Annotated in this window: 111 protein-coding genes and 2 pseudogenes (2 of these 113 running past the window's edge); 62 read left to right on the top strand and 51 right to left on the bottom strand. The window is 69.5% G+C overall.

Features of this window, described 5'->3' with window-relative positions; genetic code table 11:
- A protein-coding gene (locus ACIBJB_RS27320) for an LPXTG cell wall anchor domain-containing protein (RefSeq protein ID WP_266568632.1) crosses the window boundary here: on the bottom strand, positions 1–152 show its 5' portion. The gene continues 130 nt to the left of window position 1, outside the view; 152 of the gene's 282 nt are visible here — the first part of the coding sequence; the start codon lies at positions 150–152; its stop codon lies off the left edge, out of view.
- Positions 153–282: 130 nt separating this feature from the next.
- Here ACIBJB_RS27320 and ACIBJB_RS27315 point away from each other — a divergent pair, with 130 nt between their 5' ends.
- The 5 genes from ACIBJB_RS27315 (at position 283) to ACIBJB_RS27295 (ending at position 8,120) form a co-directional block, all read left to right on the top strand.
- Complete coding sequence (locus tag ACIBJB_RS27315; protein ID WP_398933995.1) at positions 283–627, top strand: hypothetical protein; 345 nt, start codon at positions 283–285, stop codon at positions 625–627.
- A gap of 206 nt (positions 628–833) precedes the next feature.
- Entirely contained in the window at positions 834–2,099 is a 1,266-nt protein-coding gene (locus ACIBJB_RS27310; protein WP_398933993.1) for an Ig-like domain-containing protein, read from the top strand.
- Between the two features lie 200 nt (positions 2,100–2,299).
- Positions 2,300–3,748, top strand: a complete 1,449-nt coding sequence (locus ACIBJB_RS27305; protein ID WP_398933991.1) for an ABC transporter permease — start codon at positions 2,300–2,302, stop codon at positions 3,746–3,748.
- A gap of 170 nt (positions 3,749–3,918) precedes the next feature.
- Complete coding sequence (locus ACIBJB_RS27300) at positions 3,919–4,602, top strand: ABC transporter ATP-binding protein (RefSeq protein ID WP_398933989.1); 684 nt, start codon at positions 3,919–3,921, stop codon at positions 4,600–4,602.
- 200 nt (positions 4,603–4,802) lie between these two features.
- On the top strand, positions 4,803–8,120 hold the full coding sequence (locus ACIBJB_RS27295; protein WP_398934044.1) for a S8 family peptidase: 3,318 nt from the start codon (positions 4,803–4,805) through the stop codon (positions 8,118–8,120).
- Positions 8,121–8,185: 65 nt separating this feature from the next.
- Here ACIBJB_RS27295 and sigJ read toward each other — a convergent pair whose 3' ends face one another.
- Entirely contained in the window at positions 8,186–9,091 is a 906-nt protein-coding gene (sigJ, locus tag ACIBJB_RS27290; RefSeq protein ID WP_398933987.1) for an RNA polymerase sigma factor SigJ, read from the bottom strand.
- A 111-nt stretch (positions 9,092–9,202) separates the two neighbouring features.
- Here sigJ and ACIBJB_RS27285 point away from each other — a divergent pair, with 111 nt between their 5' ends.
- From ACIBJB_RS27285 to ACIBJB_RS27275, 3 genes are all read left to right on the top strand, one after another.
- A complete protein-coding gene (locus tag ACIBJB_RS27285) occupies positions 9,203–9,682 on the top strand; it encodes a nuclear transport factor 2 family protein (RefSeq protein ID WP_398933985.1) in 480 nt (159 codons plus the stop codon).
- Positions 9,679–10,221 carry a YceI family protein gene (locus ACIBJB_RS27280; protein WP_398933983.1) on the top strand — a complete coding sequence of 181 codons (543 nt, stop codon included), beginning with the start codon at positions 9,679–9,681 and terminating at the stop codon, positions 10,219–10,221. Before ACIBJB_RS27285 ends, ACIBJB_RS27280 begins: the two co-directional genes overlap by 4 nt.
- A 64-nt stretch (positions 10,222–10,285) precedes the next feature.
- Entirely contained in the window at positions 10,286–11,056 is a 771-nt protein-coding gene (locus ACIBJB_RS27275; protein ID WP_398933980.1) for a group II truncated hemoglobin, read from the top strand.
- A 7-nt stretch (positions 11,057–11,063) separates the two neighbouring features.
- Here ACIBJB_RS27275 and ACIBJB_RS27270 read toward each other — a convergent pair whose 3' ends face one another.
- On the bottom strand, positions 11,064–11,966 hold the full coding sequence (locus ACIBJB_RS27270) for a helix-turn-helix transcriptional regulator (RefSeq protein WP_398933978.1): 903 nt from the start codon (positions 11,964–11,966) through the stop codon (positions 11,064–11,066).
- A gap of 183 nt (positions 11,967–12,149) precedes the next feature.
- Here ACIBJB_RS27270 and ACIBJB_RS27265 point away from each other — a divergent pair, with 183 nt between their 5' ends.
- Positions 12,150–13,190: an NAD(P)-dependent alcohol dehydrogenase gene (locus tag ACIBJB_RS27265; RefSeq protein ID WP_398933976.1), complete on the top strand. Its 1,041-nt coding sequence runs from the start codon at positions 12,150–12,152 to the stop codon at positions 13,188–13,190.
- A 248-nt stretch (positions 13,191–13,438) separates the two neighbouring features.
- On the opposite strand, the gene ACIBJB_RS27260 is transcribed toward ACIBJB_RS27265, so the two are convergent.
- Genes ACIBJB_RS27260 through ACIBJB_RS27250 form a run of 3 tightly spaced genes read right to left on the bottom strand, consistent with a single transcriptional unit; the run spans position 13,439 to position 16,654 of the window.
- On the bottom strand, positions 13,439–14,566 hold the full coding sequence (locus tag ACIBJB_RS27260; RefSeq protein ID WP_398933974.1) for a FecCD family ABC transporter permease: 1,128 nt from the start codon (positions 14,564–14,566) through the stop codon (positions 13,439–13,441).
- A gap of 44 nt (positions 14,567–14,610) precedes the next feature.
- Positions 14,611–15,597 carry a FecCD family ABC transporter permease gene (locus ACIBJB_RS27255; protein WP_398933972.1) on the bottom strand — a complete coding sequence of 329 codons (987 nt, stop codon included), beginning with the start codon at positions 15,595–15,597 and terminating at the stop codon, positions 14,611–14,613.
- A 4-nt stretch (positions 15,598–15,601) separates the two neighbouring features.
- On the bottom strand, positions 15,602–16,654 hold the full coding sequence (locus ACIBJB_RS27250; RefSeq protein WP_398933970.1) for an ABC transporter substrate-binding protein: 1,053 nt from the start codon (positions 16,652–16,654) through the stop codon (positions 15,602–15,604).
- A 102-nt stretch (positions 16,655–16,756) separates the two neighbouring features.
- Here ACIBJB_RS27250 and ACIBJB_RS27245 point away from each other — a divergent pair, with 102 nt between their 5' ends.
- Positions 16,757–17,140, top strand: a complete 384-nt coding sequence (locus ACIBJB_RS27245) for a VOC family protein (protein WP_398933968.1) — start codon at positions 16,757–16,759, stop codon at positions 17,138–17,140.
- 138 nt (positions 17,141–17,278) lie between these two features.
- Here the strand turns inward: ACIBJB_RS27245 and ACIBJB_RS27240 are convergent.
- Positions 17,279–17,380: pseudogene (locus ACIBJB_RS27240) on the bottom strand (SRPBCC domain-containing protein); the annotation flags it as partial.
- A 178-nt stretch (positions 17,381–17,558) separates the two neighbouring features.
- Entirely contained in the window at positions 17,559–18,479 is a 921-nt protein-coding gene (locus tag ACIBJB_RS27235; protein ID WP_398934042.1) for a DUF5829 family protein, read from the bottom strand.
- Between the two features lie 339 nt (positions 18,480–18,818).
- On the opposite strand from ACIBJB_RS27235, the gene msrA (ACIBJB_RS27230) reads away from it, so the two are divergent.
- Positions 18,819–19,331 (top strand): peptide-methionine (S)-S-oxide reductase MsrA, encoded by a 513-nt coding sequence (msrA, locus tag ACIBJB_RS27230; RefSeq protein WP_057607654.1) that lies wholly within the window; start codon positions 18,819–18,821, stop codon positions 19,329–19,331.
- Positions 19,332–19,374: 43 nt separating this feature from the next.
- On the opposite strand, the gene ACIBJB_RS27225 is transcribed toward msrA (ACIBJB_RS27230), so the two are convergent.
- From ACIBJB_RS27225 to ACIBJB_RS27210, 4 genes are all read right to left on the bottom strand, one after another.
- A complete protein-coding gene (locus tag ACIBJB_RS27225; RefSeq protein ID WP_398933966.1) occupies positions 19,375–20,379 on the bottom strand; it encodes a MerR family transcriptional regulator in 1,005 nt (334 codons plus the stop codon).
- Positions 20,380–20,382: 3 nt separating this feature from the next.
- On the bottom strand, positions 20,383–21,048 hold the full coding sequence (locus ACIBJB_RS27220) for a HEAT repeat domain-containing protein (protein ID WP_398934040.1): 666 nt from the start codon (positions 21,046–21,048) through the stop codon (positions 20,383–20,385).
- Between the two features lie 77 nt (positions 21,049–21,125).
- Positions 21,126–21,719, bottom strand: a complete 594-nt coding sequence (locus tag ACIBJB_RS27215) for a hypothetical protein (RefSeq protein WP_398933964.1) — start codon at positions 21,717–21,719, stop codon at positions 21,126–21,128.
- A gap of 30 nt (positions 21,720–21,749) precedes the next feature.
- Entirely contained in the window at positions 21,750–22,496 is a 747-nt protein-coding gene (locus ACIBJB_RS27210; RefSeq protein WP_398933962.1) for an SDR family oxidoreductase, read from the bottom strand.
- 107 nt (positions 22,497–22,603) lie between these two features.
- Between ACIBJB_RS27210 and ACIBJB_RS27205 the strand changes: the two genes are divergently transcribed.
- Entirely contained in the window at positions 22,604–23,440 is an 837-nt protein-coding gene (locus tag ACIBJB_RS27205) for a helix-turn-helix transcriptional regulator (protein WP_398933960.1), read from the top strand.
- 195 nt (positions 23,441–23,635) lie between these two features.
- Here the strand turns inward: ACIBJB_RS27205 and ACIBJB_RS27200 are convergent, their stop codons facing one another.
- The 3 genes from ACIBJB_RS27200 to ACIBJB_RS27190 all read right to left on the bottom strand — a co-directional run bounded on the left by ACIBJB_RS27200 (position 23,636) and on the right by ACIBJB_RS27190 (position 25,197).
- Positions 23,636–23,956, bottom strand: coding sequence for a hypothetical protein (locus tag ACIBJB_RS27200; RefSeq protein WP_398933958.1), 321 nt, complete (start codon positions 23,954–23,956; stop codon positions 23,636–23,638).
- Between the two features lie 21 nt (positions 23,957–23,977).
- Entirely contained in the window at positions 23,978–24,208 is a 231-nt protein-coding gene (locus tag ACIBJB_RS27195; RefSeq protein ID WP_398933956.1) for a hypothetical protein, read from the bottom strand.
- A 395-nt stretch (positions 24,209–24,603) separates the two neighbouring features.
- Entirely contained in the window at positions 24,604–25,197 is a 594-nt protein-coding gene (locus tag ACIBJB_RS27190; RefSeq protein WP_398933954.1) for a DUF4291 domain-containing protein, read from the bottom strand.
- Positions 25,198–25,353: 156 nt separating this feature from the next.
- Here ACIBJB_RS27190 and ACIBJB_RS27185 point away from each other — a divergent pair, with 156 nt between their 5' ends.
- Positions 25,354–26,043 (top strand): hypothetical protein, encoded by a 690-nt coding sequence (locus ACIBJB_RS27185; protein ID WP_398933952.1) that lies wholly within the window; start codon positions 25,354–25,356, stop codon positions 26,041–26,043.
- Between the two features lie 164 nt (positions 26,044–26,207).
- On the opposite strand, the gene ACIBJB_RS27180 is transcribed toward ACIBJB_RS27185, so the two are convergent.
- The 5 genes and pseudogenes from ACIBJB_RS27180 to ACIBJB_RS27160 form a co-directional block, all read right to left on the bottom strand.
- Positions 26,208–26,426 (bottom strand): hypothetical protein, encoded by a 219-nt coding sequence (locus ACIBJB_RS27180; RefSeq protein WP_398933950.1) that lies wholly within the window; start codon positions 26,424–26,426, stop codon positions 26,208–26,210.
- A gap of 190 nt (positions 26,427–26,616) precedes the next feature.
- Positions 26,617–26,727 (bottom strand): annotated as a pseudogene (locus ACIBJB_RS27175) (peptide-methionine (S)-S-oxide reductase); the annotation flags it as partial.
- A gap of 21 nt (positions 26,728–26,748) precedes the next feature.
- On the bottom strand, positions 26,749–27,954 hold the full coding sequence (locus tag ACIBJB_RS27170) for a Shedu anti-phage system protein SduA domain-containing protein (protein WP_398933948.1): 1,206 nt from the start codon (positions 27,952–27,954) through the stop codon (positions 26,749–26,751).
- Between the two features lie 158 nt (positions 27,955–28,112).
- On the bottom strand, positions 28,113–28,784 hold the full coding sequence (gene msrA, locus ACIBJB_RS27165) for a peptide-methionine (S)-S-oxide reductase MsrA (protein ID WP_398933946.1): 672 nt from the start codon (positions 28,782–28,784) through the stop codon (positions 28,113–28,115).
- A 163-nt stretch (positions 28,785–28,947) separates the two neighbouring features.
- Positions 28,948–30,066, bottom strand: a complete 1,119-nt coding sequence (locus tag ACIBJB_RS27160; protein WP_398933944.1) for a hypothetical protein — start codon at positions 30,064–30,066, stop codon at positions 28,948–28,950.
- A 194-nt stretch (positions 30,067–30,260) separates the two neighbouring features.
- Between ACIBJB_RS27160 and ACIBJB_RS27155 the strand changes: the two genes are divergently transcribed.
- Positions 30,261–31,418 (top strand): cystathionine gamma-synthase, encoded by a 1,158-nt coding sequence (locus ACIBJB_RS27155; RefSeq protein WP_398933942.1) that lies wholly within the window; start codon positions 30,261–30,263, stop codon positions 31,416–31,418.
- Positions 31,419–31,430: 12 nt separating this feature from the next.
- On the opposite strand, the gene ACIBJB_RS27150 is transcribed toward ACIBJB_RS27155, so the two are convergent.
- The 3 genes from ACIBJB_RS27150 to ACIBJB_RS27140 all read right to left on the bottom strand — a co-directional run bounded on the left by ACIBJB_RS27150 (position 31,431) and on the right by ACIBJB_RS27140 (position 32,886).
- Positions 31,431–31,679 (bottom strand): hypothetical protein, encoded by a 249-nt coding sequence (locus ACIBJB_RS27150; RefSeq protein ID WP_266560218.1) that lies wholly within the window; start codon positions 31,677–31,679, stop codon positions 31,431–31,433.
- A gap of 61 nt (positions 31,680–31,740) precedes the next feature.
- Complete coding sequence (locus tag ACIBJB_RS27145; protein ID WP_398934038.1) at positions 31,741–32,244, bottom strand: sigma factor-like helix-turn-helix DNA-binding protein; 504 nt, start codon at positions 32,242–32,244, stop codon at positions 31,741–31,743.
- 138 nt (positions 32,245–32,382) lie between these two features.
- Positions 32,383–32,886 carry a MarR family winged helix-turn-helix transcriptional regulator gene (locus ACIBJB_RS27140; protein ID WP_398934036.1) on the bottom strand — a complete coding sequence of 168 codons (504 nt, stop codon included), beginning with the start codon at positions 32,884–32,886 and terminating at the stop codon, positions 32,383–32,385.
- Positions 32,887–33,047: 161 nt separating this feature from the next.
- Between ACIBJB_RS27140 and ilvA the strand changes: the two genes are divergently transcribed.
- From ilvA to ACIBJB_RS27125, 3 genes are all read left to right on the top strand, one after another.
- Complete coding sequence (gene ilvA / locus ACIBJB_RS27135) at positions 33,048–34,277, top strand: threonine ammonia-lyase (protein ID WP_398933939.1); 1,230 nt, start codon at positions 33,048–33,050, stop codon at positions 34,275–34,277.
- 184 nt (positions 34,278–34,461) lie between these two features.
- A complete protein-coding gene (locus ACIBJB_RS27130; RefSeq protein ID WP_398933937.1) occupies positions 34,462–35,442 on the top strand; it encodes an ATP-binding cassette domain-containing protein in 981 nt (326 codons plus the stop codon).
- On the top strand, positions 35,439–36,284 hold the full coding sequence (locus ACIBJB_RS27125; RefSeq protein ID WP_398933935.1) for an ABC transporter permease: 846 nt from the start codon (positions 35,439–35,441) through the stop codon (positions 36,282–36,284). The genes ACIBJB_RS27130 and ACIBJB_RS27125 overlap by 4 nt, the downstream gene beginning before the upstream one ends.
- A gap of 60 nt (positions 36,285–36,344) precedes the next feature.
- Here ACIBJB_RS27125 and greA read toward each other — a convergent pair whose 3' ends face one another.
- Together greA and ACIBJB_RS27115 are read right to left on the bottom strand one after the other, a co-directional pair.
- Complete coding sequence (gene greA, locus ACIBJB_RS27120) at positions 36,345–36,845, bottom strand: transcription elongation factor GreA (protein ID WP_057607641.1); 501 nt, start codon at positions 36,843–36,845, stop codon at positions 36,345–36,347.
- Positions 36,846–37,013: 168 nt separating this feature from the next.
- Entirely contained in the window at positions 37,014–37,412 is a 399-nt protein-coding gene (locus tag ACIBJB_RS27115; RefSeq protein ID WP_398933932.1) for a DUF4307 domain-containing protein, read from the bottom strand.
- A gap of 136 nt (positions 37,413–37,548) precedes the next feature.
- Here ACIBJB_RS27115 and mca point away from each other — a divergent pair, with 136 nt between their 5' ends.
- The gene (mca, locus tag ACIBJB_RS27110) at positions 37,549–38,409 is read left to right on the top strand and encodes a mycothiol conjugate amidase Mca (protein ID WP_398934034.1); all 861 of its coding nucleotides are present in this window, start codon (positions 37,549–37,551) and stop codon (positions 38,407–38,409) included.
- Positions 38,402–38,662, top strand: a complete 261-nt coding sequence (locus ACIBJB_RS27105; RefSeq protein WP_398933930.1) for a hypothetical protein — start codon at positions 38,402–38,404, stop codon at positions 38,660–38,662. The genes mca and ACIBJB_RS27105 overlap by 8 nt, the downstream gene beginning before the upstream one ends.
- 159 nt (positions 38,663–38,821) lie before the next feature.
- Here the strand turns inward: ACIBJB_RS27105 and ACIBJB_RS27100 are convergent, their stop codons facing one another.
- A complete protein-coding gene (locus ACIBJB_RS27100; RefSeq protein WP_398933928.1) occupies positions 38,822–42,025 on the bottom strand; it encodes a tetratricopeptide repeat protein in 3,204 nt (1,067 codons plus the stop codon).
- 150 nt (positions 42,026–42,175) lie between these two features.
- Here ACIBJB_RS27100 and ACIBJB_RS27095 point away from each other — a divergent pair, with 150 nt between their 5' ends.
- The gene (locus tag ACIBJB_RS27095; protein ID WP_398933926.1) at positions 42,176–44,206 is read left to right on the top strand and encodes a thioredoxin domain-containing protein; all 2,031 of its coding nucleotides are present in this window, start codon (positions 42,176–42,178) and stop codon (positions 44,204–44,206) included.
- Here the strand turns inward: ACIBJB_RS27095 and ACIBJB_RS27090 are convergent.
- The 4 genes from ACIBJB_RS27090 to ACIBJB_RS27075 all read right to left on the bottom strand — a co-directional run bounded on the left by ACIBJB_RS27090 (position 44,163) and on the right by ACIBJB_RS27075 (position 47,954).
- Entirely contained in the window at positions 44,163–44,921 is a 759-nt protein-coding gene (locus ACIBJB_RS27090; RefSeq protein ID WP_398933923.1) for a Mut7-C RNAse domain-containing protein, read from the bottom strand. The two genes, ACIBJB_RS27095 and ACIBJB_RS27090, sit on opposite strands and share 44 nt — an antisense overlap.
- Positions 44,922–44,954: 33 nt before the next feature.
- Positions 44,955–45,596 carry a TetR/AcrR family transcriptional regulator gene (locus tag ACIBJB_RS27085; protein WP_398933921.1) on the bottom strand — a complete coding sequence of 214 codons (642 nt, stop codon included), beginning with the start codon at positions 45,594–45,596 and terminating at the stop codon, positions 44,955–44,957.
- On the bottom strand, positions 45,593–47,137 hold the full coding sequence (locus tag ACIBJB_RS27080; protein WP_398933919.1) for an MFS transporter: 1,545 nt from the start codon (positions 47,135–47,137) through the stop codon (positions 45,593–45,595). Before ACIBJB_RS27080 ends, ACIBJB_RS27085 begins: the two co-directional genes overlap by 4 nt.
- Positions 47,138–47,240: 103 nt before the next feature.
- On the bottom strand, positions 47,241–47,954 hold the full coding sequence (locus ACIBJB_RS27075; RefSeq protein ID WP_398933917.1) for a hemolysin III family protein: 714 nt from the start codon (positions 47,952–47,954) through the stop codon (positions 47,241–47,243).
- A gap of 338 nt (positions 47,955–48,292) precedes the next feature.
- Between ACIBJB_RS27075 and ACIBJB_RS27070 the strand changes: the two genes are divergently transcribed.
- The gene (locus tag ACIBJB_RS27070) at positions 48,293–50,116 is read left to right on the top strand and encodes a phosphoenolpyruvate carboxykinase (GTP) (RefSeq protein WP_398933915.1); all 1,824 of its coding nucleotides are present in this window, start codon (positions 48,293–48,295) and stop codon (positions 50,114–50,116) included.
- Positions 50,117–50,288: 172 nt separating this feature from the next.
- Here ACIBJB_RS27070 and ACIBJB_RS27065 read toward each other — a convergent pair whose 3' ends face one another.
- The 6 genes from ACIBJB_RS27065 to ACIBJB_RS27040 all read right to left on the bottom strand — a co-directional run bounded on the left by ACIBJB_RS27065 (position 50,289) and on the right by ACIBJB_RS27040 (position 56,628).
- The gene (locus tag ACIBJB_RS27065; RefSeq protein ID WP_398933913.1) at positions 50,289–50,900 is read right to left on the bottom strand and encodes a hypothetical protein; all 612 of its coding nucleotides are present in this window, start codon (positions 50,898–50,900) and stop codon (positions 50,289–50,291) included.
- Entirely contained in the window at positions 50,887–52,443 is a 1,557-nt protein-coding gene (locus ACIBJB_RS27060; RefSeq protein WP_398933911.1) for a substrate-binding domain-containing protein, read from the bottom strand. Before ACIBJB_RS27060 ends, ACIBJB_RS27065 begins: the two co-directional genes overlap by 14 nt.
- Positions 52,440–53,603, bottom strand: coding sequence for a toxic anion resistance protein (locus ACIBJB_RS27055; protein ID WP_398934032.1), 1,164 nt, complete (start codon positions 53,601–53,603; stop codon positions 52,440–52,442). Before ACIBJB_RS27055 ends, ACIBJB_RS27060 begins: the two co-directional genes overlap by 4 nt.
- 24 nt (positions 53,604–53,627) lie before the next feature.
- Positions 53,628–54,692, bottom strand: a complete 1,065-nt coding sequence (locus ACIBJB_RS27050) for a hypothetical protein (RefSeq protein ID WP_398933909.1) — start codon at positions 54,690–54,692, stop codon at positions 53,628–53,630.
- A gap of 255 nt (positions 54,693–54,947) precedes the next feature.
- Positions 54,948–55,367 carry a hypothetical protein gene (locus tag ACIBJB_RS27045; RefSeq protein ID WP_398933907.1) on the bottom strand — a complete coding sequence of 140 codons (420 nt, stop codon included), beginning with the start codon at positions 55,365–55,367 and terminating at the stop codon, positions 54,948–54,950.
- A 49-nt stretch (positions 55,368–55,416) separates the two neighbouring features.
- Positions 55,417–56,628, bottom strand: a complete 1,212-nt coding sequence (locus ACIBJB_RS27040; RefSeq protein WP_398933905.1) for a pyridoxal phosphate-dependent aminotransferase — start codon at positions 56,626–56,628, stop codon at positions 55,417–55,419.
- A 126-nt stretch (positions 56,629–56,754) separates the two neighbouring features.
- Between ACIBJB_RS27040 and ACIBJB_RS27035 the strand changes: the two genes are divergently transcribed.
- Both ACIBJB_RS27035 and ACIBJB_RS27030 read left to right on the top strand, forming a co-directional pair.
- A complete protein-coding gene (locus tag ACIBJB_RS27035; RefSeq protein WP_398933903.1) occupies positions 56,755–57,426 on the top strand; it encodes a hypothetical protein in 672 nt (223 codons plus the stop codon).
- A gap of 135 nt (positions 57,427–57,561) precedes the next feature.
- Positions 57,562–58,494, top strand: coding sequence for a serine protease (locus ACIBJB_RS27030; RefSeq protein WP_398933901.1), 933 nt, complete (start codon positions 57,562–57,564; stop codon positions 58,492–58,494).
- Here the strand turns inward: ACIBJB_RS27030 and ACIBJB_RS27025 are convergent.
- Both ACIBJB_RS27025 and ACIBJB_RS27020 read right to left on the bottom strand, forming a co-directional pair.
- On the bottom strand, positions 58,484–60,124 hold the full coding sequence (locus ACIBJB_RS27025) for an amidohydrolase family protein (RefSeq protein ID WP_398933899.1): 1,641 nt from the start codon (positions 60,122–60,124) through the stop codon (positions 58,484–58,486). The two genes, ACIBJB_RS27030 and ACIBJB_RS27025, sit on opposite strands and share 11 nt — an antisense overlap.
- An 80-nt stretch (positions 60,125–60,204) precedes the next feature.
- Positions 60,205–61,467, bottom strand: coding sequence for an amino acid deaminase (locus tag ACIBJB_RS27020; RefSeq protein WP_398933897.1), 1,263 nt, complete (start codon positions 61,465–61,467; stop codon positions 60,205–60,207).
- Positions 61,468–61,580: 113 nt separating this feature from the next.
- Here ACIBJB_RS27020 and ACIBJB_RS27015 point away from each other — a divergent pair, with 113 nt between their 5' ends.
- The 5 genes from ACIBJB_RS27015 (at position 61,581) to ACIBJB_RS26995 (ending at position 66,292) form a co-directional block, all read left to right on the top strand.
- Positions 61,581–62,933, top strand: coding sequence for a PfkB family carbohydrate kinase (locus tag ACIBJB_RS27015; protein ID WP_398933895.1), 1,353 nt, complete (start codon positions 61,581–61,583; stop codon positions 62,931–62,933).
- A complete protein-coding gene (locus tag ACIBJB_RS27010; protein WP_057609937.1) occupies positions 62,930–63,700 on the top strand; it encodes an IclR family transcriptional regulator in 771 nt (256 codons plus the stop codon). Before ACIBJB_RS27015 ends, ACIBJB_RS27010 begins: the two co-directional genes overlap by 4 nt.
- Complete coding sequence (locus ACIBJB_RS27005) at positions 63,697–64,107, top strand: RidA family protein (RefSeq protein WP_398933893.1); 411 nt, start codon at positions 63,697–63,699, stop codon at positions 64,105–64,107. The genes ACIBJB_RS27010 and ACIBJB_RS27005 overlap by 4 nt, the downstream gene beginning before the upstream one ends.
- Before the next feature lie 116 nt (positions 64,108–64,223).
- On the top strand, positions 64,224–65,696 hold the full coding sequence (locus ACIBJB_RS27000) for a GntP family permease (protein ID WP_398933891.1): 1,473 nt from the start codon (positions 64,224–64,226) through the stop codon (positions 65,694–65,696).
- An 83-nt stretch (positions 65,697–65,779) separates the two neighbouring features.
- The gene (locus ACIBJB_RS26995) at positions 65,780–66,292 is read left to right on the top strand and encodes a hypothetical protein (RefSeq protein ID WP_398933889.1); all 513 of its coding nucleotides are present in this window, start codon (positions 65,780–65,782) and stop codon (positions 66,290–66,292) included.
- 56 nt (positions 66,293–66,348) lie between these two features.
- Here the strand turns inward: ACIBJB_RS26995 and ACIBJB_RS26990 are convergent, their stop codons facing one another.
- Positions 66,349–67,683 (bottom strand): M14 family metallopeptidase, encoded by a 1,335-nt coding sequence (locus tag ACIBJB_RS26990; protein WP_398933887.1) that lies wholly within the window; start codon positions 67,681–67,683, stop codon positions 66,349–66,351.
- A 333-nt stretch (positions 67,684–68,016) separates the two neighbouring features.
- On the opposite strand from ACIBJB_RS26990, the gene ACIBJB_RS26985 reads away from it, so the two are divergent.
- The 4 genes from ACIBJB_RS26985 to ACIBJB_RS26970 all read left to right on the top strand — a co-directional run bounded on the left by ACIBJB_RS26985 (position 68,017) and on the right by ACIBJB_RS26970 (position 73,552).
- Positions 68,017–70,656, top strand: coding sequence for a LuxR C-terminal-related transcriptional regulator (locus ACIBJB_RS26985; RefSeq protein ID WP_398933885.1), 2,640 nt, complete (start codon positions 68,017–68,019; stop codon positions 70,654–70,656).
- A gap of 44 nt (positions 70,657–70,700) precedes the next feature.
- The gene (locus ACIBJB_RS26980) at positions 70,701–71,591 is read left to right on the top strand and encodes an anti-sigma factor RsbA family regulatory protein (protein ID WP_398933883.1); all 891 of its coding nucleotides are present in this window, start codon (positions 70,701–70,703) and stop codon (positions 71,589–71,591) included.
- A 162-nt stretch (positions 71,592–71,753) separates the two neighbouring features.
- Positions 71,754–72,161, top strand: coding sequence for an ATP-binding protein (locus ACIBJB_RS26975; RefSeq protein WP_398933881.1), 408 nt, complete (start codon positions 71,754–71,756; stop codon positions 72,159–72,161).
- A gap of 68 nt (positions 72,162–72,229) precedes the next feature.
- Positions 72,230–73,552, top strand: a complete 1,323-nt coding sequence (locus ACIBJB_RS26970; protein WP_398933879.1) for an Nramp family divalent metal transporter — start codon at positions 72,230–72,232, stop codon at positions 73,550–73,552.
- Between the two features lie 11 nt (positions 73,553–73,563).
- On the opposite strand, the gene ACIBJB_RS26965 is transcribed toward ACIBJB_RS26970, so the two are convergent.
- Positions 73,564–74,808, bottom strand: a complete 1,245-nt coding sequence (locus tag ACIBJB_RS26965; protein WP_398933877.1) for a hypothetical protein — start codon at positions 74,806–74,808, stop codon at positions 73,564–73,566.
- 64 nt (positions 74,809–74,872) lie between these two features.
- Positions 74,873–75,379 (bottom strand): SigE family RNA polymerase sigma factor, encoded by a 507-nt coding sequence (locus ACIBJB_RS26960; RefSeq protein ID WP_398933875.1) that lies wholly within the window; start codon positions 75,377–75,379, stop codon positions 74,873–74,875.
- Between the two features lie 119 nt (positions 75,380–75,498).
- On the opposite strand from ACIBJB_RS26960, the gene ACIBJB_RS26955 reads away from it, so the two are divergent.
- Complete coding sequence (locus ACIBJB_RS26955; protein ID WP_398933873.1) at positions 75,499–75,861, top strand: hypothetical protein; 363 nt, start codon at positions 75,499–75,501, stop codon at positions 75,859–75,861.
- On the top strand, positions 75,858–76,175 hold the full coding sequence (locus ACIBJB_RS26950) for a hypothetical protein (protein WP_398933871.1): 318 nt from the start codon (positions 75,858–75,860) through the stop codon (positions 76,173–76,175). Before ACIBJB_RS26955 ends, ACIBJB_RS26950 begins: the two co-directional genes overlap by 4 nt.
- 7 nt (positions 76,176–76,182) lie before the next feature.
- Here ACIBJB_RS26950 and ACIBJB_RS26945 read toward each other — a convergent pair whose 3' ends face one another.
- Entirely contained in the window at positions 76,183–77,865 is a 1,683-nt protein-coding gene (locus ACIBJB_RS26945) for a chitinase (protein ID WP_398933869.1), read from the bottom strand.
- A gap of 255 nt (positions 77,866–78,120) precedes the next feature.
- Here ACIBJB_RS26945 and ACIBJB_RS26940 point away from each other — a divergent pair, with 255 nt between their 5' ends.
- From ACIBJB_RS26940 to ACIBJB_RS26865, 16 genes are all read left to right on the top strand, one after another.
- The gene (locus ACIBJB_RS26940; RefSeq protein WP_398933867.1) at positions 78,121–79,020 is read left to right on the top strand and encodes a hypothetical protein; all 900 of its coding nucleotides are present in this window, start codon (positions 78,121–78,123) and stop codon (positions 79,018–79,020) included.
- Positions 79,021–79,086: 66 nt separating this feature from the next.
- Positions 79,087–79,794 carry a Flp pilus assembly protein CpaB gene (gene cpaB / locus ACIBJB_RS26935; RefSeq protein WP_398933865.1) on the top strand — a complete coding sequence of 236 codons (708 nt, stop codon included), beginning with the start codon at positions 79,087–79,089 and terminating at the stop codon, positions 79,792–79,794.
- A gap of 9 nt (positions 79,795–79,803) precedes the next feature.
- Positions 79,804–81,054: a CpaE family protein gene (locus ACIBJB_RS26930; protein ID WP_398933863.1), complete on the top strand. Its 1,251-nt coding sequence runs from the start codon at positions 79,804–79,806 to the stop codon at positions 81,052–81,054.
- Positions 81,051–81,431, top strand: a complete 381-nt coding sequence (locus ACIBJB_RS26925; protein ID WP_398933861.1) for a TadE/TadG family type IV pilus assembly protein — start codon at positions 81,051–81,053, stop codon at positions 81,429–81,431. The genes ACIBJB_RS26930 and ACIBJB_RS26925 overlap by 4 nt, the downstream gene beginning before the upstream one ends.
- Positions 81,432–81,441: 10 nt before the next feature.
- A complete protein-coding gene (locus ACIBJB_RS26920; protein ID WP_398934030.1) occupies positions 81,442–81,795 on the top strand; it encodes a TadE/TadG family type IV pilus assembly protein in 354 nt (117 codons plus the stop codon).
- A 12-nt stretch (positions 81,796–81,807) separates the two neighbouring features.
- The gene (locus ACIBJB_RS26915; protein ID WP_398933859.1) at positions 81,808–83,145 is read left to right on the top strand and encodes a CpaF family protein; all 1,338 of its coding nucleotides are present in this window, start codon (positions 81,808–81,810) and stop codon (positions 83,143–83,145) included.
- A gap of 11 nt (positions 83,146–83,156) precedes the next feature.
- Positions 83,157–84,101, top strand: coding sequence for a type II secretion system F family protein (locus ACIBJB_RS26910; protein WP_398933857.1), 945 nt, complete (start codon positions 83,157–83,159; stop codon positions 84,099–84,101).
- A 16-nt stretch (positions 84,102–84,117) separates the two neighbouring features.
- Positions 84,118–85,005 (top strand): DUF5936 domain-containing protein, encoded by an 888-nt coding sequence (locus ACIBJB_RS26905; RefSeq protein WP_398934028.1) that lies wholly within the window; start codon positions 84,118–84,120, stop codon positions 85,003–85,005.
- Between the two features lie 11 nt (positions 85,006–85,016).
- A complete protein-coding gene (locus ACIBJB_RS26900; RefSeq protein ID WP_398933855.1) occupies positions 85,017–86,390 on the top strand; it encodes a sensor histidine kinase in 1,374 nt (457 codons plus the stop codon).
- A gap of 1 nt (position 86,391) precedes the next feature.
- Positions 86,392–87,186: a response regulator gene (locus tag ACIBJB_RS26895; protein ID WP_398933853.1), complete on the top strand. Its 795-nt coding sequence runs from the start codon at positions 86,392–86,394 to the stop codon at positions 87,184–87,186.
- Between the two features lie 112 nt (positions 87,187–87,298).
- Positions 87,299–87,460, top strand: a complete 162-nt coding sequence (locus ACIBJB_RS26890; RefSeq protein ID WP_167368204.1) for a Flp family type IVb pilin — start codon at positions 87,299–87,301, stop codon at positions 87,458–87,460.
- Entirely contained in the window at positions 87,457–88,074 is a 618-nt protein-coding gene (locus ACIBJB_RS26885; protein WP_398934025.1) for a pilus assembly protein TadG-related protein, read from the top strand. The genes ACIBJB_RS26890 and ACIBJB_RS26885 overlap by 4 nt, the downstream gene beginning before the upstream one ends.
- A 16-nt stretch (positions 88,075–88,090) precedes the next feature.
- Positions 88,091–88,672 (top strand): hypothetical protein, encoded by a 582-nt coding sequence (locus ACIBJB_RS26880; protein ID WP_398933851.1) that lies wholly within the window; start codon positions 88,091–88,093, stop codon positions 88,670–88,672.
- Positions 88,673–88,680: 8 nt separating this feature from the next.
- Positions 88,681–89,313, top strand: coding sequence for an OmpA family protein (locus tag ACIBJB_RS26875; protein ID WP_398933849.1), 633 nt, complete (start codon positions 88,681–88,683; stop codon positions 89,311–89,313).
- A gap of 104 nt (positions 89,314–89,417) precedes the next feature.
- Complete coding sequence (locus ACIBJB_RS26870) at positions 89,418–89,990, top strand: DUF4240 domain-containing protein (RefSeq protein WP_398933847.1); 573 nt, start codon at positions 89,418–89,420, stop codon at positions 89,988–89,990.
- Between the two features lie 99 nt (positions 89,991–90,089).
- A complete protein-coding gene (locus ACIBJB_RS26865) occupies positions 90,090–90,710 on the top strand; it encodes an SMI1/KNR4 family protein (protein ID WP_398933845.1) in 621 nt (206 codons plus the stop codon).
- Positions 90,711–90,951: 241 nt separating this feature from the next.
- Here ACIBJB_RS26865 and ACIBJB_RS26860 read toward each other — a convergent pair whose 3' ends face one another.
- From ACIBJB_RS26860 to ACIBJB_RS26845, 4 genes are all read right to left on the bottom strand, one after another.
- The gene (locus ACIBJB_RS26860) at positions 90,952–91,398 is read right to left on the bottom strand and encodes a VOC family protein (protein ID WP_398934023.1); all 447 of its coding nucleotides are present in this window, start codon (positions 91,396–91,398) and stop codon (positions 90,952–90,954) included.
- A gap of 293 nt (positions 91,399–91,691) precedes the next feature.
- Complete coding sequence (locus ACIBJB_RS26855; protein ID WP_398933843.1) at positions 91,692–92,924, bottom strand: cytochrome P450; 1,233 nt, start codon at positions 92,922–92,924, stop codon at positions 91,692–91,694.
- A 156-nt stretch (positions 92,925–93,080) separates the two neighbouring features.
- Entirely contained in the window at positions 93,081–93,497 is a 417-nt protein-coding gene (locus tag ACIBJB_RS26850; RefSeq protein WP_398933841.1) for a PIN domain-containing protein, read from the bottom strand.
- Positions 93,473–93,808, bottom strand: coding sequence for a hypothetical protein (locus ACIBJB_RS26845; RefSeq protein ID WP_398933839.1), 336 nt, complete (start codon positions 93,806–93,808; stop codon positions 93,473–93,475). Before ACIBJB_RS26845 ends, ACIBJB_RS26850 begins: the two co-directional genes overlap by 25 nt.
- 248 nt (positions 93,809–94,056) lie before the next feature.
- Between ACIBJB_RS26845 and ACIBJB_RS26840 the strand changes: the two genes are divergently transcribed.
- From ACIBJB_RS26840 to ACIBJB_RS26830, 3 genes are all read left to right on the top strand, one after another.
- The gene (locus ACIBJB_RS26840) at positions 94,057–94,395 is read left to right on the top strand and encodes a hypothetical protein (RefSeq protein WP_398933837.1); all 339 of its coding nucleotides are present in this window, start codon (positions 94,057–94,059) and stop codon (positions 94,393–94,395) included.
- Positions 94,396–94,456: 61 nt separating this feature from the next.
- Positions 94,457–96,703 carry a hypothetical protein gene (locus ACIBJB_RS26835; RefSeq protein WP_398933835.1) on the top strand — a complete coding sequence of 749 codons (2,247 nt, stop codon included), beginning with the start codon at positions 94,457–94,459 and terminating at the stop codon, positions 96,701–96,703.
- The gene (locus tag ACIBJB_RS26830) at positions 96,696–97,268 is read left to right on the top strand and encodes a hypothetical protein (RefSeq protein ID WP_398933833.1); all 573 of its coding nucleotides are present in this window, start codon (positions 96,696–96,698) and stop codon (positions 97,266–97,268) included. The genes ACIBJB_RS26835 and ACIBJB_RS26830 overlap by 8 nt, the downstream gene beginning before the upstream one ends.
- 136 nt (positions 97,269–97,404) lie before the next feature.
- Here the strand turns inward: ACIBJB_RS26830 and ACIBJB_RS26825 are convergent, their stop codons facing one another.
- Entirely contained in the window at positions 97,405–97,812 is a 408-nt protein-coding gene (locus tag ACIBJB_RS26825) for an ATP-binding protein (protein WP_398933831.1), read from the bottom strand.
- Positions 97,813–98,047: 235 nt separating this feature from the next.
- Here ACIBJB_RS26825 and ACIBJB_RS26820 point away from each other — a divergent pair, with 235 nt between their 5' ends.
- Together ACIBJB_RS26820 and ACIBJB_RS26815 are read left to right on the top strand one after the other, a co-directional pair.
- Positions 98,048–98,884, top strand: coding sequence for a helix-turn-helix domain-containing protein (locus ACIBJB_RS26820; protein WP_398933829.1), 837 nt, complete (start codon positions 98,048–98,050; stop codon positions 98,882–98,884).
- Between the two features lie 8 nt (positions 98,885–98,892).
- The gene (locus ACIBJB_RS26815) at positions 98,893–99,102 is read left to right on the top strand and encodes a DUF397 domain-containing protein (RefSeq protein ID WP_398933827.1); all 210 of its coding nucleotides are present in this window, start codon (positions 98,893–98,895) and stop codon (positions 99,100–99,102) included.
- A gap of 23 nt (positions 99,103–99,125) precedes the next feature.
- On the opposite strand, the gene mycP is transcribed toward ACIBJB_RS26815, so the two are convergent.
- From mycP to ACIBJB_RS26800, 3 genes are all read right to left on the bottom strand, one after another.
- Positions 99,126–100,448 (bottom strand): type VII secretion-associated serine protease mycosin, encoded by a 1,323-nt coding sequence (gene mycP / locus ACIBJB_RS26810; protein WP_398933825.1) that lies wholly within the window; start codon positions 100,446–100,448, stop codon positions 99,126–99,128.
- An 84-nt stretch (positions 100,449–100,532) separates the two neighbouring features.
- Entirely contained in the window at positions 100,533–101,933 is a 1,401-nt protein-coding gene (locus ACIBJB_RS26805; protein ID WP_398933823.1) for a hypothetical protein, read from the bottom strand.
- Positions 101,934–101,987: 54 nt separating this feature from the next.
- On the bottom strand, positions 101,988–102,308 hold the full coding sequence (locus tag ACIBJB_RS26800) for a hypothetical protein (protein ID WP_057609968.1): 321 nt from the start codon (positions 102,306–102,308) through the stop codon (positions 101,988–101,990).
- Positions 102,309–102,698: 390 nt separating this feature from the next.
- On the opposite strand from ACIBJB_RS26800, the gene ACIBJB_RS26795 reads away from it, so the two are divergent.
- The gene (locus tag ACIBJB_RS26795) at positions 102,699–103,724 is read left to right on the top strand and encodes an alpha/beta hydrolase (RefSeq protein WP_398933820.1); all 1,026 of its coding nucleotides are present in this window, start codon (positions 102,699–102,701) and stop codon (positions 103,722–103,724) included.
- 78 nt (positions 103,725–103,802) lie between these two features.
- Here the strand turns inward: ACIBJB_RS26795 and ACIBJB_RS26790 are convergent, their stop codons facing one another.
- Positions 103,803–104,165 (bottom strand): DUF192 domain-containing protein, encoded by a 363-nt coding sequence (locus ACIBJB_RS26790; RefSeq protein ID WP_398933818.1) that lies wholly within the window; start codon positions 104,163–104,165, stop codon positions 103,803–103,805.
- Positions 104,166–104,261: 96 nt separating this feature from the next.
- Here ACIBJB_RS26790 and ACIBJB_RS26785 point away from each other — a divergent pair, with 96 nt between their 5' ends.
- The 6 genes from ACIBJB_RS26785 to ACIBJB_RS26760 all read left to right on the top strand — a co-directional run.
- Positions 104,262–104,825, top strand: coding sequence for a dihydrofolate reductase family protein (locus ACIBJB_RS26785; protein WP_398933816.1), 564 nt, complete (start codon positions 104,262–104,264; stop codon positions 104,823–104,825).
- Positions 104,826–104,865: 40 nt separating this feature from the next.
- Positions 104,866–105,738 carry an LLM class flavin-dependent oxidoreductase gene (locus ACIBJB_RS26780; RefSeq protein ID WP_398933814.1) on the top strand — a complete coding sequence of 291 codons (873 nt, stop codon included), beginning with the start codon at positions 104,866–104,868 and terminating at the stop codon, positions 105,736–105,738.
- A 181-nt stretch (positions 105,739–105,919) separates the two neighbouring features.
- On the top strand, positions 105,920–106,708 hold the full coding sequence (locus ACIBJB_RS26775; protein WP_398933812.1) for a methyltransferase domain-containing protein: 789 nt from the start codon (positions 105,920–105,922) through the stop codon (positions 106,706–106,708).
- A 704-nt stretch (positions 106,709–107,412) separates the two neighbouring features.
- Positions 107,413–108,186 carry an isoprenyl transferase gene (locus tag ACIBJB_RS26770; protein WP_306976893.1) on the top strand — a complete coding sequence of 258 codons (774 nt, stop codon included), beginning with the start codon at positions 107,413–107,415 and terminating at the stop codon, positions 108,184–108,186.
- Positions 108,187–108,527: 341 nt separating this feature from the next.
- On the top strand, positions 108,528–109,853 hold the full coding sequence (locus ACIBJB_RS26765) for a PhoH family protein (RefSeq protein ID WP_398933809.1): 1,326 nt from the start codon (positions 108,528–108,530) through the stop codon (positions 109,851–109,853).
- Between the two features lie 409 nt (positions 109,854–110,262).
- On the top strand, positions 110,263–110,321 hold the beginning of the coding sequence (locus ACIBJB_RS26760) for a transglycosylase SLT domain-containing protein (RefSeq protein WP_398933807.1). 625 nt of this gene lie beyond the right edge of the window; only the first 59 of its 684 coding nucleotides appear in the window; it begins with the start codon at positions 110,263–110,265; the stop codon falls past the right edge of the window.

The raw sequence follows: 110,321 nt of genomic DNA, 5'->3' as shown, positions 1-110,321 counted from the left end.
ACGGACGTCTCCGCGCTCGTGGTCGTGACCCGCGCCTGTGCCGTGACCTGCGGAGACGGCTCTGTTCTCGCCGGGCTGTCCTGGGTCGCGTTGGCGGACGGGACGAACCACAGGGCACCCAGAAGGGTCCCCGCGGCGGTGGCGGTCAGCAACGGACGGCGAACGGATGACACGGAATATCGATCCCCTTGTGGTGCTGGCGAATTGGCCGTGTGGGGCGATGTTAGTGAAAGGCGCGGGTCACGGGAAAGTCACGGGAGCGGTGGGCTTTACGCTCCGGGCATGAGCACTGAAGAGACATCACGTTTTGTACGGCTTCGGGTGGAACTCGTCGTCGAGGTCGACGACCAGGACGCCGTGACCCGGGCCGCGCTGGCGCGGATCGCGGAGGATCCGGACATGCCGGACGACGAGCGGGCGCACGCCGAGGGTGCTGTGACGGAAGACACTGCGGAGGCGCTCGCCTATCTCGTGGACCCGTTCGACCTGGTCGGGGACCTGTCGGGCGTCGAACTCGCCCAGGCCTCCTGGAGCAGCGAGCAGATCGACTACGACCCGGATTCGCCGGACTGGGACCTCGACGAGGATGATGTAGAAGAAGACGAGGAAGAAGAGGCCGTCGGCTGAGCGTGCTCGGGAAAATCGTGACCCCGGGTGGCAACCGCCGTCCGGGGTTTCGTCGTCTCACGGGTCGCACGGACCGACAGACACACCTTCCACCTCGGTGGACGTGGTGTGCCCCACACCTTCTCAGAAGGTGGAACGGGACGAACCGGTCGTAGCGTTGAGGTTTTATTGACGGGGACTCTCGGGGTTTCTGAGATTCGGCAACGATGGAGAAGCGTGTGATGACGGTCAGTAAGCGGCGCAGGGGCCTGACGGTCGCGTCCGCTCTGCTTGGCGGGGTGCTGGTGCTCTCGGCCTGTTCCGGTGGCGACGACTCCTCGTCGAACGGCGGCGGCAGCGACACCTCGCAGGCCAAGGCCGACGAGGCGGCGGCCAAGAAGAGCTCCCAGGCCGAGATCAAGATCACGCCCAAGGACGGCACGGACAACGCCTCCATCAACAACTCCGCCGCCGTCACCGTGAGCAAGGGCACGCTCACCGGCGTGACGATGACGACGACCGACGGCACGAAGGTCGCCGGCGAACTGTCCGCCGACAAGACCAGCTGGAAGCCCAGCACCCAGCTGGAGCGCTCGACGACCTACAAGGTCGCCGCGGAGGCCAAGGACTCCGACGGTCTCGTCGCTCACGAGAACGCCTCGTTCACGACGGTCTCCCCGGCCAACAGCTTCATAGGCAACTTCACGCCGGAGGACGGCTCGACCGTCGGTGTGGGCATGCCGGTGTCGATCAACTTCAACAAGGAGATCACCAACAAGGCGGCCGTGCAGAAGGGCATCACGGTCTCCTCCAGCAGCGGCCAGGAGGTCGTCTGCCACTGGTTCTCCACCGTCCGCATGGACTGCCGTCCCGACGAGTACTGGAAGGAGAACTCCACCGTCACGCTGAAGCTCGCGCTCGACGGTGTCGAGGGCGCTTCCGGTGTCTACGGCGTCCAGCAGAAGACGGTCACCTTCAAGATCGGCCGCAACCAGGTCTCGTACGTCGACGCGAAGACCAAGCAGATGAAGATCACGCACAACGGCGCGGTCATCAAGACCATCCCGATCTCGGCCGGCTCGCCGGAGAACAAGACGTACGAAGGCGTCATGGTGATGTCCGAGAAGTTCAAGGAGACGCGCATGAACGGCGCGACCGTGGGCTTCACCGACGACGACGGCAAGGGCGAGTACGACATCAAGGACGTGCCGCACGCCATCCGGCTCACCAACTCCGGCACCTTCGTGCACGGCAACTACTGGGGCGCCAAGTCCGTCTTCGGCAACGTGAACACCAGCCACGGCTGCGTGGGCCTGTCCGACACCAAGGGCGCCAACGACAAGGGCACGCCGGGCTACTGGTTCTACACCAACTCGATCGTCGGTGACGTGGTGGTCGTCCAGAACACCGGCGACAAGACGGTGGCCCCGGACAACGGCCTCAACGGCTGGAACCTGAGCTGGGCGGACTGGAAGGCGGGGTCGGCGGTCTGACGGTCGCCGGCTGACACGGTCATTTGAGGGCGGTCACCTGATGGGGTGGCCGCCCTCAGCTTTTGCCGGGCGATGAAAACGGGCGCCGCCCTGTTTCTGACAGGCTCGTCCAGGGTTCTTGCAGGCTCATGGACAGCCTTCTCATGCAGCTCTTATTCGGGGCTTATGCAGTCATCACGCGCCGTACCTAGCTTGCGGCCATGTTCTTCACCTACCTGAGGCGCGAACTGCGCCGCCGCAGAAAGGCGGCCCTCGTCGTCGCCTCCGGGCTCGCGCTCGGGATCGCGCTGGTCATCGTGGTCAGCTCCGTGTCGTCCGGCATGGGGAAGGCCCAGGACAAGGTCCTCCAGTCGCTGTACGGGCTGGGCACCGACATGACGGTCACCAAGGCCGCCCAGCCGCAGGCCGGTTCGTCCGAGCGGCCGCGCTTCCAGTTCGACGCGCAGGACAACGGCTCCGGCTCGGAGCAGAGCAGCGACCGGGTGCTGGTACAGGGGTTCCAGACCCTGTCCACCTCCACGGTCACCAAGGTCGACCAGCAGACCGGGGTATCGGACGCGGTCGGCGGACTGAGCCTCCAAGTCATCAAGGTGAGCGGGCAGTTCACCCGCGGACAGTTCCAGCAGGGCCAGAACGGGGGGAACCGGCCGGGCGGCAACGGCGGCACCGGGCAGCCGCAGGGTGAAGTGCGGGGCGGCGGCGCCGACTTCGACGTCAACAACTACTCCGTCTTCGGCACCGACGTCACCAAGGCGGCCCTCGGCCCGCTGACCTCCTCCAAGATCACCAGCGGCCGTACGTTCACGTCGACCGAGACCACCGCGAAGGTCGCCGTCATCGACTCCGCGTACGCGAAGGAGAAGAAGCTCAAGGTCGGTTCCACCGTCACCATCAAGAGCGTCAAGTTCAAGGTGATCGGTATCGCCACCGCGGACAGCGGGGACGCGGCCGCCAACGTCTACATCCCCCTCACCCAGGCGCAGACCCTCAGCGACTCGAAGAACAAGGTCACCACGATCTACGTCAAGGCGACCGACTCCCAGAAGATCGACAACGTCAAGTCGACGATCCAGAAGAACATCTCGGGTACGACCGTCACGACGTCGGCCGACCTCGCGGACACCGTCTCCGGTTCCCTCTCCACCGCGTCCTCGCTCGCCACCAACGTCGGCAAGTGGCTGTCGATCGCCGTCCTGGTCGCCGCGTTCCTCGTCGCCGGTCTGCTGACCTCGTCCGCGGTGTCGCGCCGGGTGCGGGAGTTCGGCACGCTCAAGGCGCTGGGGTGGAAGTCGGGGCGGGTGACCCGGCAGGTCGTCGGTGAGGCGATGGTCAACGGGCTGCTGGGCGGGGCGCTGGGCATCGCGCTCGGTCTCGCGGGGGCGTACGTCGTCACGGCCATCAGCCCCACGCTGCAAGCCCAGTTGGGCGGCGCCAGCGGTGGTGGCGGAGGTGGCGGGGGCGGCTTCGGTGGCCCCGGCCGGCAGGCGGCCGCCAAGACGCTGGACGTGGCCCTGACCGCGCCGGTCAGTCTTACGACGGTGTCGATCGCGGTGGGTCTCGCGGTGGCCGGCGGTCTGATCGCCGGCGCGTTCGGCGGCTGGCGCGCGTCCCGGTTGCGGCCGGCGGACGCGTTGCGCCGCGTCGAGTAGGACGTCGGGGCCTGGCCCTGTGGTCTTGCGGCTGCGGGAGCGTCGTGGCTGGTCGCGCCCACCTGGCGGAGCCGCACCCAGGGGCGCGGGGAACTGCGCGACCAGCCCCCACCGGCCCGCAGCCGACAACGATCCGCACCACCCCGAACCCCACCCACCCAGGAGTGACCATGTACGAACTCAGAAGCGTCACCAAGCGCTACTCCCGAGGCAAGGACACCGTCGACGCGCTCGCCGGTGTCGATCTCACCATCGCCGACGGGGACCGGCTCGTCATCCAGGGCCCCACGGGCGGCGGCAAGTCCACCCTGCTCCAGATGCTCGGCGGACTGGACAAGCCCACGGAGGGCGAAGTCGTGCTCGACGGCACGGACTTGGCCAAGTTGTCAGAGGCCAGGCTCACCAAGGTCCGCAGCGAGAACATCGGCTTCGTCTTCCAGTCCTTCAACCTCATCCCCACCCTCACCGCCCAGGAGAACGTCGAGACCGCCCTCGTACCCCTCGGCGTGAAGACGAAGGAGCGGCGCGAGCGGGCGGCCGAGGCCCTCACCTCCGTCGGGCTCGGGGAGCGTCTGAGGCATCTGCCCTCCGAGTTGTCCGGCGGCCAGCAGCAGCGCGTCGCCATCGCCCGCGCCCTCGTCAAGCAGCCGAAGGTGCTCCTCGCCGACGAACCCACCGGCAACCTCGACGAGTCGATGCGCGACGAGATCATGGACGTACTCGAACGCATGTGGAAGGAGCTGGGGCTGACCTTCATCATGGTCACCCACGACTCGGCCATCGCGAAGAAGGCCCCCCGCGTCGCCACGATCCGCAAGGGAAGGATCACCGTGAAGGAGAACGCCGCCCCCTGAACCGGCAACCTCAACTCCCCCTGAACCCGGCAGTCTTGTAACAGACTTTCCTGTCAGGCAGTTGTCTATTGAGCTCGTGATCACCCCTCGGCATACTTCGAGCACCGGGGGGTGCACGTATACGCGTGCGAGTCTGCCCCCGCCCGGGTGAACGGGGAATTCACCCGGTCCTTTTGCAAGGGGGAATCTTGCGCAGACAAGTGAAAAAGGCATGCGCCGCCACGATCGCCACGGCGGCGGCGGTAGCGCTCGCGGCGGGCATGACCAGCCCGGCGTCGGCGGACGCGAAGACGTCGAGCGTCTCGCAGTCGAACAAGGCGCAGCTCACGCCCAAGCACCGCATCACCCTGATCACCGGTGACCGTGTCGTCGTGGACGCCAAGGGCCGCGTCGTGGGCCTGGAGCCCGCGAAGGGCCGCGAGCACATACCGGTTCAGCTCCGCAAGGCCGACGGTCACACCTATGTGCTGCCGTCCGACGTCGTCCGCCTGGTGTCGAGCGGCAAGCTCGACCAGCGGCTGTTCGACGTCACCGAGCTCAACAAGGCCGCCACCCGCAAGTCCCAGAGCAAGGGACTGAAGGTGATCGTCGGCTACAAGGGCGCGGCGAGCGCGGCCAAGGGCGACGTCCGGGACGCGGGCACGCTCCGCCACGCTCTGGCCTCCCTGAACGCCGACGCGGTACAGACGCCGACAGAGGACGCGCCCGAGCTGTGGGACGCGGTCACCAACGGCGACAAGACCGCCTCCGGCATCGCGCATGTCTGGCTCGACGGCGTCCGCAAGGCCAGCCTCGACAAGTCCGTGCCGCAGATCGGCGCCCCGACCGCCTGGGCCAAGGGCTACAACGGCAAGGGCGTCAAGATCGCCGTCCTGGACACCGGCATCGACGCCACCCACCCGGACCTCAAGGACCAGGTGATCGCGGCGAAGAACTTCTCCACCTCCGCCGACGCGACCGACAAGTTCGGCCACGGCACCCACGTCGCCTCCATCGCGGCCGGCACCGGCGCGAAGTCGAACGGCAAGTACAAGGGTGTCGCGCCGGGCGCCAAGCTGCTCAACGGCAAGGTGCTCAGCGACGACGGCTACGGCGAGGACTCGCAGATCCTCGCCGGCATGGAGTGGGCGGCCGAGCAGGGCGCCGACGTCGTCAACCTCAGCCTCGGCGGCGGCGACACCCCGGAGATCGACCCGCTGGAAGCCGAGGTCAACAAGCTCTCGGAGACCAAGGGCATCCTGTTCGCCATCGCCGCGGGCAACGAGGGCGACTTCGGCGACCAGACCATCGGCTCCCCGGGCTCGGCGGCCTCCGCCCTGACCGTCGGCGCGGTCGACGACAAGGACAAGCTGGCCTCCTTCTCCAGCACCGGCCCCGGCCTCGACGGGCAGATCAAGCCCGACGTGACCGCGCCCGGCGTGGACATCACCGCGGCCGCCGCTCCCGGCAGCCTCATCGACAAGGAGGTCGGCGAGAAGCCGGCCGGCTACCTCACCATCTCCGGTACGTCGATGGCGACCCCGCATGTCGCGGGCGCGGCGGCGATCCTGAAGCAGGAGCACCCCGACTGGAAGTTCTCCGAGCTCAAGGGCGCCCTGACCGGCTCGGCGAAGGGCGGTAAGTACACGCCGTTCCAGCAGGGTTCGGGCCGTATCGCCGTCGACAAGGCCATCACGCAGAGCGTGATCGCCGACCCGGTCTCGGTGAGCTTCGGCACCCAGCAGTGGCCGCACACCGACGACAAGCCGGTCACCAAGCAGGTGACGTACCGCAACCTCGGTACGAAGGACGTCACGCTGAAGCTGTCGTCGACGGCCACCAACCCGAAGGGCCAGGCCGCCCCGGCCGGCTTCTTCAAGCTGGCCGCCACCACGGTGACGGTCCCGGCGGGCGGCAAGGCCTCCGTCGACGTCACCGTCAACACCAAACTGGGCGGCACGCTCGACGGCGCCTACTCGGCGTACGTGACGGCGACGGGCGGCGGACAGACCGTGCGTACGGCGGCGGCGGTGCAGCGGGAGGTCGAGTCCTACGACGTCACGCTGAACGTCCTCGACCGAGACGGCAAGCCGACCAAGAACTACGACGCCGGCCTGTACGGCATTTCCGGCCTGGCCAACGGCAAGATGTTCGCGCCGTACGAGGCAGACGGCACCGTCACCGTCCGCGTGCCCAAGGGCGGTTACATCCTCAACTCCGCGTACTACGTGGACCCGGAGGACTTCACCAAGGGCGCCGACTGGCTGGTCCAGCCCAAGCTGAACGTCACGAAGAACACGACGGTCACGCTGGACGCGCGCAAGGCCAAGCCGGTCGACATCACCGTGCCCGACACGGCCGCCAAGTCGGAGTTCGCCTCGCCCGGCTTCGAGATCGACACGGCCGACGGCGGTTACGGCTTCGGCTGGTTCCTGGACTCGTACGCGGGCTTCCGTACCGCGCACTTCGGTCCGCAGGTGACCGACGGCTCGCTCAGCGAGCAGTTCGACGGCCACTGGAGCAAGGGCGCCACCGAGCAGTACGACACCGTCGCCGGCGGCAAGGTCAAGCAGTTCGCCACCGGTTACACCAAGCACTACAAGGCGAGCGAGCTGGCCAAGGTGAAGGTCGCCATGGGCGCCGCCGCCAGCGGCAAGAAGGGCTCGGTCAACGCCGTGGGCTGGCTGCCCGGCTCCTTCTCCGCCTCCTCGATCGGCATCCAGCAGACCCTGCCCAGCACCCGCACCCTGCACCTGTCCACCGTCAGCGGTGTCAAGTGGGGGCTGGAGTTCGAGCAGGACAGCGGTGTCGACCCGGACGGCTTCCCGATCGCCGACGCGTACTACACGCTCGGTGCCACGCAGTCCTTCCAGGGCGGCAAGTCGTACGCGAAGACCTTCAACACCGCGGTCTTCGGCCCGCATCTCAACGCCAACTTCGGTCTGTACCGCGACGGCAACGAGATCTTCGGCTCCCTCCCGCTGTTCGCGGACGGACAGGGCCACGCCGGCTCGTCGGTGTTCACCTCGGTCAACACCACGCTGTACAAGAACGGCGTCAAGGTCGGCTCGAACGACGACCCGCTGTTCGGCGAGAAGACCTTCAAGGTCCCGGCCGGCCAGGCCAACTACAAGCTGACGACCTCGGTCAAGCGCAGTGTCAAGGTCGCGGCGGCCTCCACCCGGATCGACGCCAGCTGGACGTTCGCGTCCAAGAAGACGGCCGACTTCACCAAGCTGCCCGCCTCGATGGTCCGCTTCAACGCGGCCACGGGTCTGGACAGCCGTGTCGAGGCCGGTAAGACGGTCAAGATCCCGCTGACCGTCGAGGGCTCCGCCAAGGGCTCCAACCTGAAGTCCCTCGCGGTGTACGTGTCGTACGACTACGGCCAGACCTGGAAGAAGGTCACGGTCTCGGGCGGCAAGATCACCGTGAAGAACCCGGCGAAGGGGAAGGCCATCTCCTTCCACGCCAAGATCGCCGACAAGAAGGGCAACAAGTCGACGATCTCGATCTACAACGCGTACTACGGGAAGTGATCTGTAGGACGCGGTAGTGGAGAGGCCCGTCGGAAGCACTGCTTCCGGCGGGCCTTCTCCGTTTCTCAGCCCGCCGTCCAGGGCCGTAGCTTCTCGGGGTTCCGTACCGCCCAGATACGGGTGACCCGGTCGGCCTCGACATCGAGGGCGAGGACCGCCTCGACGGTGTCGTCCACCTGGACCACCAGGCCCGGCCGGCCGTTCACCGTGCGCTCCAGGAGGGCCAGCTCGGGGGCGTCGGTGACGAGGCCGGCGAGGAAGCGGGCGATCGGCTCACCGCCGTGCAGCGGGACGGGCAGGGCGGTGACGAGGCCGCCGCCGTCACTGGTCGCCACGGCGTCCGGGTCGAGGAGCTGGACGAGAGCGCCGATGTCCTTCGCCTGCCAGGCCACCTTGAAATCCCGCACCACGCCCGCGTGCCGGGCCGTCGAAGTCGACGTCGTGGGGGGCCGGGCCTCGCGCACCCGCCGGCGGGCCGAGACGGCCAGCTGACGGCAGGCCGCCGGGGTACGGCCGACGATCTCGGCCACGTCGGCGAACGGGTAGCGGAAGACGTCGTGCAGGACGAACGCCACCCGCTCGGCCGGGGTCATCGACTCCAGCACCACGAGGAAGGCCATCCCGACCGACTCGTCGAGGGTGACCCGGTCGGCCGGATCCGCCGGGGTGCCGGCCCACTCCACGCTGTCCGGCACCGGCTCCGGGAGCCACTCACCGACGTACCTCTCCCGCCGGGCCCGCGCCGAGCCGAGCACGTCCAGGCAGATCCGCCCGGCGACCGTGGTCAGCCAGCCGCCCGGCGACCTGATCGCCTCCCGCTGCTCGGGCGACATGGCGTACCAACGGGCGTACGTCTCCTGCACGACGTCCTCGGCGTCCGCGAGGGACCCGAGGAGCCGGTACGCGAGGTTGATCAGCCGGCGCCGCTCACCCATGATCGCGCTCAGGGCCGGCTCGGACGGTGTGCTCATGACGGTCGCCTCCTCGGTCTCACCACTACGACGAGACAGCACCCCGAAAAGTGAGGTCCTCACATTCTCGGTGGCCGTGTCGTCGTAGCGGTGAGACCGAGGAGGAGACCCATGACTGATGTGCGGGCCATCGCCGACCGCATCGAGATCCAGGCACTGGCGGGCGAGTTCACCGACGCGGGGATGCTGCGGGACTACGACCGCCTCGCCGCGCTGTTCGCCGAGGACGGCGTCCTGCGGATACCCGCCGCCGGCGTCGAGTTCACCGGCCCCGAGGAGATCCGCGCCGGGATCGAACGGCTGCGGGGCGTGTGGGAGTACTTCGTGCAGACCGTGCACCCGGGAGTGGTCAGGGTCGACGGCGACAGCGCGTACGGGCGGGCGTACATCGTGGAGTTCGGGCGGATGCGCGACGGCAGTTCGCACGCCAACCACGCCCTGTACCACGACCGCTACCGTCGTACCCCGGACGGCTGGAGGTTCACCGAGCGCGCCTACGAGATCCGCTACCTCGACACCACCGCGCTCACGGGCGCCCCGCCCGAGCCCGGCCTGATCATGACCCTTCCCGCCGCGAGCGCCGACGCATGACGGCCACGACCGGAGCCGGCGAGCTGACCGGCGACTACGTCCTGGACACCACCCGCACCCGGCTCGGCTTCGTCAGCCGGTCCCTGCTGCTCCTGAAGGTGCGCGGCCGGTTCGAGGGGTTCGAGGGGAGCGCGCGTCTGGACGGTGACGACCCGTCGCGGTCCGCCGTCCGGCTCACGATCCGGGCCCGGAGCATCCGGACCGACCACGACAAGCGCGACGAGCATCTGCGCGGCCCCGACTTCCTGGACGCGGACCGCCACCCGCTCCTCACCTTCTCCTCGACCGCCGTGGAACCGGCCGGCCCGGGGTTCCGGGTCACCGGCGACCTGACCGTGCGGGGCGTGACCAGGACGGTCGTCCTCGACCTGGAGCGGACCGGCACCGAGAGCGACCCTCGGGGTGCCCTCCGGCTCGGGTTCACGGCCAGGGGCACCCTCGACCGCAGGGACTGGGGGATCACCTGGGGGCGGGGCATGATCGCCGGCAAGGTGGCCCTGGAGCTCGACGTGGCCGTGGTCCGGCGCCGCCCGGGGTGAGCCCACAGCGAACTCCGGGTCGGAGGGGGAGCCTCCGGCGGGGCGTCCGTGTTTGTGTGAGGCCATGACCACAGAGACCGTCGAGTACATCCGCTACCGCATCCCGGAAGACCGCTCGGCGGAGTTCCTGTCCGCCTACACCCACGCCGCGACCCAGCTCGCGGCCGCCCCGCAGTGCGTCGACTACGAACTGGCGCGCTGCGAGGAGGACTTCGAACACTTCGTCCTGCGCATCACCTGGACCTCCACCGAGGACCACCTGGAGGGCTTCCGTAAGTCGGAGCTGTTCCCGGACTTCCTCGCCGAGATCCGGCCGTACATCGAGAACATCGAGGAGATGCGCCACTACAAACCGACGACGGTCCGCGGCCGGGGCGCCGCCGTCCCCACCCTGTTCGCGTGGGCGGGCGGCGCGGAGGCCTTCGGCCGGCTCACCACGGTGTTCTACGAGAAGGTCCTGGCGGACGATCTCCTGGCCCCGGTGTTCGCCGGACTGGCCCCCGAGCACGCCGAGCACGTCGCCCTCTGGCTCGCGGAGGTCTTCGGTGGGCCGACCGCCTACTCCGAGACCCAGGGCGGCCACGGCCACATGGTCGCCAAGCACCTGGGCCGTGGCATCACCGAGCCGCAGCGCCGCCGTTGGGTGAACCTCATCCAGGACGCCGCCGACGAGGCCGGACTGCCCACCGACGCGGAGTTCCGCTCGGCGTTCCTCGCCTACGTGGAGTGGGGCACCCGGCTCGCGGTCCACTTCTCGGGACCGGACGCCAAGCCGCCGGCGGAGCAGCCGGTGCCGCAGTGGAGCTGGGGAGCCGCACCGCCGTACCAGGGCTGAGACCCGGTCAGGAGCGCGCGGACTCGCCCGCCCGGGTCGCGTCCGCGCCCCAGCTCGCCAGCAGCCTCAGCGCCTCCGCCGACGGCGAGCCCGGTTCCGCGTGGTAGGTGACCAGGGCCTGCTCGGTGCCGTCGGACAGGGGGAACGACTCGAAGTTCAGGGTCAGGTCACCGACCAGCGGGTGGCGGAGCTGCTTGACGCCGAAGTTCTTCTCCTTGACGTCATGAGTGGCCCACAGCCGCCTGAACTCCTCGCTCTTCACGGAGAGCTCGCCGACCAGGGCGGACAGCGCCGGGTCGTCGGGATGGCAGCCGGCGTCCATGCGCAGGTAGCTGACGATGTCGCTGGCCTTCTGCTCCCACGGTACGAACAGGTTCTGGTACTCCGGCCGCAAAAAGACCAACCGGGCCCAGTTCCGCTCCTGCGCCGGGAGCTCCGACCAGTCCCCGAAGACCGCCGCCGCCATCCGGTTCCAGGCGACGATGTCCGACCGCCGGCCCGAGACGTACGCCGGGACGTTGATCGAGTCCAGCAGCTGCCGGATCGATCCGCGCACCTGCTCGGTGCGCGCGGTGGTCCTCTTCTTGTGCTGTTTGGGCTTCGCCAGATGCGTGAGGTGCGCGCGCTCGGCGTCGGTCAGCCGGAGCGCGCGGGCGATGGCGTCCAGGACCTCCGCCGAGACGTTGCGCCCGTTGCCCTGCTCCAGGCGCGTGTAGTACGCCACCGAGACGCCCGCCAGCTGCGACAGCTCCTCGCGGCGCAGCCCCGGTACCCTGCGGTGCCGCCCGAAGTCCGGCAGCCCCACGTCCTCCGGCTTCAGCCGGGCCCGCCGGGTGCGCAGAAACTCGCTGAGCTCGGCGCGCCGGTCCAGTGAGCGGCCTCCGGGCAGTTCCTCGGCCATGTCGTTCATACGGCAAGTATTCACGGTCGTACGCCCAGCATCCTGTCCCCGCCAGTAGTAGGACCGGCGAACGTACGCAAAGCCGTGGTCTGGGTGGGCGTCGATTCCTGGGGCAGGCTGTGCAGCGTGCCCGGACGGATGGACAAGACAGAAGGCAGCCGGGCACACCCCCTCCCGAGGAGAACCACCCTCATGACCACTGTTGCCGCATACGCCGCCCCCGCCGCGAAGGCTCCGCTGGAGCGCACCACCATCGAGCGCCGGGCGGTCCGCGAGCACGACGTCCTGATCGACATCAAGTTCGCCGGCATCTGCCACTCGGACATCCACCAGGCCCGCGAGGGCTGGGGCGAGGCCATCTTCCCGATGGTCCCGGGCCACGAGATCGCCGGCGTCGTCTCCGAGGTCGGACCCGGTGTCACCAAGTACCAGGTCGGCGACCGGGTCGGCGTCGGCTGCCTGGTCGACTCCTGCCGTGAGTGCGACAACTGCAAGGCAGGCCTCGAGCAGCACTGCACCGGCGGCTCGGTCGGCACGTACAACGCCATCGGCAAGGACGGCGAGCCCACCTACGGCGGCTACTCCGAGAAGGTCGTCGTCGACGAGAACTTCGTCGTCCGTATCCCCGAGGGCCTGTCCCTCGACGAGGCCGCGCCTCTGCTGTGCGCCGGCATCACCACGTACTCCCCGCTCAAGCGGTGGGGCGCCGCCCCCGGCAAGAAGGTCGCCGTGGTCGGCCTGGGCGGTCTCGGCCACATGGGCGTCAAGCTCGCGCACGCGCTCGGCGCCGAGGTCACCGTCCTGTCGCAGTCCCTGCGCAAGAAGGACGACGGTCTGAAGCTGGGCGCGGACCACTACTACGCGACCAGCGACGAGAACACCTTCAAGGAGCTGGCCGGCACCTTCGACCTCATCCTCTCCACGGTCTCGGCCCCGCTGGACTTCGGCGCCTACCTGAGCCTGCTCAAGGCAGGCGGCGCCTTGGTGAACGTGGGCGCCCCCGAGGAGCCGATCGCCCTGAACCTCTTCTCCCTCATCGGCGGCAGCAAGACCCTCGCCGGCTCGGCGATCGGCGGCATCCCCGAGACCCAGGAGATGCTGGACTTCTGCGCCGAGCACGGCATCGGCTCCGAGATCGAGCTGATCGCCGCGTCGGAGATCAACGAGGCGTACGAGCGGGTCGTCAACAGCGATGTGCGCTACCGGTTCGTGATCGACACGGCGACGATCTGACCCGCATGGCGTGAACGAGGGGCCTCGGTCTGATGCCGGGGCCCTTTGGCGTATGGCCGGCTCCGGCGGGTGGGCTTTGGGCGTGCGGTTGGCTCCGGGGGGTGGGCTTTGGGCGTGCGGCTGGCTCCGGGGGGTGGGCTTTGGGCGTGCGGCTGGCTCCGGGGGGCCTTGGGCGTACGGAGGGCCTTGGGCGTACGGCTGGCTCCGGTGGGTGGGCCTTGGTGTACGGCTCGCTCCCGGAGGGCCCTTCAGCGTACGGCCGTCCGGCGCCCCAGCAGCCACAGCAGGTACGGTCCGCCGACCAGTGAGGTCAGCGCCCCGACCGGGATCTCCAGTGGGAGCAGCAGTGTCCTCGCGGTGAGATCGGCGGCCACCAGGACGACGGCACCCGTCAGCGCCGAGCACAGCAGGGGCAGCTGGGGCGTCCGGGTCAGCCGCCGGGCCAGTTGCGGTGAGGTCAGTGCGACGAACCCGATCGGCCCCGCGGCACCGGTCGCGGTGGCGGCGAGCACCACCCCGAGCACGGTCAGCCCGAGCCGCACCCGGTCCACCCGCACGCCCAGCGCGGCGGCGGTGTCCGCGTCGAGCCCGAGCGGCCGTGCGGCCCTGCTCGCCCATGCCAGCGCGGGCAGACACACCAGGAGTACGACGCCGAGGGGCCCCGCCTGTGCCCAGCCCCGCCCGTTGAGGCTCCCGGTCAGCCACAGCTTGACCTGCTCGGCGGCCTCGAGTTCGGAGTCGGTGAGATACAGCTGCACGACGGCGGACAGGGCGACCCCGATCCCCACCCCGACGAGCACGAACCGGCCGGTCTGCATACCGCGCCGCCAGGCGAGCACGTACACGAGGGCGGCGGCGCCAAGTCCGCCCCCCACCGAGACGAGGGGCATGGCCCCGGGTGAGGAGACGACCCCGGTGGCAAGGGCGAGCACGGTCGCGGCGGCCGCCCCGTGCCCCACGCCGATCACGTCGGGGCTGGCCAGCGGATTCCGGGTGACGGTCTGCACGAGCGCCCCGGACAGCCCGAAGGCCGCCCCGACGAGAGCGCCGAGCACGATCCGGGGGACGCGGAGTTCGTTGACGACCAGGTCGTGGGGGCCGGACCCGGTGCGGACAGTGCGCCAGACCTCGGCGGGGGAGATGTACGTCTGGCCGAGTGAGGTGGAGGCGGCCATGACGACGACGAGGAGGACGAGCAGTACCAGGGCGACGAGGACGGACCGACGGTGGATGAGGAGCGACAACCGGGGATGGGGGCGCAGCACGATGGTTCGGCTACGGGCCGGTGGAGACTGGTCGCGCCCCGCGGCGAAGCCGCCGTAGGGGCGCGGGGAACTGCGCGACCAGCCACGCCGCTCCCGCAGCCGCGAAGCCACCCGGCCAGGCACCTCCCTGGGCGCGGCAGCACCCCGGGCACCTCTCATGAGACGGCCCCCCGACGCCGTACGAGAACCACCAGCACAGGCACCCCCACCAGCGCGGTCATCACGCCGGCAGGCACCTCCGCGGGAGCCCGCACGACCCGTCCCACCACATCCGCCCCCACCAGCAATGCGGCCCCGAGCAACGCCGACAGCGGCAGCACCGCCCGGTGCCCGCCCGACACGAGCCGCCTGGCCAGATGCGGCACCGCGAGTCCCACGAACGCGATCGGTCCCGCCGCGGCCACCGCCGCCGCGGTCAGCAGCGCCGCCCCCAGCGCGGCGGCGCCCCGCACCCACGAGACCCGATGCCCGAGCGCCCGAGCCGTCTCGTCGCCCAGCGCCAACGCGTCCAGCCCCCGCGCGCACCCCAGCACCAGCACGGCCCCGACGACGAGAAACGGCAGTATCCGTACGACCGTCCCCGCGTCCCGTCCGCTCAACGCCCCCACCTGCCAGAACCGGAACTGGTCGAGGGTCGCCGAACTCGACGTCAGGACAACGGTCGTGCCCCCGGCGGTCATCGCCGACAACGCCGTCCCCGCGAGCGCCAGCTTCACCGGCGACGCCCCGCCCCGTCCCCGGGCCGCGATCCCGTAGACGAGGCAGGCCGCGAGGACGGCACCGGCGAAGGCGTACCAGACATACCCGGAGAACCCGTTCGCGAGCCCGAGCCCGATGGCGATCACGACCCCCGCCGCGGCCCCCTGACTCAGCCCGAGGATCCCGGGATCGGCGAGCGGATTGCGCGTCACGGCCTGCAGCGCGGCCCCCGCGACTCCCAGCGCCGCTCCCGCCGTCAGCCCGATCTCGGTCCGCGGCACCCGCAGCGACCGTACGACGAGCGCGTCCGGCGACCCGCCGCCGTGCAGCAGGGCGTCCACGACGGCGGACAGCGGCACCGCCCGGGTCCCGACCGCGAGGCTGAGCACCCCGGCGCAGGCCACCGCGAGGACGGCCGCGGGCCAGGCGAGACGACGTATCACGCGACTACTTGCCGATGGCGTCGGCGAGTTGGGAGATGACGAGCCGCGCGGCCGATGGCCCGGCGTTGAGGTACCAGGGGTCGTCGTCGACCTTCACGGCCTGCCCGGCCGTCACCGCCTTCATCGACTTCCACAGCGGCCCGGCCACGCCGCTCCCGGCGTCCGTCTTCGACGCGTCCCCCTGCACGGAGTAGAAGATCCAGTCCCCGTCGGCGGTGTCGATGCTCTCCGCGCCGATGTCCTCCGAGATGGCGTTGAACTGCTGGGACCTGGGCCGGGAGAGCCCCATGTCGACGGCGATGGACCCGGTGAACGAGGACACGCCGAACATCCGGGTGCGGTCGGGAGTGAAGCGGATCATGGAGACGGCCGGGTCGCCCTCGATCCGCTGCCCCTTCGCCCGGGCGTCGGCGACGATGTCCTCCAGCAGCTTCCGCGCCGCCTCGCCCTTGCCCACCGCGTCGCCGACGAGCAGCAGGTCACGCTTCCAGTTGATGCCGTTGCCGGCGGTGATCACGGTGGGCGCGATCTTCGACAGCTTGGGGTAGAGGTCGCCGAGGGAGTCGTTGGCGAGGATGAGGTCGGGCTCGGCGGCGGCGAGGGTCTCCAGGTTGGGGGCCTGCCGGGTGCCCGCGTCGGTCATGCCGGCGAGCCGCTTCTTGTCCGTGGGAAAGGCGTCCGCGAGATAGCCGGGCACGAGCCCGGCGTTGTCGGCGCGGGTGGTGGCCGTGGGGACGACCCCCAGGGACAGCAGGTCGTCGAGCTGCCCGGTGCTGAGTACGGCGATCCTCTTCGGCCGGGCCTCGACGGTGGTCCTGCCCTCGAAGTGCGTGACCGTGCGCGGGAAGGTCCCGTCGGTGTCCTGGTCGGAACCCATGCCGTCGGCGAGGGTACTCGGTGCGGCGGAGGGGCCTTCGGACCCGCCCAGCACGGGGTTGCGGTCACCGGCGGCCTTCTCGGCGGTCCCGTTCGTCCCCGAGGAGGACGACGAGCAGCCGGCGAGCAGCCCCCCGACGACGGTCGCGGCCACGACGGCCTTCACTGCTGCTGCACGCACGGCTGCTCCGGGGAAGTACGGGGGAGTTGAGGTTCGCGAGGTTCGCTAAGGCAAGGCTTACCTTAACCTGGCCCGGAGTAAGGTCTGAACGAGGAGGTAGCGATGACCGTTCAGCTGAACCACACCATCGTCGCCGCACACGACAAGCACGCCTCGGCCCGCTTCCTGGCCGACATCCTGGGCCTGAGCGTGAGCCCGCAGTACGGCCCCTTCATCCCGGTCGGGATCCCCAACGGCGTGACCCTCGACTACATGGACACGAGCGACGAGATCACCCCCCAGCACTACGCGTTCCTCGTCACCGAGGACGACTTCGACACGATCTTCGCCCGGATCCGGGAAGCGGGGCTGACCTACTGGGCCGACCCCTTCCACCACCGCCCGGGCGAGATCAACCGCAACGACGGCGGCCGGGGCGTGTACTTCGACGATCCGAACGGCCACCGTCTGGAGATCCTGACGAGGCCGTACGGCAGCGGGGGCTGACGTTCCCCGAGGGGCACGGGCGTGCCGACGGGCCGTGTCGGCTTTCTGAACGGGGTTCAGGTAGTCCTGCTCTGCGAGTCCCATGGACATGACCGCGGGTGCGGGTTTGCCGGGTAGCTCCATGCCGACCACCAGAACGCGGTTCTCGTCGACCTCGGGACAGGAGCCGGTCAGCGGGAAGCGTCCGCCGTCGGGCGTGACCATCGTGGCCTTCCACGCACTGCCCGGCCGTACGTCCATCCCGACGGAGCCGGGAGCGGCGCAGGCCCACTGTGCGTACTGGTCTGGTCGGCGGTGGTCCACGCCCGCCACACCCGCGCCGCGGCCTTTGGTCCGGAGGCGCACCCAGCGCTCCGGAACCGCTCGAGAGGTCTCGGGTGCGCCCCGCGTCGGGGGCGCACCCGCTGTCCTCCGCTGTCTACCGAGTGCCGTTGCCGGCGAACGTCCACACGGCACGGCTGCCGGGGCCGACAGTGAGGGTCGAGTGGCCGATCTGCTCCACATGCCGGTCCTTCACGGGCCGGTTGAGCGACATCTCGACCCGCTGCAACCCCGCCTGTTCGCGCGGGACGGCGTCGAACCGGATCGTGGTGCCGCCCCCCGTCGCGACGACGCCACCGCCGGGCACGTTCTTGACGGCGAACCCGCCGGCCCGCAACAGCGGCACGTTGTCGGCGAGGTCGTTCTCGGTGACCGCGAAGTGGACGTAGGTCACGTCACGCATCAGGTGCGTGCGGTAGTCGTCGGACAGGTAGCGCTCCCGGCCGACGTCACCAGGGAAGCTCGCGGGCTCGGTGTTGCCGCGAGGGTCGGCGAAGTACTCCGGCCGGTACTCCATCGCCCAGGCCTGGAAGGCGTCGTACTCGGTGGTGGGAAGGATGGCGTCGAACCACGGCACGGGCACACCGTCACCGAAGTCCCGGGTCTGGAGGAACGAGACGGGGTCGGCGCCCCCCTCGCTCTTCAGCCGCTCGGTGACCGTCGCCAGATCTCCGTCCCGTTCGGTCGACAGGCCGAGGCCGCCGGCGCCGAGGGCGCCGTCCGGGCCGGCGAGGTCACCGACTCCGAACAGTTCCAGGTAGGTCTCCCGGCCCATCAGGTAGCGGCCGGTCCAGGTCTGTCCGCCGCTGCCGGTCGTGGTGCGGACCTGGAAGTTGGCGAAGTCCCTCAGGTAGTCGGAGTGTTCGATGGCGTCGGCGGTCTCCCGGTCGAGCACCCCGTAGGAGTGGTTGTAGAACAGCAACTGCCGGTCGGACGAGGACCGGCTCCCCTCGGCCTGTGCCGTCCCCACAGCGCCCCCGACCGCTCCGGCGAGGGCCACAGCGAGCACGACGATCATCCGTAATATCCGCTGAATCAGCATGCGGGCGATCGTAGGGCGGGCCGGTCGCGGCCGCGGTTCTTTTTCAACGAGGTCGAAATGCTTGACACATGGCGCTCGACGAGGTGTCTCAGGGCGCCGCCCCCGACGGCCGCGCCGCGGGAGCCCGCCGAGGAAGGCACCCGGAGAGTACCTCCAGGTGCCGCCCGTCGCCGTCGCCGTCGCCGAGGGCGAGGTCGGTCGGGTGGTCCGGAATCGTCCGGGACCCTCGTGCGTTGAGGAGGGTGGGCACAGAATGCCGGTGACGTGCGAGCAGAGTCGCCCGACTGACCGAGCCGACAGAATGGGAGGGCCGTAATGGCCACGCAGACACAGAGGGCCGTGTTGGCGGGCGGATGTTTCTGGGGCATGGAGGAACTGATCCGCCGGCTTCCGGGCGTCACGGCGACCAGGGTGGGATACACCGGCGGTGACGTGCCGAACGCGACGTACCGCAACCACGGCACGCACGCGGAGGCCATCGAGATCCTCTTCGACCCCGAGAAGACCGACTTCCGCACGCTCCTGGAGTTCTTCTTCCAGATCCACGACCCGAGCACCAAGAACCGCCAGGGCAACGACATCGGCCTCAGCTACCGCTCGGCGATCTACTACGTCGACGACGAGCAGAAGCGGATCGCCGAGGACACGATCGCTGACGTCGACGCCTCCGGTCTGTGGCCGGGCAAGGTCGTCACCGAGGTGGAGCCGGTGGGCCCCTTCTGGGAGGCCGAGCCCGAGCACCAGGACTACCTCCAGCGTTACCCGGACGGCTACACCTGCCACTTCCCGCGACCGGGATGGCGGCTGCCCGCCCGCGCGGAGGGCTGACCGCGAGACGCCCCGCAGGCCTGCTCCGCTGCCGTGAGACCCCTCAGCGTGCCTCGCGGAGCCGGAGAAGATACGTCGCGGTCAGCGCGACGGCCCGGTCCCCGTCGTACGACAACTCCACGAGCGCGCGTTCGGCCGTGGCTCCGGGGATGTCCGCCAGCGCCTGGGTCAGCCGGGCGCGGGCGGGCGCCCCGGCGGTGTCGTGGGCGAGGCGGTCGACGAGCCCGGTGGCGATCCGATCCGCGGTCGCGGTGTCGCTCGCCAGCATGCTCAGCGCGTCGGCCGCGTCGGTGTCGTTCGGCCCCGCCACGATCATGTCGATGAGCGCCGGGACGGCATCGGCCACGCCACGCGTCCCGAGCGCCAGCGCCGCCTGGCCGCGGACCACGGCATCGGGGTCCCCGAGAGCCTCCCGCAGCCCGGCGGTGGACTCCTCACCCGGTATCTCGGCGAGGGAACGGACGGCACGTTCCCGTACCGCGGCCGACGGTGAGCCCAGGCCCTCCGCCAGCAGTGCCGCGCTGCCGTCGCCCGATCGCGCCAGCGCCCACCGAAGTGCTCCGGCGACGTTCGCATCCGTCTCCCTGAGGACCGCCTCGACGAGGGCCTCCACCGGCACGCGGATCTCGTCGCCCGAGGACAGCGCGGCACGCTGGCGGGCGGCGGCGCTCTTGGACCCCAGCGCCCGAAGCATCACGACGACCTGGAGTACGTCCGCCCAGTCGGCGGGTTCCGCGGCATCGATCCGGCGCAGCCGCGTCAGCAGCTCGGTCTCGGCCGCGATGCGTTCGCGCGTCTGACGGATGAGGTCGTCGACGAGCGCCGAAGGGGTGAATCCGGGATCGTCGAGCGCGCGCCCGATCTCACGCAGCGACAGTCCCAGCGACCTCAGGCTCTCGATGTGGAAGATCCGCCGGATGTCGTCGCCGGAGTACTCCCGATAACCGGAACCCGTACGACCCGAAGGGCGCAGCAGGCCGAGCGACTCGTAGTGCCTGAGCATGCGGGCACTGACCCCGGACCGTCGCGCCACCTCACCGATCAACACGCCCTATCGTCCCTCCTGGCCGTCCCCGCCGAGGGCGACTACGCGCTTCGCCTCCTCGATCGCGAACTCGAACCCGGCATCGGGGTCGCGCAGCAGCCGTTCCGTGGCGAGTGCGTGTGTGCGCACATGGCGGTCAGGGGCCGTCGTCGCGGCGCCCAGAACCGGCAGCACGACCTCACCCAGCGCGACCAGCGCCCTGCTGAGACTCAGCTGCGTCTCCCGCTCGCCACGGCCCAGCTGCGTCGCCAGTACCGTGGCCAACCCGGACTCCTCGCCCTCCGGCACCAGCACCACCGCGGTCCGCCAGGCACTGCGCGCCACCTCGTCGTCGCCGTCGGACAGGAGCGCCCTGGTGATCGCCGGCCACGCCCGCCGGTCCCCGATCTTGGACAGCGTGTGCAACGCCTGGCTCCGCGCCTGCGCACGCTCCGAGCCGACTTCGCGGAGCAGCGCGGGGAGCGTCACGGACACCGGGTGCCGGGTGAGGGCCCAGGTGAGCATGTCCCGGACGAAGAACTCGGGCTCGACCGCGCACCGCTCGACGAGCGTGTCGACGAACCGCGGATCCGGCGCCGTACCGACCGCGAGGGCCGCCCGCAGCCGCACGGACGAACGACCGTCCTGCAGCCCTTGGAGCGCCCGCATCACCCGAGCGTCCTGTTCCGTCATGGTCACCGAGACCACCTCCTCGGCAAGCAGTGAAGGCCTTGTCACGGTGTCAAGGTCAAACGGGCACCGAACGCGGATTACGGACGCGGCGGGCGTCTCCACAGGGTCACGTCGCTGCTCGTCGCCACGGCGAGGGTACGGCCGGAGGGGGAGAAGCCGACGGCCCGGAGTTCGGAGTAGTGCGAGTGGAAGACGTGCCACCACCGCTCGCCGTGCGGACCAGGGTGGGGCATGCCGCTGCCGCGGGAGAGCAGGACACGGTCGTTGGGCCAGTCCGGCGAGACGACCTCCACGTGCCAGCCGTCGGCGGTGGTGGAGTGGAGCCCACCGCCGCACAGCCCGGCGATGTGCACCCTGCTGCCGGCGACCGGTCCGAGGCCCGGGCAGGTCAGATCCGCTGCCGCATCCGGCGTGCCGGTCTCGGGATCGGGGTCCGGGTCGCGGGCGATCCTCTCGCCGGTGACGGCGTCGAAGAGACCGTGACCGGCGGTCGAGACGACCATCAGCAGGTCGTTGCCGCTGTCGGGGTGCGTGGCGAACCCGATACCGAGCAGCCCTCCGACGGCCGCGCACGGCTCGAACACCGGCTGCCAGGGAGTAGGCGCGGGAAGCACCGGGACCGACGACAGCCTGTCCCGCAAGTCCCGCTGGTAGGGGGAGAGTTCCGTCATCCCGCCATGATGCCCTCCGACGGGTCGTGATCAGGCCTGTGCGGTGGGCCGTACGACGATCTCGCTCACGTCGACCGTCCCGGGCTGCTCGACCGCGAACGCGATGGCCCGGGCGATCGCGTCGGGAGGGATCGCGATCTCGTCCCGCATCTTCGTGATCTCCGCCCTGACCCGGCTGTTGGAGGACGCCTCGGCGAACTCGGTCGCGATGGGGCCGGGCGAGACGGTGGTCACCCGCACGGACTCGCCGGCCTCCTGGCGCAGCCCCTCGCAGATGGCCCGGACCGCGAACTTCGTACCGGCGTAGACAGCCATGGTCGGGACGACACGGAAAGCGGCCGTGGACGCGACGGTGATGAAGTGACCGCTGCCCTGCGCGCGGAAGACGGGCAGCGCGGCACCGATCCCGTGCAGCACACCCTTCACATTGACGTCGACCATGTGGTCCCACTCCTCGACGCGCAGATCGTCGAGGGGCGAGATGGTGCCGACCCCGGCGTTGCCGACGAGGACGTCGAGCCGGCCGAAGGACTCACGGGCCAGCGCGACGAGGGCGTGCAGGTCGTCCTGTCGGGTCACGTCGGTGCGGATCTGTACGGCCGTACCGCCCGCCTTCTCGATCCGGGCCACCAGGTCCGTCAGCCGTTCGGTCCGACGGGCGCCGAGAACGAGCCGCGCCCCCCGTTCGGCGAGCAGGAGGGCGGTCGCCTCGCCGATGCCGCCGCTCGCTCCGGTGATGGCCACGACTTTGCCGTGGATTCCTTGGGTCTCGGTCATGGTGCGGTCCTCTCGGGGTGTGAGGTCTGAGCTCTCACCTCAGTCTTGAGGAGGATTAACCTGGTATCCAGAGCCTGCTTATCCTGGAATCAGAGGTGCCACACGTCATGCCCGAGCAGCCCGACCGTCGCCACCAACTGGGCGGCTTCCTGCGCAGCCGCAGGGAACGCCTCACGCCCGACGAGGTCGGCCTGCCCCGCACCGGCCGCCGCCGGACGCCGGGCCTGCGCCGGGAGGAACTGGCCCTGCTGGCCGGGATGAGTGCCACTTGGTACACGTACCTGGAGCAGGGGCGGGACATCCGCCCTTCCGAACAGGTGCTGAACGCACTCGCGGCCGCCCTGCGGCTCGATGCGCACGAGCGTGATCACCTGTTCCACCTCGCCGGGCACGGCCCGGCGACACCCGGGCCCGAGGAACCCGAGGCGCTCACCAGGGAAGCGGCCGCGGTCCCTCACCTGCTCCAGCCGAACCCGGCGTACGTCATCGCCGGCAACTACGACGTCCTGAGCCACAACCAGGCGGCCGAAGAGCTCTTCCCGGGCCTCGTCGACGACACCAGACGCCCGCCCAACTTCGTTCGCTGGGTCTTCCTGGAGCCGGTCGCCCGGTCCGTCGTCATCGACTGGGAACCCGAGGCCCGCGGCCTCCTTGCCCGCCTCCGCACCCTGTCCAGCCGCCACCCCGACGACCCCCGCTACGCCCGCCTGGTCCGCGAACTGCACGAAGGCAGCCCCGAAGTAAGGGCCTGGTGGCCCCAGTACGACATCCAGCCCCGCCACAGCGGCCGCAAACGCCTGCACCACCCACTGCACGGCCCGACCGAGTACGCGTACACCGCGTTCCACCTGGCCGAAACACCGGAACAGACACTCGTGGTCTATGCCGACAGCGCCGCCACCGAAGGCTCGGACGGCGGACCGCGCCGCGCACGACGCGGATGATCACCGGAAGGCAGCGCATCGAGCGTCAGGGCGACGCTCGGAGGAGGTGAGATTGATCAGGCGGGATTTCTGGTCGCGGGTCAGGAGCCCCGAGCGGGCGCACGCTCGGAGCCGCAGCCCGTCACGAGGCGGAGCACAGCCGAGCGCCGGACGCGGCAGCGGCGCCAGGCCAGTGAGATTCGACGCTCTGAACGGTCAGTCGAACGCCACGACCAGGCAGGCGCCGTCATCACCGAAGCGGTTTGCCCGCGCCTTCATCACGGCGAAGACATGGGGCCAGTGTGTTTCAGGTCCAAGCACGGCGCGGGCGGTCAACGGCTCGTATGCGCACATCACTTCGCCGTTGCTCCACTCCAGGCGTCCCGTCGCACTGTGCAAGGGAATCCCGGCGATCGGTGACGAATAAGCGGCCAGGTAGAAGTAGTGCTCTGCCGGGAACGGTTCGAGGGTCGGCTGGTCCGGCGATGGCGACCTGCGTGGCTCGCCGGCCGAGGTCAGGGGCGCTGTACTCGACACCGGACCCGCTGACTGCACTGTTCAGCGGACGACTACGCCCGGGATGAGGGCGACGAGGGCGGACACGACGCTGGCCAGGCCCGACAGCGTGACAATGGTGGCCTTCCCGTCCGAGAAGAGGCCCGAGAAGAACTCTCGAAGCTGACGGCGGAGGAAGAGCATCTTCAGCTTCTGCCAGCGGTGTTGTCGAATGTGGCAGCCCAGAAGAAGGCCGGACGCGTTGTTCCGACAACCGTCGTCCCGTCCGCGCACCGGAGCACCACACGTCACAGGGGCTTGGAAGAAGCACCATGCTGCCGTGGCGACCGAGAGGACGACTACTACCACCGGTCCTGCGGCGGAGTTGATCCATGCAGCTATCAACAGGAGCCCGGCCAGGACTCCCCACCACTGGCCAAGCCCACCAAGCCCTTTTGCTCTTGCCCCCGAAGTTGCCATGGAGGGGACTTGTCGCTCGGCCGCCGCGGTCATGCCAGACCGCCCTTGCAATGGCCTGATGGCTGCGTAAGTAGGCGTGTTCCTGTACGAGTCAGCTGAACTGGGGTGGCGCAGCACGGTAGCTCAGAGGGCCGTTACGTCGCCGTGGGCGCCGGTGCGGGCCTGATGCCCGTCGGGCGCGACGCTCCCCAGTCGGCTGAGCCGGGTGGTCACCCCAGGAGGTGGGCAAGCAACTCGTCTCCAGCGGGATAAGGGCGTTCCTGGGGCAGCAGTCGCGTGGCGGCGGGCAAGTCGTCTCCGCTGACGAGGGCACGGATCTCGTGGGCGAGCGGGGTCACGTCGCGGATGGCGACCGTCCACTCGTCCGCGAAGAGTCGTACAGCTTCACCGGAGAGACCCAGTTGCAACGACCGATACCGCAGGGGCTGGAGGCGCAGGTCCCGCTCCGGGTCCCACTGCACGCGAGCGGGCGCCCGCTTCAGCTGATGCTGCCAGGTGGCTCGGTCGGCGTGCACTCCGCGGACGTAGCTCGACAGACACGCGTTGCGCAGCGCCCACTCGAAGCCGTCGCGGGTGATCTCAACAGCGAGGACAGTCTCCTGCCCGGCTTTCGCGCCCCAGCCGCAGCGGTACATCATCCACAGGAACGACGGCTTGATCCACGTCATTCTGTCCCGCTTCCACACAGCGGGAAAACGGCCGTCGCGGACGGCGGGCAGCCCGATGTCCGGAGAGTATGCCTGGTAGACGGTGATCGTGGATTCCGAGTAGGCCGCACGGATCCGATGTTGCGGTTCTTCCATGGCGTACAGCGTGTGGTCGGTCGGTTCAGTCGGCCACAGATTTTCGACCGCCGTTCGCTGCGGCGAGAACCCCGGCCGCAGGACCCTGGCGGGTGCCGGCGGTGACGCCGCTGCTTGATGGTTCAGCCGCGGAACCACTTAAATGTCGTTGTGGTCATGGCATGGATGGACGGCAGCAGGACTGTCGCCGGACGCACCTCACTCGGCGACGTCATCGCGCATTTGGGCAGGCACAGACCAGTCTTCCACTCCGAAGCCGATCTCCAACACAGCTTCGCGCGGGCCCTTTGGGAACTGTCGCCGGACGTGCACTCCAGGCTGGAGGTACCGCAGCAGGCAGGGGGCAGCGCCGAACACCTGGACCTCCTGTGCATCGGCCCGTCGACTCGCACCGCGATCGAGTTCAAGTACTTCACCCGGAGATGGAGGGGCACGGTGGGTGCGCCCACCGAGGACTACGCCCTGAAAGGGCATGCCGCCGCAGATCTCGCTCGTCTGCACTTCGTGCGGGACATAGCCAGGCTGGAGCGCTTCTGCCGCCGGTCCGACCAGAACGGTCTTGCCATCATGCTGACCAATGACCCATCCCTATGGACTCCGCCCGGTATCGGCCGCGGACAGACTCGGGATCGAGACTTCCGGATCCACCAGGGACGTGAGCTTGTCGGCACGCTCCTGTGGGCGGAGGGCGCCCACAAGCCGAACACCTGCACTTTGCGAGGCGCATATCCGCTCGATTGGAAGCCCTACTCCGAATTGGATGGAGCGGGAGGAGAGTTCCGGTATCTCGCCGTGTCCGTCGGGCCGTCGCCGGAAGAGACCGACGACGGGCCCTCACAGGTATAGCGCGGGTGACCCCGAACTACTGAGAAGTGCACCGGTCAATACCCTCATGGCATGACGTCAGTCGTTTCGGGAGCCCGGCGTGCCCACGGGCTACGAAAGCACGATCGCTGCGGAACGTGGTGCTCGGTCTGACGGGTGAGTCGCCGGGGGCTCGCGGCTCGCGATCACTCCCGGAAATGGGGCGCGTAGTCGCGGAAGATGCTCACCGTCTCGGTGATCACCGCAGACGGACATCGGCAAGCGATCAACCATCCGAAGTGAGGGCTTGGCCACGCCGTGATCGGTTCGTCGGTGACCGAGTAGATCTCCAGGAGCGACAGGTAGCCGTCCTCGGAGCAGACCATGACACCGGCTGAGTGCGGGGTGGTGTAGCCGGCGTCCACAGCCGGATTTTCGTACGGCGGCGCAGGAGGAACCGCTGTACGGTCCACCTCCAGATCGACCGTCGCGCAGCCGCACCCACATTGGCCCGACACGCGTGTGTGGGGTACCTGGGCCAGCGGGGCGCGGCTGACCGGATCCGTGCCGGCCGGTAGCACCCGCAGGGTCGCTGTGACCTCCGGTGACAGTGGCTCAGCCATCATCCTTGACCACGCCGATCGGGCAAGAGACCCCGGTCCCACCGATCCCGCAGTAGCCCGCCGGGTTCTTGTCGAGGTACTGCTGGTGCTTCAGTTCTAGTGGGCATTGCAAGGCCGACGCGTCCTACCGCCAGCCGCTCAGTGCACGCTCTGCGTTATCTACCAATTCCTTGTAGGTGACGGCCTCCACTCGGCTCATGTGCGTGTTGAGCGTGCGCAAGGCTTCATTGATGTCTTCCTCGGCCACATCCGGCTGCACCGATGGGTGTCCGATCAGAACTAGGGCGCTTGCCCGGCGAGTCTCGATGCCCAGTTCGTCTCGAATCCGGATTCGATGTTCGTCCAAGCCGACCAAGTAGTTCACCGCTTGACTCATAGCGTCGTGCACCTCCGCCGTCGGCACCCAACACCCTCTGTGTCTCTTGACCAGGGAGCCGTGGAGGCTCATAGAGCGCTTCAACTCAACGATGTGTAGTGCGCCGTCCCCACGTATCAGCGGGATGTCGATTTCGTCTCCGGGGACCAATCTTCGCCTGATTGCTTGGCTTGCGAATTGTCCGCCGAAGATCCAGTACTGACCGTCCAGCGCACGCTGCAGATCTCTCTCGTTCGCTTCGGGATCTTCTACTGCCATGCGCAGTACTTTGAGGCCCCGCCGACGGCGTTGAACCTCCGCGGCTCTCAGAAGAAGTTGCCCCTCTCTGTCCGCTGCCAAGACTGCGAGAGAGTCGGGGGACATCACGATGCGGCGGGCAGTGCCTTCCGGATCTTCCACGTCCACCCGCTCATGGAAGACCTGCTCAAGCCACGCGGCTACCTCGGCGCTGCCGCGAAGGATCCGATAGCGGCCAGGCCGCTCCTGCGACTGCTGCATGTAACGTGCGTCCAGGGCAATGGCTTCCACATGGGTGAGCAGCTCGCTCGGGCTTGCGCCCGGATGTTGCTGGAGGTACTGGTCGCCGAGTTGCATGAAGTAGGCCAGACTCGCAGAGAGCGTTCGTGCCAGATAGTCCTGATGCGAGCTCAGCGGTTCTGTCGACAGTTGAAAGAGCCGGTATCGCTCTTCGAAGTCTGGCCGGAGGATTCGTCCTTCCGCGTAGTCCAAGGAGTCTTGTATCAGTCGCACGACTTGCCATTCGTCTACCGCTGCTGCGGTTGAGCGCACGTCCTTCAGCAGGGTGACGAGCGCCCGGCCTCCCCTGTAGGAGCTTCTGCCGCTGGTCATGTGCTTGACGACCGCTGCAAGTGCGTCCTTGACCTTGGAATCGACGGCATGCCCGGCGACATGCTTCAGTTGCAGTTTCAGCGCAAAGTCAGATCTCACATCCACAGGCACGATTCTGGTGCCTGGCACTGACAACTGCCGTAGGGTTTCAAATCGCCAGGTCGACGGTCACACGGCCGCAGTTGCACCGGCCCGATACCTGTGACCGCCCTCTGGGACGCGCAAGGCATCTGAGCGATGCCGACATATTGGGTGGCAGGGCCTCAGCCATCCGCCTTGGCCACGCCGATCGGGCACGACACTCCGGTCCCGCCTAACCCGCAGTATCCATCAGGGTTTTTGCTGCTCGAAAGGTACTGCTGGTGGTACCCCTCCGCCGGATAGAAGGGCCGGCCCTTCGCGGGGAGGATCTCCGTGGAGATCCTGCCGTGGCCCGAGGACGTGAGGGCCTGCTGGTAGGCGGCTCGGGAGGCCTCGGCCATGGCTGCCTGCCCGGGAGTGTGGGTGTAGATCGCCGAGCGGTACTGGGTGCCGACGTCGTTGCCCTGGCGGAAGCCCTGCGTCGGGTCGTGGGCCTCCCAGAAGGTCTTCAGGAGGCGCTCGTACGACAGGAGGGCGGGGTCGAAGACCACGCGGACCGCCTCCGTGTGGCCGGTGAGACCCGAGCAGACCTCTTCGTACGTGGGGTTCTCCGTGTGACCGCCCTGGTAGCCGACCAGGGTCGTCCACACTCCCACCGGGAGCTGCCAGAACGTGCGCTCGGCGCCCCAGAAGCAGCCCAGGCCGAAGTCGGCGATCTGGTAGCCCTCGGGGTAGGGGCCGAGCAGCGGGGTGCGGAGGACGGTGTGGCGGGCGGGGACGCTGAATATCGGCTCGGGACGGCCCTCCAGCGCCTGCTCCGGGATGGGTAGGACGGGCGTATGGCCGAACAGCATGGCGTGGGCTCCTTCGTTCGTGCGCGTCGCACGGACATGCGGGTCGGCATCGAGAACGGTTCTGTGCGGGGCCGCATTCCGACCAGCCCGCCGTCGACGTGAATCGGCATCGACGCGAGCCCGACGCCGGCCTGAGCCCCCCGTCCGTCCGAAGGCGCCGCGGTCACTGCGCCAGCGTCGCCGGGCTCCCGCCGTTCGCCTCGTACCCCGCCACCGCCAGCGCCCGGTATATCGCGAACTCCGCGGCCGGATCGGCGGACAGGGTCCAGGGCAGGGCACCGACGTGGCCGTCGATGTGGACGAGCTGGCTCATCGCCTCCGCCCAGCGCTCGCCGCGCACGAGGAAGAAGACCAGCAGATGGCGGACGTGGGCCAGCATCGGATCGTCGGCGCGGGCCGAGTGGACCGCGTGCAGCGCGCCGTGGATCGCCTTGGTCACGACCTCGCTCCGGTAGAAGCCGCTGACCAGGTTCACCTCGGGCAGGTGCTCGAAGACCGCGAACAGTGGCATCGCGGCGAGGAGGGAGCCGCGCGGGGCCCGGGCGGCGGCCGCCTCCGCGAAGCTGTACGCCAGGTCCCGCGAGCCGTGCCACTTCTCGCACCAGTAGTGCAGCGCGGCCAAGTGCGCCCCCATGTGGGCCGGGGCGCGGTCCAGGATCTTCAGCCACAGCTGCTCGAACTCCGCCTGCGAATAGGCCAGTCCGCGCGCCACGGAGAGCTCGACGATGTACGGGACCGGATCGCCGGGGGCCAGCAGCGCCGCCTCGCCGCAGGCCACCTTCGCCTCCTCCATGATGATCCGGAACTCGTCGGTGCCCGGCGTCGAGGTCCGCCACGCCTGGTGGACCAGGAACTCCGCGTGCACGGCCGCGCCGCCCGCGTCCTTGGGCTGCTCGGCCCGCCACACCCGCAGCCACTGCCCGCCCGGTGCCTCGCTGACCCCGCCCGGACGCTGCTGCAGCTCCAGAGAGGCGGCTCCGGCGAAGGCCTGCACGCGCTGCCAGCGCAGCTCGCCCTCCCGCTCGGTGCCGGCGAGGAGCTGGGAGGCCGCCTTGTAGTCCTGTGTGCGCTGCACCAGGTCCAGGACGTCCAGCAGATCCTGGTCGGGGCCGGGCATGCGGATGTCCAGCTCCTCCTGTCGTACGAAGCCGTAGTCCTCCGGGTCCGCGGCGTCCGGGTGGCCCGCCGGGACCTGTTCGATCCCGCCTCGCCCGCGCCGCAGGAACGGAAGCAGCACGAAGCCCAGCATGACCGCCGCCATCAGGACCCAGAGAATCTCCATGCCTCAAGAGTTCCAGACGCCGCCGACAATTGCCCAACCCGGTCGGCGCCCTGTGGAAAACTCCCGGACCGGCCCGAATGTCCTGGGGAAAACTCCCCGCGGCCGGCCCGAACGCCTGGGGAAAACCCTGCCGTACGGCCGTCCGGAGCCCGCCGTCCGTCATCGGCCCCCAGGGCGGACTACCCTCGGAGCCCATGAGCGACAGGCACATCAGTCAGCACTTCGAGACCCTCGCGATCCACGCGGGCAACACCGCGGACCCCGTCACCGGCGCGGTGGTCCCGCCGATCTACCAGGTCTCGACCTACAAGCAGGACGGCGTGGGCGGTCTGCGCGGCGGTTACGAGTACAGCCGCAGCGCCAACCCCACCCGCACCGCCCTGGAGGAGAACCTCGCCGCCCTCGAAGGCGGCCGCCGGGGCCTCGCGTTCGCGTCCGGACTGGCGGCCGAGGACTGCCTGCTGCGTACGCTGCTCAGCCCCGGCGACCACGTGGTCATCCCCAACGACGCGTACGGCGGCACGTTCCGCCTCTTCGCGAAGGTCGTCGCCCGATGGGGCGTCGAGTGGTCGGTCGCCGACACCAGCGACCCGGCCGCCGTACGGGCCGCGATCACCCCGAAGACCAAGGCCGTGTGGGTGGAGACCCCCTCCAACCCGCTGCTCGGCATCACCGACATCGCCGCCGTCGCCCAGGTCTCCCGGGACGCGGGCGCCAAGCTCGTCGTCGACAACACCTTCGCGACACCCTACCTCCAGCAGCCGTTGTCGCTCGGCGCCGATGTCGTCGTGCACTCCCTGACGAAGTACATGGGCGGCCACTCCGACGTCGTCGGCGGCGCCCTGGTCACCGCCGACGAGGCACTCGGCGAGGAACTGGCGTACCACCAGAACGCGATGGGCGCCGTCGCCGGGCCCTTCGACTCCTGGCTGGTGCTGCGCGGCGCCAAGACGCTGTCGGTGCGCATGGACCGGCACAGCGAGAACGCCACGAAGGTCGCCGACATGCTGACCCGGCACGCGCGCGTGACGCAGGTGCTCTACCCGGGCCTGGCGGAACACCCCGGGCACGAGGTCGCGGCCAAGCAGATGCGGTCCTTCGGCGGCATGGTCTCCTTCCGGGTCGAGGGCGGCGAGGAGGCGGCCGTCGAGGTCTGCAACCGCGCCAGGATCTTCACACTGGGGGAGTCCCTGGGGGGCGTCGAGTCGCTGATCGAGCACCCCGGCCGTATGACGCACGCGTCCGTGGCGGGCTCGGCGCTCGAGGTCCCCGCCGACCTCGTGCGCCTGTCCGTGGGCATCGAGAACGTCGACGACCTGCTGGAGGACCTGCAGCAGGCGCTCGCCAAGTAGGCAGGGCCCGGCTCACCAGCCCCTCATCGGTGGAGTCGTCGTGGACGGCGGCTCCACCCACGGGCGCGCGGTCAGCGCCCACACCACGAACGCCACACTCGCGGCGAACAACAGCAGCCACATGATCCGGCGCGCCGCGGTCCTGCGCCGGAGCATGCGCGATCCCCGCCGTACGACGTCCCCGTACAAATCCGCGGGCACCTGCGGCGCTCCCCGTTCCATGATCTGCCGCACGGCGGCCTCACGCTGGGTCCGGTTCACGCGCACCTCCCGAGGCGACGCCGGTGTCTCATGACACGGCCGCCACTCCCGTCCCGCCCCGTCATGACGCCGCCACCTTCGCCTTCACCACCGCCGGTGCGGGCCCGCGCGGTGGGTGCAGCAGCGTGGCCGTCGCCCGGTCGCAGATCGTGCGGACGCGCTCCGCCGGCAGGCCGAGCAGGGCCGCCGCCTGTTCCTCGGCCACGCCCTCGTAGAGGCGCAGTACCAGGATCAGCCGTTCCTGGGGGGCGAGCCGGGCCAGCGGGCTGTCGGGGTGCGTGCGGCCGCGGAGCAGGACGCCGTGGCGGCGCCATGCTCCGTGTGCGAACCGCAGGGCGAGATGCTGGCGGGCGCGGTCGTAGGGGTCCTCACCGCGCAGCCGGTCCCAGCACGCGTACGTGTGCGCGAGCGCCAGCGTCAGCAGGCGTCGCGCGCGCGGGTTGTCGTCCGGTGCCTCCGCCGTCAGGAGCGTCGCGGCGTGCAGGAGCCGCCCGGCCGCGCCCGCGACGAACGCCTCGAACTCCCGGGCCCGACGCGTGCCCTGGACCACCTGCCGTTGCCGCACCGCACCTCCCCGCCTGCGGATGGCCGTACGACGGCTTCGTACGGTCACGAAGACCCGGTCTCGAAGGACCCGGTCTCATATGAGGCCCGGCACGGCCGTCCGGTCAAGAGGCGGGGCGGCACACGCGTGTGCGCGTGCCTAAGAGGACTGCGCCTCCGGTCCCGGGACCCCCTGGACCGCCATCCGGGAGGAGAGGGCGGAGTTGAAGCGCGTGAGGAGCGTGCAGAACTCCTCGCGCTCCTCCGGCGCCCAGTCGTGTGTCAGCTCGGCCATCAACTGACGCCGTGAGGAGCGCACTTCCTCCAGCCGGGACTGCCCGCGCGGGGACAGCTGGAGCACCACCGCGCGTCCGTCCTCGGGGTGCGAGGTGCGCTTGACCAGCCCGGTGTCGACGAGCGGCGCCACCTGCCGGGTGACCGTGGACGAGTCGATCCCCATGCTCGCCGCGAGCGCCTTGACGCCCATCGGGCCTTCCTTGTCGAGCCGGTTGAGCAGGAGGTACGCGGCGCGGTCCATGGAGTTGCGCACCTGCCCCACCCCGCCGAGCCGGGTCTGTTCGGCACGACGGGCGAAGACCGCCACCTCGTGCTGCAGGGTGTCGAGGAGACCGGTGTCACCGACGGTCGTCATGTCCATCGACATTTCAGGTGTTGTGGGCATGGCCGGGGGCTCACTTCATGAAGGGCTGCTGGTTGGGGGACAGGGTACGCGGCCGGGAGGCAGGCCGTACCGGCGCTGAGCAAACCCGTCTCGGACGTTGGTCACAGCGCGAGCACGCACGTGTGAACTGCGAGACTTGAGTCATGAACTACCGCAAGGCCCACCCCGTGCCGCCGGTGACGCTCGACGACGTGCGCGGCGCGCAGAAGATGCTGTCGGGCGTGGCGCGGACCACCGCGATGGAGGGCAGCCGCCACCTGACCCAGCTGGTGGGCGCACCGGTGCACTTCAAGTGCGAGAACCTCCAGCGGACGGGGTCGTTCAAACTCCGCGGCGCCTACGTCCGGATCGCCGGGCTGCTGCCCGAGGAGCGGGCCGCGGGTGTCGTGGCCGCGAGCGCCGGAAACCACGCGCAGGGCGTCGCGCTGGCGTCCACGCTGCTCGGCGTGCGCTCCACGGTGTTCATGCCGAAGGGCGCCCCGCTGCCGAAGATCAGCGCCACCAGGCACTACGGCGCCGAGGTGCGCCTGCACGGCCAGGTGGTCGACGAGACGCTGGCCGCGGCACAGGAGTACGCGGCCGAGACGGGCGCGGTGTTCATCCATCCCTTCGACCACCCCGACGTCATCGCGGGCCAGGGCACGGTCGGCCTCGAGATCCTGGAGCAGTGCCCCGAGGTGCGCACGGTCGTCCTCGGGATCGGCGGCGGCGGACTCGCGGCCGGTGTCGCGATCGCCGTGAAGGCCCTGCGGCCGGACGTGCGGATCGTGGGTGTGCAGGCGGCGGGCGCGGCCGCGTATCCACCCTCGCTGGCGGCCGGGCACCCGGTGTCGATCAAGAACCCGGCGACGATGGCCGACGGCATGAAGGTCGGGCGGCCGGGGGACGTGCCGTTCGGGATCGTGGACGAACTCGTGGACGAGGTCCGCACGGTGACGGAGGACGAGCTGTCCGCCGCGCTGCTGCTGTGCCTGGAGCGGGCCAAGCTGGTCGTCGAGCCGGCCGGGGCGAGCCCGGTCGCGGCGCTGCTGAGCGACCCGGGCTCCTTCGAGGGGCCGGTCGTCGCCGTGCTGTCCGGCGGCAACGTCGACCCGGTACTGCTGCAGCGGGTGCTGCGGCACGGTATGGCCGCGCAGGGCCGCTACCTGGCCGTTCGGCTTCGGCTCACGGACCGGCCCGGTGCCCTCGCGACGCTTCTCGGGGTGTTGTCAGTGGTCGACGCTAATGTCCTGGACGTGAGCCACGTCCGGACCGATCCACGGCTCGGGCTCGCGGAGGCGGAGGTCGAGCTGCACCTGGAGACGAAGGGGCCGGAGCACTGCGCCGAGGTCGGCCGTGCCCTCCGCGAGGCGGGCTACACGGTCATCGACTGAGGTCAGGACCCCCTCCAGAACGCAGGAGTCACTCTTTCGAGGAAGTCCATTGAGAGACGCGATACATCGCGTTATGGTGTGTCTCGTGCCGCTGCTCACACCGCCCGTAGAAGAAAAAGGACGGGTGGAAAAAGGCGCACAAACCTAGGCTTTCCCAAAAATCCCCGACGACGTGGAGACTCATATGCCAGGCGCCATCTATGCCGAAGGCCTGGTCAAGACCTTCGGTGACGTAAGGGCTCTGGACGGCGTCGACCTCGATGTCCCCGAGGGCACCGTCCTGGGCCTCCTCGGACCGAACGGCGCGGGCAAGACGACGGCCGTCCGCTGCCTGACGACCCTCCTGAAGCCGGACAGCGGCTCGGCGGTCGTCGCGGGCGTCGACGTCCTCAAGCACCCCGACGCCGTGCGCCGCTCCATCGGCCTCTCCGGCCAGTTCGCGGCTGTCGACGAATACCTCACCGGCCGCGAGAACCTGCAGATGGTCGGCCAGCTCTACCAGATGAAGGCGAAGCAGGCGAAGATCCGCGCGACCGAGCTGCTGGAGCAGTTCGACCTCGCCGACGCGGCCGACCGCCCCACCAAGACCTACTCCGGCGGCATGCGCCGCCGCCTCGACCTCGCGGCCGCCCTGGTGGTCTCACCGCCCGTGATGTTCATGGACGAACCGACGACCGGCCTCGACCCACGCAACCGCCAACTGCTGTGGGAGGTCATCAAACAGCTGGTCTCCGCCGGCACCACCCTGCTGCTGACCACCCAGTACCTCGAGGAGGCCGACCACCTCGCCCACGAGATCGCCGTCGTCGACCACGGCCATGTCATCGCCACGGGCACCTCCGACCAGCTCAAGGCCCGCACCGGCGGCGAGCGCGTCGAGGTCGTCGTGCACGAGCGCGAGCACATCCAGGCCGCCTCGGAGATCCTGCGCGGCTTCGGCAAGGGCGACACCACGGTCGAGGACCACATGCGCAAGCTCACCGTGCCCGTCACCGGCGGCGCCAAGCTGCTCGCCGAGGTCATCCGCGAGCTCGACACCCGCGGCATCGAGATAGACGACATCGGCCTGCGCCGCCCCACCCTCGACGACGTCTTCCTGTCACTGACGGGACACATGGCCGAGGCGAAGGACGAGAGCAACGACAAGAAGGAGGACGCCAAGTGAGCGCCGTCACCGACACCGCGCGGGTCCCTGCTCCCGGCAACCCCCTCAGCCAGTCCGTCCGGGACTCGCTGGTCATCGCCAAGCGCAACCTGATCCGGATGTCCAGGATCCCCGAGATGGTCATCTTCGGCCTCATCCAGCCGATCATGTTCGTGGTGCTGTTCAGCTACGTCTTCGGCGGCTCCATGAACATCGGCGGCACCACCGACTCGTCCGTCTACCGCGAGTTCCTGATGGCCGGGATCTTCGCGCAGACCGTCACCTTCGCCACCGCGGGCGCCGGCGCGGGGATCGCCGACGACATGCACAAGGGGCTCATCGACCGCTTCCGCTCCTTGCCCATGGCCCGCGGCGCGGTGCTCACCGGACGGACGCTCGCCGACCTGGTGCAGACGGCGCTGACCCTGTTCGTGCTGGCCATGGTCGCCCTGCTGGTCGGCTGGCGCACCCACACCAACATCGGCGAGGTCCTCGGCGCCTTCGGTCTGCTGCTCCTGCTCGGGTACGCGTTCACCTGGGTCGGCGCCCTCATCGGCCTGTCCGTGCGCACCCCTGAAGCGGCCACCTCGGGCGGGCTGATCTGGCTCTTCCCGGTGACGTTCATCTCGAACGCGTTCGTGGACTCCAGCCGCATGACCCCGTGGCTGCAGCACGTCGCCGACTGGAACCCGTTCAGTGCCACGGTCCAGGCCTGCCGCAAGCTGTTCGGCAACCCCGGTGTGTCCCCCTCTGACGCCTGGCCCATGCAGCACCCGGTCTGGGCCTCGCTGATCTACTCGGTCCTGATCATCGTCATATTCAGGACCCTGGCGGTCCGCAAGTACCGCTCGGCCACCGCATGACAGAGCCCCCGGCGCCGCGAGGGCGCCGGGGGCCCGCCAAGGACAGACGGTCGGCCGGGGTCAGCCGTTGTAGGGCTCGGCCTTGAGGATGGTCACGGAGGCCTTCTTGCCGTTCGGCAGTTCGTACTCTGCGTCCTCACCGACCTTGTGGCCGATCACGCCGGAGCCCAGCGGGGACTGCGGCGAGTACGTCTCGACGTCCGCGCTCGCGTACTCGCGCGAGGCGAGCAGGAAGGTCATGGTGTCGTCCTCGTCACCGTCGAAGGCGATCGTCACGACCATGCCGGGCGCCACCGTACCGTCCGCGGACGCCGGAGCCTCGCCGACCTTGGCCTTCTCCAGGAGCTGGGTCAGCTGGCGGATGCGGAGCTCCTGCTTGCCCTGCTCTTCCTTGGCCGCGTGGTACCCGCCGTTCTCCCGCAGGTCCCCCTCCTCGCGCGCGGCCGCGATCTTCGCGGTGACTTCCTCGCGCGCGGGACCAGACAGGTACGCCAGCTCTTCCTTGAGCTTGGTGTACGCCTCCTGGGTCAGCCAGGTGACGTCTTCGCTGGTCTGGGTCACAGGTGCTCCTCGTAGGTACTGGGAATACAAAGCATCGCCCTACCCAGAAGAATGTGCCTTCACGGATGGGCGAAACCACGAGCCTAACAATTCAGTGGCCGAAGGGGGAGGACATAAGCCATCAGAAATACGTCAGCGCAGGTCAGCGGTCACATGACGAGGGTGACGTCAGTCGGCGTGACAGCCCAGCAGCTCGGCCGTGGTGCCCGGGGCCGTCGTACGGAGCGTGACGACCTTGTCGATGCGGGTGGCGTCCCCGTCGAAGCGGAAGTCGGCCCGGCCCACCTCGGAGCCGTCCGCCGCCTGAGAGCGGATCGTGCAGTAGCCGGAGGCGCCGGAGTCCTTGCGGACCTCCAGATGCACCTGCACCGCGGACTTCTGCGGGTCGAACGTGATCACCTCGGCGCTGATCTTGTTCTGCACGACGTAGTGGTAGGCGAAGTAGCCGATCAGCGCGACCAGGAGGGCGCCGAGGACGGCACCGGCGATCCGGAGCTTGTGGTCGGCACGCTCGTCCGAGGAGCGGCCGTAGCGCCCCTCGGGCAGCCGAGTGCTCGCCGTGCTCATGATCGTCTCCTGGTAAACCGAGGCCGTGGAATTAATCGCCCCCCGATTCGGTCACTATAGAAGCCGCCGTTCGCACCCGAAGACACCGGGGCGCCGACTTACTGAGGATTGAGTCTTGACTGACCAGCTGCGACTGATGGCCGTGCACGCCCACCCCGACGACGAGTCGAGCAAGGGCGCGGCCACCATGGCGAAGTACGTGTCCGAGGGGGTGGACGTGCTGGTCGTGACCTGCACGGGCGGGGAGCGCGGCTCCATCCTCAACCCGAAGCTTCAGGGCGACAAGTACATCGAGGAGCACATCCACGAGGTACGCAAGAAGGAGATGGACGAGGCCCGCGAGATCCTCGGCGTCCGCCAGGAATGGCTCGGCTTCGTCGACTCCGGCCTGCCCGAGGGCGACCCGCTGCCGCCGCTGCCCGAGGGCTGCTTCGCCCTGGAGGACGTCGACAAGGCGGCCGGTGAGCTGGTGAAGCAGATCCGCACCTTCCGTCCCCAGGTGATCACCACCTACGACGAGAACGGCGGCTATCCGCACCCCGACCACATCATGACCCACAAGATCTCGATGGTGGCGTTCGAGGGCGCGGCGGACACCGAGAAGTTCCCCGAGTCCGAGTACGGCCCGGCCTACCAGCCGCTCAAGCTCTACTACAACCAGGGCTTCAACCGCCCCCGCACCGAGGCGCTGCACCACGCGCTGATCGAGCGCGGCATGGAGTCGCCGTACGGGGACTGGCTCAAGCGCTGGGACGAGTCGCCGATGCGCGACCGCACCCTGACCACGCACATTCCGTGCGCGGAGTTCTACGAGATCCGCGACAAGGCCCTGATCGCGCACGCCACGCAGATCGACCCCGACGGCGGCTGGTTCAAGGTCCCGCTGGATCTCCAGAAGGAGGTCTGGCCGACGGAGGAGTACGAGCTCGCGAAGTCCCTCGTCGATACCTCCCTCCCCGAGGACGACCTCTTTGCGGGCATCCGCGACAATGCCTGATATGAGCGCAAGCGCAAGCCTGGCAATGACGCACCTCGCGACCCTCGCCAAGGAGGTCGACGAGGACAAGGTCACCCCCGGAGTCCTCGGCTTCATCGTCTTCGCGGCGATGGCCCTGGCGGTGTGGGCCCTGATGAAGTCCATGAGCAAGCACATGGGCAAGGTCGACTTCAAGGAGTCCCCGGACGAGGAGGCCTCCGGCAAGGAGACCGCAGAGAGCCCGTCCGGGAAGGCCTCGCCGGCCAAGGGCTGAGTCACGCGGCGGCGGGAGGGGACGCCCGATCCCCCTCCCGCCCACGGGTGTGCTCGGCCGACGGCAGCAGCCGATGGGCCGTCCACGCCGAGGGGCATACACCGCCTCGCACAGGCACAAGCACCGGCACCGGCCCGCCGGGCAGACCGACCGCGCACCTCAGCCCCGTGCCGGGGCCACCGCCACCCCCATGACCTCCCGCGCGTGCCGGTTCGGCACCATCCCGAGCCGCCATGCCTGCCAGCCGGCGTCCAGGTTCACTCCCCGCTCCAGCAGCAGTCCGTACGCCCCCACGTAGTCGTCCAGTTTCTCGTCCCGGGCCCCGTGCTCCCGGCGGCCCAGTTCCGCCAGTTCCTCCTGGGCGACCGCCGCGCCGATCTCCACGCCGCCCGGTGCCGCGTACGGCAACAGGGTGCAGCGCAGGAAGCGGGCCCAGTCCCCGCCCCGCTGGTCGCCGTAGGAGGCGAACAGCGCCGCCGCCTCGTCGCACAGGGCGAGGGCCTGCGGGGTACGGCCGTTGCCCGCGTCCACCACCGCCAGTTCCAGGCAGGTCCACCCCTCCCCGTGGGCGACACCGATGCGCTGAAAGTCGGCGCGGGCGTCGACCAGGAGCTGGCGGGCGAAACCCGAGTTGCGCAACGAACCCGTCTGCGCGGCGCGCTGGTCGCGGGTGACACGGGCCGAGTGGTGGCGGGCGCACGCCAGGCCGTAGACGTCCCGCATCCGGGAGAACATCGTCCGCGAGCGTTCCAGCTCACGGACCGCGAGGTCCAGGTTGCCCGTCTCCTCCAGCGCCTGACCCAGGTAGTACACCGTCCACGCCTCGCCGCGCGCGTCCTCGTTGTCGCGGTGACGGGACGCGGCCTGGCGCAGGCCGTCCACCGCCGCCGACGGGTCTCCGGCCACCAGGCGGGCCCGCGCCAGCTGGGTCAGCGCCCACGCCTCGCCGCGGGCGTCGCGGGTGCGGCCGTACAGATCGAGGGCTGTTCTCAGCTCCGTCTCCGCGCGCGGTACCTCGCCCATGCGCAGGGCCAGCTGGCCGAGCTGGAAGTGGGCCCAGGCCTCGCCGTGGACGGACTCGCCGGCGCGGTGCAGGACCAGGGAACGGGCGAGCAGGTCCTGTGCCTGCGCGACCCGGCCGCGGTCGCGTTCGACCGCCGCCAGGGCGTGCATGGTCCAGGCCCGGTCCGTGGCCAGTTCGGGAGGTGACTGGAGGGCCAGTGCCTCCTCGAGCTTCGCCGCCGCCTCCGTCAGATGGCCCTGGTGGTGGAGGGTGATGCCCAGGGAACACAGGGCGCGCGCGGCGCCCGCGTCGTGGTGGGCCTCCAGGTAGAGGTCGACCACCGAGGTCAGTGTCGTGCGCGCCTTGTCCAGCTCGCCCAGCTGACGGGCGGCGATACCGGTGCGCCACTGCACCGAGCGCACCAGCAGCCCCTGGTCCACCGCCTGCGCCAACTCGCTGATCTCACCCAGACGGTAGAGGTCGCCGCGCAGCAGGCAGTAGTCGCACAGCGCGCCCAGGAGGTTGAGGACCGCTCCCTGGTTGACGCCCTCCGCGTGCCTGAGCGCCGCCGTGATGAAACTCGACTCGTCGTCCAGCCAGCGCAGCGCCTCGTCGAGGGAGGTGAAGCCGTGCGGACTGAACCGGTCCGAACGGGTCGACATGTTGCCGTCGACCAGACGCAGCACCGAGTCGGCGAGGTCGGCGTAGTTGACGATGAGGCGTTCCTGCGCGGCCGTGCGCTCGGCCGGTTCCTCCTCGTCCAGCAGTCTGGCCTGGGCGAAGGCGCGCACCACGTCGTGGACGCGGTAACGGCTGCCGCGGACGTGGTCGATCAGACCCGCGCGGGCCAGCGCCACCAGGTGGCGGGTCGCCTCCGTCTCGTCGGTGGCCAGCAGCGCGGCGGCCGCGGCGGCGCCCAGCGAGGACCGGCCGGCCAGCGCGAGGCGGCGCAGCAGGCGCCGGGCCGGCTCCGACTGGTCGGTGTAGCGCAGCCACAGGACGCGTTCGACGGGCCCGACCGGGCCGTACGCGCCGAGATCCGTGGCGAGTTGGCGCGGGGAGCGGGGACCGAGGGACGAGCCCGCTATGCGCAGGGCCAGGGGCAGGCCGCCGCACAACTCCCTGATCAGGTCGGCCGACTGGGCGTCATAGGGACCGGTCGCGGACTGGGCGGCCGCGTCCAGGAGTTCCTCGGCGCCCGCCGCGTCCAGGGCGGCGACCGGGATTTCGTGCACCTGGGCGGCGAGGTCCGACGGCAGGCCGAGCGGCTCGCGCGCGGTGACCAGGACCAGGCTGTCGGAACGCTCGGGGACGAGGGTGCGGACCTGCTCGGGGTCCGAGGCGTCGTCCAGCACGATCGTCACCGGCAGGCCGGTCAGATGCTGGTGGTACAGCTCGCTCAGCCGCTTGACCTGCTGGTCCGGGGAGGAACGCTCACGGAACAGCAGCTGCTCGCGCGGCGCGCCGAGCCGGTTCAGCAGATGCAGCAGGGCGTCCCGGGTGGAGAGCGGGGTCTCCTCCGGGTTGTCGCCGCGCAGGTCCACGACGCAGGCGCCGCGGAAGTAGTCCTTGAGGTCGTGCGCCGCCCGTACGGCGAGTGCCGTACGGCCGCTGCCGGGCGGTCCGTGCAGCACGACCACCGTGGGCCGGGTCTCGGTGGTCGCGCGCGAGGCCTGCACCCACTGCCGGATGCGGCCCATCTCCGCCCGGCGGTCCGCGAACTCACTGATCGGCTCCGGAAGTTGCCCGAACGACTGCTCCAGCACGCTCCTGCCGCGGGCCGCCGCGCTCTTGTCCGTGCCGCGCAGCCGCGGACCCGCCTTCTTCGGGCCCGTCGACGCGCTCAGCACCCGCTGCTGGTCGAGGAAGGGCCGGATGCCCCGTACCTCCAGGGCCGTCAGCCACTGCAGCCGGAGCTGCTCCGGGCCGCCGGGCTGGCCGATGGCGCCCGCCCGGTGGTGCGCGGCGGGCAGATGTGAGCCGGCCACCTTCACCACGGTCGCCGCCGCGGCCACCACCCCTACGACCACGCCCGCGCCCAGCGCGGTGCCCGTGTCGGTGCCGAGCGCCAGGTCGGCCACGGCGGCAGCCAGGGCGGCGACCGCCGCCACCAGCAGAGGAGTACCGGCCCCCTCCTTGGAGTACCGCTGCGTGAAGGTGAGTTGACCGGCCTGCGCCTCGTCCAGCGCGCGCGTGTAGGCCTCGTACTCCTCGGCGGCCGTCTGCGCCATCGCGTCCAGCGATCCCCGGGCCCGCGCGAGCAGTACGGCCCCGTCGACCCGCCCGCCCGACCGCCGCACCTCCTCCTCCACGGCCCGCCCCAACAACCGTTCGGCTTCCGCCCGATGACTGTCCCGCATGTCACTTCCCCCTCCGGCGGCAACGGCTTTCTTGGTCAAGTGTGCTGCGGACAGGGCATCGGGGCGAGAGGGCCGCACCGGGAAGCTCGACGTCGCCGTCGGGACACGCCTGACGCCTGACCCGCGGGGTACTGCGGCAGGATGGACCCCATGCCGAACCGACTGGCCCACGAGACGTCCCCCTACCTCCTCCAGCACGCGGACAACCCCGTCGACTGGTGGCCCTGGTCGGCCGAGGCCTTCGAGGAGGCGCGGAAGACGAACAAGCCCGTTCTGCTGAGTGTCGGATATTCGAGTTGTCACTGGTGTCATGTGATGGCACACGAGTCGTTCGAGGACCGGGCCACCGCCGAATTCCTCAACGAGCACTTCGTCAACATCAAAGTCGACCGCGAGGAACGCCCCGACGTCGACGCCGTCTACATGGAGGCCGTGCAGGCCGCCACCGGGCAGGGCGGCTGGCCCATGACCGTGTTCCTCACGCCGGAGGCCGAGCCCTTCTACTTCGGCACCTACTTCCCGCCCTCCCCCCGTCAGGGCATGCCCTCCTTCCGGCAGGTCCTGGAGGGTGTCCGGCATGCCTGGACCGAGCGGCGGGACGAGGTCGCCGAGGTCGCCGGGAAGATCGTGCGGGATCTCTCCGGGCGGGAGATGTCCTACGGCGACGCGCAGGCACCCGGCGAGGAGCAGCTCGCGGCGGCTCTGCTCGGGCTGACGAGGGAGTACGACGCGCAGCGCGGCGGGTTCGGTGGGGCGCCGAAGTTCCCGCCGTCCATGGTCGTGGAGTTCCTGCTGCGGCACCACGCCCGCACGGGCGCCGAGGGTGCCCTGCAGATGGCCCGGGACACCTGCGAGCGCATGGCCCGCGGCGGCATCCACGACCAGCTCGGCGGCGGCTTCGCCCGCTACTCCGTGGACCGCGACTGGATCGTGCCGCACTTCGAGAAGATGCTCTATGACAACGCCCTGCTGTGCCGCGTCTACGCCCACCTGTGGCGGTCCACCGGCTCGGATCTGGCCCGCCGTGTCGCCCTCGACACCGCCGACTTCATGGTGCGTGAACTGCGTACCGCCGAGGGCGGTTTCGCCTCCGCGCTGGACGCGGACAGTGACGACGGGACGGGCAGGCACGTCGAGGGCGCGTACTACGTGTGGACACCGGAGCAGTTGCGTGAGGTGCTCGGCGAGCAGGACGCCGACCTCGCCGCCCAGTACTTCGGTGTCACCGAGGAGGGCACGTTCGAGCACGGGCAGTCCGTTCTGCAACTTCCGCAGCAGGACACCGTGTTCGAGGCCGGGAGGATCGAGTCGATCCGGCGGCGGCTCCTCGACGCACGGGCGCAGCGCCCCGCCCCGGGCCGGGACGACAAGGTCGTCGCCGCGTGGAACGGGCTCGCGATCGCCGCGCTCGCCGAGACGGGCGCCTACTTCGACCGGCCCGACCTGGTCGAGGCCGCCGTATCGGCCGCCGATCTTCTGGTCCGGGTGCATCTGGACGAGCAGGCCCGGCTGTCCCGTACCAGCAAGGATGGTCAAGTCGGGGCGAATGACGGTGTGCTGGAGGACTACGCCGATGTCGCCGAGGGCTTCCTCGCGCTGGCGTCGGTGACCGGGGAGGGGGTCTGGCTCGACTTCGCCGGGTTCCTGCTGGATCACGTGCTGACGCGGTTCACCGGGTCGGAGGGTGGGCTGTTCGACACGGCGGCCGACGCCGAGCGGCTGATTCGCCGGCCGCAGGATCCGACCGACAACGCGGTGCCCTCCGGGTGGACGGCCGCGGCGGGTGCGCTGTTGTCCTACGCCGCGCAGACCGGGGCCGAGCCCCATCGCGAGGCCGCGGAGAAGGCACTCGGGGTGGTGAAGGCGCTCGGGCCGCGGGTGCCGCGGTTCGTCGGTTGGGGGCTCGCGGTGGCGGAGGCGTACCTCGACGGGCCGAAGGAGGTCGCGGTCGTGGGACCCGCGCTGACCGACGACGCCACGAAGGCCCTGCATCGTACGGCACTTCTGGGGACCGCCCCCGGTGCCGTGGTCGCGGTGGGGACTCCGGACAGCGACGAATTCCCGCTGCTCGCCGACCGGGTCCTCGTGGGCGGCGAGCCCACGGCTTATGTCTGCCGGCACTTCACCTGTGAGGCGCCTACGACCGACGCGGAGGCGCTGCGGGTGGCGTTGGGCGGTTGACCTCCGCCAGGGCGTTCGCCACGATCGCCTCCAGCTGTTCGTGGTGTGCGCCCTTCCAGTAGGCGCGGCCGCACGCCTGGCATTGTGCGAAGACGTCGTACGACCGTTCCGTCCCGCCCTCCAAGCGGTCCGCCACCTGCTCCTTGGTGGCCTCGCGCAGCAGGCCGTTGCAGGCTGTGCAGCGGGTCCAGGGGCGTAGTTCGGGGCGGAAGCGGTCCAGGATGTCGTGGAGCTGGTCCTCGGGGCGGGTGCTGTAGACGAAGGCGCCCGCCCAGAGTTCCCTGCGGTGCAGCAGGCCCCGGTCGCGGCTGAGCATGACGCGTTTCTCGGTCGCCGAGAGGGTGGCGAGGGCGGGGTCGCCGATGTCCAGTGACTCGTACGCCGTGTCCACGCCGAGCAGGCGCAGGCGGCGGGCGAGGGTGCCGAGGTGGACGTCGAGGAGGAAGCGCAGGGGAGCGCCGGGGATCCGCTGGGGGCGGGTGACGGCGCTGATCTCCACGGAGTCGCCCGCGACGGGGACGTAGGACCTCGGGACCTCGCGGCCGTTCACCCGCAGGGCCCCGACCTCGGTGAGCGGGACGCCGGTCGACTCGACGACGTGGCCGAGGGAGGAGACGCCGTCGGTGGTGAGGGCGGTGGGCCCCCGGCGGCGGCCGCTCGCGACGAACACGGCCAGGCCGGGGGCGAACTCGACGTGGATCTCGGGACCGTTCACCCGGTCAGGATGCCACGGCAGGTGAGAGCGGATTCAGGGCTTTTGCGTCGGCAGGCCCTGGTCGAGGACGTCCACGGCCTGGTCCACGAGGTCGCGCAGGTCGCCCTCGAAGCCGTTCTCCGCCCAGTACATGGAGACCTCCATGAGGCCGCCGATGAGGGACATCGCGTAGACGCGGACCTGGAGGCTGTCCGCGGCCAGGCCGGAGCGTTCGGCGAGGGCCTCGCAGAGCATGCGCCCGGTCTCCGACATGCTCTCGAGCATCCGGGCGCGGACGGCGGGGACCTGGACCCCGAGGTGGGCCCGGACGCGGATCGCCTCGGGGTCCTCCGCCATGGTCCCGTCGAGGGCCAGGCGCATCACGTGCCGCAGCGAGTCGATCCACGGCTCGTCGGCGGGCCGGGCGCGCAGTTCCTCGACCATCAGAGGGTCGTACTCGTCCGTGAGGACGATGTCCTCCTTGGTCGGGAAGTAGCGGAAGACGGTCGACGGTGAGACCTCGGCCCGCTCGGCGATCTGCTCGACGGTCGTGGCGTCGTAGCCCTGTTCCTTGATCAGCGCGTAGGTCGCGGTGCGGATCGCCTCGCGGGTCTTGATCTTCTTGCGCTCGCGAAGGCCCAGTTGGGGGCGGTCGGCGGGGGAGAGGGGGGAGCGTGCGGCCGTCATGGGGTTCATTGTCGGGCATCCGCTTCCTCGGCAGCCATGTCCGGGGCTGTGGAGGTCTCGGCGGGACGGGGTGTGCCCGGCAGGAAGGCCGCGGCGAGCAGCGCGGCGACGAGGGCCGCGATCCCGCAGACCAGCAGGACGATGCCCATGCCGTGGATGTACGCGCTGTTCGCGGAGGCCAGCAGGTCGGCGGAGCCGGTGCGCTGGGCGACGAGGTGGGCGGCGACCACGGATTCCCCGGCGGTGTCGGCGGCCTGGGCGGGCAGCCCGGTGACGTCGAGGCGGTCCCGGAAGGTGCCGGCGAGCAGGCTGCCGAGCAGGGCGATGCCGATCGCGCCGCCGACCTGGCGCATGGTCATCAGGAGTCCGGAGCCGCTGCCGGCGCGGTCGCGGGGCAGGGCGCTCAGGCCGCCGTTCATGGCGGGGATGAGGGAGAGGCCGAAGCCGAAGCCGGTGAGGGCGAGCCACAGCGCGACGAATCCGTAGCCGGAGTCCACCGTCGTACGGCTGCCCAGGAGCCCGGCGAAAGCGAGCACCACCAGGCCGGCGCTCACCGAGGCGCGTGCGCCGAAGCGGGCGACGACCTGGGGGGCGAGGCGGGAGGCGACCAGCAGGCCGCCCATCATCGGCAGCAGCCGGACGCCGGTGCCCAGGGCGTCGTGGCCGAGGACGGCCTGGAGGAAGGGCGGCAGCACGAACAGCAGGCCGGACAGGATGAAGTTCACCAGGGTCGCGGCGACGGTGTTGAGGAGGAAGCCGCGGTGGGTGAGCAGGGTCATGTCGAGCATGGGGCGCCGGACCCGGCGTTCGCGCAGCACCAGCGCGGCGATCAGCAGGACGGACGCCGCGAGCATGCCCAGCACGAGCGGGTCGCCCCAGCCGCGGGTGGGTGCCTCGATGATCGCGTAGACCAGGGCGCCGAGGCCGGTGACGGTGAGTGCGGCGGACGGGGCGTCGACCGTGGGGGAGGAGGGGTCGCGGGTCTCGGGGAGCAGGAAGACGCAGGCGGCGATGCCGATCGCGGCCATCGGGACGTTGACCAGGAAGACCGAGCCCCACCAGAAGTGGTTGAGCAGCCAGCCGCCGATGATCGGGCCGAGCGGCAGGCCGAGCGCGGAGGCGGCGGAGACGATGCCGACGGCCTTGGTGCGCTCGTCGGGGGCGAAGAGGGTGGGCAGCACGGAGAGCGCGAGCGGGGTGACCAGGGCGCCGCCGATGCCCATCACCGCGCGGGCGGCGATCACCGCGTTCACATCGCCGGCCAGGGCACCGACCAGTGATCCGGCGAGGAAGACCGCGAGTCCGGTGATCAGCATCCGGCGCCGCCCGAACCGGTCGCCGAGCAGGCCCGCGGGGAGCATCAGGGCCGCGAAGACGACGACGTACGCGTCGGCCATCCACTGCTGGGCGCCGGTGCTCGCGTCGAGGTCGGCGGCCATGGTCGGCAGCGCCACATTGAGGATCGTCAGGTCGAAGCCGAGCGTCAGCATGCTCGCGACGAGGGCGGTCAGGGCCCACCAGCGACGGGGGTCCGGAGTGATAGTTTCCATGAAATGAGAGTAACTCTCAAAAGTTAGGAACTGTCAATCGGTGTGGGCATGCAAAAAGGGCCACGGCTCGGAAGCCGTGACCCTCGACAGGGCGCGGAACGGTCTACGTGTGGCGGTAGGCCACCAGCGAGATGCCGACGTAGTGGACGGCGAAGGCGGCCACGGTGAGGGAGTGGAACACCTCGTGGAAGCCGAACCAGCGCGGTGACGGGTTCGGCCGCTTGAGGCCGTAGATCACCCCGCCCGCGCTGTAGAGCAGGCCGCCGATGACGACCAGGACCAGGACCGCGACACCGCCGGCGCGCATGAAGTCGGGCAGGAAGAAGACGGCTGCCCAGCCCATCGCGATGTAGCAGGGGGTGTAGAGCCAGCGCGGGGCGCCGACCCAGAAGACCCGGAAGAGGATGCCGGCCACCGCGGCACCCCAGATGCCCCACAGCAGCCACCGGCCCTTGCTGCCCGGTAGGAGCAGCATGGTCAGCGGGGTGTAGGTGCCCGCGATGATCAGGAAGATGTTGGCGTGATCCAGTCGTCGCAGCACGCCGTCCATGCGGGGACTCCAGGTGCCCCGGTGGTACAGCGCGCTGACGCCGAACAGCAGGCAGGCAGTCAGGGCGAAGATCCCGCAGGCGATCCGGCCTCTGGTGGAGTCCGCGAGGGCGGTCAGCACCAGCCCCGCGATCAGGGCGGCCGGGAACATGCCGAGGTGCAGCCAGCCGCGCAGCTTCGGCTTGATGGGCTCGGCCAGGTGCTGGGCGTGCTGCTTGATCTGGTGGGGCAGGGAGGGCGCGTCGGCGTCGTGGGCGGGCGGCGTCATGACCGGCATCGTACCTACGGGACCGTAAGTTACGCGTGAGTACGGCGTGCGGAACGGTCAAGAGTGGCCATCGTCTCACGGGAGTTGACCAGTAAAGAGACGGTTGGCTGAACGCTAAGTGCACGCAAATAAACGCGCTGTGCGCAAAGGGAGCGTGGCGATCCTCACTCCGCTCACCTGTGATGCCCTCTGGACAGATGGGCGCATCAGTCGGATGATCAAATGAGTGCGGTCGACACCGGATGAGCGCCAAGGTCACCACCAAAAGGCACGAAAAGCATCCGGGTCGCAGCCCCCACGGGGCCTCCAAACAAAAAATCCCTCATCTAGGAGCAATCGTGGCGCGCGACATCGCGGCTCCCCCCGTCATCCCCACCCAGCACAAGGAACTGATCTCGTGGGTGAACGAGATCGCCGAACTGACCCAGCCGGACAGCGTGGTCTGGTGTGACGGATCCGAAGCGGAGTACGAGCGCCTGTGCGAGGAGCTCGTCGCGAAGGGCACCTTCAAGAGGCTCGACCCGATCAAACGTCCCAACTCCTACTACGCGGCCTCCGACCCGACCGACGTCGCGCGCGTCGAGGACCGCACCTTCATCTGTTCGGAGAAGGAGGAGGACGCGGGGCCGACGAACCACTGGAAGGCACCGGAGGAGATGCGGGACATCTTCACCGGGGAGAAGGGCGTCTTCCGCGGTTCGATGAGGGGCCGGACGATGTACGTCGTCCCCTTCTGCATGGGCCCGCTCGGCTCGGACCTCTCCGCGATCGGTGTCGAGATCACCGACTCCGCCTATGTCGCCGTCTCCATGCGCACGATGACCCGCATGGGACAGCCCGTTCTCGACGAACTCGGCGAGGACGGCTTCTTCGTGAAGGCCGTCCACACCCTCGGAGCGCCGCTGGAGGAGGGCCAGGAGGACGTCCCCTGGCCGTGCAACTCCACCAAGTACATCTCGCACTTCCCGGAGTCCCGCGAGATCTGGTCCTACGGCTCGGGCTACGGCGGCAACGCCCTGCTCGGCAAGAAGTGCTACGCCCTGCGCATCGCCTCGGTGATGGCCCGCGACGAGGGCTGGCTCGCCGAGCACATGCTGATCCTCAAGCTCACGCCCCCGCAGGGCGAGTCCAAGTACGTCGCCGCCGCGTTCCCGAGCGCCTGCGGCAAGACCAACCTCGCCATGCTGGAGCCCACGATCTCCGGCTGGACCGTCGAGACCATCGGCGACGACATCGCCTGGATGCGCTTCGGTGAGGACGGCCGCCTCTACGCCATCAACCCCGAGGCCGGCTTCTTCGGCGTCGCGCCCGGCACCGGTGAGCACACCAACGCCAACGCGATGAAGACGCTGTGGGGCAACTCCGTCTTCACCAACGTCGCCCTCACCGACGACAACGACATCTGGTGGGAGGGCATGACGGAGGAGACCCCGGCCCACCTCACCGACTGGAAGGGCCGCGACTGGACCCCGGACTCGGACGAGCCCGCCGCCCACCCCAACGCCCGCTTCACCACCCCCGCCGCGCAGTGCCCGATCATCGCGCCCGAGTGGGAGGACCCCAAGGGCGTGCCGATCTCGGCCATCCTCTTCGGCGGGCGGCGCGCGAGCGCGGTCCCGCTGGTGACGGAGTCCTTCGACTGGAACCACGGCGTCTTCCTCGGCGCCAACGTGGCCTCCGAGAAGACCGCCGCCGCCGAGGGCAAGGTCGGCGAGCTGCGCCGCGACCCCTTCGCCATGCTGCCGTTCTGCGGCTACAACATGGGCGACTACATGGGGCACTGGGTCGACGTGGCCAAGGACAAGGACCAGTCGAAGCTGCCGAAGATCTACTACGTCAACTGGTTCCGCAAGAACGACGACGGCAAGTTCGTCTGGCCCGGCTTCGGCGAGAACAGCCGCGTACTGAAGTGGATCGTGGAGCGCCTCGAGGGCAAGGCCGAGGGCGTCGAGACCCCGATCGGCATCCTGCCGACCAAGGACGCGCTCGACACCAAGGGCCTCGACCTGGCCGAGTCCGACCTGGAGTTCCTGCTCACGGTCGACAAGGAGGTGTGGCGGGACGAGGCGTCCCTGATCCCCGAGCACCTCAACACCTTCGGCGACCACACGCCGAAGGAGCTGTGGGACGAGTACCACGCGCTGGTGCAGCGCCTGGGCTGAGTCCCCCGAGAACCCCCGCGGCCGGCCCTCGATGGGAGCCCTGACCCGTGATCGTCACGGGCCGGCCGCGGGAGGCGGCACGAGGGCAGGTCCGCCAGGACAGGCCCTGAGTCACGAACCGGCCCCGCACAACGGCGTGCGGGGCGTGCTGCCTTCAGAGCGAGACCGCCGGTCACGCACTGACCCCGTTGTGCCCGCCCCGGTCCTCCAGATACCGCGTGTGGGTCTCCTGGCGGCGCGCCTCCGTGTCCCGGAGAGCCGCCGCCAGCTGCTGTGCCTCCTGCTTCATGAGACCGAGCTGCTGTTCCAGGTGGAGTTCGGGGGACTCCGTGCCCGGTGTCATCCGCGTCCACCACCGGGTGCGCACGAAGCTGTCGACGGCCTCGGGCAGGTCGCGCCGGACGATCCGGGACAGTGCGTGCACACCCTCCGGGTCATGGGCCAGCAGCTCCTGACTCCAGCCCTGGTCGAGCAACGCGGACAGCAGCTCGGTGAGTTCACTCAGCCGGGCCGCCGCCGTGACCGACAGGTCGATGTCCGTCAGATAGGAGCGGACCTTCTCGAAGTCACCCCGCACCTCGTCCAGTTGGGCCGACGGGTCCGGGAGCTCGGGCAGCGCGGGGCGTTCCGGCGGGGCGATCAGCGCGCCCGCGCCGTAGAGCCCGGCCACGACCACGGGCCAGTACGGTCCTGCCACCCCCACGAACGTCAGCACCAGCCCGGCCAGGCCGCACGCGCTTCCCGCGATGTTCTTGCGGGACTCCAGATACCTACTGATAGCCACGGATCTCCTCGAAGGCGCCGTCCAGCGAGCCCTGCCGGGCGTCGAAGAGGCGGCCGCCGGTCAGGTCGGCGATGTGGGCCAGTTCGGAGCGGTCGGAGTCGCCGAAGAGGATGGGGAAGACGGGGATGGCGCGAGCCTCCCGGCCGAGCCCGGCGTAGAAGGTGTCGAAGTCCCTCGCCTTCGCCCCTGCCGTGTTCTCGCCGTCCGTCATCAGCACGATCGACGTGAACGTGTCGCTGTCGGCGCCGAGATGGCCGTACGCCTTCTCCAGTGAGGTGTAGATCGCGGTGTCGCCGTCGGCGGAGAGCACCGAGGTGTCCTCGCGGATCGCGGCCAGGCCGGTCCGCGGATCCGAGGGCTCGACCACATGCGTCCGTACGCTCTTCACCTCCGACCCGAACGGCATCAGCGTGACCTCTTCGCGTTCGCGGAAGTCGCCGGTGAGGTCGGTGAGGGCCGTCTTGAGGCGGTCCAGGCGGTCGCCCTCCATCGAGCCCGAGGTGTCCAGGACGTACACGGTCCTCGACGGGCGGCGCAGCTCGTTCTCGTAGGAGTCGAGCAGGCCGTCGGCGACGGAACGGGTGCCCGGGAAGGGGAGTTCGCGGCGGCGGGTGGTGTCCAGGCCGCTTGCCGGAGGGACCGAGGCGACGACCGGGCGGCGGTGGGTGCGCGCGGTGATCTCCCGCTGGATCTTCTCGGTGCGCAGGTCCTCCGTCACCCGGCGGACGTCCTCGCGGGTCTGTGTGCTCGTGGACTTGAGCGTGGTGAGCGGATAGTCGGCGGTGATCACGCCGTCGCGGGGGCGGATCACGGTCAGGCCGGGGATGCCCTTGAGGACGGACTCGTAGTTGAGCAGGGCGTCGACGTCGCCGCGCCGGTCGTACGTCGCGGCCAGCCAGCCCGAGGAACCCGAGGTCAGCTTCTGGCCCTTGAAGAACTCCTTCAGCCGGGGCGTGGCCTTGGCGACGTCCGCGTCGGTGAGCGCCGACTGGGCGCCGGAGAGGGCGGAGGCCACCGAGACCAGTGTGGAGAAGCCGGAGTTGGAGCGGGCCGGATCGGTCATGCCGTACGTCAGCTTTCCGTCCTGGACGGCCTGCTCGACCTGGGACCAGGTGACGTCCTCGGGCTTCCAGCCGAGCGCCTTCACCTTCGCCGACTTCACCCCGATCGCGACGGGACTCGACATGACGGGTGTCTCGGAGACCACCTTCGCGGCCGCGTCGGGGCGCAGCCGGAGATAGTCGTTCGACGACAGCCACAGGGCGTCGTACTGTCCGTCGGTCGTGCCCTTCGCCAGCATGTCCACGGCGTCCAGGGTGCCGATGTACGTCGGCCGGACCTTGATGCCGGTGTCCTTCTCGACCTGGTCGAGCACCGGGGTCATGTCGCTGAGCTCACTGGAGGCGAGGACGCGCAGGGTGCCCGGCTCGGCGGGTCCGGGGACGCCGGGCGTCGAGAGGCCGCTGATCCCGTCGTCCTGTGCCGTACAGGCGGTGAGCAGGCCGAGCGCTGCGAGGCAGGCGGCCAGTGCGTGGCGTCTCATCCGAGGCCCCCCTCCAGCGCGCCCTGCGATCGGCTGCGCTCCAAGTACCCGCTCGCCTGCTGGAGTTCGGAGGTCAGTGACTCCACGGTCGCCGCCATCACCTCGGTCGCCTGGACCTTGTACGTGTCGATCGCGTCGAGGGTCCGGTAGATCTGCTGGAAGGCGGAGCGCAGGGTCTCGGCGCCGACCGCCGGGTCGGCCGCGATGCGCTGGATCTCCCCGCTCTGGGTCGCGAGCATCTCGGCGTTGCCCCGGATCAGGTCCTCGGTGGTTCCGCGCAGGGCGTTGACCTGCTCGACGACCTTCTTCTGGTTCTCGAGCGCGGAGGCCAGCATCACGGAGATGCGCAGCGCCGACACGGTGGTCGTCGCGGCCCGGTCGACGCCCTTGATCAGCTCCTCGTTGTTGCGGCGTACGACGTCCATGGCGAGGTAGCCCTGCGCGCAGACGGCGAGCTGGGTGAGCAGGTCCTGGTGCTTCTGCCGGACGGGGAAGAGGACGTCGGCGCGGAGCGAGTCGGCCGCCTCCGGATCTCCTACGGCGGTGATGTGCCGTTCGACGGCCGTGTCCAGGGCCTCGGTCAGCACGACGTACTCCTGGAGCTTGCCCATGGTCTCCCACAGGCGGACCCGCTCGGTCTGCAACGCGGCGTTGTCCCGGCGCAGTTCGTCCTGGCCGCCGCGCAGCGAGCCCACGATCTTGTTCAACGTCCCTTGCGCGGAGGCGTACTTGGCCACGTGATCGCGCAGCCTGTTGCCGCCGGGGAGCCGGGAGAGGAACTTGCGGCCCTTGGCGGCGGGCTGGTCCCGGGGGTCCAGGTCCTCGACCACGCGCCGCAGTTCGACGAGCGAGCCCGCCACCAGGGACTGGGCGTCCCCGCCCTTGTCCGGCAGGCTGCGCACGGTCCGCTCCAGCATCCGGTTGGACTGCGCGGCCGCGCTGCGCATCTCGCCGGCACCGAGCCCGGTGATCTCACCGACCTTGCCGGCGAACTCGGGCGAGCGGGCGTCGAGCGTCGCGAGCCCCTCGACGTACGCGGAGGCCTTCTTGGCCATGTCCGTGCGCACGGAGTCGTCGACGGGCACGAGCCCGCCGGCCTTCTCGCGGGGCACGGGTGCGACGGCCTCGGGAGGCGTCAGGACGAAGGTGTCGTCGTTCATGGATGTCATGGCTGGTGTCCCCCGTTATCCGCGCGCCCGTCGCGCCAGCTCGTGCAGCACCGCGGAGGTGGGCACGGGCGCCTGGCGGACGCCGGTCAGTTCCTGCTTGAGGTAGGTGGCGGCCGCGGCGAACTCGGTGGCCTCGCCCTGCGGCCGGAACCCGTGCCGGACCTCCAGCTCGCGCAACCGCGGGTCGGTGGAGAGGAGCCCGGCGAGGGCCTGGCCGTTCTCGGTCAGCGGTACGACCGTGTGGTCGCTGTTGACCGTGGTGTCCGGGTAGAGGACGACCAGGTCGTCGGGGTGCTGCCCGTCCGCGAGGAGCGAGGCGACCTGAGACTCGTAGACCAGGACGAGCGGGTTGCCGGCACCGCTGACGAAGTCCCGGAAGGCCGCGTCCGTGCTGGACTGCTGGGCGCCCTGCACACTGACGAGCATGTGCAGCAGGGGAGCCGTCTTCTTGACCTCCGCTTCGCTCGCGACGACCTTGCCGCCGTTGGCCACACAGGAGGCGGCGGCGAGGTAGAGGGCGCCGGAGTTGGAGGTCTCCGGGTCGGTGCTGGAGAGGTAGAGGGTGCCGGTGAGCTCCCCGTACCTGTCCGCCCCCTTGAGCTGCTGCCAGGTGCGGTCCTTGCCGGCCGCGTCGAGGTAGGCGGCCATCCTGAGGGTGCCGCGGTGCTCCGCGTCCAGCGTGGCCAGGCCGTTGGCCGCGAGGACCTCGGCGGCGCTCTTGTGCGCCACGACGACGAGGGGCGAGTAGAAGGGGCGGGGGAGGGTCCCCCGTACCTTGTACTTCGCGGCGAGCTCGGTGGCCGGGGCCTGGCTGGACGGGAAGGCGAAGTCGTACCCGCCGAGGTCGAGGCCCTCCATGGCCCAGGACCCGGAGGTCTCGGCCTTCACGGTGTAGCCCTTGGCGGCGAGGGCCTTCACCACGTCGGGATCGGCGAAGAACTCGGCCTTCTCCGATCCGATCACTCCCTGCACGGTCTTCGTTGCCGTGCCCTTGTCGTCCGCTTCCCGGCCTGCCACGACAGCTGCCACCACGCCGCCGACCAGCAGAACCGCGAGGACGATCCCTACGATTCGTCTCACAGGTGCAGAGTGCTCGCGGAACCCAACATTCCCCGATGGGCGCGATGAACGGGGGGTGACATACCGGCCCCGGCACTGCAACTCCCCGGGGGCGCGGGGAACTGCGCGACAAGCCACGACGAACCCGCACCCGCCAGACGACACGAACCCCTACGGCGAGGCGCCCCCGCTCAAGCGAACGCAGTGCCCTGGCACCCCGGTCCGCACGTCGCTGCGGAAGCGCGCGGACCGGGGCCGTTCAGGGAGTCGTACGGCTCAATGGGTGGCGAGCTCGCGGAGGCCGGCCAGGGCGGCGGTGTGTGCATCCATCCGCTCCGCCGCCAGGATCGCCGCCGCCGTGTCCGCCCGGGACGCCGCCACGAGCAGCGCGCGGCCCGCCACGGCGTGGGCGCGGCGGTGGAGGTCCTCCCGGCGCGAGGTGGTCGCGGTCAGCGGGACGCGGGCCGGCATGCCTCCGCCCCGCAGCCGGGCCACCTGCTCGGCGAGCCGCTCGGCCGCGGTGTCCAGGTCGGCGGACGGCGCGACCGCCCGCAGCTCGTCCGTGACGGCGAGCAGCGCCGCGAGGTGTCCGGCGAGCTGGATGTCCAGCTCTTCCTCGCGGGAGCGGTGGGGGAAGTCGGGAGGGGTGTCGGCCATCGTGCTGTGGACCGACTTGGTGCGGATCGGTTCGTACATGGGATGGCCTCCTGGTGCTGTCAGGAAACCATCCTAGCTTAGATCCTGTCTAAAGTTGGCCGTACCCGTTCAGGAAGTTCGAGATCCGTCCCACCGCGTCCCGCAGGTCCGCGACCGTCGGCAGGGTGACCACCCGGAAGTGGTCGGGCTCGGGCCAGTTGAAGCCGGAGCCCTGGACGACCATGATCTTTTCCTGGCGCAGCAGGTCCAGGACCATCCGCCGGTCGTCCTTGATCTTGAAGACGTTGGGGTCGAGCCGCGGGAAGAGATACAGCGCCCCCTTCGGCTTCACACAGCTCACGCCGGGGATCTGGGTCAGCAGCTCGTACGCCACGTCCCGCTGCTCGACGAGCCGCCCGCCCGGCAGCACCAGGTCCTTGATCGACTGCCGCCCGCTGAGCGCGGCGACCACTCCGTGCTGTCCCGGCATGTTCGCGCACAGGCGCATGTTGGCCAGGATGGTCAGGCCCTCGATGTAGGAGTCGGCGTGCGCGCGGGGGCCGGAGATCGACATCCAGCCCACCCGGTAGCCCGCCACCCGGTACGCCTTGGACATGCCGTTGAAGGTGAGGGTCAGCAGGTCGGGGGCGATCGCGGCGGTCGGGGTGTGCGTGGCGCCGTCGTAGAGGATCTTGTCGTAGATCTCGTCCGAGCAGACCAGCAGGTTGTGCCGGCGGGCGATGTCGGTCAGCCCCTTGAGCATGGTCTCGTCGTAGACCGCGCCCGTGGGGTTGTTGGGGTTGATGATGACGATCGCCTTGGTGCGGTCGGTGACCTTGCGCTCCACGTCCGCGAGGTCGGGCATCCAGTCCGCCTGCTCGTCGCAGCGGTAGTGGACGGCCGTACCGCCGGACAGCGACACGGCGGCCGTCCACAGCGGGTAGTCGGGAGCGGGTACGAGGACCTCGTCGCCGTCGTCGAGCAGGCCCTGCATCGCCATCACGATCAGCTCGGAGACGCCGTTGCCGATGAAGACGTGCTCGACGTCGGTCTCGATGCCGATGGTCTGGTTGTGCATGACGACGGCCCGGCGCGCGGCCAGCAGCCCCTTCGCGTCGCCGTACCCATGGGCCGTCGACACGTTCCGGAGGACGTCCTCCAGGATCTCGGGCGGCGCCTCGAAACCGAAGGCGGCGGGGTTGCCCGTGTTCAGCTTGAGGATGCGGTGCCCGGCCGCTTCCAGGCGCATCGCCTCCTCGAGAACCGGGCCCCGGATCTCGTAACAGACATTGGCGAGCTTGGTCGACTGGATCACCTGCATGTCTGGGAGCTTACGGCCCGGTAACGCTTCGCGGGCCGTGCTTTCCGCCACGTGAGACGCGTCCATTTGGGCTGTTATCGCCGGTAGCTGTCCCACCTGCCACATCCGTCTCTACAATCCGACGCCATGTCGAGGCCAGTCGAGTACGAGTCCGGGGCGCCGAACGTCTACCAGCCGCCGCCCGCACCGGCCCCGGCGTACGAGGAGTACGCGGATCCGGCGGTGGCGCACGGCTGGCAGAACGCGTACGACGCGACGGCCGAGCTTCCCCGGATCGAACCCGCGGCCCCGGAGCCCGGCAACCTGGAGCCGCCCGGCCCGCGGCCCGTAGGCCGCGCCGCCCGGCGGCGCGCCGCGCAGGGCACGGGCGTCCGGCGCTCGCGGCGAGTGGTCGTGGCCGTAGGGGCCGTCGGGGTGGTGTCGGCGGCGGCCCTGATCGCGGGCCTGTCCTCCTCGGGATCCTCCTCGGGGCCCGCACAGGACCGGAAGGACGGCACCCCCTCGGCCTCCACCGGGACGAACGACGCCACCGATCCGGCGTCCTCCGCCCGCCCGGCGGTCCCGGGGGCGACGGCCTCCGATGCCGCCGCGGACGGCGTGGACACCTCCGCGAATGCGTCCGCGGGCCCGGAGACGGATGGGAGTCCGTCGGCGGGGGCCTCCTCCGGCACCCGGCCCACCTCTTCGGGTTCGCCATCGCCGACACCCTCGCCCTCGTCGGGCTCCGCCTCCACCGACGGTCCGGGCAACTCCAACGGCAAAGGACACGGACAGGGCAGTACCAAAGGCCCCAAGTAACCGTCCAACTGGGTAAGTTGCCCATGCCGACACAGCTTCTTGCCCAATAACCCACCTCTCTTCACAATGTGCATGACAAAATCGCGGGCGGCCGGAAGATTTCCGGCCGCCCAAGTCGCAAGAGGGGACCCCCACATGAGAAAGCCTCTCGTCGCCGCGCTCAGCATCCTGGCCTTCGCCGGGCTGAGTACGGCACCCGCGGTCGCGGCCGAACCCACGGCCGCGAGCGTGGGCAAGGGCGTCGGCACGGACACGGTCACCTCCGTGGTCCACGACGTGGTCACGTCCACCACGGCGAGTCTGTCCCAGCTCACGTCACCGTCGCCCCAGCTGAAGGCCGTGACCCTCGCCGGTACTGTCTCGCTCAGCAACTGTTCCGGCTCGGTCATCCGGTTCCCGAACTCCCTGGACACCGCACCGGCGCTGGTGCTCAGCAACGGGCACTGCCTCACCACCGGTTTCCCGGAGCCGGGCGAGGTGCTCACCAACCAGGCCTCCAGCCGGACCTTCGGACTGCTCAACTCCGCCGGCACCAAGGTCGCCACCCTGCGCGCCAGCAAGCTGGCCTACGGGACGATGACCGACACGGACGTCTCGATCTATCAGCTCACCAGCACGTACGCGGCGATCAAGAGCTCGTACGGCATCTCCCCGCTCACCGTGCAGGACACGCACCCGACCGCCGGGACCGCCATCACCGTGGCCTCCGGCTACTGGAAGAGGCTCTACAGCTGCAACATCGACGGGTTCGCGTACCGCCTGAAGGAGGGTGACTGGACCTGGAAGGACTCGGTCCGTTACACCTCCGCCTGCCAGACCATCGGCGGCACCTCGGGCTCGCCGGTCATCGACCAGGCCACCGGCAAGGTCGTCGCCGTCAACAACACCGGCAACGAGGACGGCGAGACCTGCACGGAGAACAACCCGTGCGAGGTCGACGCGAACGGCAACGTCACCGTCCGCGAGGGCATCAACTACGCCCAGGAGATCTACAACATCCCGGCCTGCTTCACGACGGGGAACCAGCTCAACCTGAACGCGAGCGCGTGCACCCTGCCTAAGCCGTAGCGCTGTGCGGGGCGTTCCGTCGCACGGGACTGTGACGGACCGCCCGGCCTGCCAGCACGTCCGTGCGCAGGCCGTTCTCGATCACGAACCGTCCGTCGACCAGGACATGGGGGATACCGGTCGGCAACCGGCGAGGGTCCTCGAACGTCGACCCCGGTGCCACCGTCTCCGGATCGAAGAGGACCAGGTCGGCCCGGTAGCCCTCCCTGACGAGGCCGCGGTCCGGCAGACGCAGCCGGGACGCCGGGCGCGAGGTGAGATGCGCGACGCACTCCTCCAGGGACAGGACGCCCAACTCCCTCACGTACGTGCCCAGATACCGCGGGAACGTGCCGTACGCCCGCGGATGCGGCTTGGCGCCCTGCAGGATGCCGTCGGAGCCGCCCGTGTGCACCGGGTGCCGCATGATCGTCCGGACGTTCTCCTCGTGGCCCACGTGCTGGAGGATCGACGGGGCCAGCCGGTCGGCGAGCAGGAGCCGGCGGGCGGTCGTCCAGGGGCTCTCGCCTAGCGAGCGGGCCGACTCCGCGACCGTACGGCCGACGAAATCGGCGAAGGCCGCGTCGCCGACGCCCGAGATCTCGACGGTGTCCCACTCGACGGGCACACCGTGGCAGCCGTCGGCGCCGATCTCCTCCAGGTGATGCCGGATCCGCTCGGCCGTGTCGTCGTCCGCCAGCCGCTTCAGGACGGCCTCGGGACCGCCCTCGCCCGCCCAGCTCGGCAGCAGGGCCGCGAGGGTCGTCGAGCCGGGGGTGTAGGGGTACGTGTCCAGGCTGATGTCCGCACCCGAGGCCAGCGCCTCGTCCAGGAGGGCGAGCAGCTCCGGCGCCCGGCCCTTGTTCACGCCGAAGTTCATGGTGGCGTGGGCGAGATGGAGGGAACAGCCGGCCTCCCGGGTCAGGGCGACCATCTCCTCGTACGCCTCCAGCGCGCCCGCCCCGTACGAGCGGTGGTGCGGGCAGTAGTAGCCGCCGTACTCGGCCACCACCCGGCACAGCTCGGTCAGTTCGGCGTCCTTGGCGTACAGGCCCGGGGTGTAGGTCAGGCCCGACGACATGCCGACCGCGCCCTGCTCCATGCCGTCCGCGACCAGCCGGCGCATACGGTCCAGCTCCTCCGCGGTCGCCTCGCGGTCCTCCCAGCCGACGACGAGCGCGCGGAGCGTGCCCTGGGGGATCAGATAGGCCGCGTTGACGGCGATCCCGCGGTCGAGGCGGTCCAGGTACTCGCCCACCGACCGCCAGTCGAAGTCGATGTCGTCGCCGTAGCCGTTCCACCCGGTGATGGCGCGGCGGACCTCCTCCAGGGTGCGGTCGTCGACCGGCGCGTACGACAGCCCGTCCTGGCCCAGGACCTCGAGGGTGACCCCCTGCGCGGCCTTGGCGCTGTGGTCGGGATCGCGCAGCAGGGCCAGGTCGCTGTGGGCGTGCATGTCGATGAAGCCGGGGGACAGGACGAGGCCTTCGGCGTCCAGCTCCCTTCTCGCCGTGGGGCGTTGGCAGCCCGCGTCGGCCGCCTCCTTGACGATCGAGACGATCCGGCCGCCGTCGACCACCACGTCGGCGCGGTACGAGGGGGCGCCGCTGCCGTCGACGACGTCGGCGTCCCGGATGACGAGCTCTTCCATCGCCGGACTCCCTTTGCGTCTCAGAAGATCGTGTCCCAGCAGATCGTGTCCCAGCAGATCGTGTCTCAGCAGAACGTGTCTCAGAAGAACGTGCGGATGTATTCCACAACGGTCCCGTCGGCCTGCGCCACGGGGATGAGCTGCCACTTGTCGAAGGACGTGCACGGGTGGGAGAGGCCGAGGCCCAGCCAGTCACCGACCTCCAGGTCGACCCCGGGAGCCGTGCGCAGCCAGGCGTGCTGGTCGGAGAGGGCGGTCACCTCGATGCCGGTGGCCGGCCGCTCGGCGTCGCCCCGGCGGACCACCTGGGGGAAGGGTAGGTCGAGGTCGTGGGCCGCGTCCCGCTTGCCCGCGTTGGTGAACGCCTGCTCGGGGGAGGGGCGGGAGACGACCTGCGTCCACAGGCGGAACGCGGGCTCCAGGGCGCCCTCCTCAGGGATCCGGTTGAAGGGGGTCACCTTGCGGTAGTGGCCGTCGTCGTGCGAGACGTAGGCGCCGGAACGGAGCAACTTCAGGACGGGGCGGGAGAGTTCGGGGATCTCGGCGAAGACGTCGGCGACCGCGTCGAACCAGGCGCTGCCGCCGGCGCTGATCACGATCTCGTCCGCTCCCACCGCGGCGAACCGACCCGCCTTGTCGAAGTCGGCGGCCAGGGCGACGAGCCGGCGCAGCCAGGTGTGGACGCGCTCCGGGTCCGCCCCGGGGACCTCGCCCTCGTATCCGGCGACGCCGACGAGCCGTAGCGTCCCGGTGGCCACGACCGCGTCGGCGACCGCCGCGCACTCCGCCTCCGTACGGACACCGGTGCGAGCGCCCTCCCCGGCGGCGAGTTCGACGACGACGTCCAGGGGGCGGGCGGCGCCCTGCAAGGCCGCGTCCATCAGCTCGACTCCGCGCACGGAGTCGACGTAGCAGACGAAGCGGAAGTCCTCGTCGCCCGCGAGTTCCCCGGCGATCCAGCGCAGCGCCGCGGGGTCCACGAGTTCGTTGGCGAGGAAGATCCGCTCGATGCCGAAGGCGCGGGCGACGCGTACCTGGTGGGGCACGGCGAGCGTGATGCCCCAGGCGCCGTGCTCGATCTGGCGCCGGAAGAGCTGGGGGGCCATGGTCGTCTTGCCGTGCGGGGCGAAGGCGAGGCCGTGGCGGGCGGCGTACGTCTCCATGAGCGCGAGGTTGTGCTCCAGGCGCTCGGCGGAGAGGGCGAGGACCGGGGTAGTGAAGCCGTCGGTGAAGAGGTTGCGGCGCTGGGCGGTCAGCTCGGCGACGGACAGGCCGTCCGCGTCCGGGGGGAGGCCCTTGAAACGGTGGTCGACGCGGTCCTCTGCGAGGCGGGCGAGGGACACGGGGCCTCCCTGATCAGGTGAGTTGCAGTATCTGCAACAGCCATTGCGTATAACGCTTACTGCTGTCTAACATCCACGCCAATGCCGGGTCAATCAAGGGAGCTACGACCATCGTGAATGCCCCCGACGTCGTGGACGTCGTCGCGCTCGGCGAGTCCATGGTCACGTTCCTGCCCACGCGTGCGGGCCGGCTCGCCGACGTGCCGTCCTTCGACCGGTCGATCGGTGGGGCGGAGTCGAACGTGGCGTGCGGGTTGGCTGCCGCCGGCCACACCGTGCGGTGGGTCAGCCGGGTCGGCTCTGACGGGTTCGGGGATCACCTGGTCGAGACGGTCGCGGCGTGCGGGGTCGATGTCTCCGCCGTGGGGAGGGACTCCTCGCGTCCCACGGGGGTGTACTTCCGTACGGCGGGGGACCGGGCGACGGACGCGCACGAGGTCGCGTACTACCGGGCGGGGTCGGCCGCGTCGGCGATGTCGGTGGAGAACGTGGACCTGGCGTCGGTGCGGGCGGCTCGGGTGCTGCATCTGTCGGGGATCACGGCGGCGTTGTCGGAGGAGTGTCTGCAGCTGCTGCGTTCGCTGATGGCGCCGGGTGAGGACCGGCCGCTGGTGTCCTTCGACGTCAACCACCGGGCCGGACTGTGGCGGGACGCCGACGGTCCGCGGGTGCTGCTGGAGCTGGCTCGGGGGGCCGACATCGTGTTCGTGGGGGAGGACGAGGCGGAGGAGGCATGGGGGATCTCGGGCGGACCGTCGGCGATCCGGGCCGCGCTGCCGGAGCCGGGGGTGTTGGTGGTGAAGCAGGGGGGAGTGGGGGCCACGGCATTCGTGTCGGCTGCGGGCCGGTGGGGGCTGGTCGCGCCCCGCGGCGGAGCCGCATATCGACACAGCCCCGCGCCCCTTGAGTCGGACACCGGCCGTCAGATACAAGTTGCTGCGCCCTTTCCCATGCCCACCCGGCCTGCGGGCAGTCGTGCCGCTGGGTCGGCTCCCGACCCAAAGACAGGTGGCACCGCGCAAGCGCGGGTGAGCGACACCCACTCCCGGCGGCAAGGTGCTGGCCCTTCACCCGGTCCCACGCAGCCTGCGGGCGGCTCCGGCCCTGCAGAGAGGGGCACTTCGCAGGCGGGGGCCAGTGACACCCACCCCCGGCCGGCCCCGGAGCCGGGCACCTTCGTCCCCGCCCCGCACGTGGACGTCGTGGCGACCACAGGCGCCGGTGATGCCTTCGCTGCCGGGTTTCTCTCCGCCACTCTTCGCGGGCTTCCCCTGAAGACCCGCCTCCGTCACGGTCACCTCTACGCCGCCGCCGCCCTCACCACCCCCGGCGACCTCGCGACGCCCCCCACCCGCGACACCACCGACCGACTGGCCGCCGTCGCGGACGACGTGTGGGGGACACTTCGACTCGGCCCCGGCTGGACGCAAGCCGGTACGGCCACGGAGGAGGTACGCACCCCATGAGTCAGACCGTCGACCGCGCACTCAGCATCCTGCCGCTGCTCGCCGAGGGCCCCGCCGACCTCGGTCAGGTCGCCGACCGCCTCGGTGTCCACAAGTCCACCGCGCTGCGACTCCTGCGCACCCTCCACGAACACGGCATGGTCTACCGCCAGTCCGACCAGCGCTACCGCCTCGGCGCCCGTCTCATCGCCCTCGCCCAGGAGGCGATGGAGAACCTCGACATCCGCGAGATCGCCCACCCCCACCTCGTACGGCTGAACGAGCTGTGCGGGCACACCGTCCACCTCGCCGTGTACGAGGAGGCCGAGGTGCTGTACATCGACAAGGTCGAGAGCCGGTACCCGGTGCGGATGTACTCGCGGATCGGCAAGCCCGTCGCCATCACCGTCGCGGCCGTGGCGAAGCTGCTGCTGGCCGACCTCCCCGAAGCCGAGCTCCGCGCCCTCGCGGACAAGCTCGACTACCCCCTGTACACGGCCCGTTCGACACCCAACGCCCCCGCCTTCCTCAAGGAGCTGGAGCGCGTGCGCGAACAGGGCTGGGCCACCGACCTCGGTGGCCACGAGGAGTCCATCAACTGCGTCGCCGCCCCCATCCGCGGCGCCGACGGCAAGGTCGTCGCCGCGATGTCGGTCTCCGCGCCGAACGTCGTCGTCACCGCCGAGGAACTCCTCACCCTGCTCCCGCAGGTCCGCCGTACGGCCGACGCCATCAGCGGCGAGTACTCCGGCAGAACCCCAGCAAAGGACCCCAAGGACACCGTATGACGGACAAGATCGCGCTCACCCCCACGACCCACACCACCCCGCCCGCGAAGTTCTCCCACGGGGTGAAGAAGGGCAACATCCTCCAGGTCGCCGGACAGGTCGGCTTCCTCCCGGCCGAGGAGGGCAAGGCCCCCACGCCCGCCGGGCCCACCCTGCGCGAACAGACCCTCCAGACCCTCGCCAACGTCAAGGCGATCCTGGAGGAGGGCGGCGCCTCCTGGGACGACGCGATGATGATCCGCGTCTATCTCACGGACGTGGACCACTTCGCCGAGATGAACGCGATCTACAACGCCTATTTCGAGGAGCAGGGCCTCACCGCCCCGCCCGCCGCGCGGACCACCGTCTACGTCGGCCTTCCCGCCGGGCTCCTCATCGAGATCGACGCGCTCGCCGTTCTCGGCTGAGACTCCGCCGGCTCCACCGAACTCCCGCACGCCGTGACCGGTGCGGCCCCTGACCGGGCCGTTCCGCGATGCCCCCTGCCCGAAAGCTCCATGTACTTACCCAGAGGACCTCCCCCATGTCCCTACCGCTCGCCGCGACCACCGAGACACCCCCGCACACCGGTGGTCTGCTCCTCCTCATCGACGGCACGGCCGGTCTCCTCACGGTCGCCGCCATCGGTATCGCCCTGCTCCTCTTCCTGATCATCAAGGCGCGACTCCAGCCCTTCGTCGCGCTGCTCGGCGTCTCCATAGCCGTCGGCCTGCTCGCGGGTCTCTCGGTCACCGAACTCTTCGGCACGGTCCAGCGGTCGGACGCCGTGTCCACCATCGAGTCCGGGATGGGCGGCATCCTCGGCCATGTCGCGATCATCATCGGCCTCGGCACGATGCTCGGGGCGATCCTCGAAGTCAGCGGCGGCGCCGAGGTGTTGGCGTCCCGGCTGCTGAACCTCTTCGGCGAGAAGCGCGCCCCGCTCGCCATGGGCCTCACCGGTCTGATCTTCGGCATCCCGGTCTTCTTCGACGTCGGCATCTTCGTGCTCGCGCCGATCGTGTACGCGGCGGCCAAGCGCAGCGGCAAGTCGATCCTGCTCTACTGTCTGCCGCTGCTGGCCGGCCTCTCGATGACCCACGCCTTCCTGCCCCCGCACCCCGGCCCGGTCGCGGCCGCCGGTCTGCTCCACGTGGACCTCGGCTGGGTGATCCTCATGGGCATCGTCTGCGGCATCCCCGCGGTACTGGCCGCGTGGGCCTACTCGGCATGGGTCGGCCGCCGCATCTTCGTCGCCGTACCGCAGGACATGGTGGAGGCGGCCGCGGAGGCCAAGCAGGCGGTGATCGAGGAGCAGCGGACGCAGGGTGTCGTACCGCGCGAGGACCCCGTACCGCTCGGCACCGTCCTCGGCATCATCGGTACGCCCCTGGTCCTGATCCTCGCCGCCACCTTCTCCTCGATCGCGCTCGACCCCTCCACGGGCCGCTCGGTGATCGAGTTCTTCGGCAGCCCCTTCGTGGCGCTGACGATCGCCCTGGTGCTCGCGTACTACCTGCTCGGCATCCGCCGCGGCTGGTCCCGCAAGTCCCTGGAGACGGTGTCCACCGCGTCCCTCAAGCCGGTCGGCAACATTCTGCTCGTCGTCGGCGCGGGCGGTGTCTTCGGTGCGGTCCTCAAGGCCAGCGGGGTCGCCCAGGCGCTCTCCGACACCTTCAACGACGTCGGCCTGCCCGTGCTCGTGCTCTCCTACCTGATCTCGGTGGTCCTGCGCGTCGCCCAGGGCTCGGCGACGGTCGCCATCGTCACCACGGCCGGCATCGTCGCGCCGCTGCTGTCGGAGGGCGACCACTCCCAGGCCTTCGTCGCGCTCGTCATCATGGCCATCTCGGCCGGCTCCATCTTCGCCTCGCACGTCAACGACGGGGGCTTCTGGATGGTCGCCAAGTACTTCGGCATCAGCGAGCGGGACACCCTCAGGACGTGGACCGTGCTGGAGACGGTGCTGTCGGTGGCGGGTTTCGTGGTCGCGGCGGTCCTGAGTGTGTTCGTGTAGGCGGTGTGGCCCCATGTAGGCGTCCGATAACGATGTAGGGGCCGGCTGTGTCGAGCACAGGATCGTCGACCATACTGCCCGCTGTGGAGCAGCGCATAGGTTCGAGCAGCCAGCCCCTGGAAGGCGCCGGATTCGACCCGGCCTTCATCCCCGGGCTCACCTCACCCGTGACCGGCGAGGCGGAGGAGTCCAAGGCGGAGGAGGCCGTGGAGGCCGACGAACCCGCGGCGGAGGCGGCGGTCTCCGAGGAGACCGAAGTCGCCGAGGAAGTCGCCGACGGGCCCGTCTTCGAGGCCTCCGACCGGCGCGCGAGGATCGTCGCCGATCACCAGGGCGTACGCCTCTTCCTCGACGACCAGGCCTGCGAGTTCCGCTGGGACGAGATCGGCGCCGTCGAGACGGAGTCCCCGCGCTTCGGCAAGCGGTTCACCATCACGGTGCACACCCCCGACCGCCGCTGGTACCCGATCGAGATCGAGGCGACGTCAAGGACCAGGTTCGCGGAGTGGGACGAGCAACTGGACGCGGTGATGGACGAGTACTTCGAGGACGAAACTCCCGAAACAGCGGAAGAAGAGCCCGAGGAAACCCACTAGGGGCGCGGGGAACTGCGCGACCAGCCACAACGGACCCGCAGCTCCCCGACAACCTGTCAGCAGTACTGCGCCTGCTTCCCGATGGACCGGTACATGCAGTCCGAGTTCTCCAGGAGCTGCAGCACCGCGTCCCGGTTCCGCGAGGTCTCCCGCTCGATCACCTCGTCGGGCGGATAGAACCCCCCACCGGAACTCGACGACGGATACATCTCGAAGGTGTACGAGAAGATCTTGTGGGTGCCCCAGAGGTAGTCGTCGATCGACCCGTCGGTGATGTACAGGTCGCTCGCCTGCTCCGCCGTGTACCCGTTGCTCGCGGCCATCTTCTGCCCGACGGCCTTGAACACGGCGTTGTCGTCCGCCGTCATGCCGGTCGCCGTGTCGGAGTACGTGTACCCGTAGGGCCACAGCACCAGTTCGCTGTACGTGTGGAAGTCGATGTTCGACTTGATCTGCTGGACCCCGCCGACGACCCGGCTGCGCACGAAGTCGGCCACGACCTTGACCTCCGGCGCCGACTCGGCGGCCGTACCCCGGTAGGTCTCGGAGGACGTCGATCCGGACGAACCGCCGCAGCAGCCCCAGCGGTAGGCCCAGTTGCGGTTGAGGTCGGTGCCGACGGCCGAGGAACCGGAGTTGGGCTGCCGGTTCTTGCGCCACGAGCGGTATGAGCCGGTGGCGATGTCGTACTCGCCGCCGTCCGGGTTGAGGTCGGGGACGATCCAGATCTCACGGTTGTTCACCATGTTCGTCACCCGTGAGTCGCTCCCGTAGCCCGCGCCGAGTTCGCGCAGCAGATACAGGGCCATCTCCACCGTGAGGTGCTCGCGGGCGTGCTGGTGGTGGGTGAACAGCACCTCGGGCTCGGCCTCATCGGTCGCCACGTTGTCGCTGATCTTGATGGCGACGATGTCCCGGCCCTGGTACGACCTGCCGATGACCCGCTTGCTCATGATGTTCGGGTAGGCGGCGAGGCGCTGGTCGATCTCGGCGTTCATCTCGGCGTAGTTGTGGTAGCGCGAGTCGGCCGACGGGAAGTCGTACAGCCGGACCTCGTCCTCGGCGACCCGGTCCGGGGCCGCACCCAACTCCACGACCTGGTAGCCGAGTTGACGCAGTCTCTTGATCTGGTTCGGGCGCCCGGAGACCACCACGGTCTCCTCGTCGGCCTCGTCGACGGTCACGCCGCTCTGCTGGATCGCCGTACGGGTCACGGGCGTTGTGTGCTGGTGGATCTCGTACTGCCGGACGATGTCGGCGCTCGGTGCCGCCTTCGGGGCACTGTCGGCGTTCGCGGAGAGCGGGGCCGCGAGGGCGAGGGCCAGAACGGCGGCGAGGGCGGCGTAGCGGGTGCCGCCGCGGGCGCCGGATCCGCGTATGCGAAGTCGCATGAAGTCTCCTGGGTTCTCCGGGGTTTCCGGGATCTCCGGAAGTGGGGGAGTGGAGCGGGGGGCGGTTCAGCGACGTGCTGCCGGTGCGGGTGTGCCGCTCATCGTCTGCTTGTGACATGGTCAGGTCAAGAGCGAATAAAGACGCGATGGCCTGAACTGTGCGTCGGCTGTGGGGCCTTGGTGTGCCCAGAGGGCCGCGCAGTGTACGCGGATCGGTGCGCCACGGCGTGATCCATTGGGAAGTGCACCCACGGGTGTGAGCCGTAGGTGCATATATGTGAGAGCCGGCAGCACAGTGGGATCTCCGACCACACTTCGGAGGGCTGGCTGATCATGGGCGGATCAGCGCCACGGCGGGCCGGACACCTGCCGGTCGAGACGACCAGTTTCGTCGACCGGCGCGGTGAACAGGCCGCGGGACGCGAACTGCTCAGCCGCGCCCGCCTGGTCACGCTGACCGGCCCCGGCGGCGTCGGCAAGACCCGCCTCGCCGCACGCATCGCGGCCCGCGCGGAGCGCACCTTCCCCGACGGCGTCCGCTTCGTCCACCTGGCGGGCCTGCGCGACCCCGAGCTGGTCCCGCTCGCCGTCGCCGACGCGCTCGGCCTCCACGACCACTCCGCCGGGCCGCCGACGGACGCCCTCGTCGCCCATGTACGGGACCACAAGGTGCTGTTGGTCCTCGACAACTGTGAACACCTGCCGCGGGCCTGTGCCGGGCTCGCGGCGGCGCTGCTGCGCGGCACCACGGGGGTGCGCATCCTCGCGACCAGCCGGCACCGGCTCGGCCTCACCGAGGAGAACCTCCTCGACGTACGACCGCTGCCGGTGCCCGATCCGGACGGCGACCTGTCCGCGGCCGACGGCTACCCGGCGCTGGCCCTCTTCGCCGACCGCGCGGCCGCGGTCGTCCCCGGCTTCGCGCTGACCGCCGGCAACCGGGCCGCCGTCGCCCGCCTCTGCCGACGCCTCGACGGACTTCCCCTCGCCATCGAGCTCGCCGCGGTCCGCATGCGCGTGCTCGGCGTGGAACAGCTCCTGGAACGCCTCGACGACCGCTACCGCCTGCTCACCTCCGGCAGCCCGGCGGCCCTCCCACGCCACCGGACCCTGCGGGCCGCGGTCGACTGGAGCCACGAACTGTGCACCGCACGCGAACAGTTGGTCTGGGCCCGCCTCTCGGTCCCGGCCGGCGGCTTCGACCTCGAGACGGCGGAGGCGGTCTGCGCGGACGGCGACCTCCTCCACGGTGCCGACGTACTCGACGCGATCGCCGGCCTCGTCGACAAGTCCGTGCTCTCCCGGGAGCCGGGCCCTGACGGGGTGCGCTACCGGCTCCTGGACACGTTGCGGCACTACGGTCTGGAGAGGCTGCGCGGGACGGAGGGCGAGGAGCTCGCCACCCGGCGCCGGCACCGGGACTGGATGCTGCGCCGGGCCACCGCCTGCGAACAGGCCTGGTTCGGTCCCGGCCAGCGGGAGATCGTCGCCCGGCTCCGCGCAGACCAGGACAACCTGCGGGCCGCACTGGACTTCAGCCTGCGGGGGGCGGGCGGTGCGGCCCTCGCGCCGGGCCCCGACGGAGCATTCGGCGCGGGTGACTCGGGCCCAGCGTCCGTCATGGCCGCGGGTCCCGGCACAGCCACCCACCCCGCGACCCGCCCCGCGACCGGCTCCACCGCATCGGCCACCCCGGGCGGCCCCCGCGAAGGTGTCGCGCCGACCCCCGCCGACGCCCTCCGGGGCCCAGCGTCCGTCATGGCCGCGGGCCCCGGCACAGCCACCCACCCCGCGACCCGCCCCGCGACCCGCTCCGCCGCATCGGCCACCCCGGGCGGCCCCCGCGAAGGTGTCGCGCCGACCCCCGCCGATGCCCTCGCCGGGCTGCGGCTCGCCGGGACCCTGTGGTTCTACTGGCATGCCTGCGGGGCTCCCCGCGAGGGCCGTTACTGGGCGGAGCGGGCCCTGGAGGCGAATCCGGAGACGACGTCCGAGCGGGCCCGCGGGCTGTGGGTGGCCGGGCTGCTGGCCGGGTGCCCCGAGGATCTGACCAGGGGACTGCGCCGGGCCGAGGAGGCCCGGGACCTGGCCCGCGGTCTCGGGGACGCCGCCGAAGCCGCCCACGCGGAGTACGTCATCGGGGTCATCCGGCTCTTCGCCGACGACCTCTCCGCCGCGCTGGCCCACTTCGAGGCCGGTGTCGCCCGCGGGCCCGTCCCCGGCCAGCACCTCAGCCTGGTCGGCCTCGACCAGGTCGAACTCGCCTGCGCCCTCGGATTTCTGGGCCACGCCGACCGGGCCGTCGAGGTCTGCGAGAAGACCCTGCGGCTCTGCGAGGAGCACGGTGAGGAATGGGTCCGCTCCTACGCGCTGCGCATGCTCGCCCTCGCCCACACCGTGAAACAGGACTGGCCCCGCGCCGAGCAGTACGCCCGCGAGGCCCTCCGGCTCAAACTCGCCGTCAACGACCTCATCGGCCTCGCCCTCACGCTGGACCTCACGGCACGTATCGCGACGGAGCGCTCCGCGCACGAGCGGGCGGCCGTTCTCCTCGGCGGGGCCGACCGGTCCTGGGCCGCAGTCGACCAGGGGAGGTGGGGCTCCGAGGCACTCAACTCCTTGCGGCGGGACACGGAGAGCCGGGCGGGGCGTGCCCTCGGCGCCACCGCGTTCACCGCCGCGTACGAGCGGGGCGCGGGCCTCACCCTCACCGAACTCGTCGGGTACGCGCTCCAGGAACCCGGGCTCCCCGACGTGACACCCCCGCCCACGCCGGACAGGCCCCAGGTCCGCCTCACCCCACGGGAGGCCCAGGTCGCCGAACTCGTCGCCGAGGGGCTCGCCAACCAGCAGATCGCCGACCGCCTGGTCATCGCCCGCCGCACCGCCGAGGGCCACGTCGAACGGATCCTCAACAAACTCGGCTTCCACACGAGAACGCAGATCGCCACGTGGGTGACGGCCCAGCGCTGAGGACGTACGTCACCCGACCACCCACTCCCACCGAAGGACCCTCCATGACCACCGCCTTCGACCACCGCATGGCCACCTACGGCACCGACGAGGAGTTCCTCGCCGCCGCCCTCCCCTTCCTCACCGAAGCCCTCGACGCCCCCGAAGAACCCCGGCCCGCGGCCATCGCCTCCCCCCACCGCCTCGCCCTCCTCAGGGACACCCTCGGCACGGACGTCCAGCACGTCACCCTCATCGACCACACCGACTGGTACACCGGCTCCGCCGCGAACGCGGTCGCGCAGGGCGCCGGGTACCTCGCGGCGCACGCCGGGCCAGGCGGCCGTATCCACCTGCTCATGGAACCCGTCTGGAACGGCAGGGCCGGCCGTTCGCCCCGCGAGACCACGGAGTGGATCCGCTACGAGGCCCTCGCCAACCTCCTCTTCGCGCCGCTCGCCACCACCGCGCTGTGCGCCTACGACACCCGCACCGCGGGCTCGGCGATCATCGACGCGGCCCGCAGGGCCCACCCCGACACGGGCGTGTACGAGGAGCCGGTACGCCTGGTCGCCGAGCTGAACGCCGTACCCCTGGCGCCGCCCCCGCCGGACGCCGAGCTCCTCACCGACCTGGCCGCCGACGCCGTACGGCTCGGGGCACAGGCGCGTGGTCTCGGGCCCGCCGACGCGGAACTGTTCGCGACGGCCGTCACCGAGGCCGCGCAGGCCGTGGGGCAGCGGGCCGGTACCGCGCTGCTGTGGGGGCGGGACACGCACTGTGTCTGCGAACTGCGCTCGGAGCGCCGCGTCGACGACCCCCTCGCCGGATTCGTCCCGCCGGACCCCACCGGCCCGGAGTCCGGCCAGGGGCTCTGGTACGCGCGCCAGGTGTGTGCGTACGTCGACGTACGCGACGACCGGGACGGGTCGACCGTACGACTGCAGTACGCGTAGCCGTACAGGTGTGGTGCAGGTATGGAATCAGGTAGTACTCCCCGTGTGCCCCGCCCCGGCGGGGGCCACCCTGTGACCATGCTGCGACTCTCCGGGGGACGCCTTCCGGATCCCGACCCTCGTTACGCCGCCTACCCCCAACCTCCCCTGGGAGCAGGTCACGTGAGTGTCGAGTACGACCCCAGGCCGTCCGCGGTGCGCGAGGCCCGGGCCGACGTCCGAAGACAGCTGGAGGGGTGGGGGCTCGCGGAGCGGGACGACCTGGTGGACACCGCCGAACTCCTCGTGAGCGAACTGGCCACCAACGCCCTGCTGCACTCGGCCGGCCCCTTCACCCTCACCCTGTCCGCCGCGCACGGCGTGCTGCGCTGCGAGGTCGCCGACTCCGGCCGGCGCGTCCCGCAGGTGCTGGACGCCGGGGTCTCGGAGAGCGGCCGCGGGATGTTCCTGGTGGAGGCGCTCGCACTGCGCTGGGGCTGGCACGAGGACGGGCCGGGCAAGACGGTCTGGTTCGAACTGGGTACCTGCGGGGGCGCCGGCTGCGGTGGACGCCTCCCGGACGACCGCTGACTTCCTTCACCGCACGACCACCGCACGCCCTCTTGCCGGGTCGCGATCTTTAGGGTTTCTTGACCTTCATGGCGGACAACACGGACAACACAGTGACCGGTGCCGGTGAGGCGAACCCCGTACCCCGCAAGTCCAGTTGGCGGTACATCGGGCCGGGGATCGTCGTCGCCGCGACCGGCGTCGGAGCCGGAGACCTCGTCGCCACGCTCATCGCGGGCAGTAACTTCGGCTACACCCTGCTGTGGGCCGCGGTGATCGGCTGTCTGGTCAAGATCTCCCTCGCGGAGGCGGCGGGCCGCTGGCATCTGTCCACCGGCAGCACCCTGTTCGACGGCTGGGCGAGCCTGGGCCGCTGGACCACCTGGTTCTTCGCCGTCTACGTGGTGATCTGGGGCTTCGTGTACGGCGCGGCGGCGATGTCGTCCAGCGCGCTGCCGCTCCAGGCGCTGTTCCCGGATGTGATGGACCTCGAATGGTGGGCCATCGCCTGCGGTCTGCTCGGCCTGGTCTTCGTCTGGTTCAACAAGTACGCGGTGTTCGAGAAGGTCATGACGGTCCTGGTGGGCGTCATGTTCGTGGTGACGGTGTACCTGGCGATCAGGGTCACCCCGAACCTGGGCGACGCCTTCGCGGGCCTGCTGCCCGTCCTGCCCGACGAGAAGGACTCCATCCTCAACACCCTCGGCCTGATCGGCGGCGTCGGCGGCACGATCACCCTCGCGGCGTACGGCTACTGGGTCAACGCCAAGGGATGGACCAACACCGGCTGGATGAAGGTGATGCGCCTGGACAACCGCGTCGCCTACATCACCACCGGCATCTTCGTCGTCGCCATGCTCTTCGTCGGCGCGGAACTGCTGCACAGCGCCAATGTGGCGATCGCGAGCGGCGACAAGGGGCTCGTCCAGCTGAGCGACATCCTGGAGGACGAGTACGGGTCGGCGACCGCCAAGTTCTTCCTGATCGGCTTCTTCGCCACGTCCTTCACCTCGCTGATCGGCGTCTGGCACGGCGTGAGCCTGATGTTCGCCGACTTCGTGGCGCGGTACCGCGGCCGCGAGGGTGCGCCGGCCTCCGGCCAGGAGGTCGCGTCCGGTTCACGCGAGCGCTCCTGGCCCTTCCGTGCGTATCTGCTCTGGCTGACGTTCCCGCCGATGGTCCTGCTCTTCCAGGGCCAGCCCTTCCGCCTGGTCATCATCTACGGCGTCCTCGGCGCGGCCTTCCTTCCCTTCCTGGCCGGCACGCTGATGTGGCTGCTGAACACCTCCCGCACACCCAGCCAGTGGCGCAACGGCCCCCTGAGCAACGGGATGCTGGCGATCGCGGGCCTGCTGTTCCTGGTCCTGTGCGTGAAGCAGATCTGGGACCAGCCCTGGTCGGAGTTCTTCTGACCGCGGTCCTTTTAACTGCCGCTCCACCACAGGGCGTCGAGCGCCATCTTCCGCATCTGGGCGATGGTCAGCGCGGGGGTCTCACGGGTCGCGGCCTCGTTCTGGGTGCCGGCATTGAAAGCGCTGATCACCACGCGTTTGCCGTCGGCGCGCATGGTGTCGACGGTCCACATCACCTGGTGGCCCCGGTCTCCGGGGCCCTGCTTGACGGCGATCCGGGTGCCGTCGGGCAGGGTCTCGGAGTTCGAGCCGAAGAGGTCGCCGGCCGAGTCCAGCATGTCGGGCTGCACATTGACCTGGACCATGCTCCTGCCCTTGCCGTCGTCGACCACGGCGTAGGCGTAGTCGCCGTCGTCGCTGCTCTTGCCGGTCACCTTCAGCCCCTTCGGCAGCAGGGCCAGCAGGTGGGTGCGGGCGTGCAGGTCGGAGCCGGGGAGCTCCGGCTCGGGGAGCGGTTCGGGGAGGGCGTTCGCGATGAGGCGCCACTCCTCCGCCGCCGCCAGCCGCGTCAACTGAGCCGGACTGAGCGGGGGATCGGTCCGGGTGACGGGCTTGCCCTTCTCGGCGGCCGCGTTCCACTCGCTGACGGTGATGTGCTGCCCGGTCGGGGTGACCAGCTCGGCGGACCAGAACTTGGTGTCCGCCCGGCGGTCGTAATACTCGTAGCCCTGAAGCACGGTGACCACGGAGCCGTCGGCGAGCCGGCTCGTTTTGCAGGCGTCGTACGGGATGGCCACCCGGTCGGGGCACCGGGCCGCCTGCCGGGCCGTCGTACCGCCCGGCTGCACCCGGCCCACGCTGACCCCGATGGCCGCGGCGCCGTGGCCGTCGTCGAAGACGAGCCCGGCGGACGGCGCGGGCACCTTCCGGTCGTCGGTCGGCTCGGTGCCCGTCCCGCGCTCCTCGCTGAAGTCGCCTTTGGGCAACAGGTTCTCGAGGGTCTCGATCATCTCCTCGTCGGTCGCGAGCCTGGCCGTGATGCTCGGCTTCGGCTTGGCGGACGCCGTCGCCGACGACGGCACGGCCTCGGTCGCCGTACCGCCCGGCCGCAGGACCAGCGCCCCGCCCACGCAGGCGAGCACGACGCTCGCGGCGCCCCCGGCGACGGCGGCCCGCCGCACGAACCGCTTGCGCCTGCCCCGCACCACGCCGCGCGCGGCGAGGGACGCGCGGTCGGTGTCGAACCCGCCGCCGGTCTCGTGCAGCGCGGCGGCGAACCGCTCCTCGAAGGGGTCGTCGTGCTGGTCTGCGGGCATGGGAAACCACCGTTCCGGGTCGGACGAATCGGTCGGACGAAAGGGAAGTCAGGGGGCCGGTCGGTCAGGGCCGGGCGTAGGCGCCGATGTCCTCGCCGAGGAGCCCGCGCAGCTGCTTGAGGGCTCGGGTACAGCGCGTGCGGACGGCTGCCGCGCTGGCGTTGAGGACACCGGCGGTCTCCTCGATGGAGCGGTCCTCCCAGTAGCGCAGGACGACCACGGCCCGGTCCTTGGCGGGCAGCCGTGCGAGGGCGTCGAGCAGCGTCAGCCGCAGGGGCGTGTCGACACCGGCGGCGGCCACCTCCGGCAGCACGTCGGTCGCACGCTCTCTGCTGCTGCGGCGGCGCTGATGGGTCAGGAACACCCGGACCAGGACGGTCTGCGCGTACGCCGCGGGGTTGCCGACGACGGAGATCCGGCCCCAGCGGACGTAGATCCGCCCGAGCGCCTCCTGCACCAGGTCCTCCGCGAGATGCGTGTCACCCGCGGTCAGCAGACACGCCGACCGGTACAGGTGCCCGGCCCGGGCAGCGGCGAACTCCGCGTACTCGTCCGCGCGGGCCTGTCTCATGTGTGCCCCCCTGGTGTGCGCCCGGCTGTGAAGAGGTCCTCACTTCACTGACGTGGTGGGGCGGTGAGAATGTTTCACATGAACCGCAAGCAGTCCGCGACGCAAGGGAACGGATGCCGATGACCACCCCGCCCCCGCCGGGCTTCGGCCCGCCACCGCCCCCGTCTGCCTTCGCCGCTCAGCCGCCCCAAGAGGTGCCCGAGGGGCCGGAGTTCATGGCCGTCGACCGGCACAACTCCGTCGTGGTCGACTCCGCGGGCGTCGCCTTCGAGGACCACGGCCACTCCGCCGAGTTCCCCTGGCACGAGATCCGCAGCGTCCACTACAAGGCCGGCCCGAACGGCAAGACCCTGATGATGGCCGTCATCCACCTCGACGGCCGCTTCTACGAGTGCGTCGTCGACGCGAGGAGCCGGGACACCCTGGGCCAGTGGTTCGCCCAGCTGGCCCCGGTTCTCGGGCACTACCGGCCACTGGCGTGACGGGGGACGCGGAGCTGCAGATCCATGAGGTGCGGTGCGCCACGGCGACGGAGGTGACGGTGGTCGTGCGCTGCCTTCGCGGCCCCGCCCGCCTCGGCGCCCGCTTCTCGCTGGTGCGCGACACACGGGCGCCGATCGATCTGACCGTGACGGGCATCGTGCGCTACAACCGCCCGGACCACGCGGTCGACCCCGGGCACTCCGCCCTGGTCACGCTCCGCGGCACGGGTGCGCAGGAGCTGCGACCGACGATCGGGGAGACAGGCCGGGAAGTCATGGCGGTCGTCCAGGGCGACAACCCGGCCGAGTCCTGACCGACGGCTACGGCAACCCGTGCACATGCGGTCCCACCGTGTTGGACCACGCGTTGCCCGCCGCCGCGTCCCAGTTGGTCGACCAGGTCATGGCGCCGCGCAGGTCCGGGTAGGTCTTCGACGGCTTGAAGGAACCGCACCCCGTGGCCTTCGTCAGGCAGTCCAGCGCGTTGTTCACCACGGAGGGCGAGACATAGCCGCTGCCCGCCCCGCTCGTGGACGCCGGCAGCCCCAACCCCACCTGGGACGGGGACAGTCCGCCCTCCAGCTGGATGCACGCCAGGGCGGTCAGGAAGTCCACCGAGCCCTGCGAGTACACCTTGCCGTCGCAGCCCAGCATCGAACCGCTGTTGTAGTACTGCATGTTGACGACCGTGAGGATGTCCTTCACGTTCAGCGCGGTCTGGAAGTACGCGTTGGACGTCGACTGCATGTCGATCGTCTGGGGTGCCATCGTGAGGATCAGACCCGACCCCGCCTTTGCCGACAGCGATCGCAACGCCTGTGACATGTACGTCGCGTTGAGTCCGTTCTCCAGATCGATGTCGACCCCGTCGAAGCCGTACGTCTGCATCAGCGCGTACACCGAGTTCGCGAAGTTCGCCGCCGACGTCGGGTCGCTCACCGAGACCGTGCCGTTCTGGCCGCCCACGGAGACGACGACCTTCTTCCCGGCCGCCTGCTTCGCCTTGATGTCCGCCTTGAACTGGTCGACCGTGTACCCGCCGAGCCCGGCCGAGTCGAGGGTGAAGGTCACGGCACCCGGAGTCGTCGTCGCGTCCGCGAACGCCACCGCGATGATGTCGTATTGCGACTGCACGGCCGACAGCTTCTGGACCGTCGCCCCGTTGTTGAAGTTCTGCCAGTACCCGGTGACCGCGTGCTTCGGCAGCGCGCCGCCCCCGTCGCCCGGGGAAGCGGTCGTCGTCCCCGTCACCGCGCCCGACTTCACGGACTCACCCGCCGAGTTCACCGCCGTGACCTGGAAGCTGTACGAGGTCGACGCGGCCAGTCCGGTCACGGTCGCCGAGGTCCCGCTCACCGCCGTGATCTTCGTGCCGTTGCGGTAGACGTTGTAGCCCGTCGCGCCCGACACCGCGTTCCAGGCCAGGGAGACGGACGACGAGGACGTGCCGGAGACCGCCAGGCCGGCCGGTGCCGCCGGGACCGTAGGAGTGGGATCGCCACCGCCGCCCCCGTCCGGGCCGTACACCGACACGTCGTCCGCGAGATACGCGGCCTGTCCGTACCAGCCGTGCGTGTACACCGTCACCGAGGTCGTCGATGCGCCTGTCGTGAAGGTGGTCGTCAGCTGCTTCCAGGAGGCGGAGTCCGGGGTCCAGGTCGACACGTCCGTCGTGCCGGTGCCGGTCGCGCCCAGGTAGGCGTAGCCGCCCTGCACCCACGCGCTCAGGGTGTAGGTCGAGTTCGGCTTCACGGCGACCGTCTGGACGCACTTGGCGTTGTCCTGCCCGGCCGGCGTCGCCTTCAGCGCGGCCGAGCCGCCGTGCACGGGGGAGGAGACGGTCGTACCGCTGCCCGCCGAACAGGTCCAGTCGGACAGACCGGACTCGAAGCCGGCGTTCTTGGCGTTGTTGACGTCCGCGGCGGACGCGGGGCCCGCGAAACCCAGGGCGAGGGCCGCGGTGACGGTTGTGGTCCAGAGCCGTCTTCTGCTGAGTATGGGCATGACAAGAAAGTTGGTCCAGACCAATCTCGCTGTCAAGGATGTCGTCAGGATGGGTACGCAACCGGCCTTTCTCCGGCCCTCGCACGTGGCAAGTGCGCCCCATCTGGGCAGGAATCGCCCGCTTTTGATCCCTCACGCAGGCCAGGAAGTCACAGAATCGCTGTTCTCCGGCCATAGAGCCGTGGTTACAGTGCTCAGGTAGTCACGCAGTGAAGTCGACCGGGTGCGCCGGAGTGATCCGTCGGACCCACGGGCATGGGATACGGGGAGCTGCGCGTGCCAACTGCCATCGCCGTGACCGGTGCCGACATGGCGCTGCCGGCGCAGGACGAGCGGACCCTGCCCGCCGTCGTGCTCGACGGCCTCGACCGGCAGCCGCTCGACCACTCGCTCGCCGCCCTCCAGACGCTGATCGACCAGCACGGCCATGTGATCGTCGTGTACTCCCGTGCCGTGCCCCCGGCGGTGGACCAACGGCTGCGCACCGTGCGGTCCCTCCTGGAGAGCGACCGGATCGCCCTGTTCCAGCCCGAACTGCCACCCCTCGGGATCGCCGTCCTCGCCCGCCAGTTGAGACAGCTCGCCTCCTGCGACCTCAGCCCCGGCGTCCTCGCCTCGGCCGGCCGGCTCCTCACCCACTACCTCCACGCGGGCGCGCTCCTCGGCTCGGTGGCCAAGCTCGACCGGGTCCCCGTCGGCCTGAAGTCGCACGCCAAGTCCTGGGTGCCGGGCAGTCAGTTCGCCGTGCTCGCCCACCCCCAGCCGCAGCTCGTCAGGATCGCCCCGGACGCCACGCTCGCCGGCCCGGAGTTCGCCACCTCGATGCTGGTCGCCCGTGGTCAGCTCCAGTCCGACTGGGTCTCCGGGACGCTGGCCACGTCCTGGCGGATCCAGGGGCTGCGCGAGAGCCCGCTGCCCGCCGAGTCCGCCGAGTGGTGGGGCACCGGCAAGCTGATCGAGTTCTGCAGCTTCCTGCCCGACCTGTCCGTCCTTTACCAACTGGTCACCTCGGTACGGCAGAACATCTGTCACTGGTGCGGTATCGACGTCATCGGTGACCGCTGCGTGTTCTGTTCGGCCACCGCACCCGTGACGCCCGTCTCCGCCCAGCAACAGCATCAACAGCACGCCCAGCACCAACTGCCCGCCGGGTGAGCCGTACCGGATCGCCCCCGTCCCCGATTCCGCTCGACCGAGCCCCCCAACGAGGTTGTACGGTTCATGAACTCCCGTCAGCGCCGCGGCGTGATACTCCTGCTCCTGTCGGTCCTGGGCGCCCTCGCGGCCTTCGCCGGCGTGCTCTCCGTCATCGACGACGTGAAGTCCAAGGTCGGCCCCGAGGTCACGGCGTACGAGGTCCGCAAGAGCATCCCGCCGTACACCCGGCTCACCGCGGACCAGTTCAAGAAGACGGAGATGCCCGAGCGCTGGCTGTCGGTGAACGCGGTCACCGACCTCGCCGCCATCCGCGACAAGATCGCCGTGACGACCCTCAAGAAGGGCTCCCTGCTGCAGAGCGACATGATCGTCGATCAGCCGGCTCTGCAACCCGGGCAGCAGGAGGTCGCCATCATGATCGACGCGGCGACCGGTGTCGCCGGCAAGATCACGCCGGGCTCCGCGGTCAACGTGTACGCCACCTTCGAGGGACAGCGGGAAGGTGATCCCGACCAGTCCAAGATCATCGTGACGAACGCCCGCGTCCTCGACGTCGGCGACCTCACCCCCCTCCAGCCGGACGCCGACGACCGCACCCGTGCGGCGACCGAGGCCCGCCCCATCACCTTCGCCCTCTCCGCCCTCGACGCCCAGCGCATCACGTACGCCGAGTCGTTCGCCAAGCGGGTCCGGCTCGCCCTGGTCGCGCCGGGCGAGACCGGAACCGTGCCCGAGCAGGAGCGCACGTACGAACTCGCGAAGGACAAGTGAGAGGCCGCCATGCCCACGAGGATCCTTCCGGCCGTCGGCGACGCGGACGCGGTCCGCTCCCTCACCACGCTGCTCAGCCAGCTACCGGACGCCGAACCGGTCGTCCCCGTGACCGACTCCACCCAGCTCATCGACACCCTCGCCCGCCTGGCGTCCGAGTCGATCGACGAGCTGCCCGAGGTCGTCGTGGTGCACGAGCGGATCGGGCCCGTCCCGGCCCTGGAGCTGATCCGTGAGGTCGCCCTGCGCTTCCCGGCCGTCGGCGTCATCCTCGTCACCTCCGACGTCAGCCCCGGCCTCTTCCAGGCCGCCATGGACTACGGCGCCCGCGGTCTGATCTCCCTCCCGCTCGGCTACGAGGAGCTCGCCACCCGGGTGCACGCGGTCGCCCAGTGGTCGGTGGGCGTACGACGGCACCTGGGCGCCGTCACCGACGTGTTCACCGGCGTCGGCGGCACCGTCGTCACGGTCAGCGGCGCGAAGGGCGGCGTCGGCGCCACCACGACCGCCATCCAGCTCGCCCTCGCCGCCCAGGCCTCCGGCCGCACCACCGCCCTGCTCGACATGGACCTCCAGACCGGCGACGTCGCCTCCTACCTGGACGTCCAGTTCCGCCGCTCGGTCGCCGACCTCGCCACCATCACCGACATCTCGCCGCGCGTCCTCGCCGACGCCGTCTTCCCCCACGACACCGGCCTCGCGCTGCTGCTCGCCCCCGGCGAGGGCGAACGCGGCGAGGAGGTCACCGAGCGCGCCGCCCGCCAGATCGTGAGCGCCCTGCGCTCCCGCTACGAGGTCGTGGTCGTCGACTGCGGGGCGCAGCTCAGCGGGGCCGGCGCGGCGGTCGTGGAGATGGCCGACACGGCCCTGCTGGTCACCACGCCCGACGTGGTCGCCGTACGCGGCGCCAAGCGTGCCGTGCGCATGTGGGACCGGCTCCAGGTCCGCAAGGCCGAGGAGACCACCGTCGTCGTCAACCGGCACAGCCGCGGTACCGAGATCCAGCCCGCGCTCATCCAGAAGATCACCGGCACGGGCGTCGCGGCGACCGTGATCCCGGCGAACTTCAAGGAGCTCCAGGGCGCGGTGGACGCGGGCCGGGTCCACGAACTCGACGCCAAGGGCACGGTGAAGCAGGCCCTGTGGACGCTCGCCGGTGAACTGGGCCTGGTCAAGGGCACGGAGACGAACTCCCATCGCAACGGCGGCCGGGAGCGCGGCGCGCTGACCTTCCGGCGGCGCAAGGAGCTGGGGAGATGAGGGCCCGGGCGTTCCGGCGGGACGAGGGACAGGTGACGATCGAGTTCCTCGGGATGACCCCGCTGATCCTGATCACACTGGTGTTGCTGTGGCAGTTCGTGCTGCTGGGGTACACCTTCACGCTCGCGGGGAATGCTGCGGACGAGGCGGTACGGGCCGCGACGGCGGCGGCGCCGGGGGAGCGGGAGGCCGCGTGCGAGCAGGCGGGACTGGACAAGCTGCCCGGCGCCTGGAGCGGCCAGGTCACCTGCAGCACCGGCGGCGGCTATGTCACGGCCGACGTCCATCTCGACGTCCCCGTCCTGTTCCCGGGTGCGATCGCCTTCCCCTTCAAGGTCGACGGCCACGCGGGCGCGGTGGAGGAGGACAAGGACTGAGATGTCTGAGATGTCGCACTCCCCGAAGAGCACGCGTGACCGCGGTCAGGTGGCCCTGGAGTACCTGGGTTTCATCCCGATCCTGATCCTCGTCGCCATGGCGGGCGTTCAGATCGGGCTCATCGCCTACACCGCCCAGCAGGCCGGTACGGCGGCCAGGGCCGGGGCGCGGGCCGCCTCGCTGGACATGAGTGCGCAGGAGGGTTGTGTGAACGCGATCAGCGACTGGCTGTCCGTCGACTGCGCCGAGGGCGGGGGCGGCGACTCGGTCACCGTCACCGCCACCGTCCAGATCCCGTCGATCGTCCCCGGCTGGAGCTTCGACCCCGCCGTCAAGACCGCCACCATGCCGCTCGACCACTGAACGAGGTACCCCATGAGTCTGCGGTCCCGCATCAACACCCCCGAGGAGAACGGCAGCCGGGGCGAGGACGGCCACCTCGTCTCCTCCTACCGGGCCAAGCTCCTGGAGGAGATCGACCTCGCGGAGATGAGCTCGCTGGCGGCGGCCGAGCGCCGGGCCCGCCTGGAGCGGGTGCTCGGGCACATCATCAGCCGTGAGGGGCCGGTCCTGTCGACGGTCGAACGCTCGCAGCTCATCCGGCGGGTGGTCGACGAGGCTCTCGGACTCGGCATCCTGGAGCCGCTGCTCGAGGACGCCTCCATCACCGAGATCATGGTCAACGGGCCGGACTCGATCTTCGTCGAACGCGGCGGACGCGTCGAGCAGTTGCCGCTGCGCTTCCCGTCCCACGACCAGCTGATGCAGACCATCGAGCGAATAGTCTCCACGGTCAACCGGCGCGTGGACGAGACGAACCCGATGGTCGACGCGCGCCTGCCGTCCGGCGAGCGGGTGAACGTCATCATCCCGCCGCTCTCCCTGACCGGCGCGATCCTCACGATCCGCCGCTTCCCCCGCTCCTACACGCTGCAGGAACTGGCCGGCTTCGGCTCGCTCGACGAGAACATGCTGTACCTGCTGGCGGGCCTGGTGCAGGCGCGCTTCAACATCATCGTGTCGGGCGCGACGGGCACGGGGAAGACGACCCTGCTCAACGCGCTGTCCGGGCTCATCCCGGAGGGCGACCGGATCATCACCATCGAGGACTCGGCCGAACTCCAGCTCCAGCAGCGGCACGTGGTCCGGCTGGAGTCGCGCCCGCCGAACGTGGAGGGCCAGGGCCGGGTCACCATCCGCGACCTGGTCCGCAACTCGCTGCGGATGCGCCCCGACCGGATCGTGGTCGGCGAGGTCCGCGGCGGCGAGTCCCTCGACATGCTCCAGGCCATGTCGACGGGCCACGACGGCTCCCTCGCCACCGTCCACGCCAACAGCGCGGAGGACGCGCTGATGCGGCTGAAGACCCTGGCCTCGATGTCGGAGGTGGAGATCCCCTTCGAGGCGCTGCACGACCAGATCAACAGCGCGGTCGACGTGATCATCCAGCTCACCCGGTTCGCCGACGGCGCCCGCCGGATCACCGAGATCGCCCTGCTCGACAGCCACGGCAGCGAGCCGTACCGGCTGGCCACGGTGGCCCGCTTCAATGCCCAGCCGATGGCGGCGGACGGCAAGATCTACGGCCGGTTCGAGTACTTCCCGCTGCCGCGCCGTACCGTCGACCGCCTCTACATGGCGAGCCAGCCCACGCCCCAGGCCTTCGGCGTGGCCCAGTCCGCGAACCAGTTGGCCATCCGAGAAGCCAGGTAGGACCCACCCCCATGGACCTGCAGACCCTAGTCACGCTCACCATCGGCGCCACCCTGCTGACCTGCGCGCTCGCCGTCGTGGGCGTCCACTTCTACGCCAGGGGACGGGCCCAGCGGGCGGCACTGGTCGACCGGCTGTCGGCCGCGAGCCAGGTGCCGTACACCGGCCGCCGCCGGCACTTCCGCGACCTGGACCGCCGGCTGCGCCGCACCCGTCTCGGCAGGCAGCTGGAACTCCGGCTGGCGGCGACCGGCCTTGACGTGACACCGGGCGAGTTCTTCGCCGCGATGATCGGGCTCGTCGGCGGCCTGTGGCTGGTCGGCCAGGCGACCCTGGCGCCCTTCTTCGGCCCGCTGGCCGGTCTGGCGGGCGTCTGGGCGGCGGTGCAGTTCCTCAACTGGCAGCGACAGAAGCGCATCGAGAAGTTCATCAACCAACTCCCCGAACTGGCCCGCATCCTGGCCAACGCCACCCACGCGGGCCTCGCCCTGCGCACCGCGATCGGCATGGCGGCGGAGGAGCTGGAGGCCCCGGCCGGAGAGGAACTGGCCAACGTGGCCAACCAGTTGGCGGTGGGCGTGTCGATGGAGGACGCGCTCGACGAGATGGCGAAGCGGCTGCCGTCCAGGGAGCTGGTGGTCCTGGTGACGACCCTGGTGCTGTCGAGCCGGGCGGGCGGCCAAGTGGTCAGCGCCCTGCGGAACCTGACCGAGACGCTGGAGGAGCGCAAGGAGACCCGGCGCGAGGTCCGCACCCAGCTCTCCCAGGTGAACATGACGTCGTACGCCGTCCCGGTCCTGGGCATCGGCTCACTGTTCCTGATGAACGGCGTCAAGGACGGCGCGCTGGAACGCATGACGGGCTCGCCACTCGGCCAAGGGGCGGTGATCATCGCGTTCGCCCTCTACGCGGTGGGATTCATCCTGATCCGCCGCCTGTCCCGGATCGACGTCTGAGGAGGGGGCTGCTGTGATCGGTCTCGGACTGGCCCTGTTGATGGCCGTGAGCGTGTGGGGCGTCTTCGCCGGCATCCGCATGTACCGGGCGGAGGCGAAACTGCCGAGCGACCTGGTGCTGGCCCTGGAGGTCGGATCGACCCGCACCGGCGCGGTCGACTCCCTGATCGACCGCATGGGCATGCGGTACGCGCCCGCGGTCCTGCGGCTGATGGGCCCCAAACAGGTGGCGAAGTACCGCCGCAAGATCGACCTGGCGGGCAACCCGGGCGGCCTGACCATTCACCGCTACGCGGCCCGCAGGGCGGTCTACGGCTTCCTGGGCGCCCTGGGTTTCCTGGTCTTCCTCCTCCGCGGCCAGATCCTGGTGGCCCTGCTCCTGCTGGCCTTCGGGGCGTTCTGGACGGAGGTCGGCATCTGGTCGGCGATCCGGGTCAGGAAGGACGTCATCGAGCGCACGCTCCCCGACTTCCTGGACGTGCTGGCGGTGGTGGTCAGCGCGGGCCTGGGCTTCCGCCAGGCGCTGGACCGCGTGGCCTCCAAGTACGAGGGCCCCTGGGCCGACGAACTGCGCATCACGCTCCGCCAGATGGACCTCGGCATGAGCCGCCGCCAGGCCTTCGCGGAACTGCGCCGCCGCAACGACTCCGAACAGGTCGCCATGTTCGTGACGGCGCTCCAGCAGGGCGAGGAACTGGGCGCACCCATCGTGGACACCCTGGTCTCCCTGGCCAAGGACATGCGCCGCACGGACGCCCAGAACGCCCGCCGCAAGGCCGCCCGCGCGGTCCCCAAGGCCACCATGATGATCACCACGTTCATGGTTCCCGCCACGATGCTGCTGCTGGCCGCGGGACTGCTGCTCGGCTCGGGCACCGACTTCGGCACGATCACGGGGAAGTAGGGGGCCGGGCGATGTCGATGACGGGTGTGCGCAGGACGGGGCGGGGGCGTGGCGCGGCCGCCGACGGCGCTCCCGCCGAAGGCCGGGTGGGGTCCTCCGAAGGCCGGGTGCGGCCCTCCGACGTACCCGCACTGGACATCCAGGTCAACGCCCTGCAGGCGATGTGCCGCCAGGTCTTCGGCTTCCGCCTGGCGATGATCGCCCTGGCCGCCCCCGCCGCCCTCCTCAACGCGGGCCCCGGCCTCGGCACCCGCCTGGTCGGCGCGGCGGTCGTCGTCACCTTCATGGTGTCGTACGCCCTCTTCAGGGACTGGGAACGCTTCGGACCCCTCCTCCTGCGCCACCCCAGCCTCCTCGCCGCGGACACCCTCTTCGGCAGCCTCCTCCTGATCTCCGCGGGCCCGGACACCACACTCGCGTACGTCAGCGTCTGCACCCCCCTCCTCGCCGGTATCGCCTACAGCTGGCGAGGCGCCGCGGTCTTCGCGTCCCTGCAGTCCCTGATCCTGCTCCTGGCCCAGACGGCCCTCCCGCACTCGAACAGCACCCCCGCCGACATCCTTCTCCTCCCCGGCTTCTGCGTGATCACGGGAGCGGTCGGCTCCACCCTGCGCAACCTCCTGCTCCGCTTCGGCACGGCGACCCACGCCCTCACCGCGATGAAGGCCCGCCTGGCGGTGGCGGAGGCGATCAGCGAGGAACGGGCCCGCCTGGCACGGGAGATGCACGACTCGGTGGCGAAGACCCTCCACGGCGTGGCCCTGGCGGCGGAGGGCCTGGCGACATCGGCGGCAGCCCCCACCCCGGACCCGGCCCTGCTCAAGCAACAGGCCGAGCTGGTGGCCCGAGCAGCCCGCCGAGCGGCCACGGAGTCCCGCGAACTCCTCACCGACCTGCGCCGGGACCCGGCCCCCGCCACGGACGTACTCGAAGAACTGGCCACCCGCACAAGGAACTTCAGCGCCCGCACCACCCTCCCGGCGACCTACCGGGCCCCCACCCACCCCCACCCCGCGCTCGCCGTCCCGCACCCCGTGGCCCGCCAACTCCTCACCATCACCGAGGAGGCGATGGAGAACGCCCACCGGCACGCCGATGCCACGCGCGTCGACGTCACCGCGGACGTGGACCGCGACCACGAACTGCTCAGCATCAGCGTCCAGGACGACGGCCGCGGCCTCCCCCCGGACACCACCCTCGACGCACTCCGCCGCTCCGGCCACTTCGGCCTGGTCGGCATGGTGGAACGCGCCGAGTCGGTGGGCGCCCGTATCCACATCGGCGGGGGCGCGGACGCGAAGGGCACGGAAGTACTCCTGGAACTGCCCCTGTCACCCCCGCGGGCGGACCGTTGCCCCCCACCCGATCCTGAGAGGAGGCCCTGACATGCCGGACGACCCCCAGCCCCCCACCCCACCGATCGCGCTGTTCCCGACGGCCCCGCCCACCCCCGTCCGGATCGTCGTCGCCGACGACAACCCGGTGGTCCGAGCGGGCCTCACCGCCCTCCTCACGGGCCGCGAGGACATCACGGTCGTGGCGGAGGCGGCGGACGGCCGCGAGGCGTACGAGGCCGCGAGCCGGCACCACCCGGACGTGATCCTCCTGGACGTCCGGATGCCGGGCGTCGACGGCATCTCGGCGCTGCCGTACCTCGTGCCGATCGCGCCGGTGCTGATGCTGACGTACAGCGGGGAGCCGGAGACCGTCCAGGAGGCGCTGCGCAGGGGAGCCGACGGTTACCTGGTCCACGGCGAGTTCACGGCGGACCAGCTCGTCCTGGCCGTCAGGGACACCGTCCAGGGCCGCACCCACCTCACACCCACGGCGGCGGGCGCCCTGCTGACCCAGCTACGCGATGCAAATGCACACGTGAGTCCCCATCTTCCGTTGCCAGCAACGCCATTTCCCACCAAAGGACTTTCGCAACTGCAACCATCTGTGGGACAGTCGTCATCGGACAGGTCGCGTTTCCAACTCAGCGCGAGGGAGGCGGAGATCATGGACCTCATCGCATCCGGCATGACCAACCAGCAGATCGCCGCCGCCTGCTTCATCAGCGAGAAGACGGTCAAGAACCACATCAACCGCATCTTCGCCAAGCTCCACAGCACGAGCCGCTCCGAGGCCGCCGCGAAGTGGCTGGGCACGGCGCCGAGTTCGGGCCGAGGGGTGGGGTGAGCGGTGTCGATGCGAGCTTGGGCCCGGATTTGGGCCCACGGGCCCTGCGCCGACCGGCATCCGCAGGTCTACGTTCCGGTTGTCGACAGCGACGACGCCGAAGGGGCCCGCAATGAGCAACCGGTTCAACGACGACAAGGGTCAGACCGCGGTCGAGTACCTGGGCATCATCGCGGTGGTGGTGGCGATTGTGCTGGCGATTACGGGGACGGATATCGGCAACACGATCTACACCGCGATCGTGGACAAGGTCAACGAAGTCATCAGCGGCTGACCGGACCTCGTAGACACGACGACGCAGGGCAGGCTTTCCCCATCTACATCATGGTGGTGGCGGGCCTGCTCTTTCTCGCGTTCGCCTACCTGGCAGTCGGCCAAGCTGCGGCGAATCGGAACGGCGCCCAGACGGCGGCCGACGCGGCGGCGCTTGCAGCGGCCCTGGACACCCGGGACGACATCACCGACAAGTGGGTGGAGAACGTTCTCGATCCCACCAAGTGGCAGGACATCTTCGACGGCGTGGGAGTTGACTTCAACGGGTGCGAGCGGGCTGACCAACTGGCCGCGCAGAATGACGCCACCCGCCTGTCCTGCCAGTCTGTACCGGGGCTGTACCCGGGCTACAGGGTCGAGGTCAAGACGAACAAGACCGTCGGTGATTCCATAGTCCCCGGAGTCGAGGGCAAGCAGTCGACCGAGGTCGCCAAGGCGGTCATCGAACCGATCTGCAAGTTCAAACTGCCTGGCGAAGGCGCGGACGCGGACGTGCTGCCGGAGCTCACCTGCGACGACGGTGTCGTGTGGACCCTGGACCCGGACGACCTCACGGATCTGCCCGGACCCGAGGACCTCTTCGACGTCCATCTGGCACAAGCGAACGACGAGTGACGAAGGAAGCGGAGTGATGAGCATTCGGTTCACGGCGAAGGCCCGCAGGGGGATGGTCGCGTTGACGATCGCGGCCGCACTGGCCGTCGGTGTGGCCGGTTGCAGCGGTGGAGGGGACGACGACAAGAAGCCGGAGACGTCGGCGTCGGCCTCCCGCACGGGCGGGTCCGACCCGAGTACTCAGGAAGGCGAATCCGACGAGCCGATGGCGGAGTTGAAGGGCTCGAGCGGGCTGCTGCTCCAGATCACCTCGGCCACTCGTGACACCGGCGGCTTCGTCACGGTGAACGGCAACCTGAAGAACGACGGCTCCAAGCGCATCACCATTCCCCCCGCGGTGCGCGGAGACGAGACGGAGATCCTCCGGCACGGCATGTCGCTGGGGGGCGCAACCCTGGTGGACGCCACGTCGAAGAAGCGCTACTACGTGCTGCGCGACACGGACGGCCGCCCCCTGACGACGACAGGCTTCTCGTCCCTGCAACCCGGCGAATCCCTGGCCGTCTTCGTCCAGTTCCCGGCCCCCCCGACGAGCACGACCGACGTCACCTTCCAGCTCCCCACCTTCGCCTCCGCCCCCATCCAGATCTCCGGATGACGCCCACCATGACCGCCACCCGAACCCCACCCCGCCTCGCCCTGGCCATCACGGTCGTCTCGCTCATGGCTGCCCTGACTCTCACCCCGGCGCAGGCCGACGACGGCGGCCCCAGCGTTCCCCCGGGCACCGAACCCTCCGCCACCGCACCCGTCGAGGTGGACCCCAACGACCCGGATCTGAAGCTCCCGGAAGGCGCCACCCTCGCCGAACCGAAGGTCCTGGACATCAAGCAGGTCGTCGAGGACCAGAGCGGAGACGAACGGCGCGAGGACACCAACGCGGACGTGAAGTTCGCCCTCCAGGCGGAGGTCCTGTTCGGCAAGGACAGCGCGAAGCTGAACGGCGAGGCGAGGGCCCGTATCTCCGCGATCGCGGCGGAGATCAAGAACCAGAACGCCACCCGGATCCGCGTCTTCGGCTTCACCGACAACCTGGGCAGCTACGCCCACGGCCGCACCCTGTCCCGGCAGCGCGCCAACGCCGTACAGGACGTCCTCGACCAGGAGTTGAAGGACTCGGGCATCACCTACGAGGTCCGCGGCTACTCCGAGGACTACCCGATCGCCTCCAACGCGACGGAGTCGGGCCGCAAGAAGAACCGCCGGGTGGAGGTGTCGTTCCCGCGGGGGGAAGGCTGACCAGCGCGGCGTATGTGCCTGAGACGCAGAAAAATTCGCTCGGCAAGCGGGGCCGTCCGCCCGACAGGAGTCGTTGTCAGACCTGACTGGCAGAGTGCCCAGCCATGGACACTTCTGAGTTCTGGACCATCATCGAGGCCGCCCGCTCGGCCGTCGGGCCAGACAGGCCTTTCGACGGAGCCTTGGTTGATGAGCTGGCCGCCCGCACCAAGGACGACATCCTCCGCTACCAGGAACGCTTCGACGAGGTGCATGACGCCGCGTATCGATGGGACGTGTGGGCAGCCGCCTACCTCATCGGCGGTGGCTGCTCGGACGATAGCTTCATGGACTTCCGTGCCGGCCTGATCGCGCTGGGCCGCGACTGGTACGAGAGGGCTGCGGCCTGCCCGGACAGTCTCGCTGAGCATCCTGCGGTGATCGCCGCCGCAGGGGCGTACGACGATGAGGCCGTGTTCTACGAGGACGTCAACTACGCGGCCGGCGAAGCGTTCAAGCGCGTCACCGGCGGTGAGGAGGACTTCTACGACGCCTGGGACGAGTACGCGGACTCACGGGACAGTTCCGGACAGGACGCCGAAGACATGGGCGAAGACTTCGACTTCGACGACCCCGACGAGATGCGACGCCGACTCCCGAGACTCACCGCCCTTTACCTCCTCGACACACCACACTGAGCAGCGACTGACAGCGAGCCGCGCTCTCGACAGGCCTGCTGGCAACGGGCGGAGCCCGGCACTCGATTCGAAGCGAATCCTCCCCACTCATGGAGCCTCATGACAGACCTCGCCGAGCAGCGACTCCGTATGGCGATGTCCGCCCTCAGCGACGCCATTCCTCACGACCTCCGCCGCCCTCCCCTTGGCTGGCCTGCTGTTAGGGCATGGGAAGCCGAACACGTCCTTGAACTGCCCGAGCCATACCGGACGTTCGTCGCCGAGATCTCCAACGGCACCTGGGAAGGCCCGTCCTCGGCGCATGAGCTGCTACCACTGGGACAACTCCCCGAGAGCTGGCAGCGCTGGGAAGCCGAATGCTGGCTGAGCCCCCAACCATTCGACGGCACGGCCGTGCGGAACCCTGCGGTGCCCTTCCCCCTCGAGGCGGAGTGGCAGTGGGAGTACGACTACTACGACCACGACCAGCACTCGCCCCTACTCCACGGTATCTATCAGCACGGATCGATCCTCCTGGGCAGCAATCGCGACCGTGAGTTCTGGATACTCATCGTGACTGGACCTCAACGCGGCCGGGTCTGGTGGCTGGGAGACGGATGCGCGGCCCCCTACGCCGATGCGGGAGAGGAAGCAGAACCGGAAGTCGACTTCGTGTCGTGGCTCCAGGACTGGCAGTCCGATCGAGGGTGGTGGTCTCAGCACCTCAAAGACCTGAATTGAGAAGGCGTGTCTCAACCACATACGATCGCTTGATTTCCGCTCGCCAGGGCATGGTCTAGCTCAGAATGAGGGAGCATCCGGCGTCTTTTTCCGCTCCGTGAACGAGGGGTGCGCGATGGCGTCGGTGCTGGGAATGCTGGAGGAACGGGAGACACCGGCCTGTGTACGGGTGCGCGTACCGCCGGAAGATCACCCGGCGGGAAACTCTGCGGTCACCCGAGTTGGCCGCGGCTCCGGCTGGTCAACTTTCTGGCGTCCCGTGTGGCTCAGTTCCGCCCGTAGATGGGATGGAAACGAGTTCGACCTCGAATCCGTCGCTGTTTTCCATGTATGCCGCGTGTTGATGTCTGCCGCCGGCGTGTGGGTGTTCGTCCGGGAACAGCAGCGTCCAGCCATGGTGTGGAGCCCGTCTGACCAGGCTGTCCAATGTGGCGGTGTCTGCTACGTAGAAGGCCAGATGATTCAGGCCGGGCCGCATCCGGTCATGGACGCTCGCGCTGAGGGCGGGGGACTGCTCGAAGACGATATAGGTGGGACCGAGCCGCCAGCTGCGACCGTCTGGCCATTTCTGGAACGGCGTGTAGCCGATCTGTTCCAGGAGCCATCCCCACTCGGAAATGGCTCGCTGAAGATCAGGAACCCACACCTCGACATGGTGGAGGAGGCCGGCGACGAGCGGGCTCCCCATCGGGTGGGCGGATGAATTCGGCTGTGGTGTATTCACGGCAACTGTCTCTTTGGATGTGCTGGGACCTCTGCGGATGGCTGCGGCAGTGCGACGCGTGGGTGGCTTTTTTGGCCAAGGGGCCGACGAGCTTCCGGACGGGGCGCTCGTGGCCACCGTGGCCCCGGAACGCTACGCGGGACTAGGGGTCGGGGTCATGGACCTGAACCGCTGACGTGTGAGCGAAGCGCCGTTTCGCCGGCTCCGGGTGATCGGGACGGACCGGAACCGGCGTTCGTGCGTGGCCGTTGGGGCCCTTACCAGGTCACCGGCAGCTCATAGACGCCGTACACGATGCCGTCGTCCTTGAACGGGATCTTGTCGAGGTCGATGGCCCGGCGCAGGGTGGGGATGCGGCGGAAGACGGTGTGGTAGACGACCTGGAGCTCCAGGCGGGCCAGGGGTTGGCCCAGACACTGGTGGATGCCGAAGCCGAAGGCCATGTGGCGACGGGCGTCGCGGCGGACGTCGAGCCGTTCGGGCTCGGGGAAGACGTCGGCCTGCCAGTTGCCGGTGGCGCCAGGCATGATGACGCCTTCGCCGGCCCGGATGGACCGGCCGCCGATCTCCAGGTCCTGAAGGGCCAGCCGCCGCTGGCCGTTGTGGACGACGGTCAGATAGCGCAGCATCTCGTCCGCGGCGGACGCCAGCACCTTCGGGTCGTCGGTGTCGCAGACGACAGCGAGCTGGTCGGGGTGTTCCAGGAACGCCAGGATGCCCAGCGCGAGCATGTTGGCGCTGGTCTCGTGCCCGGCGCCGAGCAGCAGGACACCCAGCATGGTGGCGTCGTGGTGGGTGAGGTCACCGGTCCGCACCCGTGCGGCCAACTCGGACAGCATGTCGTCCGCCGGGTCGGCGAGCTTCGCGTCGATCTGGCCGCTCAAATACTGGTAGATCTCGCCGAAGGCGGCCCGAACCGCTTCGGCTGTCACGTCCCGGCGGAGCCCCACCTTGCTGTTGGCCTGGAAGAAGTCGTGGTCCTCGTACGGGACGCCGAGCAGTTCGCAGATCACCAGTGACGGCAGGGGGAGCGTGAGGGCCTCCACCAGGTCGACCGGCTTGGGCCCGGCCAGCATCTTGTCGATCAGCTCGTCGGTCATCCGCTGAATGGCCGGCCGCATGGCCTCGATACGTTTGACGGCGAATGAACCCGTGACCATCCGGCGGATGCGCGCGTGGTCGGGGTCGTCCATGTTGAGGAAGGACGGCGGGTTCTTGGCGGCGGTCTCCCGGAAGGCTTCGTTCAGGTAAGGGAAACCCGGCCGGGTGGTGTCGACACTGAGGCGCGGGTCGCCGTACAGGGCCCGCTGGTCCTCGTAGCGGGTGACGAGCCAGTGCACGCTGCCGTCCCACAGCCGGACCCTGGAGACGGGCTCCTCGGCGTGCAGTTTCATCATCGCCGGGGGCGGGGCGAACGGACACCCGGCCGCCCGCGGCATCGGGAAGTCGGGAACGGCCTCGTCCTGGGCGTCGGCAGCGGCGTGGGTCATGACACTCCTCGGTGGGGGGGAAGAAAGCCGAGGACATCGAACCCCGCGAACCTGACAACTCCCCGTCAGACGGCTGACGGGCGGCGGATTGGCCGGATCAGGGAGGTGTCTGTGCCCTAAAGACACGGTGAGGCGGAGCCGCCTCGTCGCACCTGGTCACACGCCTACGCAACGGACCTTGTCCCCGCACAACCTGTTCATGTCATCCACGTCCGAGGTCACGATGACACGAGGGCCGGAGTATCCAAGCGCGGTGGCGGCCACCACCGAGTCGATCGCGTATTTGTGACCGTGCAGGTTGGCATTACGCAGCAGGTCGACGGCGCGCCACGTGATGGAGTCCGTGACCGGCAGGATCTCCAGCCGCGACACGTGCCACCGGAGGCGATCCATGCGGATCTTGGCATGCCATGCCTCGATCAGCGTGAGGTTACTCAGGGCTACGAGAGCGTCCTTGGCCTGCGCTGCCCGGATCAGACCGGTGACGTACGGGTCGTTGTCCATGAACCTGCTGAGACCCTCGCTGTCGAGAAGCAGTACGCCATGGCTCAACTGGCTTTGGGTGCGCGCCACTGCGAACCGGTGTCCCTCTCGTCATCCTCGGCGTCCCGCTCGTTCGCCGCCATGGTCTCGGCTTCACGAAAGATCTCGGCGGCCCATTCACGGACCTCAGGAGAGGGCGGGCCGATCTCCGCCTCCTTCGCCTGGAGCAGTTCCTCCAGCAGATCACGCTGTATCTGCCGCTCGACAGCCGCGCTCACATAGGCGGAGAAGCCGCGTGCTCCGACGCGAGCTTTGACCGCAGCGATGCGGCCCGCGGGCATGGACACGCTGACTTTCTGTGCCGGGCCCTCGTCCTTGTCGTACTGCTCCGCAGAGTCCATGAAACAAGAGTAGCAAAAGATGTAGTAATTGGCCCTGGGGCGACGGGATAAGCGGGTTGTTGACGCCCGGCAGAACAACGGCTGCGGTGTCCGCCCTGTCGGTGCCGTCAGGGTCGGAATCCAGCCGAAGCCCAGAAATGGCAGCCCGCCACGGTGATACTTTTTACTCGCTCACCGCTAATCGATTCGCGTAACAAATCGCAAGCCCCGGATGATGAGGGGCGGCAGCGAACAATGGGGGACACTGCATGTCGGGCGGGACGGACATCGAGGATCCGGCGGCACTGAACCGTGCGGGCACCGGCGCGCAGGAGATGGCGGGACGGACGCGAACGACCGGTGCGCACCCGGTGGACGAGACCCGCTCGGCGTCGAAGGACTTCGGCAGCGGCAACTGGGACGGCGGCCTCGGCGGAGCGCTCAGCGGCCTGGCGGAGACCTGGTCGAGCCAGGTCTCGGCGCTGGCGTCCAAGTGCGACGGTCTCTCCCGCCAGTGCGGCGGTTCGGGCCTGCTCTACCAGAGCACGGAGACGGCGAACACGCAGACCATGCGCTCCCTGTCCGGCCAGCCGTCACCTTTCGGGTGAACCTGACACGAACCCGCCGCCGCTCACTACGATCACCACACCACGGGGACCCACCGCAGCCATGCCGACGTACGAGCAGCTCTATCACCTGAACCTCAGCAACCTGAAGGCCGCCGCCGACCGCTGGAAGGAAACGGCCTCCAAGTTCAAGGGGCTGCACACCGCGTACGGCGACGAGGTCGCGGCGCCCTTCAAGCAGGCCGGCTGGCACCAGCCCGTTCTGACCGCGGCCAAGGCGGACAGCGATGTCCGCGCGGCGCAGCAGGAGTTCGCGGACGCCCAGAAGGAGGCAGAGGGCATCGCCGGTGTCCTCACTTCACTGCATGGCGCTTTGAAGAAGGCCCAGGACGACCTCAAGCACCTCGCCGAGGTGGAGGCCGCGAAGCAGGATCTGCACGTCAGCGCCACCGGTGTCGTCACCCCACGCAACGACGCTTCCCAGGATCCCATCGGCCGCCGTGACCCCGACGGCCAAGCCCTCATCCGCGAACAGCAGCAAGCCTGCGATGCCTTCGCCCGCCGTATCGAAGCCGTCCTCCAACAGGCCGCCGATGCCGACGAAACCGCCTGCTGGGCCCTGCGCCGCGACCTCGGCGGTTACACGGACAACTTCAACTCCACGGTCGTCACCTCTCTCGACTCCGCCGACGCCACGCACGCGGCCGAGCTGATGAAGAAGGGCGACAAGCTCACCGACACCGAACTCACCGAGCTCAACCACCTGCTGAAGTCCAACCAGGGCGACGCGGAGTTCTCCACCAACTTCTACAAGCAGCTCGGCCAGAAGGGCACCCTCCAGCTCTACGGCCAGCTCGCCCTCCAGACCACCGACGCCGGCGACGAACGCAAGGCGCTGCTCCAGGAGTTGCAGCGCAACATGGGCAACAACCTGGCCACCGCCACCAACCCGGGCAAGACCCCGCACCTGGACGAGCAGTGGACCGCCGACCTGCGCAAACTCGGCACCCAGCACATCGCTCTGTACCCGGACAGCATGCGCGAGGGCCCCTACGGCTACCAGCTCCTCGGCGGCATCCTCCGCTACGGCAACTACGACTCCTCCTTCCTCACCCCCATCGCGGAGCACGTCACCCAACTCCACGCCAGCAACCCGTACTTCTTCGCCGGAACGAAGCCCGACTTCGGAGACCCGCAGTACGGCTTCAATCCCTCCGGCAAGAACGGCGTGGGCTACGACCCGATGAACAGCGTCCTGGAGGCGTTGGGGCACAGCCCACAGGCGGCGACGGACTACTTCACCCCACCTATGGAGAAGTACGCCGAGGACGGCACCCACAAGGGCGAACTCGCCAACATCGACGGCGCGAACAGCTACCTGGACTACCTGGTCAACAAGGACTACGAGTCCTTCCCCGACATCACCGGGCACGACCCGGACGCCGCGAAGAAGTCCATGAATGACTTCCCGGACTCGCTGGGCCACGCTCTCGAAGCCGCCACCACGGGCCGTCCCGCCGGTGCCGACCCTTCCACGGGCCCGCTCGCGCACAGTTCGGAGCAGGCGGCTCTCGCTTCCCAAGTGATCAATAAATTCAGTGGACCTGATGCCGGCGGGCTCCTCAACAGCGACGATGGGACCGCCCCTTATGCAGCCGCGAGCGATAGCCTTGGCAACATCGGCGCCGACTACATGGGCGACATCCAACGCTCAGTCAGCGGCCAGACGAGCCTGCCGGTTCAAGGTACGAGTGCTGATCTGGATCCCGAAGTGACCAAGGAGTTCCTCTATCAGGTCAGCCAGGACCCCGACGCCTACGCCGCGCTCACTGGTTCCCAGCAGGCTTATACCTCGGCGGTCATCGACGCGGAGATCAAGGGGCCGGACGACAGCGACGTCTCTCTCACGCAGCGTGTCTCCTCCGCCGCGCACCCGGGGGCCGAGGTCGCGGGCATCATGAGCGCTGCCCGTGCTCACGCCGTTCATGACACCCACGCGCACGGGGACGCCGAGTACAACGAAGGTGTCGACACCGCCAACAAGTGGGTCGGTCGCGGCTTGGGCCTGGCCACAGGTGCCATCAAGGTCCCCGTCGTCGGCGACGTCGCTGGCTGGGCGATCGAGGATATCCAGGAGAACGTGGCCAACAGGCTGCATCAGGACACTACCGGTGAGGCCCAAAGCGAGGCGGGCAGAAGCTACACCAGCGGTGAGTCGGCGCTGCGGGAAGCGGTCCGCGCTGACATCGCCCGTTCCGGAGGGAGCGAGGACTTGCAGGACGCTGTGGGCCGAGAGGTCGCCCAGAGCCACGCCACCGGCGCCGAGTGGGGGGACCATTACCGTGGCTGATCGCTATTCTAGCCGCCGTATGGGCTGCGCAGTACTTTCTGCCACCGCGCTTCTGCTCACGGCCTGCTCTGGCGAGGACAAGCCCGAAGTCGCGTACACCTTGCCCGACACCTTGTGCGGAGCACACGTCGGGAAGAAGGCTGTCGAGCCCTTCTTTCCACCTGGGAGCAAGCTGACGCACACTGGCGACGCCCTCGACAACGGAAAGTACGCCTCGGGGTGCGACTATGCGGTCGACAACGCCAAGACACTCCTCGTCAGTAACTTCTTCCACGAAGACAGACCAACTGCCCGCCAGATCGCCGAGAAGAGGGCCACCGACTACGGGGACGGAGACAAGAAGGTCACCGTCGACCCCTCTGGCAACATCGCCTTGTACTCCCGGGGTGCTGTGGCGGTGGCGGCGTGCCCCGGGTACTCGCCCGATGCGGACGATCTGCCCAGAACCAGTTTCTCTGTGGAGATCCTGGCCTTCTACCCCAAGGATCTCTCCAAGGCGGACAAGACGCTCACGCAGTTGGTGAGACAGCTTGTTCCGGTCGTAGCCAAGGCCAACAGCTGCTGATTCGGGAACTCACGCGCGTGGATCTGCGGCGTTGGGCCCCAGATCCACGTGACGAGGAGACCCACTGTGTCAGAAGGTGCTCTTCACCACCGACTTGGTCACCGACGGGCTCCGCGCCCGAGTCCCGCACGGACCGCTACGTTGTGCCGAGTTCACACCACACGAGTTTGCCTCGGTTGCCGTGTCTGGACAGTGGCTGCCATCCCCACAGGTCAGCGCAAGCCCGTACCAGCACCAGCCCTCGCCCTTCCTCTGCTTCCTCGGAGAAGTTCAAATCGCCCGGCGGCTCAGGCGGTTCAGGGTCGGCATCCCAAGCGCCGATCCTGAGGACGCCCGTCGACCAGGTGATCCGGAGGGCAGCCGGCCCCTTCGTATGGCGTACGGCGTTGGAGACCAACTCCGCTGCGAGCAGCTCAGCGGTGTCGACCAGACGGATCAGGCCGTGCATCGTCAGGATCAAGCGGAGGGTGCGGCGGCTGATGGTGACGGCTCTGGGGTCGTTCGGGATGTACAGCGTGTACTCCCAAGAGGCGTTTGCGGGCATGCGGCAACTCCGCTTTCGTGCGGGAGGGCGGGAGAGTTGCGGAATGTTCCGGCGGTGGCATTGCCGCAGCCGTCGTGGCAGGACGGAGCGGTGCGCTTCCGGGGACCCGGTGATTCCGCAGAGTGTGCGTCGCGTCACTGAAAGTAGACCTAAGATGTCATCCGCGACAAGGTGATTGCGTGATCCGGACCCGAACGGGTTTGTACAGCAGGTGCGTCGAATCGAGGAGCGAGCAATGGTCCTGAGGCGTGAACCCACCGCACGTCACCTGCGCCTGGCGGCCGAGCTGCGCAGGCTCCGTGAAGCCGCAGGGCTCTCCGCCACTGAAGCTGCGGCGCTGCTAGGAGTAAACAGAGTCCAGATGAGCCACATCGAGTCGGGGCTCACGGGTGTGAGTGAGCAACGACTGCGCCGACTGGCATCTCACTACGCCTGTACGGACGGGGACTTCGTCAACGGCCTGGTCGCGATGGCCGTCGACCGGACTCGCGGCTGGTGGGAAGAGTACCGAGGTCTGCTCCCCTCGTCTTTCCTGGACATCGCCGAGCTGGAGCATCACGCCACCTATCGGCGCGACGTCGAGTTCCTTTTCATCCCGGGCCTGCTCCAGACGCCTGACTACGCCCGTGCCGCTTTCTCCTCCAGGGTTCCTGAGCTCCCCCGGACGGAACTGGAACTGCGCGTACAGCACCGATTGGAACGGCAGCGGCTCACCGTGCCCTACGAAGCAGTTGTCCACGAGGCGGCACTGCGTATCAGGCTGGGTGACCGTGCTGCCTCGCGCAACCAGCTCGCCCACGTGTTGGAGCGCTCCGAAGCCGATCACATTACTGTGCGGGTGATCCCGTTCGACCTGGACGGCTTCGGCGGGACGTGGTCCACCGTGATGCTGGTCGGCGGAACTGTCCCCAGACTTGATACCGCCGTTCGCGATGCGCCGCACGGTACCGCGTTGGTTGATTCCGAAGCCCAACTCCGCGTCTTTCGAACGCTTTTCCGTAGAATGAAGGCTGCGTCACTCGACCCCGAACGGTCCCGTGACTTCATCCACAGACTTGTCAAGGAACTGTGAGGCACCGCATGGCACCCTCAGGAAAATGGCGTAAGTCGTCTTACTCCGGCGGCGGCGATGGCAACAACTGCGTGGAGATATCGAACTTGCCGACGATTGTTGCCATCCGAGATTCAAAGGACCCGGCCAGGGCAACGATCACTGTCCCGGTTGGTGCTTTCGCTCCCTTTGTCGGAGCTTTGAAGGCTCGCGCTACCAGTGACTTCGCGCCCTTCTGAGTTCGATCGCCCTCCGCTGACGGCTACCCCTGGGGCGGCCACTGGCCCTGAGGCGGGGTGTGCTGTTGCTGGTACGGATTGGGCTGCTGCGGTGAGACCGGCTGCTGGTACGGGTTCTGCTGCGGGTAGGGCTGCTGGCCGTACTGGGGGTAGGCGACGGGAGCGCTGGGACTGGTGGGTCCGTCGTTGCTGTTCCTGCTGCGCCTGGATCGCTTCACGATCAGGAGCGTGACCAGGCCGATGACGGCAAGTCCCACGACACCGATGACGACCCAGATGATCACGGCTTTCTGGTTCGTCTTCTCCTGCTCGTCGTCGGAAGCGCTGAGCCCGGGAGCGGCGGACTTTTCCTTCAGGGACTCCGGGACGGTCAAGGGGCCGTACTTCGAGCCGGCTGGGATGTTGTCCTTGAGAGCGGCGAGGGGCTGGATGATGCCGTAGCCGTAGCTCTTGTCAGGGAGGGGCAGGCCCTTCTCGGCGTCGGGCAGGGCTGCTGTCTTTACGAGGCGGTTGGCGATCTGCCCTGCCGTCAGGTCGGGGAACTTCGATCGGAGGAGGGCGGCTGCTGCTGAGGTGTAGGCGGTCGCATCCGACGTGCCGTCGCCTGCGTGATATCCATTGCCAGCGCCGTTGGCGGAGACGATGTTGGTTCCGGGAGCTGTCAATGAGACATGAGGGCCCGAGTTGGATTTCTCCCAGACCTTCCCGTTGTTCGCCACGGCACCCACACCCAGCGCGCCCGGTGAAGCTGCCGGATAGCATTTAGACGAGTTGCCGTCATTTCCTGCGCCGCCCACGACTAGGACATCGTGACTCAACGCGTAGGCTACAGCGTCTGAAGTCTTGTCCAACTGGCTCTGATCTGTGGAAGAAAAGCATTGCGACACGTTGATCACAGATGCGCCATGGTCGACGGCGTATCGAATGGCAACGTCCGTTCCCGGTCCGTCAGTGCCGTACTCCCGGATCGGTAGAATCTTCGCCTCGGGCGCCAGGCCGATCACGCCATCATGCGTGCCGTGTCCATGTCCGGCGATGATGGATGCCATTGCTGTTCCGTGATTATCGCCTGAATCTGGGGTCGCGCTACCCCCGTCCATGAAGTCCTTGCCTTCAAGGACATTTCCTTGAAGGTCGACGTGACTGGCGTTCACTCCGTCGTCGATAACGGCAACTGTGACGCCCTGTCCCTTGGAGAACTTCCACACGGATTCGGCATTGAGCGCCTTCAATGCCCATTGGTCATCTCTGACCTGGTCTGCCGCTGACAGTGGTGCCGCGGCGAAGAGCAGCGCGCCGGTCAGCATGCCGCAGCCCGCGGCGCGAAGTGCCCGGGTGAACCTCATCCGTGTGTCCTCTCTAAGGTTGGTGAGGGAATGAGAGTGAGGAATGCATCCCCCGCACCTCCCGTCTACTACGGCACGTCGCGCTTACCCCTCGATGACCCGAGGTGCCACGTTACGCTGCGGGGTCCAGGTCTCCTCATCTTCGACCAGATAGTCGGGACGCTCCCGCTCGCGCTGCTCTTCGTCCGTTGGGCGACCGTTGCGGCCATTTGGTGCACCCGCGATTCCACCCTTGCGGACAGCGCTGGCTCCTCGACCCGCGGCACCGCGGCTGTTGTGCAGGCCCGAGCCGCCAGCGGTCCCTCTGCCTGTCCCTGCACCCGCACCCGCACCCGCACCCGCCTTGGGCGTCCCACCGCTGATGCCACCCGAGTGGCGAGCTGAGCCTCCTGGGCGGGCGCTCCCGGCTGCACCCGCACCAGATCCAGCCCGGCCGGCCATACCGCCCCCTCCGGGCCGGCCGACCATCGCTCCGCGCGCAGCGCCAGCCGCGCCACCGACGATGCCAGCCCCACCACCGACGATGCCAGCGCCACCCCCGACGCTGCCGCCAGCGGATCCACCACCGACGGAGCCCCCGACACTGACCGTCGGCGCACCAGTGGTGCCACCGGAGATGCCGTCAATCGCCGTGCCTACATTCCGTACCGGCGCCGTCGACTGATGCGCTCCACCGGTGATGTCCGAAGGCGGAGTCACCGACTTCGACCGGCTGATAGTGCCAGTCTGGGCGTGCCCGGCGGTATCTACAGTCGCTTTCTGCGGGCTTCGAGGCGAAGTGGCCGACGGAGTGGCTACCGGCGTGGGTGTAATGCCGCCGGGGTCCCCGGGGTAGTCCTTCTCGCTCTCGATCGGCGGCTTCCTATTCCAAGACCCCATAGCTTTCGCCTGCGAATTGTAGGACGCCCCCAACGTCTCCATCTTCGCCGCCATCGCCAGCTGCGCCTCCCGCCCCGCCGACAGGTCGTCGTGGTTGCGGTCGGCCACCTCCTGCGCACCCATCCCGGCGGCGACGTCCTTCTTCATGCCGCTGTCGTCGCCGGTGAATCCGTCGCCTGCGGAATTGAGAAGGCTGGAAACCCTCCCCGGCTTCTTCATCGCCAGGACGTCATCCTTGACCTTGCCCAGTGTGTAGGCGGCATTCGCCATGGCGAGCGACGTGTGCCCGGCGTACTTGGCCGTGTCGCCAATGCTCTTGCTGACCTGCGTGGCCTTCGCGGCGAATCCATCGGCGGCGGCGCCCTTCCAGTGTTCCTGGATGCGGGCGACCTCTTTCTCGAAGTCGCGCTGGATCGTGGCCAGCTGAGCTTGTACGCCCTTCCAGCCCGTGACGACGTCTTCCACGAGGTCAGGTCTGGCATGGCGGACCATGGCCTTCATCTCGTCCATGTTCTTGCCGCCCGCGAAGGGGGTCGTGTGCTTCTCGTTGAAGCACCTGTTCATCTCGACGTAGTCGTAGTCGATGTACTTGTCGTTCTCAGCCATGCCCCTGTGCCCCCTGGTCCCTGATCGCCTCAGCCGCCTCCGCGTTCACGGTCGCTACTGCCCCGCGTTCGGGAAGCTCGCCTGCGCCGCGTAGTCCGAGTCCTGGTACGCCCCGTGCGTGTACTTCGTCTTGCGCCCGAACTCGTCCATGACCGTGTTGAGGTACTTCACGACGTCCTCGATGTACGTCTTCATCTCGTTGTGAGCGTTGGCGAGCTTGTGCGCCTCGTCGAATCCGGTTCCGAGGGCGCCTTCCGGGAGGTACGTGTTGGTCGCCGTGTCGGTGTTCGCCTTGCCGAGATCGCTCAGTACTTGGTTCAACGCGGTGACGGTCTTCTCGAGTTCGTCGAGATCGACGCTCACTTCTTCGGCCATGCCCAGCTCCCCGTTTTACTTCGCTGCGTCACTCGCGGTCGGTCGTGCGTGTCGTGCTCGCGTCACGCACGCTGGCGGACGTACCCGCTCCGACCAGCCCTGACCTGCCCCAACTCTACCGGCGACCACAGACAGAACGAACATCACAACGTTCCGTCACGAGATCACGATGAACTCAACTCACCCTGCGCACAAGCAAGATTCACGGCGGCACGCGCACCACCGGCACCCTCGGCAAGGGCCACTGCACGAGTCCGGATCCAACAGCGAGGGGACCTCGCCTGGATGCTGTACGGCTACTCGAACGGGCCGTAGGTGTCGGCAAGTACACCCTCGACCGGGTGTGCAGGGCCATCGTGTGACACCGAGGGGATTCCTAGCCTCATCGGTATGACTGACGACAAGAACCCTCATCCCGAAGGAACTTCGCGGCGCCGCGCCTTAGGGGGCCTCGCCGGTGTGGCGGGTGCCGCCGCACTCGCCACAGGTACAGGTACAGGTGCGGGCACCGCCCACGCCGCCGCCGGCACGCCTCACCCGACTCGCGTACGGACGTACGTCCTCGTCCACGGCACCCACAGCGCCGCCGCGTTCTGGACGGCGATCGGCAGGGAGCTCGCGCTGCGCGGGCACCGGGTCGTCGCCGTGGACCAACCCCTGCACGGCACCGCGAAGTTCATCCCGAAGGCGTACCAGACACAGGACCTGCGCGCCCTCGCGACCGAGCCCTCGCCGGTCGCTGCCCTCACCCTCGACGACTTCGAGCGGCGCGTCACCGGCGCGGTCCGCCGGGCGGCAGGACTCGGCGGCCCCGTGATCCTGGTCGGCCACAGCATGGGCGGTGCCTCGGTGAGCCGGGTTGCCGACGCCGTACCCGAACTCCTCGACCACATCTGCTACATGGCCGCCTTCTGCCCGAGCCGCACCATGCCCTCCCTGGACGCCTGCGCGGCCTCCCCGGAGGGGCAGCACGCCATCAGCCCGGTGGACCACATGATCGGCGACCCGGACAAGCTGGGCGTACTGCGCCTCAACTGGCGTACGGCCGATCGCCGTGCCCTCGCCACCTTCAAGGAGATGATCTGCGCGGACTACTCGGACGCGGAGTTCCTGCGCGTACTGGAAGGCATGCAGACGGACGAGTCGACGACTGCGTACGGCAACCGGGCGGTCGGCCGGGCGGCCACCTGGGGCCGGGTCCCGCGCACCTATCTCCGCTTCGGCAAGGACAGGACCGTGGCCACGCAACTCCAGGACCGCATGATCGCGGAGGCCGACGCCCTCACCCCGCACAACCGCTTCACGGTCCACGACTTCCCGACCGCGAGCCATCTCGGCCCGGCGGACCCGTCCCCCGTCGTCAACGTCCTGAACCGTCTCGGCACTAGCGTCGGCCGGAATCCGCGGACTCTCTGACGGAATCTTCTACAGAGCTTCTGACGGAATCTCCTACGGAGCTGATGGCGGCGGTGAATCAAGCACCTCTACGCGCCACTACTCCACGACAACCACCACCCGCACCCCCACCCGTACCCCCCACCCCTCCATCGCCCCGGCCTCCGCCTCCAGCACATGCCGGGAACGCAGCCGCGGCAGCCCCAGTCGTCCGGGCTTCATCGTGCGTACGGCGATGACGCGGAGCCGGCGGTCGAGGTAGGCGACGTCGATGGGGAAGCGCATCCGGAAGGTGTGCACGCTGCCCGCGGGGGAGAGGAGCAGGGCCCCGTCGACGGAGTCCCGTCCCAGCAGTCCCGTCGTCCGGGCGCGGTAGGAGGAGGCGATCTCCAGTGGCACCGCGAGCTCCTCCCGCGCCCCGTGCACGATCAGCTTCCCGCGGCCGTCCTGCCAACGCCCCATCCCGGAGCCACCTCCAAGCCGTGGAGTTCCCACGCGGTCCGTGCCGGTCCCAGTACCGTGGGAGATCCTCTCTCTTCTGCCCAGGTCAGGTGTCCGATGCGCAAAATCGTCCTGATGATGTCCGTGTCCCTCGACGGCTACATCGAGGGTCCCGACCGGGACATCAGCTGGCACCGTGTCGACGACGAACTGCACAGGCACATGAACGCCACGGTCGGAAGCATGGGCGGACTCCTCCACGGCCGGGTCGTCTACGAGCTCATGGCCGACTACTGGCCCACGGCCGACGCCGACCCCGACGCCCCCACGCCCGTCAGGGAGTTCGCCCCGATCTGGCGGGACCTCCCCAAGGTCGTCTACTCCCGGACCCTCACGAACGTCGGCTGGAACTCCACCCTCGTCCGTGAGGTCGTACCGGAAGAGGTCCTGGCACTGAAGGAGCAGCCGGGCGGTGATCTCGCGCTGGGCGGGGCCGACTTGGGGGAGACCTTTCTGCGGTACGGCCTCGTCGACGAGCTGCGGATCTACGTCCACCCCGTTCTCGTCGGCCGGGGCAAGCCCCTGTTCCCGCACACCGACACGTTGACCTCCCTCCGGCTCGTCGAGTCGCACACATTCGGCAACGGCGTCGTGCTGCTGCGGTACGAGCCGACGCCGTAAAGGAGTTGTCCCCTCCCTCCGCCGCGGGTAGGAAGGCGGCATGACCGAACTCGGCGCGGTGTTCCGTCCCCAACTCCCTCCCGAGCGGCTGCGGGCCCTCGCCCGGCTCGCCGACGAGACGGGACTCGATGAGCTCTGGCTGTGGGAGGACTGCTTCCGGCAGGGCGGGATCTCCACCGCCGCGGCCGCCCTCGCGTGGACCGAGCGGGTGCGGATCGGCGTCGGCCTGCTCCCGGTGCCCCTGCGGAACGTCGCCATCACGGCGATGGAGGCGGCCACCCTGCACCGGATGTTCCCGGGGCGGGCGATCCTCGGTGTCGGCCATGGTGTGCAGGACTGGATGGGGCAGGTGGGAGCGCGGGCGGAGTCGCCGCTCACCCTGCTGCGCGAGCACCTCGTCGCGCTGCGAGCCCTGTTGGGAGGCGAGCGCGTCAGCACCCGGGGGCGGTACGTCTCGCTGGACGACGTCGCCCTCGACTGGCCGCCCGATGGTCCCGTCGAGGTGCTCACCGGGGCCACCGGCCCGCGCACCCTCCGCCTCGCGGGCGAGGCCGCCGACGGCACGGTGCTCACCGCCAACACCCCGCCCGAGGGTGTCCGCCGGGCCCGTCTGCTCATCGACGAGGGGCGCCAGAAGGCGGGGCGGACGGACCGGCACCGGGTCGTGGTCTACCTCCTCACCGCCACCGGGCCCGACGCGGCCGCCCGGCTGCGCGCCGAACTCGCCGACGAGGGCGCAGCGGACGTCCCCGACCTCGGCGTCGCCGGGGACGCGGGGGCCGTCGCAAAGGCCGTCCAGCGGCTCGCCGGCGCCGGCGCCGACACGGTCGTCCTGCAGCCGACGGCCGACGAACCCGACCCGGAGGGCTTCGTTCGGTTCGCCGCGGAGGACGTCCGGCCCTTGGTGGCCTGACCGGCTGGGCGAAGAGTCCCTGGTGGCCTGACCGGCTGGGCGAAGAGTCCCTGGTGGCCTGACCGGCTGGGCGAAGAGTCCCTGGTGCCCTGACCCGCTGGGCGAAAAGCCCAGGGTGGTCTGACCCGCTGGGTGAAAAAGGAGCGGCGCCCGCCCGGGGCATCCTGCGACGATCACTCCCATGACCTCCCACCGCACCCGCACGTTCGAGGACCTCGTCGCCGAGGGCGCCGCCGTGCCCACCGAGGGCTGGGACTTCTCGTGGTTCGAGGGCCGGGCCACCGAGGCGCGGCCCTCGTGGGGGTTCGCCCGCTCCCTCGGTGACCGCCTGGCCGGTGCCACCGCCTCGCTCGACATCCAGACCGGCGGCGGCGAGGTCCTGGACTTCGCCCTCGGCCAGGTGGTCAGGACGCCCCTGCTCGCCGCGGCCACCGAGGGCTGGCCGCCGAACGTCACCAAGGCCACCGCCCTGCTGCGGCCGCGCGGCATCGTGGTCGTCGCCGCACCGGAGGACGCGCCGCTGCCCTTCGCCGACGACACCTTCGACCTGGTCAGCAGCCGGCACCCGGTCAACCCCCAGTGGGCGGAGATCGCGCGCGTACTGCAGCCCGGCGGCACGTACTTCGCCCAGCACGTCGGCCCGCGCAGCGTCTTCGAACTCGTCGAGTACTTTCTCGGCCCGCAGCCGGAGGCGCAGAGCTCGGACCGCCACCCCGACCGCGAGCGCGCCGCCGCCGAGGCCGTCGGACTGGAGATCGTCGACCTGCGTGCCGAGCGGCTGCGGATCGAGTTCCACGACATCGCCGCCGTCGTCCACTTCCTGCGCAAGGTGGTGTGGATGGTCCCCGGTTTCACCGTGGCCGAGTACGAGCCCCGGCTCCGGTCCCTGCACGAGCGGATCGAGTCCGAGGGCTCCTTCGTCGCCCACAGCAGCCGCCACCTCCTGGAGGCCCGTAAGCCACGCGCCTGACGTTCACGGCTGCGGATGGCCCTGAGATAGCTGCAAATCGGACAACTGGTGCATCGTGTGTCGATCTGTCCCGCATATCCATGGTCTTCACGGGGTTTCCACATCGTTATCCCAGGCGGCTCGCATCCGGGCGATGGCTGACGTAAGTTCAAAGCGAGGCAATTCGCGCTGGCAAAGCTGCGCGGTGGCACCGCGCAGAGGAGGGGGCTGCGCGGTGCCGCGCCCACTTCCCGGCGTCAAAGAAACGTTCCGACCCGGAGTCACCCGCTTGGGCGATGCCCCACCTCCCCATGATTCCGCCGTGATTCGGCCACGAAACCCCCATGAGCAGGCCTTCGGCCGGCCACCGTGCCGTCGCCGCCCGACTCCGGAGAGTAGTTGTGGCACGCCGATGCACCCACCATCCCTCACGAAGGGTTATGGTGGAACCCCCCCCTCGGGCCGGTCCGTCTCCCCCCCACGGACCGGCCCGTTTTTTTCTCACGCGGACCAGGACGCTTCGTCCCGCCGACGTCCCGCCGCCTTCCCGCCGACCCAGGGGCCACCCACTCGAAGGGCTTCACGGCTCCGCCGCGCCGACGCCACCGGCCTCCTATAACACGCAGGAGCGCACGGGCAGATGGCCCCCGGACGCCGGGCGTCCGGCGCTCCCCGGTACGCTCTAGCCGCGGGGACCGCCATCCGTCAAAGGGGCTGACAAACACGTGAACCTGCGCGACAAGCTGCGCGGCCTGCTCGTCAGGCTCTACGCACGCCGGGTGGAAGGCCACCTGGACCACGCCCAGGTGCCGAAGCACATCGGTGTCATCGTGGACGGCAGCCGGCGCTGGGCGAAGGCCGCCGGTTCCACCCCCGTCGACGGTCACCGCGCCGGCGCGGAGAAGATCGAGGAGTTCCTCGGCTGGTGCACCGAGACGGACGTCGAGGTCGTCACCCTCTGGCTGCTGTCGACGGACAACTTCAACCGCCCGCCGGAGGAGCTCGGCCCCCTCCTCGGCATCATCGAGGACGTCGTCCGCACCCTCGCCGCCGACGGCCGCTGGCGGGTCCACCACGTCGGCACCCCCGACCTGCTGCCCTCCCCGATGCAGACGGCGCTGAAGGAGGCGGAGGAGTCCACGGCCCACGTCGACGGCATACTCGTCAACGTCGCCATCGGCTACGGCGGCCGCCAGGAGATCGCCGACGCCGTACGGTCGATGCTGCTGGACGCGCACGACAAGGGCACCTCGATGGAGGAGCTCGCCGAGGCCGTCGACATCGACATGATCGGCCGCCATCTCTACACCGGCGACCAGCCCGACCCCGACCTCGTGATCCGTACCAGCGGCGAGCAGCGGCTGTCCGGATTCATGCTGTGGCAGACCGCCCACTCGGAGTACTACTTCTGCGAGGTCTTCTGGCCGGCCTTCCGCAAGGTCGACTTCCTGCGCGCGCTGCGCGACTACGCGGCACGCCACCGCCGCTACGGCGGCTGACCAACCCCTCCGGGTACCCCGTTCGGGGCGGAAGTGTCGCGTTTTCAGGGGGATACCCCAAGATCCCCAGGAGTTCACCGGGGCGTCGTCACATGAGTCGGCATGGCAGCGCGTGTTCGAGGGCATAAGCCAGTCAGGTCGATGCCCGAACCACGGGTGTCGGATCTCAGCGGACGGCACGGGGCCGTCCGCCCGGGAGGCCCCTTGCACCAGCTCGACCGTGCGGTCACAGCACGGAAGAAGCAGTGGAGGGCCGGTCCCCGGTCCGTGCAAACGGGCCGACGACCGGTCCAGCTCCACTCCGTCGCTCCCCGACCTCATCCGAGGGGGTACGTCCTTCCGTGGTGACCAGCACAAAGCGCCGCATGCCTGACCGGCGCACCTATGTTCTCGACACCAGCGTCCTGCTGGCCGATCCACACGCCCTGAACCGCTTCGACGAGCACGAGGTCGTGCTCCCCATCGTCGTGGTCACGGAGCTGGAGGCCAAGAGGCACCATCCCGAACTCGGCTACTTCGCCCGGCAGGCCCTGCGGCTGCTCGACGAGTTCCGGGTCCGGTTCGGCCGACTCGACGCCCCCATCCCGATCGGGGATCTCGGCGGGACCGTCCGTGTCGAGCTCAACCACTCGGACCCCAGCGTGCTGCCGTCCGGATACCGCCTTGGTGACAACGACTCCCGCATCCTCGCGGTCGCCCGCAATCTGCAGGCCGAGGGGTTCGACGTCACCGTCGTGTCGAAGGACCTCCCGCTCAGGATCAAGGCGTCCTCGGTCGGACTCCTCGCCGAGGAGTACCGCGCCGAGCTCGCCATCACGGAGAACTCCGGCTGGACCGGAATGTCCGAGCTGACCCTGCCGGGCGAACAGGTGGACATCCTCTTCGAGGAGGGGCACGTCTACGTTCCCGAGGCCGCCGACATCCCCGTGCACACCGGGCTGACGATCCACTCGGAGCGCGGCAAGGCCCTCGGCCGGGTCTCGCCCGAGGGCAACGTCCGTCTGGTGCGCGGCGACCGGGAGGCGTTCGGCATCAAGGGGAGGAGTGCGGAGCAGCGCATCGCGCTGGACATCCTCCTCGACCCGGACATCGGGATCGTGTCCATGGGCGGCCGGGCCGGCACCGGCAAGTCGGCGCTCGCGCTGTGCGCGGGTCTGGAGGCGGTCCTGGAGCGCCGCCAGCACAAGAAGGTCATGGTCTTCCGTCCGCTCTACGCGGTCGGCGGGCAGGAACTGGGCTATCTGCCGGGCTCCGAGTCCGAGAAGATGAGCCCCTGGGCGCAGGCGGTCTTCGACACGCTGTCCGCGGTCACCAGCCGCGAGGTCATCGAGGAGGTCACCGCGCGCGGCATGCTCGAGGTGCTGCCGCTCACCCACATCCGCGGCCGCTCGCTCCACGACGCGTTCGTGATCGTGGACGAGGCGCAGTCCCTGGAACGGAATGTACTTCTCACCGTTCTGTCCCGAATCGGCGCGAATTCACGGGTCGTTCTGACCCATGACGTGGCCCAGCGGGACAATCTGAGGGTCGGTCGCTACGACGGTGTGGTCGCCGTGGTGGAGAAGCTGAAGGGGCACCCCCTCTTCGCCCACGTCACGCTGACGAGGTCCGAGAGGTCCCAGATCGCGGCCCTTGTGACCGAAATGCTCGAAGACGGTCACATCTAGGACAACCAGGGGGAAAAGCGGGGCCAGTTGGCGCCGTCCGGAAAGGCCAAGAGCCTAGCCGGGCGGCGCCTTCGCGTGGTGCTGTTTCTCGAAATCCCAGGGCCCAAACGGGATGTGAGCTTTCACACGCAACTCAGAATTGCCACCCGGCGTCCGGTTGCGGCAGAGTCTCAGTCCTGTCAGGCCCCGCATACGACACATCTGTACCCCCAGCGGTACGGCACCACAGCAACACCACCAACTCCACAGCGTCGTCGTATGCCGCCCGCGCACCATGCGGCGCTCCCCGCGAGGGAGTTGCCCACCGGGCCCGTGCCTCCCGTGACCCCGTTAGTTGGGAGGCCAGTGTCTAGGGGCACGATTGCGTCCGCCAGGGTCACCGAAGCGGGCGATGCTGGAAGGAAACCGTGTGAGCCCGATTTCGGTCCGGGGATTCGCAGTGGCCTCCGCCACCGCGGTCACCGCTGT

Origin of the sequence: Streptomyces sp. NPDC050759 (assembly GCF_044456945.1) — a bacterium.
Lineage (GTDB): Bacteria > Actinomycetota > Actinomycetes > Streptomycetales > Streptomycetaceae > Streptomyces.
This window is presented reverse-complemented; position numbering and strand designations above follow the sequence as displayed.

Excerpts from the sequence above, each read along its gene's own strand:
- ACIBJB_RS27315 (WP_398933995.1), top strand. The coding sequence starts at position 283 with ATGAGCACTGAAGAGACATCACGTTTTGTACGGCTTCGGGTGGAACTC.
- ACIBJB_RS27310 (WP_398933993.1), top strand. The coding sequence starts at position 834 with ATGGAGAAGCGTGTGATGACGGTCAGTAAGCGGCGCAGGGGCCTGACG.
- ACIBJB_RS27305 (WP_398933991.1), top strand. The coding sequence starts at position 2,300 with ATGTTCTTCACCTACCTGAGGCGCGAACTGCGCCGCCGCAGAAAGGCG.
- ACIBJB_RS27300 (WP_398933989.1), top strand. The coding sequence starts at position 3,919 with ATGTACGAACTCAGAAGCGTCACCAAGCGCTACTCCCGAGGCAAGGAC.
- sigJ (WP_398933987.1), bottom strand. The coding sequence starts at position 9,091 with ATGAGCACACCGTCCGAGCCGGCCCTGAGCGCGATCATGGGTGAGCGG.
- ACIBJB_RS27285 (WP_398933985.1), top strand. The coding sequence starts at position 9,203 with ATGACTGATGTGCGGGCCATCGCCGACCGCATCGAGATCCAGGCACTG.
- ACIBJB_RS27280 (WP_398933983.1), top strand. The coding sequence starts at position 9,679 with ATGACGGCCACGACCGGAGCCGGCGAGCTGACCGGCGACTACGTCCTG.
- ACIBJB_RS27275 (WP_398933980.1), top strand. The coding sequence starts at position 10,286 with ATGACCACAGAGACCGTCGAGTACATCCGCTACCGCATCCCGGAAGAC.
- ACIBJB_RS27270 (WP_398933978.1), bottom strand. The coding sequence starts at position 11,966 with ATGAACGACATGGCCGAGGAACTGCCCGGAGGCCGCTCACTGGACCGG.
- ACIBJB_RS27265 (WP_398933976.1), top strand. The coding sequence starts at position 12,150 with ATGACCACTGTTGCCGCATACGCCGCCCCCGCCGCGAAGGCTCCGCTG.
- ACIBJB_RS27245 (WP_398933968.1), top strand. The coding sequence starts at position 16,757 with ATGACCGTTCAGCTGAACCACACCATCGTCGCCGCACACGACAAGCAC.
- ACIBJB_RS27235 (WP_398934042.1), bottom strand. The coding sequence starts at position 18,479 with ATGATCGTCGTGCTCGCTGTGGCCCTCGCCGGAGCGGTCGGGGGCGCT.
- msrA (WP_057607654.1), top strand. The coding sequence starts at position 18,819 with ATGGCCACGCAGACACAGAGGGCCGTGTTGGCGGGCGGATGTTTCTGG.
- ACIBJB_RS27220 (WP_398934040.1), bottom strand. The coding sequence starts at position 21,048 with ATGACGGAACAGGACGCTCGGGTGATGCGGGCGCTCCAAGGGCTGCAG.
- ACIBJB_RS27215 (WP_398933964.1), bottom strand. The coding sequence starts at position 21,719 with ATGACGGAACTCTCCCCCTACCAGCGGGACTTGCGGGACAGGCTGTCG.
- ACIBJB_RS27210 (WP_398933962.1), bottom strand. The coding sequence starts at position 22,496 with ATGACCGAGACCCAAGGAATCCACGGCAAAGTCGTGGCCATCACCGGA.
- ACIBJB_RS27205 (WP_398933960.1), top strand. The coding sequence starts at position 22,604 with ATGCCCGAGCAGCCCGACCGTCGCCACCAACTGGGCGGCTTCCTGCGC.
- ACIBJB_RS27190 (WP_398933954.1), bottom strand. The coding sequence starts at position 25,197 with ATGGAAGAACCGCAACATCGGATCCGTGCGGCCTACTCGGAATCCACG.
- ACIBJB_RS27185 (WP_398933952.1), top strand. The coding sequence starts at position 25,354 with ATGGCATGGATGGACGGCAGCAGGACTGTCGCCGGACGCACCTCACTC.
- msrA (WP_398933946.1), bottom strand. The coding sequence starts at position 28,784 with ATGCTGTTCGGCCATACGCCCGTCCTACCCATCCCGGAGCAGGCGCTG.
- ACIBJB_RS27160 (WP_398933944.1), bottom strand. The coding sequence starts at position 30,066 with ATGGAGATTCTCTGGGTCCTGATGGCGGCGGTCATGCTGGGCTTCGTG.
- ACIBJB_RS27155 (WP_398933942.1), top strand. The coding sequence starts at position 30,261 with ATGAGCGACAGGCACATCAGTCAGCACTTCGAGACCCTCGCGATCCAC.
- ACIBJB_RS27140 (WP_398934036.1), bottom strand. The coding sequence starts at position 32,886 with ATGTCGATGGACATGACGACCGTCGGTGACACCGGTCTCCTCGACACC.
- ilvA (WP_398933939.1), top strand. The coding sequence starts at position 33,048 with ATGAACTACCGCAAGGCCCACCCCGTGCCGCCGGTGACGCTCGACGAC.
- ACIBJB_RS27130 (WP_398933937.1), top strand. The coding sequence starts at position 34,462 with ATGCCAGGCGCCATCTATGCCGAAGGCCTGGTCAAGACCTTCGGTGAC.
- ACIBJB_RS27115 (WP_398933932.1), bottom strand. The coding sequence starts at position 37,412 with ATGAGCACGGCGAGCACTCGGCTGCCCGAGGGGCGCTACGGCCGCTCC.
- mca (WP_398934034.1), top strand. The coding sequence starts at position 37,549 with ATGGCCGTGCACGCCCACCCCGACGACGAGTCGAGCAAGGGCGCGGCC.
- ACIBJB_RS27105 (WP_398933930.1), top strand. The coding sequence starts at position 38,402 with ATGCCTGATATGAGCGCAAGCGCAAGCCTGGCAATGACGCACCTCGCG.
- ACIBJB_RS27100 (WP_398933928.1), bottom strand. The coding sequence starts at position 42,025 with ATGCGGGACAGTCATCGGGCGGAAGCCGAACGGTTGTTGGGGCGGGCC.
- ACIBJB_RS27095 (WP_398933926.1), top strand. The coding sequence starts at position 42,176 with ATGCCGAACCGACTGGCCCACGAGACGTCCCCCTACCTCCTCCAGCAC.
- ACIBJB_RS27085 (WP_398933921.1), bottom strand. The coding sequence starts at position 45,596 with ATGAACCCCATGACGGCCGCACGCTCCCCCCTCTCCCCCGCCGACCGC.
- ACIBJB_RS27080 (WP_398933919.1), bottom strand. The coding sequence starts at position 47,137 with ATGGAAACTATCACTCCGGACCCCCGTCGCTGGTGGGCCCTGACCGCC.
- ACIBJB_RS27075 (WP_398933917.1), bottom strand. The coding sequence starts at position 47,954 with ATGACGCCGCCCGCCCACGACGCCGACGCGCCCTCCCTGCCCCACCAG.
- ACIBJB_RS27060 (WP_398933911.1), bottom strand. The coding sequence starts at position 52,443 with ATGAGACGCCACGCACTGGCCGCCTGCCTCGCAGCGCTCGGCCTGCTC.
- ACIBJB_RS27055 (WP_398934032.1), bottom strand. The coding sequence starts at position 53,603 with ATGAACGACGACACCTTCGTCCTGACGCCTCCCGAGGCCGTCGCACCC.
- ACIBJB_RS27045 (WP_398933907.1), bottom strand. The coding sequence starts at position 55,367 with ATGTACGAACCGATCCGCACCAAGTCGGTCCACAGCACGATGGCCGAC.
- ACIBJB_RS27040 (WP_398933905.1), bottom strand. The coding sequence starts at position 56,628 with ATGCAGGTGATCCAGTCGACCAAGCTCGCCAATGTCTGTTACGAGATC.
- ACIBJB_RS27035 (WP_398933903.1), top strand. The coding sequence starts at position 56,755 with ATGTCGAGGCCAGTCGAGTACGAGTCCGGGGCGCCGAACGTCTACCAG.
- ACIBJB_RS27030 (WP_398933901.1), top strand. The coding sequence starts at position 57,562 with ATGAGAAAGCCTCTCGTCGCCGCGCTCAGCATCCTGGCCTTCGCCGGG.
- ACIBJB_RS27025 (WP_398933899.1), bottom strand. The coding sequence starts at position 60,124 with ATGGAAGAGCTCGTCATCCGGGACGCCGACGTCGTCGACGGCAGCGGC.
- ACIBJB_RS27010 (WP_057609937.1), top strand. The coding sequence starts at position 62,930 with ATGAGTCAGACCGTCGACCGCGCACTCAGCATCCTGCCGCTGCTCGCC.
- ACIBJB_RS27005 (WP_398933893.1), top strand. The coding sequence starts at position 63,697 with ATGACGGACAAGATCGCGCTCACCCCCACGACCCACACCACCCCGCCC.
- ACIBJB_RS27000 (WP_398933891.1), top strand. The coding sequence starts at position 64,224 with ATGTCCCTACCGCTCGCCGCGACCACCGAGACACCCCCGCACACCGGT.
- ACIBJB_RS26990 (WP_398933887.1), bottom strand. The coding sequence starts at position 67,683 with ATGCGACTTCGCATACGCGGATCCGGCGCCCGCGGCGGCACCCGCTAC.
- ACIBJB_RS26985 (WP_398933885.1), top strand. The coding sequence starts at position 68,017 with ATGGGCGGATCAGCGCCACGGCGGGCCGGACACCTGCCGGTCGAGACG.
- ACIBJB_RS26980 (WP_398933883.1), top strand. The coding sequence starts at position 70,701 with ATGACCACCGCCTTCGACCACCGCATGGCCACCTACGGCACCGACGAG.
- ACIBJB_RS26970 (WP_398933879.1), top strand. The coding sequence starts at position 72,230 with ATGGCGGACAACACGGACAACACAGTGACCGGTGCCGGTGAGGCGAAC.
- ACIBJB_RS26965 (WP_398933877.1), bottom strand. The coding sequence starts at position 74,808 with ATGCCCGCAGACCAGCACGACGACCCCTTCGAGGAGCGGTTCGCCGCC.
- ACIBJB_RS26960 (WP_398933875.1), bottom strand. The coding sequence starts at position 75,379 with ATGAGACAGGCCCGCGCGGACGAGTACGCGGAGTTCGCCGCTGCCCGG.
- ACIBJB_RS26955 (WP_398933873.1), top strand. The coding sequence starts at position 75,499 with ATGACCACCCCGCCCCCGCCGGGCTTCGGCCCGCCACCGCCCCCGTCT.
- ACIBJB_RS26945 (WP_398933869.1), bottom strand. The coding sequence starts at position 77,865 with ATGCCCATACTCAGCAGAAGACGGCTCTGGACCACAACCGTCACCGCG.
- ACIBJB_RS26940 (WP_398933867.1), top strand. The coding sequence starts at position 78,121 with ATGGGATACGGGGAGCTGCGCGTGCCAACTGCCATCGCCGTGACCGGT.
- cpaB (WP_398933865.1), top strand. The coding sequence starts at position 79,087 with ATGAACTCCCGTCAGCGCCGCGGCGTGATACTCCTGCTCCTGTCGGTC.
- ACIBJB_RS26930 (WP_398933863.1), top strand. The coding sequence starts at position 79,804 with ATGCCCACGAGGATCCTTCCGGCCGTCGGCGACGCGGACGCGGTCCGC.
- ACIBJB_RS26925 (WP_398933861.1), top strand. The coding sequence starts at position 81,051 with ATGAGGGCCCGGGCGTTCCGGCGGGACGAGGGACAGGTGACGATCGAG.
- ACIBJB_RS26920 (WP_398934030.1), top strand. The coding sequence starts at position 81,442 with ATGTCGCACTCCCCGAAGAGCACGCGTGACCGCGGTCAGGTGGCCCTG.
- ACIBJB_RS26915 (WP_398933859.1), top strand. The coding sequence starts at position 81,808 with ATGAGTCTGCGGTCCCGCATCAACACCCCCGAGGAGAACGGCAGCCGG.
- ACIBJB_RS26910 (WP_398933857.1), top strand. The coding sequence starts at position 83,157 with ATGGACCTGCAGACCCTAGTCACGCTCACCATCGGCGCCACCCTGCTG.
- ACIBJB_RS26900 (WP_398933855.1), top strand. The coding sequence starts at position 85,017 with ATGTCGATGACGGGTGTGCGCAGGACGGGGCGGGGGCGTGGCGCGGCC.
- ACIBJB_RS26895 (WP_398933853.1), top strand. The coding sequence starts at position 86,392 with ATGCCGGACGACCCCCAGCCCCCCACCCCACCGATCGCGCTGTTCCCG.
- ACIBJB_RS26890 (WP_167368204.1), top strand. The coding sequence starts at position 87,299 with ATGAGCAACCGGTTCAACGACGACAAGGGTCAGACCGCGGTCGAGTAC.
- ACIBJB_RS26880 (WP_398933851.1), top strand. The coding sequence starts at position 88,091 with ATGAGCATTCGGTTCACGGCGAAGGCCCGCAGGGGGATGGTCGCGTTG.
- ACIBJB_RS26875 (WP_398933849.1), top strand. The coding sequence starts at position 88,681 with ATGACCGCCACCCGAACCCCACCCCGCCTCGCCCTGGCCATCACGGTC.
- ACIBJB_RS26870 (WP_398933847.1), top strand. The coding sequence starts at position 89,418 with ATGGACACTTCTGAGTTCTGGACCATCATCGAGGCCGCCCGCTCGGCC.
- ACIBJB_RS26865 (WP_398933845.1), top strand. The coding sequence starts at position 90,090 with ATGACAGACCTCGCCGAGCAGCGACTCCGTATGGCGATGTCCGCCCTC.
- ACIBJB_RS26860 (WP_398934023.1), bottom strand. The coding sequence starts at position 91,398 with ATGGGGAGCCCGCTCGTCGCCGGCCTCCTCCACCATGTCGAGGTGTGG.
- ACIBJB_RS26855 (WP_398933843.1), bottom strand. The coding sequence starts at position 92,924 with ATGACCCACGCCGCTGCCGACGCCCAGGACGAGGCCGTTCCCGACTTC.
- ACIBJB_RS26845 (WP_398933839.1), bottom strand. The coding sequence starts at position 93,808 with ATGGACTCTGCGGAGCAGTACGACAAGGACGAGGGCCCGGCACAGAAA.
- ACIBJB_RS26840 (WP_398933837.1), top strand. The coding sequence starts at position 94,057 with ATGTCGGGCGGGACGGACATCGAGGATCCGGCGGCACTGAACCGTGCG.
- ACIBJB_RS26835 (WP_398933835.1), top strand. The coding sequence starts at position 94,457 with ATGCCGACGTACGAGCAGCTCTATCACCTGAACCTCAGCAACCTGAAG.
- ACIBJB_RS26825 (WP_398933831.1), bottom strand. The coding sequence starts at position 97,812 with ATGCCCGCAAACGCCTCTTGGGAGTACACGCTGTACATCCCGAACGAC.
- ACIBJB_RS26820 (WP_398933829.1), top strand. The coding sequence starts at position 98,048 with ATGGTCCTGAGGCGTGAACCCACCGCACGTCACCTGCGCCTGGCGGCC.
- ACIBJB_RS26815 (WP_398933827.1), top strand. The coding sequence starts at position 98,893 with ATGGCACCCTCAGGAAAATGGCGTAAGTCGTCTTACTCCGGCGGCGGC.
- mycP (WP_398933825.1), bottom strand. The coding sequence starts at position 100,448 with ATGAGGTTCACCCGGGCACTTCGCGCCGCGGGCTGCGGCATGCTGACC.
- ACIBJB_RS26805 (WP_398933823.1), bottom strand. The coding sequence starts at position 101,933 with ATGGCTGAGAACGACAAGTACATCGACTACGACTACGTCGAGATGAAC.
- ACIBJB_RS26800 (WP_057609968.1), bottom strand. The coding sequence starts at position 102,308 with ATGGCCGAAGAAGTGAGCGTCGATCTCGACGAACTCGAGAAGACCGTC.
- ACIBJB_RS26795 (WP_398933820.1), top strand. The coding sequence starts at position 102,699 with ATGACTGACGACAAGAACCCTCATCCCGAAGGAACTTCGCGGCGCCGC.
- ACIBJB_RS26790 (WP_398933818.1), bottom strand. The coding sequence starts at position 104,165 with ATGGGGCGTTGGCAGGACGGCCGCGGGAAGCTGATCGTGCACGGGGCG.
- ACIBJB_RS26785 (WP_398933816.1), top strand. The coding sequence starts at position 104,262 with ATGCGCAAAATCGTCCTGATGATGTCCGTGTCCCTCGACGGCTACATC.
- ACIBJB_RS26780 (WP_398933814.1), top strand. The coding sequence starts at position 104,866 with ATGACCGAACTCGGCGCGGTGTTCCGTCCCCAACTCCCTCCCGAGCGG.
- ACIBJB_RS26775 (WP_398933812.1), top strand. The coding sequence starts at position 105,920 with ATGACCTCCCACCGCACCCGCACGTTCGAGGACCTCGTCGCCGAGGGC.